This window comes from Chromobacterium sp. Beijing, from assembly GCF_021496765.1.
Classification (GTDB): Bacteria; Pseudomonadota; Gammaproteobacteria; order Burkholderiales; family Chromobacteriaceae; genus Chromobacterium.
This window is the reverse complement of the sequence record NZ_CP053750.1, coordinates 1,861,574-1,976,916: the sequence shown is the minus strand read 5'-3', so window position 1 is coordinate 1,976,916 and position 115,343 is coordinate 1,861,574. Positions and strand designations below refer to the sequence as shown.

Here is a 115,343-nt window from a genome sequence, read left to right as displayed (position 1 = left end):
CTTCACCTACTCCGGCCACCCGGTGGCCAGCGCGGTGGCGCGCGTCAATATCGAGCTCCTGCGCGACGAAGGCATCATCGACCGCGTCAAGAACGAAACCGGTCCCTATATGCAGAAGCGCTGGCGCGAGACCTTCAGCCAGTTCGAGCACGTGGACGATGTGCGCGGCGTCGGCCTGATCCAGGCGTTCACCCTGGTCAAGGACAAGAGCAAGCGCGAGCTGTTCCCGGAGTTCGGCGATGTCGGCCTGATGTGCCGCGACATCTTCTTCAGCAACAACCTGATCATGCGCGCCTGCGGCGACCACATCGTGTCCGCGCCGCCGCTGGTGATCAGCAAGGCTGAAATCGATGAAATGCTGGGCGTGGCCGCGCGCTGCATGGAGACGTTCGAGCGCAAATTGAAGGACAGCGGTCTGGTCTGAGCGGAATTCGCGCACGGGCCGGCATCAAGCCGGGGCGGCCAGCCCCGGCTTTTTTCTTGGGGCCAGGCCGCTGCGGCTCGCGGCCGCAGGGTGACGAGCGTTCCCGTGCGGCGCTCGCCGTGTCGCTGAAGCGCAGCGGGCTTTGAACGGGTTCTCAGTGCCGGTAGGTGCTGAGCCTGACGCCGCCCTCGGGCGTGAAGCTCGCATCCAGCAACAATTCGCCGTGCTGTTTCAAGCGGCAACGCAGCCGGTAGCGCAACACCATTTGCTCGTGGTCGCCGCGGAAATCGACCTCGACCGCGTCCAGCCTGGGTTCGTAGCGCAGCAGGGTCTGTTCGATGCTGCGCATCAGCTGATGGGCGCTGGCGGGCAAATGGCGATAAACGTGGCCCAGGTCCGGCAGGCCGTAATCGGGCAAATGCTTGAGCGAACCGGCGCGCGCGTTCAGGATGCGCCGAATGCTGTCCACCACGCTGCGGGAGAACTGCTGCTCCGGCGCAAGGCGATCCAGCGCTTGGCCGTCGGCAAACTGCCCGGTCAGCATTTCATACAGTGAAGCCCCCATGCTCAGCCCTCCGCCCGACGGCGTTCCAGCGCATAGCCGCGCAACTCCAGTTGCAGCGGCTTGTCGTTGTCCAGTTCCTTCTTGTCCAGCAGCAGCCGCCATTGCCGTTCCGGGCCGGCTTGCCGGAACAGCGCGATCACGCCGACGTAGGCCGCGTCCTGGCGGTAAGGCTCGCGCAGGCTGACCGCCGCGCCCGGCCGCAGCAGTACTTGGTGGCTGGCCAACAAGTCGTCGGCGAGCACGGGCTGATCCTGCTCCAGCAGCGTCGGGTAGGGCGCGGCCAGAAAGGCGGCCTTGTCCTTCAGCTGATACACCCTCACCACCACCGACAGCGGCCGCTGCCCGGCTTCGGTGTTCAGCTCCTCGCTCGCGATCAAATCCAGGTTCAGACGCTCGACGCGGGTGAGGAAGATCTTTTGAGCGGCGCTGACGGTGACGTTCTTGGTGCTTTGCCACAGGCCGCAGCCGCTCAGCGGCAGCGTCAGCCCCAGCCAGACCAGTCCGGCACTCAGGGCGGGAAGGCGATGTTTCATCCGGGTTCTCCTGGCTGCCGGTCGCAGACGTCCGACAGCGGTTGATAATGACCGATGCGCAAGCGGCGCCAGCGCCGGCCCGCCTCACCGGCCAGGGCGGCGCCCAAGCCCAGCCTGGGCCGGGCGCGGGTGTCCAGGCGGCTGGCCGGCAACCAGTTGGCGGGCAGCTCCAGCCAGATTTCCGCCTCCAGCCGCCATCCCAGGTAAACGCGGGTCAGCGCCAGCACATCCCGGTGCAAGGGGCCGCCGGGCAACAGGGCGGGCACGCAGTCGGCCTGAGCCGGGCGGACGGTCACGGCGATCGCGTGATTGGCGGCGCGCAGCCGGCGGCCCAGGACGAATTCGCCGGCGCGCAGCGGCGGCCGGGCGGAAAGAGGGGGCGGCTCGTCCAGCGCCGCCCAGCGGGGCAGGAACTCCCGCACCCGGATGTCGGCCGCGGGCAAGGCGTGGCGGATCACGCTGGCCAGGCCGGAAGCCGGCCGGGTGCGTTGGCCCAGCAAGGCGAGCAAGCCCAGCATGCGCCCGGCGGGCAGCTGCCGGCGCTCAGCCGCCTCGCCCACGCCCATGCCGATCAGGCCCAGCAGGGCCTTGGACAGCGGGTCGCGCGCGCCGGGCCGGAAGGCCAGCGGGTAACGGTATTTGCCCCAGGCGCGATAGAGCAGGGCGGTGAGGCGATGGCTGAACAGATCCAGCATCGCCGCCAGCGCTTCGTGGCCCTCGCGGCGGGCGGCGATGTCGTCCAGAAAGTAATAGGGCAGCACGGCGTCGACTCCGTAAAGCCCCATGAAGGCGGTGCGCAGCACCGGAGGGCGGCCGGTGTCGGGGTCGGCCGGTTCGGCGCGGACGATCTCGCCGGCGGGAAAGCCCAGAGACGGCGAGGGCAACAGCCGCACCGGCTCCTGAGCCGGACTGTCGGCCGCGCCCAGGCGCCGGTCGCCGGGCAAGCGCTCCAGCACGCGGCAGAATTGAAAAAAGTTGTACGAGGGAGCGGATTGCAGCCAGGCGTAGAATTCGGCTTCTGTCATAGCGGAGGCGCCTCCGTCTTGCTGTCCGGCCAAGAAACCCGTTCGTTTTCCGGCAGGATGCGCAGTTCGAAGCGGGTGAACAGATTCATGTCGGCGTAGGCGGCGAAGAAACGGTGCATCAGATCCCCGAACAGATGGAGGTCGCCCGGTCCGGCGAAGCAGGTCCGGTCCACCGCCAGCTCGATGCGGACCCCGCGTTCCATGCAGCCTTGCTTCACCCGGCTGACCAGTTGATGCCTGACCTCCAGCAGCCCGTTCAGCCGTTGGCGGTTCAATTCGTCCTCGGTCCAGTCGTACAGCGCCAGCGTGCCGCGCAGCACTTCCACGTCCAGCAGCGACAGAAAGTTGGGCGCCAGGTGCGAGAGCACCCGCCATTGATAACGGTCTTCCGCCGGCGGGTAGCAGGGAAGGGTGGGCGGGGTCAGATTGGCGATCCGGGTCAGCGGCGTGGACGGCGAGCGCTCCAGGATTTGCGCCTCGCGCAGCGCTTTGCGCGGCAGCATGCCGTTGGTGCCGGTGACGCGCAGCGACAGGATCTCTGCACGCATCGCCGCCGACGGCGAATCCCATAGATGGCCGCCCAGCACCAGCCAGGTTTCCGGTCTGCCGGCCGCGCCAAGCCGGGTTCGGGCATGGTAGAAGCGTTCCGGCGCCTCGTCGCGCAGCATGCCGCCCCGGTGCTGGAAGCTGGAGAACGGCAGGTAGGCGTGGCGGCCGCCGTTTTCGGTGTCCATGGAGACGACCTCGTCCACCGACCAGGCCTCGATCTCCGGCCCCTGGCTCGCCAGCGGCACCACCCGGTATTCATGGCTCAAGTGGTCGACATGCAGCGGCTCGGCTTCCAGCGGGAACAGATTGATCGCCGGCACGCAGTGCAAGCGCAGATTGTCGGCAGTGAACGGCATGTCCGCCGGATAGCGTTGCGTCAGGGTCAACTCCAGCGCAAAGCCGGTCGCGTCCCCGGGCAGCAGGGCGGCGTCCAGCCCGGCCAGATCGAGAAACTGGAACTTTTCGCGGAAGCAAAAGTACTCCAGCAGCAGCTGATAGCCGCCAAAGGCGTTGTCGGCCTTGGGCCAGAGCCGGTCCGCGTCGTCGAAGCCCGCCGGCTCGAAGCGCAAGGCCGGCGCTTCCCGGGGCGGATGCGGGGCCTGGCCCAAAGGCCGCAAGCGCGCGCGGCCCAACTGCCGGGTCAGCGCGTGACGCAGCGCGAAGGCGATGGGCGGATCGGCGGCGAGGAACAAGCGCAGGCGGGACAGGTCCAGCGCCTCGCGCTTGGCCGCCGCGCCCAGCTCAAAGCGCAGCTCCAGCACCGAGCGTCCTTCGCCGTCCAGGCGCGCGCCGGCCTGGCTCAGCAGCAAGGGTTGAATCGTCGCCGGCTGGGTGGTGCGGTAGGCGCAGCGCACCCCGCTCGCGCCCAGCGGCGCGGTGCGCACGCTTAATCCGGCTTCCACCGGTTTGGCCTGTTGCAGCGCATGGGCGTCGGCGCGCAGCTCCAGCACGGTCAGCGACGGCACCATGCGCAGATAATGCGGCCACAGCATATTGACCAGGCCTTCGGTCAGTTCCGGGAAGTCGTCGTCCAATTTCTGGCGGATGCGGCCGGTGAGAAAGGCGAAGCCTTCGAACAGACGCTCCACATACGGATCGCGCTTGCCCACCCGGTCGATATTCAGCAGGGCGGCGCGGTCCGGGTGGGCGCGGGCGAACTCCTTGCCGGCTTCGCGCAGATAGCGCATTTCCGCTTCGTAATAGCGCAGGGTCAGGTCATCCATAGACGGCTTTCATCGGCGGGTGGGAAAAGCGCCGCTCGCGGCGCGGACGGCTTCACGGCAAGGCCCCGGACAGCGCCCGGGCCGGGTCCAGCGCGGCCAGGCGCGCGTTGAGCCGTTCCAGTTGCTGGCCCAGGCCGGCGCGGTCCGCGTCCTTGCGCTGCATGCGTTGGCGCAGCAGCCGCGCCAACTGCGCCAGCAGTTCGAAGGCCAGCTCCGGTTCCCAGACGTCCAACTGGTGGCCGTCCGCCTGGCGCAGCAGCGCCTCCAGCAAATGGACGGCCATTTCGGCGCGGCCGTGGCGTTCCGCCAGCCGGGCCAGCAGCAATTGCCGCAGGCAGCGTTCGCGGCCGCCCGCGGCGGCGGGCAGGGCCTGCACCCAGGCGAAGGCGGCGGGCAAGCCCTGCTGCGCGGCGATGGCGTGGGCCTGGGTTTCGGTTTCCGGCCAGTCCGCGCGGTCGTCCGCCGCCGGCGCGGCGAGAGCGGCGGAGTCCGGCCGCCGCCATTGCGCCAGCCATTCCAGCGTGGCGTCCTCCGCGAACGGACTGCCGTCGCTGAAGCTCAGTTTCTCCACGCCGGGCAGCCGCTGGCACAGCCGTTGAATATCGTCGCGGATCAGCTCCGCCAGCGGCGCGGTCATTTCGCCGCCGTGCTGGTAGGCCAGCCAGGCGTAACGCTGCAGGTCCAGCCACCAGTGATTGGCTCCTTCCGCGAAGGCGCTTTCCGCCCGCTCGCTCAAATCCCGCCATTGTTGTTGCAAGAGCAGGCGCTTCAGTTGCTGGCGCAGCTCGGCGCGCGGCGGCGGCAGCCGGCTGCGGCCGTCGGCGTCGCCGGGCGGCGGGCTGCTCAGCGCCTCCCAGCGCACGGCGCGCAGCAGGCGCAGGGCGGCGGCCTGGCCTTCCGGCTGTTGGCGCAGAAACACCGCCATCCGGCGCGCCTGCTCCAGCAGTTCGCGCCAGGAGCCGACATCGTCGGCGCCCGGCGGCGGCGCGTCGGCCGTCGCGGGGGCGGGGGCGTCCATGGCCGCATTGCCGGCGGGGGGGCTTGGCAGGCGCGGTTGAAGGCTGCGGCCCAGGGCATCCAGCCGCAGCGGCGGCGCCGGGCTGTCGGCCGCGAGCCGCTGCAGCAGCAGCAAGGCGGCCGCGGCCCGCCGCCACGCTTCGCCGTCGTCGTCTGCCAGCACCGCTAGCTGATCGGTGAAGCGTTCGCTGGCCAACCACTCCAGCGCATTGCGCCGCCGCGCCGGCTGGCGCGGCCAGACCGCGTCCGGGTAGCGCTCCAGCAAGGCGGCGCTCAGCTCCAGCCCGTCCGCCAGGCCGGCCACGCCGTCCTGGCGCAGCCGGGCGCAGGCGTAGTAGGCCGCCACGCGCAAATCCTTGCCGCGGGTTTTCAGCAAGGTTTCCGCATGCGCCAAGGCCAGCGGCGCGTTCATGCCGGAGAGGCGGGTCACTTCCTCTTTCAAGGCCTGAAACTCGTCGTCGTGGGACAGGTCCTCGCCGCAGGGCGCGGCGTCGGAAATCGGCTTCAGCCAGGCGGCCCAACGCGGCAGCCGCTGGCGGGCTTCTTCTTCCGGCGCGGTGTTCAGGCCCAGCAGCGCGCGCACCCAGCTCACTGGCACCCTCGCGGCGTCTTGCCGGACGGCGTTCGGCGCGCGGACAGCGTGGCCGGCCGCAAACCCATCCGGTAAGCCTGGACATTGATGGCGAGCGCGCCGCGGCCCGGCAGCATGGCGCGGCAGGCTTCGCCTCGCAGCGGATATTCGCGCCGGAGAATGCTCAGTTCCTCCTCGCTCCAGCGGTGCGGCGGCCTCAGGCCCAGAGCCTTGGCTTGAGCGTGGATGGCGGCGGGGCTGCGATCAGGCAGCAAGCTTTGACAGGCGGCGCCTATCAAGGGGTACTCCTGGCGCAGCACTTCCAGTTCGCGCGCGTTCCATTCGACGAGAGGTTTGTGTGTCGGCAAGGACTTGGGCGTCATGATTCGCGTCTCCTCAAGGTTGGGGCCGCCGGGCCGGCTTGGCCGCGGCGGGCGGCGAGTTAGGCTCCACGATAAAAATCCGCGCCGGCAGCTGGAACTGGATCAGCTGCAACAAGGCCAGCGGGCCGGCTCCGGCCTCGCTGCGCAGCTGATAGCGTGCCTGATGCCCGTCCGGCAAGGCCCAGCTCAACTGCCAGCTGGCGCGGTCAATCTGTTCGCGCTGGGCCTGCTCCAGCAGGCGCAGCACGCCCCAGCGGCCGGGATGGTCCTGGGTCTGGCGCAGGCCGGTCTTCTCGGTCTGCCATTGCAGGCTGGCGCCGGCCTTCAGCGGATCGCCGGGCCAGCTCAGCGCCTTCCAGCTTGTCATCTGATTGAAGTAGTGCAGGCTGTGCTGATCCAGTTGCAGCCGGATTTCCTCCAGGCCGATGGTGGCGGTGGGCTTCAGTTCGAAGCGGATGCCGGCGTCGCCCTGGGCGTAGAGCAGGCTGGACAGCCGCGACAGGCGGTTCAATTCGTTGAGGAAGTTCAGGTCGAAGCGCAGCGCCTGCGCCGCCGCCGGGTCCGGCGACCATTGATCGCCTTGTTGTTCCAGCACCCCGCCCAATTGCTGGCGCACGAACTGCTGCACCAGGCCGTCGCCGGGGTGCAGGAAACGGCCCAGCTCCGGCAAGGAGGCGTCGGCGTCGCTGCGGTGGAAGGGGTAGCGGCCGGCGAAGCTGGCCTGCCACGGCCGGACAATGCTCTGGTCCCACAGCTGGTTGAGGCTGGCCGCCGCCGGTTGCAGCAGGGTGTGCCAGGATTGGTCCAAGGGTTGCAGGAACAGGTGCCGGCCCAGGCCCTGCCAGTCTTCGCCCAGGCTGGCGGCCAATTGGGCGGCGTAATCGCGGCTCTCGGCCAGTTCGCCGCCCTTGCCCTGGAACACCGCCTGCGCCAGCGCGCGGGCGGCGGCGTCCGGGTCCGGCGCGGCGGCCACTTGCTGCAACTTGAGCCGGGTGGCCGCCACCCGCTCCAGATAGCGTTGCAGGCTGAGCGCGGAGCCGTCCTGGCGTTCCTCCAGCAGCCGCAGCAGCGGGCCGAAGCTTTGCGCCAGCGGCGCGGCCTCCTGTTTGCCCGTTGCCCCCTCCAGCTGCGGCGCGCTGGCGTCGGCCTTGCCCAGCAGCGCCTGGGCCTTGTCCACCAGATTGGCGCCCAGGCTGTCCACGCGCTCGCCGGCGCGGGCGTTGTCGCGCACCAGCGCCATCAAGGCGCGCAGCGGCGAGCGTTGCGGATCGGCGTAGACCTGCAATTGCTGGGCGTTGGCGGCCAGCTTGGCCTCCGTCTGCCAGGACACCGCGTTGAGGAATTGTTGCCAGGCGCGGGCGTAGTCGGCGAAATAGCGCTGGCGCAACGCGGCTTCCAGCGCCTTGCCGGCGCTGCCCTGACCGGCTTCGCCGGCGCCCAGCACCCAGTCGCCGGCACTGCCTTGGCGGCGGTGGGCGTTGGCGAAGGCGGCGCGCAGATGCTCGTCCCAGGCTTTGCGGGTGAACACGCCGGGCAGGCTGGATTCGCTGCGCCACAGGCCGCGCAAGTCCTGGCCCGGCAGCAAGGCGGCCAGCGTCTGCGGCGGATGCTTGGCTTCGGCTTCGGCCAGTATCTGCTGATAGCGGGTGTCGTCGGCCTGTTGGCGGCCCAACTGGCCGATCAGGGTCTGGCGGCTGGCCCCGGCCAGCGCCGCGTCGGCGGGGATGCGCCAGGCGGGCTGGCCGGCCAGCCGCTCGGCGTAGAACTGCGCCATGGCGCGCAGCAGCGCCGGGGAGAAACCGTCATTTCGCGCCGTCAGCTGGGCGGCGAGGAAGGCCGGTTCGGCGCGCGCCGGCTGGTCCAGCGTCAGATAGGCTTTCAGCGCCTGATAGCCTTGTTCGGTCCGGGCCGGATCGGCGGCCAGTTCCGCGCTGGGGGCCTGGTTCAGCGCTTGCAGTTGCTGCGCCCAGCGGCCGCGCGCCGGCGTGATCAGCGCCTGGCCGATGGCGCGGGCGTAATGCGGCCGCAAGCGCTCCAGCAAGGCGGCGTCGCGGTTCAGGCCGAAGCGGGCGGACCACGGCGCGCCGAGCTGCTGGCGGGTTTCCAGCTTCTCCAGCAACCGTTGCAGCCGCAGCGCGCTGTCCAGCGTGGCGGTTTTGGGCTGGGCGTTGACGGCGGCCTGGGCCTCGGCGATCAAGCCGTGGTTTTGATAGGTGGAAACCAGCATGCCGGCCAGCCAGAACAGGCATAGCGCGCCGATGACGGCGGCCAGCCGGCGTTGCCAAGGGCGGCTGCGGCGGCGCGGGGCAAAGGCGGAGCCCTGGCTGATCGCGCCGCTCCACAGCCGGACGTCGGCCGGCCAGGTGGCCAAGGCCAGCGCCTTGACGGCGGAGGGCGCGGCCAGGCCGTCGCGCCAGCGCTGCCAGGCGGAGGCGAGCCCCTGAAGCTCGCGTTCCAGCCACTGCGAGCAGCGCAGCAGAAAGGGCTGAGCCGCCGCGCCGGGGTGACGCGGAATGCCGCGCAAGGGAAGCTGATCGGCCCAGGCCCTGGCCTGAGCGGCCCAGCCGTCTGCGTTGGCGGGAAGCGTCGGCAAGGGCCAGCCGGCGATGCCGGGGCCGGCGTTGTCGGGCGCGCGCTGACACAGGGTCAGCGGCAGGGTCCAGCCGCAGGCGATGGACAGCTGTTCGGCGCGCTCCGCCAGCGCGGCGGCGTCGGCGGCGTCGGGGAGCAGGGCGATGACGGCGTCGGCGGGCGTCCGCCAGCGCCCGCGCAGCCGCCGCCAGCCGCCTGGAGGCGGGGCGGCGGAGGCGTCGATCAATACCATGCCGTCGGTTTCCAGCCAGGGTTGCTGGGCCAGCGCCGGCACCGCCTGGTGGACGGCCTCGGGCGCGCCGCAGAGCAGCAGCCAGTGCGGACGTTGCCGGGCCGGGCGCTGGCGCCAGTCTTGGGCGATGAGCGCCAGGCCGGCCCAGTTGGCGCTGGGCGCGGACGGCTCCAAGCTGGCCGGGCGCGAAGATTTGCGGCCGGGCCAGCGCGCCAGCAAACTTTGGCGGGCGGCGGCCAGCTTGGCCCGGTAACGGTTAAACAGCAGGATGAGCAGCAGCAGGGCTGTAGCGGCCACGGCGCTCCACAATACCGTGTCGCCCAGTTGCAGTTCGCTTAAGTCGATAAGCTTGCCTTGCCACAGGGCGAACAGGCCAAGGCAGATCGCCAGGCCGGCGATAATGAAAACCCAGATGCCGAATTTCATGCCGCTTTCTCCATGGCGCCGCTGGGAGGTGAGTTGATGATGGCCTGAATCCAACTGCTTTCTTGCTGCTGCCAGGCCAGCACTTGCGCGCCGGGCAAGCGAAGCTGGCATAGCAAGGCCAGTTGCAGCGGATAGCCCCAGGCGCCGGTTTGACCCAGCCATGAGTCCAGGGCGTGGCAACGCGGGGGCTGGCTTTTCAGCCACTGCAAGGCGGGCAGTTCGGCGATCCGGCCCCAGGCGGCTTGCGCGGTCTCGTCCAATTGGCTGTGCCAGCCGCGCGGCGCGTCGGCGCCCGGCAACTGAATCTCTTGCAGCGTGGCGAAGTCGGCCATCATCTGCGCGGCGTCGGTTGGCATCGGCCGCGGCAAGTAAACCAATGGCTGTGCGGCATCGGGCTGCAATAAGAGCGCGAAGCCGAGTTCGCACTGCGCCGGCGCGGATGCGCCCAGCGTCAGCTCGGGGTGCAGGTGGGCGGCTAACAACAGGGCGGGCTGCCGGAGCCGGCCCTCCCCATCCGGGCCGCCATGGGCGGCCAGCAGCCAGGCGCGGGTCTGCTCCGGGTCCAGGTCGCGGCTGCCCGCTTGCCAAGCCTGGCCGGCCGGGAGCTCGCTCAGGCGCGACCAACACAGCGAGCGCCAGGATTCGGCGTGGCGCGCCGGCGCGCACAGCAGCAGCTGGCAGTGGTCCAATCGCGCCAGCGCCTGTCGCAATTCCGGGGTCAGCAACTGATCCAGCAAGGCCAATAGCCGTTGCGGCAAGGGTTTGCCCGGCAACAAGGCGTCCAGCGCCAGGGCTTGGTCCTGATGCGGCCCGTTCTGGCCGCTGAGCGCGCCGTTCAGCGGCCGCTCCTGCGGATGGATCACGCTGACGGCGGTCACCGGCAGCGCCGCGCGCGCCCATTGCACCCAGCCGGCGCGCAGTTCGTCCTGAGCCTGATGCTCGGCCCGGATGTTTTCGCGCTCGGTTTCAAACAGGTAGTAACGCAGCCCCCACAGCATCAGCCAGACCAGCCAGGGCATGAGCAGCGCCCAGCCCCAGAAGCGCCAGCCCTGGCCCAGGCTGGCGCGCGGCCAGAGCAGACTGGCGGCCGTCAGGCCGATGGCGAAGGCGGCCAGCAGCAAGGCCAGCCAGCGGGCGGGGGAAGGCGGCTCCGGCCAATCCGGGCGCTTGAGTTGCGGCAAGGGCCAGGCCATCTCAAACCTCGCCGGCGTTGGGCAAGGTGGAGATCAGCGTGCAGCCGCAGCCGGCCTGGAAGCCTTCCAACGCGAAGGCCGAGCCATGGGCGGACATGCGGGTGGGGCCGGGCAAAATGGAGCTGACGCCATGACCCGGTTGGGGGCAACTGACTTGATCGCCCACCCGGGCGGCCGCCTTGCCGTAGACAACCGGGCCGGAAGCGCTGATCACGCTGCCGCCATGGCTGGTGGGGTCGCCTAAACGAATGATTTTGCCGGGCATGAATAACTCCTTAATTTATTTAATAAATGACAAATCCGCCATGTCATGAGCTTGTGACAGCGAGGCGCGCTAATCAGGGTCCGGCGGCTATAAAGCGCTCAAAAAAATGCATAGCGGCGGCACAATCAATAAGAGGCTTGCAGACAGGACAATGACTCCCCTGGGCTTGCCTTGCTTGATTTGATGGCGGATAACAAGCACCAGCACGGCAAGCCAGATCAGCAGAAGCGCTAAGGCAATCAAGATGAATATCTCCACCAGCCTCCCCAGATTTCCTGGCGATGCGAAACCAGACGCGGCGAGTGCCAGCCCGCTTAATCCAAACAAGTATTGGGTGTGGCGCATAAAGTATTTCTCCATCAAGCCAGCGTCCGCTGCCGCGGCGCATGCGTTTTTTGCCGTCATGGCCGCAAAATCTAAAACCGCGGTGGTTCCGTGGGCTCCGTGCCGGGGGCCGCCTCGGACAGGCCGGTGGCGGGGTCGAGCTGCTTGGCCTTGGCCAGCTGGCTAATCAGTTCTTCGCTGGGTTGGTCCGGTCCCGGACCACTAAAAGCCTTCTGCCACTGGAGGCTGCCATCCCAGGGCGGCAAGGGCGCAGGCGGCAGCGGCACGATTTGGTCTATGTTGGTTATTTCCGGCTGTCGCTGGGCATTGGCGCGGAGGAGTTCTTCGATCTTCTGGTAGCGGCGGCTGCGTTCCGGGTCCCGAGCCAGCCCCATGGAAAACAAACTGTCGTAGGGAGGTGGGTTGAAACTGTTCCTCAGGAAGTAAGCGGCGGCCGGATCGCCAGCCTTGACCCCCAGCTGGAAGATTTGCAAGGCTGCTTGGTAGTCTCTGGCCTGCCTCAAGTGACGTCCGGCGATCCTGACCGCCTGCGCCAGCCCCTGCTCTGCCGCACAGCGGTACATTTGATGCGTGAGTTCAGGGGCCTCACCTGCTGCCGTCAACACATTGGCGACATGAAACAGCGCCTCAGGCGAGCCCAGATCGGCTGCCTTGCGGAAAGCGCGCAGCGTCTGCTCTCGGTCGCTTTGGAGCATTTCCTTGCTGCGGATGCGGTTGCCGCCGCGGGCGTAGTTGTAAGAGGCGAAGTTGTAGTATCCGGGAGCCAGGTTTTGATCCACCAATTGCTGGTTGAGCGCCATGGCCTCGCGCAGGCCGCTGCGGGCGGGGTTGATGGCGAGGTAGCCGCTGAGCAAATGGCTTTGCAAATTGATATTGGCCTGGACATGGCCGTGGGCGGCGGCGATGCGGTATAGCCGCAGTGCTTGCCGCGCAACCGCCGGATCGAGCGTTTGCGCGGCGCCTTGCAGCAGGTGCCGGGCGTACAGGAACAAGTGTTCGGCTTCCGGCATGGGCTCGGGCAGCCGCTGATGGATGCAGCGGAATGCGGACGTCGTCAACAGCGGGGCGTTGGCTTTGGAAGGTTTGCGTGGGCGTTTAGCCGCGACGGGCGGCGGCTCGCGATAGGAGGTGACGGCCAGGCCACGGGCCTCGGCAAGTTGCTGGATCAGCGCTTCGCTGGGCTGAGCCGGTCCCGGCCCGCGCCAGGCTTTCAGCCAGCGGAAGCCGCCGTCCCAGGGCGGCAAGGGGGCCGGCGGCAGCGGCACGATCTGGTCGACGTCTTCGACGGTGGGTTGCAGGTAGGAGTGCGAGGACAGGAATTGCCGGATTTGCTGGTAACGGCGACTGCGTTCGGGGTCCAGTTTCAGAGCCATATAATATGCACCATCATCGGGGGGAGAAGTCTTGAAGCCTTCTCCAAGAGCAAGGGCAGAAGTAGAGTCTCCCGCTTTAACCCCAAGCTGATGAGCCTGTAATGCCAGTGGGTATTGCTTAAGATTGCGCTGCCGAATGCCTAGTGTTGAAGCCGCTTTGGCATGGCCTTGTTCGGCGGCACATTGCCACATCTTCACTGCGATATCAGGAGCTTTGTCGTAGGGGCTGAGTAGCTCGGCGACATAGAACTGTGCCTCGGGATTGCCCAGATCGGCAGCCTTGCGGAAATAGCGCAGCGCCAGCTCGCGGTCGCGCTTGATGCCATAACCCAAGCTGGTGTAGTAGGCGAGGTTGTAATAGCCGGGGGCCGGCGCTTGCTCCAGCAATTGTTGGTTCAGCGCCAGCACCTCGCGAGAGCCGCCAAGAAGATCGCCATCGGTCAGGCCATTCTGCAAATTGATATTGGCCTTGACATGGCCATGGGCGGCGGCGATGCGGTAGAGCCGCTGCACTTGCAGCGTGACGTCGGGCTGGCGCTTGAGCAGATTGTTTTTTTGCAGGTGGCGGGCGTAGAGGAAGAGCTGATCCGCTTCCGGCGTCGGCGCCGGCAGTTGCTGGTGGACGCAGCGGAAGGCCAGCGCCTCCTGTTGCTTGGGGCTGAGGGTGCTCATGCGGGGCTCCTGGGCCAGGGCCGGGGCGGCGATGCTCACGGCTAAAGCCGTCAGCCACAAGGTCACGGCCGCCTGCAGGATCAGCGGGCGGTTTGCCGGGTTCTGGCGCGTGCTGGCGTGGCTGAACATTGGGTGCTCCTTTCAAGCCTCGGGCGGCAGTTGGTAGCGCACCAGCTCCCATTCCACCTCGGTGGGCCGGTAGACCTTCCATTCCTTGCTCAGCCATTGCTGCCACCACGGTAGCGGGAAGGCGACATCGAGCAAGGGCAGCGGCTGGCCGGCGGTGCAGTAGCGGGTGGGATGGGGGCTGCCCCAGGGCACGCAGCCCTTGGGCGGCCGCGGCCGCCAGTGGGCGTTGACATTGGGCACGTCGCCGCTGCGGCGCAGCGCGCCGATGGGCAGCGCGTCGGCGAAGGGCGGGGTCAGCTCGGCCCGTTCGCGGGCGGCTTCGGCGGCGGCCTTGCGCTTGGGGTCGAACAGGCCGGTGGCGGGGTCGAGCTGCTTGGCTTCGGCCAGCTGCTGGATCAGCTCTTCGCTGGGCTGAGCCGGCCCCGGCCCGCGGAAGGCTTTTAACCATTGGAAGCCGCCGTCCCAGGGCGGCAAGGGGGCCGGCGGCAGCGGCACGATCTGGTCGACTTCTTCTACCGTGGGTTGTAGATAGGAGTAGTCGTAGAGGAACTCCCCTATCTGTTGGTAACGGCGTTTGCGCTCGGGGTCTTTGGCGACTCCTAGGTAATACAAGCGGTTATTGGATGCGGGGCCATTGAAGCCATTTTCTAAAAAGCTGGCCGCACCCGAGCTCCCTGCTTTGACACCGAGCTGATAGGCCTGCAATGCTGGAGAGTATCGTTTTAGCGCACTTTGTCGAATTCCCAATGTTTTTGCCGCGTTGGCATGTCCTTGCTCTGCAGCACATTGCCACATCTTCACTGCGATATCAGGAGCTTTGTCGTAGGGGCTGAGTAGCTCGGCGACATAGAACTGCGCCTCGGGATTGCCCAAATCGGCGGCCTTGCGGAAATAGCGCAGCGCCAGCTCGCGGTCGCGCTTGATATTGCCGTAGCCGCGGCTGGTGTAGTAGGCGAGCTTGTAATAGCCGGGGGCGGGGCTCAGGTCCATCAGCTTGTCGTTCAGCGCCAGCACTTCGCGGAAGCCGCCGGTGAAGTTGCCGTCGGTCAGGCCATTCTGCAAATTGATATTGGCCTTGACATGGCCATGGGCGGCGGCGATGCGGTAGAGCCGCTGCACTTGCAGCGTGACGTCGGGCTGGCGCTTGAGCAGATTGTTTTTTTGCAGGTGGCGGGCGTAGAGGAAGAGCTGATCCGCTTCCGGCGTCGGCGCCGGCAGTTGCTGGTGGACGCAGCGGAAGGCCAAGGCCTCTTGCTGTTTGGGACTGAGGGTGCTCATGCGGGGCTCCTGGGCCAGGGCCGGGGCGGCGATGCACACGGCTACAGCCGTCAGCCACAAGGTCACGGCCGCCTGCTGGATCAGCGGGCGGTTTGCCGGGTTCTGGCGCGTGCTGGCGTGGCTGAACATCGGGTGCTCCTTTCAAGCCTCGGGCGGCAGTTGGTAGCGCACCAGCTCCCATTCCACCTCGGTGGGCCGGTAGACCTTCCACTCCTTGCTCAGCCATTGCTGCCACCACGGCAGCGGGAAGGCGACGTCGAGTAAGGGCAGCGGCTGGCCGGCGGTGCAGTAACTGGTGGGGTGGGTGCTGCCCCAGGGCACGCAGCCCTTGGGCGGCCGCGGCCGCCAGTGGGCGTTGACATTGGGCACGTCGCCGCTGCGGCGCAGCGCGCCGATGGGCAGCGCGCCGGCGAAGGGCGGGGTCAGCTCGGCCCGTTCGCGCGCGGCTTTGGCCTCGGCTTCAGCGGCGGCCTTGCGTTTGGGGTCGAACAGGCCGGTGGCGGGGTCGAGCTGCTTGGCTTCGGCCAACTGCTGGATCAGTTCTTCGCTGGGCTGAGCCGGCCCCGGCCCGCGCCAGGCTTTCAACCATTGGAAGCCGCCGTCCCAGGGCGGCAAGGGGGCCGGCGGCAGCGGCACGATCTGGTCGACTTCTTCTACCGTGGGTTGCAGGTAGGAGTAGTCGTAGAGGAATTTGCCGATTTGCTGGTAGCGACGCTTGCGCTCGGGTCTTGGGTTAGTCCAAGGTAATACATTCGACTATTCGGTGGGGGGGCATTGAAGCCTTTTTCCAAGAAACCGGCAGCAGTTGAACTGCCCGCCTTAACTCCAAGTTGATAGGCTTGCAGGGCTTCTTCGTAGCGCTTCTTGCCTGATAAGTTAACACCTAAATCGGCACCCGCTTCGGCATGGCCTTGCTCGGCTGCACAAAGGCGCATTTGCCGGGCAATATCAGGCGCTTTGCTACGCGGTGCTAGCAGCTCCGCCACATAGTATTGCGCCTCCGGGTTGCCCAGATCGGCGGCCTTGCGGAAATAGCGCAGCGCCAGCTCGCGGTCGCGCTTGATATTGCCGTAGCCGCGGCTGGTGTAATAGGCGAGGTTGTAATAGCCGGGGGCGGGGCTCAGGTCCATCAGTTTGTCGTTCAGCGCCAGCACTTCGCGGAAACCGCCGGCGAAGTCGCCGTCGGTCAGGCCATTCTGCAAATTGATATTGGCTTTGACATGGCCATGGGCGGCGGCGATGCGGTAGAGCCGCTGCACTTGCCGCGTGACGTCGGGCTGGCGTTTGAGCAGATTGTGCTTTTGTAGATGGCGGGCGTAGAGGAAGAGTTGATCCGCTTCCGGCGTCGGCGCCGGCAGTTGCTGGTGGACGCAGCGGAAGGCCAAGGCCTCTTGCTGTTTGGGGCTGAGGGTGCTCATGAGGGTGTCCTTGGCAGGGGCCGGGGCCGCTATGGCGGCGAGGATGGCGATCAAGAATAGGGCGCGCATCGGCTTAATCCAGATTGGACAGCTTGTCGCTGTCGCGGCGGAATTCGACCAGGGAGGCGATCGGGGATTTTTCTTCGGCCTTTTGGTCTTTATTTCGTTTGAGAAGCTCAGCCCAGTTTTTGAAGGCGCTTGGCATTTGTTCATCAAACGGCAGGCTAGTGTCTTCCAGTCCCATCACCTCTCCAGTTTCCGGGTCGCGGGTGTGCAAGGACCACAGCTCGCGGCGCAATTTGCCGCTGATGTCGCCGCGTTCGTGGCAGATGTTCAGTTCGCTGTCGACGCGCATGCTGCGGGTGTTGATATTGGCCGAGCCCAGGGTCATGAACACATCGTTGATGATCATCAGCTTGCTGTGGATGTAGACAAAGGGCCAGTCATAGCCCTGGCCGGCGGCGGCGGGGCGGTCGGCCTCGCGCTGGTTGCGGCGCATCATGGTTTCCCAGCCGGCGGCGTCCAGCGCGTCGGGCGCCACCAGCGTGCAGACGTGGATGCGCAGGCCGGGGATGTCGCGCGGGCGGATCGGGTTGCGCGATTCCGGATCGGCGGGGTCGGCCTGTTCGCGCCGCGCCCGGTTCAGGCGTTCGCGCAGTTCGTCGTAGCTTTGTCCCGGCGGCAGGGTCTGGCCGGCGCGCTCGGCGGCGGCGGCGCGCTCGCAGGCGCGCTCCAGCTGCTGGATTTCCTGGCTGTCGCTTACTTCGTCGATCTTGGCCTGGCGGGCTTCTTCCAGTTGCGCGGCCAGGTCGGCGGCGCTCTGGCCGGGCGGCAGGGTCTGCCCGGCGCGTTCGGCCTGGCGGGCGGCTTCCAGCCGTTGTTCCAGCTGCTCCAGCTGCTTGGTGCGGGCGACGGCGGGCAGGGTGTCGGCGCGGCCGAGCGCGTCCAGCATGCGGTAGGTGTTGACGCCGCCGCGGCCCATGCCGTCGTCGCTGGCATTGGTGACCACGAACAGGTGCAGCTGGCCGTGCTGAGTGCAGTCGCGGCCGCACTCGGTCTGGGTCCGCACATTTTTGAGGATGCGCTCGGCCAGCACCGGCCAGCGGAAGTACTGGTTCTCGATATAGATGTATTGGGTGGCGTTGCCGACGGTGTGCAGATACAGCGTTTCGATGTCCTGGACGTTTTCCTGGGGCTGGGTGCGCAGGATCTGGGCCATCACGCTGTTGGCGGTGGGCAGCTTTTGTTGGCGGAAGACGCGCTCCAGGCACTCGCCGACGGTTTGGGCGTCGCGCTCGCCGAGCAAATCCTCGCCGGTTTCCTTCTGCCAGGCCTGGGCGAAGTTGAGATGCAGGTATTCGAGGATGGGGCCGCTGAGCTGGCAGGAAAGGTCCTGCATCGGATAGGCCCCGTTGCGGCCGCGGTTATGGGGCTGGCGCTGCCGGCTGTGGGCGTCGTTGTCCCAGTAGCCGTCCAGCATATTGTGGCCCATGACGAAGCCGATGGCGGCGGTGTCGTCCTCATAGTCGACCAGCACCATTTTTTGGTGGTGGGACGGGACGCCGGCCATGACGAGGCGGCTGCTGAGGCCGAGGTCGCGGTCCAGGGTGTTGCTATCGTCGTCCAGCGCCTTGAGGTCGGCGCGGCTGACGTTCTTGAAGATCTTGATGCGGTCCTTGAGGCTGAAGCCGCGGCCGACGAAGCGCAGCGGCAGCGCGGGCTGCTTGCGGTCGTAGGCGCGGAACCAGGCGCGGTCGACCTGGAGCTGGGCGTCGTACTCTTGCTGTGCCTGTCTTTGCTCATCGGGATCGAGTTCGGTGCTTTGGCGGCGGTCCATGATGGCGATGGGGTTCTTGCCGGGCATATTGGCTTCGCCGACGGCGCCGGTGACGCTGATGCCGAAGGGTTCGAGGGTCCATCCCAGCACGCGGACCTGAACGCCGGCGCGGGCTTTTTGTTCGAGCAGGGCGCCGATGGCGGGCGCGCTGCCGACGCGGACGAAGTGCATGGAGGGCTGGAAGCCCCAGCAAACGATGTCGACGGAGCGTTGCGCGTTGGCGATGGCCTGGTGTACGGCGGCGAAGGCGCGCTCGCCGTTGACGAGCGGGGTGTAGTTGGCGAAGTCGGGCGGGTATTCGGTGCCGCAGATGAACCAGCTGGCGTGGGCCTGCACGGTGCGGCCGTCCTTGAATCGCATCGGGATGGTGATCACCGGCGGTTCGTAGGTGGTGCTCATGTCGGGTCCCCCTTGCCTGGGGCGGCGGAGCCACCGCTCAGGGTTTGGTAATGGTCGCGGAAGTTTTGCGTGGCGCGGCTGGCGCGCGGGGATAGCGGCGCGATCAGCTGGGCGAAGTGGCGTTGCAGGCCGCCGCGCGCGGTCTGGCCGCTTGCCGGATTGCGGTATTCGGACACCACCGGGAGCTTCAGCTTGGTGCCATTGCTCAATTGCACCACGTAGTCGCTGGTGGTGGGCGCGTGTTCCAGCGCCAGCGAGCCGCTGGCGTCCAGCACGCCTTGCCCCACCGGCATGCCGGCGGCAAACAAGGTGTAAGGCATGCCGCTCCACTGCGAGAGCGAGCCCTGAGGCCCCTGGCTCAATTTGATCCGCAGCGCTTCCTTGAGCAGGGTTTTGGGGTAGGCCGGGTGCTCCGCTTGCAGCTGGTCCGGCCCGGTGACGGTCCAGTTCCGCGCCTTGACGGTGTGGTTGCCGGGGCTGCCGATTTCCACCGTGCCGTCCTGCTTCAGGCGCAGATAGGCGCCGCCGCAGAGCAGGGTCAGCTCCTCCTTGGCGGCGATGGCGATCTTGCCGCTGCTGCTGCTGATGTTCAGGCTTTCCAGCGCGTGCAGCTGCATCGGGCCGTTTTGCGCCTGCATCGTCACCGCGCCCTGGTTGGCGATCAGCTTGAGACCGAGTTTTTGCGCGAACAGGCTGATGCTTTCGCCGGCGGCCACGGTGAAGCGCTTCAGCGCCGACACATCGGCCTGGGCGCCGGCGCTGAAGGCCAGGTTTTGCCCGGCCGCCAGTTGCAACTGGGCTGGGGTGGCCAGCGCGATGCCGGCCGGCGCGTGCGCCAGCAGCGCCGGCTGCTTCAGTTCGGCCAGCGTCTGTTGCAGCAGCTGCTTCTGCGCGTTCAGGTCGGCCAGTTCCGCCTGGGCCTGCTGAGCCGCCTGGCGCAGGCTGTCCACCAGCTGGGCCGCTTCTTCCAGCTGATCCAGCGCCGCCTGCATGTCCAGTTGCTTGCCGCGCGCCTTGGGTTGGGCGTCGGTGCTGAGGAACAGCCCCTTGGCGGCGCGCAGCGCGCCCCAGCCGTCGGTCCTGAGTTCAAAGCCTTCGCCGCGCGGCGCGCGCTGGCTGTCCACTGCGTGGCCCAGATTGAGCTGGCTCTTGTCGAACTCGGTGGCCAGCTTGATGTGCTCCTGGCCCTTGCGGTCTTCCAGCCGCAGCTTGTTGTTGGCCCAGGTGCGGATCAGGTTGCGGCTGTCCCAGTGCGCGCCGGGGTTGCTGTCGGTGAGTTCGGAGTTGTGCAGGCAGCCGCTGATATAGGGCCGGTCCACATCGCCCAGCACAAAGCTGACCAGCACCTCGGTGCCTGGGTGCAGCGGGAAGTGCAGGCCGTATTCCGGGCCGGCGTAAGGCCGGGCCAGCCGCAGCGGGCGGCTGTCGCCGCCGGGCGACCATTCGTCCAGATCGAAAGGCAGGCGCACGCAGTAGCGGCCTTGCAGGTCGATGGCGCCGTAATGGGTTTTTTCCGGGGCGACGACGCGCGCCGGCAGCGCGCCGGAGAGGCGCGGCGCCGGGGTTAGTCGTTCCTGGCGATAGGGCCGGTCGGCGGGCGTGGCGGTGAAGGCGTTGCGGTAGGCGTCGCGGCGGCCGCCCTGATGGTGGACGGAAACCAGCAGCCAGCCGTCCGGGGCCGGAGCCAGAGCCGGGCCGTCGTGCTTGAAGATCTGGCCGGGGGCGAAGGCTTGCAGGCAGTTGCCGTCGCCGGCGGCGATCCACTGGCGGCAATGCTCGCGCTGCTGGGCGATCAGCACCGCGCGCTGTCCCTGCGCCGGGTCTTTGTAGTGTTCGCCCCACTGGTAATCGACGCCGCGGGCGCCGGGGGTGTTGGCCGGCGGGCCGCCCTCGGCCAACAGCGGCTGGTTGGCGTCGCGGTAGTTGTAGTCCTTGCGCTGGAGGCGGGCGCGGATGGGCTGGGCGGCCAGTTCGAAACGGCTCAGGGTTTCTTCGTTGTCGGCCATGCCGGCCTGGGGGCGGAGCTTGAGCTTGACGCCGCCCTGGGGCGGCTGGGCGGGATCGCGGCCGGTGCGGACGTAGGCGTCGATGTCGTCGCCGAAGACGATGGTTTCCCAGGCGGCGTTGTCGGGTTCGGTGAGCAGGTAGTAATAGAGGCCGGCTTTCTCGGCCAGCCGATGGATGAAGTCCAGATCGGACTCCTGATACTGGGTGACGAACTCCAGCTTGGGATAGGGGTTGGGGTCTTGGCCGAACAAGGGGCGCAGCCGCCAGGCGACTTCATGGCCGCGATAGCCGTGGCGTCGCAGCACGGTTTCGATGATGTCCGGCACGGTTTGCTGCTGGAAGATGCGGGAGAAGCGGCCTTCGGCCAGGCGGGCGAGCTGGGATTCGACGCGGACCTGATACAGCGCCTCGTCGCGGCTGGCGCTGAGGCGCTGGGCATGGCTGACCACGCCGCGCCAACGGCGCAGCAGCTGGGGCGGGGTGTCGGGAAAGAGGGCGGCGTCCGGGTGGGGTCCGTGGATGGAGAACAGCGCATAGCGGTCCAGCAGGGAGACGAGGTCGATGTCTTGCTGGGCGGAGGTGAAGCGGATGTCGGCGCCGAAGGGCCGGCCCAGGGTTTCGTCCAGGGTGAAGGATTCGACCGACAGCAGCTCGGCCGGCAGTTCGGCGATCTTCAGGTGATAAAACTGTTGCGGCGGCATGGCGGAGTCTCCAGGTGGACTTGCCCCTCGGGCCGTGGAGGCGGCCCGAGGGAGCGCTTAGTTCTTGGCCTTGGGCATTTGCGAGACCAGGGACAGGTTGATGTCCAGGCCTTCCACCTGGAAGTGCGGCACGATGAACAGCTTGACCTTGAAGAAGCCCGGATTGTCTTCGATGTCTTCGACGACGACCTGGGCGTCGCGCAGCGGGTGCGAGGCTTGCAGTTCGTCGCTGGGGTCGGTCATCTCCGTGACCAGGAGCTTGATCCAGGTGTTGAGCTCCAGTTCCAGCAGACGGCGGTCCTTGGTGGCGCCGATGTTTTCGCGCTGGATCAGCTTCAGGTAGTGCGCCAGCCGCGACAGCAGGAAGATATAGGGCAGCCGCGCGTTGATGCGGCTGTTGGCGCTGGCTTGCTTGGTGTCGTACAGCGCCGGTTTTTGCGTGGAGTTGGCGGAGAAAAAGCAGGCGTAATCGCGGTTTTTGTAGAAGGACAGCGGGATGAAGCCCAGGTTGGCGAATTCGAATTCGCGGGTTTCCGGTATCAGCACTTCGGTGGGGATCTTCACCTGATTGCCTATGCCCAGGTCGTACAGGTGGATGGGCAAGTCTTCCACCAGGCCGCCGGCCTGCGGGCCGCGCACTTGCACGCACCAGCCGTTGCCGATGAAGCTGCGCACCATATTGGCGGCAAAGGCGAAGCCGGCGTTGGTCCATAGGTAGCGCTGATGGTCCGGGCCTTTGACGTTTTCGGCGTAGTTGAAGCTGCGCACCGGCACGGTGTCGGGGCCGTAAGGCAGGCGGGCCAGGAAGCGCGGCAAGGCGAGACCGATGTAGCGGGCGTCGTCGCTATCGCGGAAGCTGCGCCATTTGATGTATTCCGAGCGGTCGAAGTAGTTGGCCACGTCCTGGATGGCGGCGACTTCGTCCATGCTCTCCTTGCCGAAGAAGGCCGGTCCCACGGCGCCGATGAAGGGCATGTGGGCGGCGGCGGACACTTTGGCGATGTCGCGCAGCAGGGCGATGTCCTGCGGCCCGCGGTCGAATTCGTAGTTGGAGATGATGGCGCCTATCGGTTCGCCGCCGGGGGTGTCGTATTCCTGGATGTAGGTGTGTTGGTACAGGCCGCTCTGAATCACTTCCGGCGCGTCGTCAAAGTCGTTGCGCAGGTCTTCCTTGCTGACGTCCAGCACTTCGATCTTGACGTTTTTGCGGAAGTCGGTGCGGTCCACCAGGAAACGCAGTCCGCGCCAGGCGGATTCGATTTGCTGGAAGGACGGGTTGTGCATCACCGCGTCCAGTTGACGGCTGATTTGCGCGTCGATGCGGGCGATGTGGAAGTCCAGCAGGCTTTTGTCCAGGCGGTCCACTTTTTGCGAGGATTCCTGAATCATTTTCAGGAATACGTTCACCGCCACGGCGATGCGCTCGTCCAGCGGCGCGTCCGACATCGCCTCCGCGGTTTGGTAAGCCTCGATGGGCTGGGCGCTGGCCACCGGGGACAGGTTGATCTTGGCGCATAGCGATTCATACACGCTGGCCGGGGACTCCAGCACGATGGTGTCCTCGGGCTGCTGTTGTTTTTGGGTCGACATGAGCGGGCTCCTGATTTAGTGGGCGGCTTGGCTGAGCGGGATGATGCGTTCCAGTTCGCTGCGCAGGTTGGCGGAGAGGGAGTCGTCGCGCAGGATTTTTTCCAGCTCGCGGCGGAAGGAGGCGTTGTCCAGCAGATTGGCTTTGAGGTCGCGCAGCAGATTGCGCATCGCCAGCAGCGCGCGCAGTTCCGGAATCCGCGCCGCCACCTGTTCCGGGTGAAAGTCCTTCATGGCCTTGAAGTCCAGTTCCACCGCCATTTCGGAACCGTCGCCGGCCAGCGTGTTTTCCACCACCAGCTTGGCCTTGGGGTTGAGTTCGGCCAGCACCGCGTCGAAGTTGTTTTTGTCGATGGACACCTTTTCCCGTTCCGCCAGAGGCCGCTGTTCCTGGCCATGGCTGTAGTCCCCCGCCACCAGCAGTTTCAGCGGGAGTTCGACTTTCTTCTGCGCTCCGCCGGTATGCAGGTCCAGCTTGATGTTGACCCGCGCGGCGGGCACTTCGTTTTGAAAGCTTTCAGCCATGGTGTTTCCTCCTGCGATCAAGGTTTGAAGCATGTCCATTTTCCATTCGGGCAAATGGGCGGTTGGCCATTTTTCGCGTCGTCTCCGTATTTTTTGGCGATGCGCGATCTGGCGGATATTCTGTGTTTTCCCCTTTTTTTATTTAGGTCAACAAGCTTGCGTTATTTGATTTTGTATTTATGTATGTTTCGTTTTATTTTTCAATGTTAACCAGATTATGGGGTTTGAGGCAATATGGTCGTTGGGTTGACAGGGTGGCTTGTTTGGTGGCTAGAATACGCCTTGTTTATGGCTTCGTGCCTTATTGATTTCAATGTCATAAATAGTTTATTTGTTTTTTTGTATTGATTTTATGGTTTAATTTTTGAAAATGTTTTTTTGTTTTTATTGGTTATTTATTTTTGATTTTTTATTGTGATTGGCTTGCTGTGAATTTTCAAAAACTCCGTGCGCTGTTTTTCAATGTTACGGCGTGCTGTTTCAGAGCCTAATCAGAGGTTGTCCGCATGAAAGTTTTTCGTCCGATGTGGGTGGAGGGCGCTTTATTGTCCCCTCAGCATTTTCAGCAGCAGTCCTTGTGGTTTTCCCATTTGGCGGCCTTGTTCGGACGTTTGGCTCAGCCCTATTTTTGGGGCTGTTGGGAGGTGGAGTGGGATGAGGCCGCGCTGAGCCTGGGCAAGCTGAAGCTGGAAAGATTGCGTTTGGTCCTGCCGGACGGCGCCGTGGTCGACTGCGCCGAGGCGGACCGCTTGCCGCCGGCGCGGGATTTTGCCGCGCCGGCCGAGGCGCTGAGCGTGCAGGTTTTTCTGGGCTTGCCTTTGTGGGAGGCCGGGGGAGGCAATTGCGAGCGCGAAGGCGAGACGCCGGCGCGGCCCAGGCGGCAACGTTGCGAATACCTGGAAGTGGAGGACTTGTACGACGGCCCGCCGGCGGAGCTGGCGGTGGAGCGCGGCAATTTGCGCTTGCTGTTGGAGTTTGAGGAGCGGGCGGACTATGTCTGTTGCCCCTTGCTGCGTTTGAGCCGCAACGGTCAGGGAAGATGGACGCGGGATGCGACGTTCTGGCCGCCGGCGCTGCGTTTGGACACCGCGCCGGGTTTGCTGGACATGCTTGGGCGGATAGAGGAGATGCTGCTGGCGCGCAGCCGCCAGTTGTCGGAGCGCCGCCGCGAGCGCGGACACGGCTTGGTGGATTTTTCAGTGTCGGACGCGGGCCTGTTCTGGTTTTTGCACTGCGTGAACAGCGCCTGGCCGGTGCTGGCGCATTTGCGGCAGACGCCGGCCAGCCACCCGGAAACGCTGCACCGAGCGTTGGCGCAGTTGTGCGGCATGCTGTCCACGTTTTCGCTACAGCAAGATCTGGCGGATATTCCCGCTTACCGGCATGAAGACGCCAGGCCGGGTTTCCTGCGGCTGGAAGACTGGATCAGGGGCTGCCTGGATACGGTGATCCCCTCCCAGGTGGTGTCGGTACCTCTGCAGAAAGGGGAGTCGTCGATGTGGCATGGCCAGTTGGCTGATCCCAGGCTGGGCGAGCAGGGCGGCTTTTATCTGTCGGTGAGGGCGGATATGCCGCCGGCGCAGTTGCTGGAGCGTTTTCCGGCGGTGTGCAAGATCGGCGCGCCGGAGGATGTGGAGACCGTGGTCAGCACCGCTTCCGGCGGCGTGCCTTTGAGCGTGCCGCCACGTTTGCCCGCCGCCTTGCCGGTGCGGATGGAAAACCTGTACTTCGTTCTGGACGCCGGCCATCCGGCCTTCCAGCGCATGCTGGCCGCGCAGGCGTGCTCTTGCTATGTGCCCGCGTCTTTGCCGGGTGTGGTGGTTGAACTCTTCGTGGTGTTGAAATCATGAGCAAGCAATTTCCGCCGGAGGCTTTGGCCCGCAGTTTCCGGGACACCGCGCTGACGGTGTCGATGTTGGCCGACAAGGACGCGCCGGAGCATGTGGAGGATTGGCGCGAGCACGCGGCCGGACTGGTGAGCGCGACGCGCGAGGCGCTGCGTCAGGCCGGCGCAGGCGAGGCTTTGATCGAGCGGGCCAGTTACGCGCAATGCGCCTTGCTGGACGAGGCGGCGCTGCGCCGACTTGAGGGTGCGAAGCGGGCGGCTTGGGCGCGGGAGCCTTTGCAAGTGCGCTTTTTCAACAGTTATCAGGCCGGCGAGGTGCTGCTGGGACAGATGCGGGCGCATTTGGCGCAGCCGGCGGCGGAGCCGGCGCTGGGCTGGTGCTATGCGATGGTGCTGGCCTTGGGGTTTCGCGGCGGGGAGGACGACGCGGCCAGTCAGGTTCTGTTGGGGCAGTTGAGCGCGGGCCTGCCTGCGCCCTTGCCGCTGCCTTCCGGCGAATTCGACGGCGGGGTTGCAATGTTGCGCGGCGGCGCGTCCCGGCGTTTCCGGCGCTTGGCTTTGCCGCTGGCCGCGGCTGGGGCGGGCTTGCTTGCGGTGTGGCTTGCGCATGCCGCGCTGAGCGGCTGGTTGAATGCCACCGATGCCGCCTTGGCGTTGACGTAAAGGGGGCGGGCGATGCGTATTCACGCGCATTTTTTCTGTTTATGGGCGCTGTCGCTGGCGGCGGCCTTGTGGTGGTTGGCGCAAATGGCGCCGTGGAGCGGGGCGGCGCGCCTGGGCGCGGGGCTGGCGGCTACGGCGTTCTGCTTGGGCTGGGCGGGTTTGAGGCTGCGGCGCTGGCGCCGCGACGGCGCGACGTGGGAGTTGTTGCTGCCGGGTTTGCTGGATTTGCCGCAGGGCTGGCGCAGCGGACGCGCTGCGGTGGTGGAACTGGAAAGCCGGCGCGGCGCCTATGTGGCGGTGGAGGACGGCGTGCTGAGGGTGATGGTGCCGACTCCGGCTTTGCTGGAGCGCGCGGTAGCGGAGCTGGTGGCCTGGCGGCGGGGTTCGCCGCCGGACGCCTTGGCCTTGCGTTTGGACGCTGCGGCCGAATGCAGCGAGCCGGCCTGGTTGGGGCGCTTGCAGGCGTGGCGACAGGCGATTGCCGACGTGGAACGTCGTTTGGCTTGCCGCTTGCCGGTTTATTTATTGGTGGGATTCCCCGCGCCGGCGCGCAGCGCAGGCATGGACGGCGCTCTGGGCGTGGTGTTGCAAGGCGCTCCGTGCGCCAGCCTGCGGCAGTGGCGAGAGCGGTTGGAGGATTGGCGCGGCCGGATGGAACTGCAGCCGCCGGCCTTGGGCGACGAGGGCGCGCGAGCGCTTTTCGATTTGCGTTTGCGCGCCGGCGCGGTGGGAGGCTGGCTGGGTGCTCAGGTCTTGCCCGCCATATTGCAGGGGGCGACGCCGGCCCCGGCGCCCGGCTTGCAGGGTATCGCCTTGCTGCCGGCTCAAGGGCGGGACGCGGCGTTGTCGCCGTGGGGCCGTTGCCGGCAGGCCTTGAGCGGTTTGGCCGTGCGTTCGCTCAGCCTGGACACGGGCGAGCCGGAAGGTGTGCCTAGAAGCTGGCTGTTCGGTTTGGCGCCGGGCGCGCGCCTGCCTGCCGTCTGGCGGCTGGTTTTGAGTCTTTGGCTCTTGGCTTGCCTGACGGCCGTGGCGGCGTTCGCCGCTTCGGCCTGGTCCAACCGAGCGTTGCTGGAGCGCTTGTCGGCCAATGTCGCGCATTATCGCGCGCTGCCGATAGAGCGGGACGAGGCGCGTCGCCAAGCGCTGCTGACGCTTGAAGGCGACGCGCGCGAGTTGCGGAGCCATGTCGATCTCGGCGTGCCTTTGCGCTTGGGATTCGGCTTTTACCGGGCTCAGCCGTGGCGGGAGCGCATTGCCCGGCTGATAGCCGATTACCGCCCGCCGGCGGCGGCTCCGGCCTCGGTGTCGCTAGACAGCCTGTCCTTGTTCGATAGCGGCAAGGCGGTGTTGCGCGCCGGAGCGGAGGCGGCGTTGCAGCCCGCATTGGCGGCGCTGGCGCTTTATCCGGAGCGAAATGTGCTGGTGGCCGGCCATACCGACAGCGTGGGCCAGGCGGAAGCGAATCAGCGCTTGTCGTTGCAGCGCGCCGCGGCGGTGCGCGACTGGCTGGCGCAGGAGACCGGCTTGCCGCTGACCCGTTTTGCCATCCAGGGCTACGGCGCTACGCGGCCGCTGGCGGGCAATGAGGATGAGGAGGGCCGGGCGCGCAACCGGCGAGTAGAGATTACCTTGCTGCCGGCGCTGCCCGTCAGGTGACGGGCGGCAGGCGGCGAGGAGGCCGCAGGGTGCGGCGCGCTTGCTCCGCGGCGTCGAGCTAGGACGAGACGGCGAGCGAGCTTGTTTAAACTTAAGTTATTAAGTTAAGCCAAGGAGGGTTTGATATGGCGATACCAGCGTATATGTGGTTGAAAGACGACGGTGGCGCGGACATCAAGGGTTCTGTGACGGTGCAAGGCCGGGAGAACAGCGTGGAGGTGGTGGAGTTCGACCACGCGGTGCGCATTCCCACCGATGGCAATACCGGCAAGTTGACCGGCACCCGCGTGCATGAGGCGCTGACCCTGGTCAAGGAGTTCGATGCTTCATCGCCTTATCTGTACAAGGCGGTGACCAGCGGCCAGACGCTGAAGGAGGTCGAGTTCAAGTGGTATCAGATCGACGACGCCGGCAGCGAGCAGGAGTACTTCAACATCAAGCTGGACAACGTCAAGGTCGTGTCGGTGGCGCCCAAGATGTACAACATCAAGGACCCGGACCGCGAGCGCTACAACCACTTGGAGGAGGTGGAAATGCGCTACGAGAAAATAACTTGGGCTTACAAGGACGGCAACATCATCCACTCCGACAGCTGGATTGAAAACCGTTAGCGCCGCCGCGCACGGCAAGTGCGGGGCTTAGGCGAGCGGCCGGCTTGGCGGTTCGTCGCAGCGTTTTGCGCTTGCCGGCGGGGTCCAAGGGAATTAGCGATGCCGGCCTTTCTGGCCGGCATGCGCTTTGTTTGGGAAAAGACGGACATGACTCTCGATTCTGTTCATTTGCTGCGGAGACTGAACGAGCACTGCGCCCGGGCGCTGGAGGCGGCGGTCGGGTTGTGCCAGGCGCGCACGCATGCCGAAATCACGGTTGAGCACTGGCTGGTGAAGTTATTGGAGCAGGGAGACGGCGATCTGGCCGCTTTGCTGCGGCATTACGAGATCGACGTGGATGAGATCTGGCAAGGCTTGCTGGCCACGCTGGAGCGCCTGCCTCGGGACCGGCGCGGCAAGCCGGGCTTGTCGCGAGGGCTGCAGGAGTTGCTGCAGGCCGCCTGGTTGATCGCTTCACTGGATTTCGGCGGCCAGCAGATGCGTTCCGCTCATCTATACCTCGCCTTGCTGGCGGCGCCGGAGCGTTTGTCTTGCCGGCAGGCCTGGCCATTATTCAGCTTGTCCGCCGCGCAGGTGCGCGCGCGCTGGGCCTGGCTGGAGCAGGTGTCGGCGGAATCCGAGGCGTTGGGATCTGTGGAGGCCGCGGCGTCTGCGTCGCCGGAGGCCGGCCGCGACGGGGCCGCGGCGGCGGATGAGCTGCCTGAGGTGTTGAGCCGTTTTGCTGGCGATCTGACCGCCAAGGCGCGCGAGGGTTTGATCGATCCCGTGTTGGGGCGCGACAAGGAAGTGCGCCAGATGGTGGATATCTTGCTGCGTCGGCGCAAGAACAATCCGATCCTGGTGGGCGAGCCGGGGTGGGCAAGACGGCTTTGGCCGAGGGCCTGGCCTTGCGCATTGCGGCGGGCGAGGTGCCGGAGGCATTGCGCGGGGTGCGTCTGCTCGCGCTTGATCTGGGCTTGTTGCAGGCCGGCGCCGGGGTCAAGGGCGAGTTCGAACAGAGGCTGAAACAGGTGATAGAGGCGGTGCGCACGGCGGCGGAACCGATTTTGCTGTTCATCGACGAAGCGCATGTGCTGGTGGGCGCCGGCAATTCCGCCGGCGGCAGCGATGCGGCCAATCTGCTGAAGCCGGCGCTGGCGCGCGGCGAGCTGCGGACGATAGCCGCCACTACCTGGTCCGAGTACAAGCAGTATTTCGAGCAGGATGCGGCGCTGGAGCGTCGTTTCCAGATGGTGAAGGTGGACGAGCCGGACGATGCCGCGGCCTGTTTGATGCTGCGGGGCTTGAAGCCGCGCTATGCCGAGCATCACGGGGTGGCGATCCGCGACGAGGCGATCACGGCGGCGGTGAGCTTGTCGCGGCGCTACCTGGCCGGCCGGCAGTTGCCGGACAAGGCCGTGGATTTGATCGACACGGCGGCGGCGCGGGCGCGGATGAGCCTGGAAGGGGCCGCGGCGGAGCTGCAGGGCGCGCAGGCGCGGGTCTTGGCGCTGGAAAGCGAGAGAGAGGCTTTGCGGGAGGATGCGCGGCTGGGCGCGGGCAACGCGCAGCTTGAGTCCCGCCTGAGGGCGATCGAGTCGGAACTGGCGGCGGCGCGGCTTGAGAACGAGGCTTTGCAAGGGCGTTACCAGCAGGAACGGCAGGGCGCCGAGGCGCTGCGCAGGCTATGCTGGGAGTGGGCCGGGCGGCCGGACGGCGCGGCGCGGCTGGCCCAGGCGCGGGCCGATCTGGCGGCTTTGCAAGGGGAGCGCCGCCTGGCGGCCGCCGACGTGGACGCCGCCTTGGTGGCTGAGGTGATTGCCGATTGGACCGGGGTGCCGGTGGGCAAGCTGCTGGCGGATGACGCGGCCAATCTATTGGGTTTGGCGCCGGCCTTGCGGGAACGGGTGCGCGGTCAGGAGGCCGCGGTGGCCGAGATCGCCCAGTCCCTGCTGGCGGCCAAGTCCGGATTGGCGCCGGGGCGAGGCCCCTTGGGCGTGTTCTTGCTGACCGGGCCGTCCGGCGTCGGCAAGACCGAAACCGGCCTGGCCTTGGCCGATCTTTTGTTTGGCGGCGAGCAGGCCTTGCTGACCATCAATCTATCCGAGTATCAGGAGGCGCATACCGTCTCGCAATTGAAAGGCTCGCCGCCGGGTTATGTCGGCTATGGCCAGGGCGGGGTGCTGACCGAGGCGGTGAGGCGGCGGCCGTACAGCGTGATCTTGCTGGACGAGGTGGAAAAAGCGCACCGCGATGTGCTGAACCTGTTCTACCAGGCGTTTGACCGCGGTTTCATGCGGGATGGCGAAGGCCGCGAGATCGATTTTCGCAATACCCTGTTTCTGATGACGTCGAATCTTGGCAGCGAGCTGTTGCTGGAACAGGAGGGGGAGGGGGAGCGCGGGGCCTGGCTGGACACGTTGCGCCCCGTGTTGCTGGCCCATTTCCAGGCGCCGCTGCTGGCGAGGATGCAGGTGGTGCCGTTTGGGCTGCTGTCCGAGTCCGCCTTGGCGGAGATCGCTCAATTGAAGCTGGCGACGCTGGCCGCGCATCTGAAGGAGTCGCAAGGCATTGAGCTTGAGGCCGGAGAGGACTGCGCGCGGGCGATGGCCGGCGCTTGCGGTAGGCGAGACAACGGCGCGAGAGGCCTGGATCATCTGATCCGGCAGCAGTTGTTGCCGGAAATGGCGGCGCAGTGTTTGCAGTGGCGTTTGGAGCGGGGGGGCATGCCGGCGCGGATTGCGCTGGCGGCGGGGCAGGACGATCAGCTGGAAATGACGTTGTTGTAATCGTCCCGGAGCCTCGCCGATACTTGGCTTCGTCATTTTTCAGCGCTAGTGAATATCACCTTCCATGTTTTTTGCAGCTGGGAAAGCGGATTGATACAATTCAATCCGCTTTTTCTATTATGAATAGAATAAAAGTCGTGCTGTAATGGAAATCGCAGCGATCCGAAAAATCACAAAGACAGGACTTGACGCATGTTCGTCGGAATCGGGTACCTCATAATTCTTGGCTCCGTGCTGGGGGGATTCGTCGCTGCGGGGGGGCATCTCGCCGCGTTGATGCAGCCGCTGGAGGTGGTGATGATCGCGGGCGCCGCGCTCGGCGCTTTCGTGGTGGCCAACGGCGGCGCGCCGCTGAAGGCCACGATGAAGGCTTTCCCCACCGTGTTCAAGGGCACGCCTTACAGCAAGGCCTTCTACATGGAGTTGTTCTCGCTGCTGTTCGAGATTCTGACCAAGGTGCGCAAGGAAGGCCTGATGTCCATCGAGGCCGATGTCGAGAATCCGGAAGCCAGTCCTGTCTTTTCCAAATACACCACCGTTCTGCACGACCACCACGTGGTGGAATTCATCTGTGATTACCTGCGCCTGATGGTGGGCGGCAACCTCAACGCTTTCGAGATCGAGAACCTGATGGACGTGGAGATCGAAACCCACCATCACGAGGGCGAAGTGCCGGTCAACGCGGTCAAGGGCCTGGCCGACGGCTTGCCGGCCTTTGGTATCGTGGCGGCGGTGATGGGGGTGGTGCACACTATGGAGTCCGTGGGCGCGCCGCCGTCCGAGCTGGGCATGCTGATCGCCCACGCGCTGGTGGGCACCTTCCTCGGTATTTTGCTGGCCTACGGCTTTGTCGGCCCGCTGGCCACCATTCTGGAGCACAAGCTGGGCGACGGCACCCGAGTCTACCAAACCATCAAGGTCACCATTCTGGCCAGCCTCAACGGCTACGCGCCGCAAGTGGCGGTGGAGTTTGGCCGCAAAGTGCTGGCTTCGCATGATCGTCCGTCCTTCAAGGAACTGGAAGACCATGTGAAACAGGCGAAGAAATAAGCGGGGGGCGCGATCATGGCTGACGAATCGCAACGGCCCATTATCGTCAAACGCATCAAGAAGGGCGGCCACGGCCACCATGGCGGCGCCTGGAAGATCGCCTACGCCGACTTCGTGACCGCGATGATGGCCTTCTTCCTGCTGATGTGGCTGCTGGGTTCCGCGTCGCAGGGCACTTTGAACGGCATCGCCGAATACTTCAAGACGCCGCTGAAGGTGGCGCTGTCCGGCGGCGCCGGCGCCGGCGACGCCACCTCGGTGATCAAGGGCGGCGGCAATGATTTGACCAAGCAGACCGGCCAGGTTAACAAGTCCGGCTCGCCGCAAGACGAGATCATGCGCAAGCAGCAGGAAAAAGCTTCGATGGAGCAGCTGCAGAACAAGATCCAGAGCACGGTGGATCACAGCGAGCTGCTCAAGGAGTACAAGAATCAGCTCAAGCTGGAAATCACCCCGGACGGGCTGAAGATCCAGATCGTGGACGAGCAGAACCGTTCGATGTTCGACTCCGGCAGTTCGCGCATGCTGCCGCATACCCGCGTCTTGCTGCAGCAGCTGGCGAAAGAGCTGAACATGATGCCGAACAAGATCAGTATCTCCGGCCATACCGACGCCAAGCCATTCGGCAGCGGCCAGGGCGGCTACAGCAACTGGGAGCTGTCGGCGGACCGCGCCAACGCGGCGCGGCGCGAGCTGGTGGCGGGCGGCCTGCAGGACAACAAGGTCTTGCGCGTGGTGGGCCTGTCCTCGGCCAACCCGCTGGTGAAGACCAATGTGTTCAGCCCGGAAAACCGGCGCATCGCCATCGTGGTGCTGAACAAGGAAGCCGAGAGCAATATCCTCAACGACGGCTACAAGCCGCAGATGAACCAGGATGTGATTGGCGGGCCCGCGGAGGGCGGGGCGGAGCCGGCAGAGGCGCCGGCGGAAGCGCCGGCCAAATAATGCCGATGCGAGCGTTGCCTTGTTGAGCCGCTTGCGCCATCTGGGCCTGCAAGTGCTGGCGGCCTTGGCGGCGATGTATTTCGTCGCCCCCGCCGCCCAGCCCTTGGCTTGGGCGATCCTGCAGGGCCTGTGCGCGGCGGCCTTGGCCATTTTCATGCGCCTGCCGGGCTGGCAGCGTTTGCTGCACGGGCTGTTCGTGCCGGCGCTGGCCTTGATGCATCAGGCGGCCTTGCCGCCTTGGGTGTATTTGCTGGGACTGGCGCTGACTTTCGCGTTGGGCCGCAACGCTGTGCTGGAACGCGTGCCCTTGTATCGCTCTTCCGCTCAGGCGGCGGAGCGCCTGGCCGAGCGCCTGCCGGGGAGGGCCGCCTTGCTGGAGGCTGGCTGCGGAGACGGCCGGCTGGCGGTCTGGCTGTGCCGGCTGCGGCCGGATGTCAGGGTTAGGGCGCTGGAAAGCGCCTGGGGCAGCTGGTTGTTGGCCCGCGCGCGCTGGTGGCTGGCGCGGCGGCCGCGGCGGCTGGAGTTCGCCTGCCGCAGTTTTTGGAGGGAATCTTGGGGAGAGTACGATGCGGTGTACGTGTTTCTGTCCCCGGAGCCGATGGCTAAGGTCTGGCGCAAGTTTGTGGCGGAAGGCCGGCCCGGCAGCCTGCTGGTCAGCAACACCTTCGCCGTGCCCGATGTCGAACCCGATGAACGCATCCCGCTGGGAGGCGCTTTGCAAACCGAATTACTGATCTGGCGCCACCCACATGGAGCTTGCTAACTGGATCAAGTCCATCGCCGAACGGCGTTGGCCGATTCTGCCCAATACGCTGGGCGAGCTGAAGGACATCTGCGCTCGCCACAGCGATCTGATCAATTTCACCGACCTTGCCAATCTCTGTCTGTCCGACCCCTTTCTGCTGTTGGACCTGGTCCGGGTGGTGGGCGGTTCGCGCGCCTTGCAGCGCAATGAAAGCATTCCCTCGGTGGAGCAGACGCTGCTGCTGATGGGGCTGGAGGCGGTGACCAACCGCTTTGGCCGCGTCGCCGCGCTGGAGGCGGTGCCGGACAAGCTGGACACCGAGGTGCTGGAGGCGGTGGAGGACTGGCTGGGCCGCTCCCGGGTGGCCGCCTTGCTGATCAAGGAGTGGCTGTCTCTGCAGGGCGATCACAAGGTGGAAGACTGTTTCGTGGCCGCCTTGCTGTACAATCTGCCCGCCTGCCTGTTCATGATGCAGCGCAATCAATTGCCGGACCGCCCGCTGCTGCAGGAAATGTCCAACGCCTTCGATTGCGATTACGCCCAGGTGCTGGAGCAATTCATCAAGTTGATGCCCTTGCCCACCGGCCTGAACGCCCTGCTGGGGCCGGGCAGTCCGACCAAGCGCCGCCAATTGCTGCGCCTGGCGATGGCCACCGCCAACTCTCTGGAGCAAGGCATTTGGCGCAGCACCTGGCAGGTGGGCGTGGAGGCCGCGGCCAAGCTGATAGGCTGCGCGCCGCATCTGGCGCATCAGGCGGTGGTGCACGCGGCCTTGTCGGTGGCGCGCCACCCCCGGGCGGTGGGCTATATGTACCCGGTGCGCAGTCTGTTGATGCTGGAAGGGGAGTACAAGCGGCCCAGCTTGCAGAAAACCGCGGCCTTGAGCGACGCGGAGCAGATGGAAAAGGCGATACGCGAATCCATCCGCCACCTGGCCAATGATCTCAAGTTCGAGCGGGTGTTGTACTACCGTTACGATCAGGACGCGCATGCGCTGAAGCTGCGTTATCAGCTGGGCCTGGGCGACAGCCATCCGCTGCGCAAGCTGGCCCTGGGGCTGGAGCCGGGCTCCTTCTTCGCGGTGTTGACCAGCAAGCCGCAAAGCTTCCACGCGCCGGCCCTGGTGCGCCAGCAGTTGGAGCGGCGCTACGAGGACCTGTTTTTCGAGCATGTCGGGGACAATGAATTCGCCCTGATCACCCTGTTTGTCGGACATGAGCTGTCCGGCGTGTTCTATGTCGACAACGGCCATAGCGGCCAGGCGATCGACGAGGACAGTTACCACCGTTTCAAGGATTTAGTGGCGCGCCTGACCCTGCTGCCGCAATAGGACACATGTCGTACATCAGCAAAACCATCACTTCCGCCCATAACGACGAAATCAAGCAATTGGCGCGCCTGGCGCAAAGCCCGCGCGAACGCCGCAAGCAACAGTTGATGTTGCTGGAGGGCATTCATCTGACCGAGTCCTGTCTGGACGCCGGCATCGTTCCCGAGCGGGTGTATCTCAACGAGGCGGCGCAAGCGCATCCTGAGGTGCAGGCCTTGTTGCGGCGCCTGAGCGCGCCGACGGTCGTGGTCACGGTGCCGGAAGCGGTGTTGGCCAAGGCCACCGCGCTGGCCAGCGCCGGGGAATTGCTGGCCTTGTGCCCGCGGCCGCAAGCGCGGCCCTGCCCGGAAGCCGCGTCGCGGGTGATGCTGGAGGATATCCAGGATCCGGGCAATCTGGGCACCATTCTGCGGTGCGCGGCGGCGGCTGGCGTCAGCGAGCTGATGTTGTCCAAGGGCTGCGTCGACGTCTATTCGCCCAAGGTGCTGCGCGCCGGCATGGGCGCGCACTTCGTGCTCAATATCCACGAGCAGGCCGATCTTTGCGCCGAACTGGCGCGCTACGACGGCCGCAAGCTGGTCACCCATCTGGAAGGCTCGACTTCTTTGTACGCGCAGGACCTGCGCGGACCGGTGGCTTTCGTGTTCGGCAACGAGGGCGCCGGCGTCAGCGCGGAGGCGCTGGCTCTGGCCGATGCGCGGGTGCGGATTCCGATGCCGGGCCACGCCGAATCGCTGAATGTGGCGATGGCGGCGACAGTGTGTTTGTTCGAGCGGGTGAGGCAGCTGGAGACGGATTTCTCATCCTGAGCATTGAGAACGCTGGACTAGGGGGATATATGACTAGGTTCGCGCTGGCGGAGCGCATTCTGCCCAATTATCAGTTTGTCGAGACGCATTCCCGCATTCTGGCCGCCGATGCGGCCTCGACGCTGGACGCGGTGCAACGCGTCGCGCCGGCGGACGACCCTTGGGCGCGGCGCTTCATGGCGCTGCGCGAACTGCCCGGCCGCCTGAGCGGCGCCTTGCCCGGCAATCGTCCGCCGTTCGGCATGCACAGCTTCACGCCGCTGGCGCGCGACGGCGATAGCGAATTGACGCTGGGCCTGGCGGGCGCCTTCTGGCGCGCGGACTTTGGCCTGCGCGAGATCGGCGGCCTTGAGGATTTCATGGCTTTGAATGAGCCGGGCGTGGCCCGGCTGTTGCTGAGCTTTCACTGCGAAACCGTCGCCGAAGGCGTGCGCCTGTCGACTCAGACCCGCGTGCATTGCCCCGATGCGGGCACCCGTTGGCGTTTTGCGCCGTACTGGTATCTGATTCGTCCGGTCAGCGGCCTGATCCGCCGGCGCATGCTGCGGCAGGTGGAGCGGGAGTTGTTGCGCGACCCGGCAAGGGCTTGAAGCCTTGCGCATGAAAATTGAGTAGCGTTTGATTTTTATTTTGCCTGGTTTGCTTTATCATGCGCCGGAGATATTTAAACGGCAAATTGAAACAAAGGAAACCAGCACAGATGAATGAGACCGCGCTTGATTCTTCCTCATCCCGCTTCGGCGGGCTTTCTTCTTTTCTGCGGCAGCAGTGGGCCACCATCGGCCTGGTGCTCGCCAATCTGATCGTTTACGTCTGGATGGGCGCCTCGGGCGTTTCCTGGACCGAGCCCGATCCCGAGCAACTGGTGAGCTGGGGCGCCAATCTGGCGCCGTTCACCTTGAGCGGCGAAAGCTGGCGGCTGTTGAGCAGCATGTTCGTGCACGGCGGCGCCATGCACCTGCTGCTCAATATGTATATGTTGCTGCTGATCGGTCCCTTGGCGCAGAAGCGCTTCGGCGGCATCGGCTTTCTGGCGATTTATCTCGCCACCGGCCTGACGGCGGGCCTGGTCAGCGCCTGGTGGTACGGCACGCATCCGGTGACCAATCTGCTGATGCAGAGCAGCATCCGCCTGGTGGCCAGCGTCGGCGCGTCCGGCGCCTTGATGGGCCTGGCCGGCGCGCTGTGCGTGGCCGGCCTCAGCGACGCCGACATGGGCGGCTCGCAGGGCAAGGCCTTGGCGCAAGTGGTGCTGCTGAACCTGGGCATGGGTTTCATGGTGTCCGGCGTGGACCAGGCCTGCCATATCGGCGGCCTCCTGGCCGGCTTGCCCTTGGGCGTGCTGGGCTGGCTGCGCCTGCGTCCGCTGCCGCGGCTGTTGATGTTCGCGGCCTTGGCCGGCGCGGCGGCGCTGGGCGCGCATCAGGCGAGCCAGGCGCTGGGGTCCGAAGATCTGAGCGAGTTGGCGGCGCAGCTGCGTCAAGCGCCTGCCGCGGAGCCCGCGCAGCCTTGACGCGGCGGCCCGCTGGCCGGCTAGTCCAGCGGGATGTAGACTTCGCCGCGCATCAGCGGCCTGGCGGTGCGGGTCATCACCACTTCGCTGATGGTCCAGCCGTATTCGTCCGAGTGGCCCAGCACCGCTTCCACCGTTTGTCTGCCGCTGGCGTGGCTGAAGGTCAGCGGCATGCCGCGCACCGGCGCGCCGGCCACTTGCTGCGGCAGCGTGCCTTCGGTGGCGCAGGCGCAGGCCAGCGCGATGGCGCCGGTGCCGGTGTAGGCGTGGTGCAGCGAGCGGCCGGAGGTCAGGATGCGGGCGTTGATCTGGCAATCCTCGTCCCGGCTTTCCGATAGCAGGCTGATCCGCGGCGAGCCGGGCCGTTCCCGCCGGGCGGCGAAAATGTCGGGCGCCAAGCCCATGACCACGGCGGCGATTTCCCGCGCCCACTCCAGCCGGTGGCGCGCTGTCTCAGGCAAGGCCGCCATTTCTTCGTCGCCCTTGAGGCCGAAGTCCCGGGCGCGGACGAACACCGTGGGATTGCCGGCGTCCACCAGGGTGGCTTCCACCCGGCTGCCGTCCGGCAGCGTCAATTCGTCCACCAGCTTGCCGGTGGGGTAGAGTTCGCCGGAGCTGCCGCCGGCCGGGTCCAGGAAACGCAGCCGGATCGGCGCGCCGGGAAAGGCGACGCCGTCGATGCGGTAGTCGCCTTGCCAGACCGGCTGGCCGTGCATGATTTCCAGTTCGGCGACGATGCGCTTGCCGACATTGGCTTGCCAGATGCCGATGGAGGCCACGCCGTCGCGCGGCTCCACCAGTTTTTCCATCACCGCGAACAGCGGCACTGCGGCGCTGAGGTTGCCGCAGTTGCCGGACCAGTCTATCAGCGCGTGTTCTATCGACACGTGGCCGAACAGGCAATCGACGTCGCAATCGTCGCGCCGCGACGGGCTGAGTATCATCACCTTGCTGGTGCTGGCCCGGCCGGTGCCCAGGCCGTCGATCTGCTTGCCGTGCGGGTCCGGGCTGCCGATGGCGCGCAAGAGCATGCGTTCCCAGGAGGAGGTGTCCTCGGGCAGCGCGTCGGCGCGGATGAACAGACCCTTGCTGGTGCCGCCGCGCATCAGCGTGGACGGCAGACGGTAGATCGCGGCCATGTCAGTGCGTCTCCAGTTGCTCCTTGCGGACGGCGATGGCGCGGGTCCGGGCGCGATCTATCGCTTCCGGCAGCGTGCGCTTGTCTTCCCACTGGCGGGCGATGCCGCCGGCGTCCACCGCCAGCGCCGCGTCCAGCAGCGCGGACAGGTAGTCCGCCTGCGGATAGGGCCGGTCGTGGAAGCCCAGGCGTCCGCGCGCGTCCGCGCGGCAGGCGTCCAGCATCAGCAAGAAGCGTTCCGGCCGCCGCAAGGCGTCGGTTTGCTTGAACAATCTCAATATTGTGCTTGGCTTCAATTCGAAAGCACAGTGTACTTTGGTATGGCTCAACAGCGTGACGCGCGCCAGGTCGCGGCAGTCGGCCGGCACCCGCAAACGCTGACACAGCGTCAGCAGCGGGGCTTCGCCGGCGGCCTCGTGGCCGATGTGGCGCGGCAGCACGTCCGCCGGCGTCAGCGCCTTGCCCAGGTCATGGGTCAGCGCGGCGAAGCGCGCCGCCAGCGGCAGGCCTTGCTCGGCGGCGCAGTCCAGCGCCCGCATCACGTGGTCGCCGGTGTCGATTTCCGGGTGGTGGTCGGCCCGCTGCGGCACGCCGAACAGCGCGTCCAGCTCCGGCAGCACGCGGGCGAGGGCGCCGCAGGCGCGCAGGACCAGGAACATGCGCGACGGCCGCTCCTCCATCAGGCCCTTGGCCAGCTCCTGCCACACTCGCTCCGCCACCAGGGCGTCGGCTTCGCCGTCCGCCACCATTTGCCGCATCAGCGCCATGGTGTCCTCGGCCACGGCGAAGCCGAAACGGGCGGCGAAGCGCGCCAGCCGCAGGATGCGCACCGGGTCTTCGGCGAAGGCGGGGCTGACGTGGCGCAGGACGCCGGCCTCGAGGTCGCGCCGGCCGTGGTAGGGATCGATCAGGCTGCCGTCCGCCGCCTCGGCGATGGCGTTGATGGTCAGGTCGCGTCGGGCCAGATCCTGCTCCAGCGTCACGTCCGGCGCGGCGTAGACGGCAAAGCCGTGGTAGCCCTTGCCGGTTTTGCGCTCGGTGCGCGCCAGCGCGTATTCCTCGTGGGTGTCCGGGTGCAGGAACACCGGAAAGTCCTTGCCCACCGGCTTATAGCCCAGCGCCAGCATCTCTTGCGGGCTGGCGCCCACCACCACCCAGTCGCGGTCTTTCACCGGCAGTTTCAGCAGGCGGTCGCGCACGGCGCCGCCGACGATATAGCATTGCATTGATCCGTTTCCCGTTCAGCGCGCGATCTGGCGGCGGTAGGCGGACATCTGCAGATTGAATTCCTCCGTGCCCAGCAAGGCCGGCGCCAGCGCTTCCAGCGCCGTGGGGCTGAAGCCCAGCAGAGCGGCGGGGAAGGGCTGGTCGCTGACATTGTCCACGCTCAGCGAGCGCACATTGTCGCGGCTGATCAGCGCGGGACCGGGCAGGCATTCCATCAATGCGGCCTGCAGCATGGCCAGGCCCTGCGGCAGCGCGATCACCGGGCGCGGCTTGCCGATATGGCGGCCCACCAGGCTTACCAGTTCGGCCAGCGTGTAAACGCCGGGGCCGGCCAGGTCCAGGCTTTGGCCGATGGCGGCGCGGCGCGACAGGCAGGCCGCCACCGCGTGGGCGACGTCGCCGGCCCAGATCGGCGCGAAGCGCGTCTTTGCGCCGGCCAAGGGCAGAAAGGGCGCTTTGCGCAGCAGGCCGGCGAACATATTGAGGAAGCTGTCGCCGTGGCCGAACACCACGGACGGCCGCAAGAGGGTCCATTCCAGGCCGCTTTCGCGCACGCGCGCCTCGGCGCGGCCCTTGCTTTGCTGGTACAGGCTGGGGCCGCGCTCGTCGGCGCCCAGCGCGCTGATGTGGATCAGCCGGCGCACGCCCTGGCTGCGGCAGGCCGCGATCACCTTCTCGGTCAATTGCACATGGGCTTTGTCGAACTGCGCGGCGCTGCCGTGCAGGATGCCCACCATATTGATCACCGCGTCATGGTCGGAAATCAGTTGTTCCAGCGCTTCCGGACGGTGGATGTCCGCTTCCACCAGCTGCGCGCCGGGCAGCACCAGCAGCGAGGCCTTGGCGCGTTCGCGCCGGCGGGTGGCGATGGTCAGCTGGCAGTCTTGTTCGGTCAGCCGTTCCGCGATGTAGCTGCCGATGAAGCCGCTGCCGCCGATGACGCAGATGCGTTGATAAGTCATGGGTTCCCTTTCTTCGAGCCTGTTCAAAGCCTGCTGCGCGTTGGCGATACGGCGTTAAAAACGATTTCGAAATGCTCATGCACCGCATGTACATTCCGCTTTCTCTATCGTTTTTGTCTCGCTCTCGCTCGCTAGCCCTTGAACAGGTTCTTTATGGTACTTGTGGGAGGGCGCGCCGCCCTTGGGCGGCGCAGGCTTTCAGCGGGACGGCACCACGCCCATCCGGTTTTTCAGCGAGATGTTGGCGTGGCCGAAGGTGCTGGAGTAATAAGCGGCGTTGGCCATCACTTTCTGCACGTAGTCGCGGGTCTCGGTGAAGGGGATGGTTTCGGCATAGATGGTGCCGTCCAGCGTGCGGTCCGCCTGCCAGGCGCGCGCGCGCCCCGGGCCGGCGTTGTAGGCGGCGGTGGCCATCACTTCGTTGCTGGACAAGCTGTCCAGCACGTAGCGCAGATACCAGGTGCCCAGTTGTACATTGGTTTCGATGTCGTTGACCGCGTATTGGCCCAGGCCGATTTTCTTGGCCACCCATTTGGCGGTGGCCGGCATCAGCTGCATCAGGCCGGAAGCGCCAACGCCGGAGCGCGCCATGGTGATGAAGCGGCTTTCCTGGCGGATCAGGCCGTAGATCCAGGCGTCGTCGATGTCCAGTTGCTTGGCGTAGCGCTGGGTGACGTCGCGGTAGGGCGTCAGGTAGCGCAAGGAGTAATCGTGTTCTTCCTTGGTGCGTTCGGCGCTGTAGATGGCCATATCGTAGAAGCTGGCGCGGCGGCCCACTTCGGCGGCGGCCAGCAGTTCGATGTCGCTGCGGTTGCGCATCGCCCAGCGCCATTCGCGCTGCGCGTCCGCGCGGAACTCGGGCTTGACGTGGCGTTCGGCCAGCTCCAGCAGCGCCAGCGCGCGTTTGATCGCCGGTTCCTCGCTCATCTGCTTGATGTCGTCCTTGGCCGGGCCGCTTTTGCTGGCCGGGGTGGACAGGCTGTTGCCCAGTTCTTCCAGCGACAGCAGCGCGTAGTAGTTGTGGCCGATGCTGGCCTGGCTGAACAGCGGCGTCGCCTCGTTCTGCCGGCCCAGCTGTTGCAGCGAGCGGCCGCGCCAGTAGCGCCAGGCCGGTTTGGCGCTGACGGTGACAGGCATGGCGCGGATGATTTTCTCCAGCTGGGTCCATTGCTCCAGGCGCAGCGCCGAGCGCGCCCACCATTCCCATTGCTCGGAGGTCAGCTGGTCGGCGTCGGCCTTGTCGAACCACTGCAGCGCTTGCGCCGCCTGCTGTTTGCGCGCGGACAGCAGCGCCAGTTGGCCCCAGGCGAAGCCGGCGCGTTCCTTGCTCAAGGACTTTTCGTGATCGAGCAGTTTGCCCAGGCCGTTGCTGATATTGGCCTTGCCCTTGATCACGATGTCGTAGACCGCCGCTTCCTGGCCGCCGGGGGTCGACAGATCGGCGTTGGCCGGCTTGCTGAGCGCGGCGTTGTCCAGCGGCAGGCCGGTGTTGGCGGCCAGTTGGCGCGCCTGGCTCAGGTAGTTGCCGGCCAGGAGCAGGCGGGCGCGCTGCCACAGCCAGTCGCGCTTCACGACGCCGCGGCGCGCGGCCTCGGCGATCAGGCGGTTGCAGCCTTCCGGCAACGGACGGCTTTCCAGGAAGCGGTCCAGATCCGTCGGCGCCTTGCCCTGATTCAGCTCGTTGAGCTGACCGTAGCAGCTGGATTCTTCGTCCCGGCCTTCCAGCGGCAGTTTTTTCCACTCCGCGGCGAAGCGGCTCCAGCTTTCGCGCGCGGCCAGCTTTTTCAGCCATTCGTTGCGCACGCGCTCCGGCATCAGGCCTTCGTCCACGCGGGCCAGGAAGTTCTGGGCCGGGCCGTCGTCGTCGCCGTCCAGCGCCTTGAGCGCCAGCCAGTAAGCCGGGTAGTCCTTCAAGGGGTAGTTGGACGGCATGCCGCCCGCCAGGCTGGCCAACTGGCCCAGCTTGTTGCCGCGAAAGGCGTCGCGGGCGGCGATCAGTTCGTCGTCGGCGCCGGCGAAGGCGGGCAGGGCGGCCGTCAGCGCCAGGCTGAGGGCGAGCATGCGGCTGGGGGCGGTGAATGTCATAGGGTTCATGATCCGGTTTCGTCTTTATTATCCGGCGCGGGGCGCCGCTTTGGTTCAGACCCGCGCGCGGCGGGTAAATTCTTCGCGTCCTATTTGCGCCAGAAGGCCGGCGTGAACAGGATCAGCAGGGTAAACACTTCCAGCCGGCCCAGGAGCATGGCCAGGCTGCAAGTCCATATCTGGAAGTCGGACAGCGACGCGTAGTTCGACGCCGGCCCGACCACGCCGAGCCCGGGCCCGGCATTGTTGATCGAGGCGATCACCGCGGTGAAGGCGCTGAGAAAATCCAGGCCGCTGGCGATCAGCGCGAAGCTTAGTATCACTATGCACATGCAGTAGACAAATATGAAGCCCATTACCGACAGCATCACGTCTTGCGGCACCACTTTGCCGCCTATTTTCACCGGGCGCACCGCCGCCGGATGCAGCAGCCGCGTCATTTCATTGACGCTTTGCTTGCTCAACATCAGGGTGCGCACCATCTTGATGCCGCCGCCGGTGGAGCCGGAGCAGGCGGTGACGCTGGACAGGAAGAGCATCCACAATGGCACGAAGATAGGCCAGCGCGCGTAGTCCACGCTGGCGAAGCCGCTGTCGGTGGCGATGGAGATCAGATTGAAGCTGACGTGGCGCAGCGCGGTGGGGAAGTCGTAGACGCGGTGGGCCCACAGATAGGCGCTCATCGCCAGAATGCTGCCCAGCAGCAGCCACAACATGGCCTTGGCCTCCGGGTCGCGCAGATAGGCGCGCAGCGAGCGCTGACGCAGCGCCAGGAAGTGGGTGGCGAAGTTCATCGCGCCGACTATCATGCCGAAGCTCAGGATCAGTTCCACCGGCAGGGAGTCGAATGCGCCCACGCTGCTGTCCCGGGTGGAGAAGCCGCCCAGGGACAGCGCGGCGAAGGCGTGGCACACCGCGTCCAGCCAGCTCAGGCCGGCGGCTTTCAGGGCCAGGGCCACCGCCAGCGTCCAGCCGCTGTAGACCAGCCACAGGTTCTTGGCGGTTTCGGTGATGCGCGGCGCCAGCTTGCTGTCCTTCATCGGCCCCGGCGTTTCCGCCTTGTACAGCTGCATGCCGCCGATGCCGAGGATGGGCAGGATGGCCACCGCCAGCACGATGATGCCCATGCCGCCCATCCAATTGAGGAAGTGGCGCCAGAAGTTGAGCGAGGCCGGCAGGGCGTCCAGGCCGCTGATCACGGTGGAGCCGGTGGTGGTGAGGCCGGACATCGCCTCGAAGAAGGCGTGGCTGAAGGACATGTCCGGCCGCGCCAGCATGAAGGGGAAGGAGGCGGTGATGGCGAAGCCCACCCACAGCGTGGTGACCAGGATGAAGCCGTCGCGCGGCTTCAGTTCGCGCTGGTAGCGGCGGGTGGCGGACCACAAGGCGAGGCCGATGGCCAGGCCGGCCACGGCGGCGGTGACGAAGGTGTCCAGCGCGCCGTCGCGGTACAGGATGGAGACCAGCGCCGGCGCGAGGAAGGTGCAGGAGAACAGCATGATCAGCTTGGATAGCACATAGAGGATGGCGAGTATCTTGCGCATGTCTCAGTCCCGCGGCTGGTAGAACTCGAGCGGCAAGCCGTCCGGATCCGCGCAGAAGAAAAAGCGCGCGCCGGTGTATTCGTCCACGCGGACATCCTCCACCTTCACGCCCTCGGCCAGCAGGCTTTGGCGACAGGCGGCGAGATCGGCGCAGGCGAAGGCCAGGTGGCGCAGGCCGCAGGCCTCCGGCCGCGTGGGGCGCGGCGGCGGCGAGGGAAAGCTGAACAGTTCCAGCTGGCCGCCGCCCGGCGCGGCCAGGTCCAGCTTCCAGGACTGGCGCTCGGCGCGCCAGTGCTCGGCCAGGATGGGCAGGCCGAGGACGCGGTGGTAGAAGTCGCGCGAGCGGGCGTAATCGGAGGCGATGATCGCCACGTGGTGCAGGCCGGTCAGATGCATGGTCACAGAAAGCCCAGTTTGACCTGAATGAGTTTTTCCACCTGGCGGATCACCCGGCGGCGCGACAGGAAGATGATCAGATGGTCGCCGTTTTCCACCGTCAGATCGTGGTGCGCCATCAGCACCTGTTCGCCGCGGATGGCCGCCACGATGTGGCTGCCGTGCGGCATGTCGATCTGCTCGATGCGGCGGCCGGTCAGCCGCGATTGCTGCGCGTCGCCGTGGATGATGACTTCCATCGCCTCCGACGCGCCGCGGCGCAGCGGGTGCACCGCCTCCACGTCGCCCTGGCGGATATGGGCCAGGATGGAGCCTATGGTGGACAGGTGGGGCGAAATCACGATGTCGATGCGGTGGCCTTCCAGCAGGTCCACATAGCTGGTGCGGTTGACCAGGGCCACCACCCGGCGCGCGCCCATGCGCTTGGCCAGCAGCGTGGACATGATGTTGTCCTCGTCGTCGTTGGTCAGCGCGCAGAACACATCCATCTCGTCCACGTTCTCGGCGTCCAGCAGCTCTTCGTCGGTGGCCTCGCCGCGCAGCACCAGCGCGTGTTCCAGCCGTTCCGCCAGCCATTGCGCGCGTTCCGGCCGCGCTTCTATCACTTTGACGCTGAAATCGTTCTCCAGCAGCTTGGCCAGCCGGTAGCCGATATTGCCGCCGCCGGCGATCATGATGCGCCGCAAGGGCCGCTCGCTGAAGCGCAGCTCCTTGAGCATGGCCTGCACGTGCTCGCGCGCGGCGACGAAGAAGACCTCGTCGCCTTCCTCCAGCACGGTGTCGCCGTCCGGCACCAAAAGCGTGTCCCGGCGGTGGACGGCGCAGACGCGGCAATCCGCGTCCGGCATGTGTTCGCGTATATGGCGCAGCGGCATGCCCAGCAGCTTGCCGCCGGAGTGGGCGCGGGACACCACCAGTTGCAGCTTGCCGTCGGCGAAGTCCAGCACTTGCAGCGCGCCGGGGTAGGTGAACAACTGATAGATGTGGTCGGTGACGATCTGTTCCGGACAGATGGCGGATTCGATGCCGAAGTGGGCGAGCGGATCGCCGTGCTCGGATTCCAGGTAATCGCTGGAGCGGATGCGGGCGATGCGGGTGGGGATGTTGAAACAGGCTTCGGCCATTTTGCAGGCCACCAGATTGGTTTCGTCGTCGCGGGTCAGCGCCAGCACCATGTCGCTGTCCGCCGCGCCTGCATCGGCCAGCACCTGAGGATGGGCGGCGTTGCCGGCCACGGTGCGGATGTCCAGCCTGTCCTGCAGCTGTTTGAGCCGCGCGGCGTTTTGATCCACCACTGTGATGTCGTTGTTTTCCGAAAGCAGGTTTTCCGCCACATTGGCGCCGACCTGTCCGCCGCCGAGAATCAGAATCTTCACCGCGTTGGCCTGATTGTTGGTTTGTTTATGCAATTTTAACGGTTAGCGCGGCCGCTTGCTTGTCGATTAAAAAAGCAAATCAGCAGCCTTGCCACAATCAATTAGACGAATTTGCTCTTAGCTATCAGAATGCATCCATCGATTTATTAAACCTGTCAGTCAATCCAAACAAGGAGTCTCGCCATGTTGCAAAACCGTGAAGGCCAACGCGTACCGAATGTCACTTTCCGTGTTCGTGACAACAACGAGTGGAAAGATGTCAGCACCGCCGAACTGTTCGACGGCAAAACCGTAGCGGTGTTTTCGCTGCCGGGCGCGTTCACCCCCACATGTTCCTCCACCCACCTGCCGCGCTTCAATGAGCTGGCGCCGGCCTTCTTCGCCAACGGCGTGGACGCCATCCTCTGCGTATCGGTCAACGACACCTTCGTGATGAACGAATGGGCCAAGGATCAGGAAGCGCAGAACCTGGTGATGATCCCGGACGGCAACGGCGATTTCACCGCGGGCATGGGCATGCTGGTGGACAAGCAGGACCTGGGCTTCGGCAAGCGCAGCTGGCGCTACTCCATGCTGGTGAAGGACGGCGTGGTGGACAAGATGTTCATCGAGCCGCAAGAGCCGGGCGATCCGTTCAAGGTGTCCGACGCCGACACTCTGCTGGACTACGTCAATCCCAGCGCCAAGAAGCCGGACCAAGTGGTGGTGTTCTCCAAGACGGGTTGCCCGCACTGCGCGCGCGCCAAGGCGGTGCTGAGCGAAAACGGCTACGACTTCGTCGAAGTGCCGCTGGACAACAAGGTGCGCGGCAAGGTGCTGGGCGCCGTGGCCGGCAAGATGACCGCGCCGCAGGTGTTCATCAACGGCCAACTGATCGGCTCCGCCGACGAAGTGGAAAAGTACTTCTCCAAGTAAGCCTCAACCGTGTTCGTCCCCGGTGGCTCGGGCCCTGATGCCACCGGAGTTGTTGCGGGCCGGATGCTCCGTCCGGCCCTTTTTTTACCGGGATACGAGACGGCATGCCCAGCGTGCCGTGCCGTATCCCGATACCGAAAGGAATGAAATGCATACCTTGAACATCGATGTCGCCGTGATCGGCGCCGGCACCGCCGGCCTCGCAGCCTACCGCGCCGCCAAGGCTCGCGGCGCCAGCGCCGTGGTGATTGAAGGCGGTCCTTACGGCACCACTTGCGCCCGCGTCGGCTGCATGCCGTCCAAGCTGCTGATCGCCGCCGCCGAGGCCGCGCACGAACTGCGTCACAGCGCGCCTTTCGGCGTGCATGTGGACGGGGACGTGCGCATCGACGGCCGCGAGGTGATGGACCGCGTCAAGCGCGAGCGCGACCGTTTCGTCGGCTTCGTGCTCAAGGGCGTGGAAAGCATTCCGCCGCAAGACCGGCTGCGCGGCTACGCGCGCTTCATCGACAACACCACCTTGCAAGTGGACGAGCACACGCTGGTGCAGGCGCGCCGCGTGGTGATCGCCACCGGTTCCTCGCCCTTGATCCCGCCGCCGTTCCAGGTGTTCGGCGACAGATTGATCATCAACGACGATGTGTTCGATTGGGACACGCTGCCGGACAGCGTGGCGGTGTTCGGCCCCGGCGTTATCGGTCTGGAACTGGGGCAGGCGCTGTCCCGCCTGGGCGTCAAGGTGCGCGTGTTCGGCCGCGGCGGCGGCGTCGGCCCGCTGTCGGACCCCGCTGTGCGCGACTACGCCAGCCGGGCGCTGGGCCGGGAGTTCTATCTGGACCCGGACGCCAAGGTGCTGGAAATGGGCCTGGTCGACGACAAGGCGCAAATCCGCTACGTCAATCTGGACGGCGAAGAAGTCTGCGAGCGTTTCGATTACGTGCTGGCCGCCACCGGCCGGGCGCCCAATGTGCGCGGTCTGGCGCTGGAAAACGCCGGCCTGGAACTGGACACGGGCGGCGTGCCCAAGTTCGATCCGCGGACGCTACAGTGCGGGAATTCGCCGATTTTCATCGCCGGCGACGCCAACAACATCCTGCCGCTGTTGCACGAGGCCGCCGACGAAGGCAAGACCGCCGGCGACAATGCCGCGCAGTATCCGGCAGTACAGCCCGGCCTGCGCCGCTCCAGCATCGCCGTGGTGTTTTCCGATCCGCAGATGATGATGGTGGGCAGCCGCTTCGCCGATTTGCCGGCGGATGGCTTCGTGGCGGGCGCCGTCAGTTTTGAAGACCAGGGCCGCAGCCGGGTGATGGGCGTCAACCAGGGTCTGCTGCATGTATACGCCGAGCGCGGCAGCGGCCGCTTCCTGGGCGCGGAAATGATAGGTCCGCGCGCCGAGAACCTGGCTCACCTGCTGGCCTGGAGCCATCAGCAAGGCCTGACCGTTACCCAGATGCTGGAGATGCCCTTCTATCACCCGGTGATAGAAGAAGGCTTGCGCACCGCGCTGCGCGACGCCGCCGCCAAGCTGGCGCAAGACTGAGTCTTGCCGGCGGCATTCCCAAGCGGGATGTCGCCGTTTTTCCGCCCGTCCATGGTCCCCGCCATGGCGGGCTTTTTTGCGTCTGTCTAAGACCCGCTAACCAAACCCCTGATCCTGTGTTGCGCCTCCTTGTCGTACGGCTGGCGCTGCCTGCGTCGGCGCGCCTTGGCTCAGCTACGCTGCGCGGCTTGTTAGCGGCTCTAAGTGGAAGACCATGAGGTAAATCCTCAACAATTCTAAATATTAATATATTAATTATTTAGATTTGTTGATTTTTTTGAAGTGATGTGACTGAGGTTTGTTGTGCGTTTTTTATTTGTGAATATTGAAATGAAATTGGTGTGCTTGTTGTTTTTTTAGGAAAAATCCTATTGTAGGCATTCTTACGAAAAAGCAAGATGACCTCGCCGCGAATCAATAAGCGGATGTCGCCGGAATGGGGCGGCTGTCTTGCAAGAAAACATCGTTTAATGCGAATGATTTGATTGCGAACTTTCATCTAATTGGAGGTTGAATCGTGAAGAAGCAGAATATGATTTTGGTGGTGGCCACGGTTTTTGCCGGAGCCGCTCAATGGGCTTCGGCAAATAGCGCAGATTTGCTGATTACCGGCAAGCTGGTGCCGCCCGCGTGCACGCCGGCTTTGAGCGGCGGCGCGGTGATTGATTATGGCAATATCCCGGTGTCCAACCTGAGCAATCGTGACGCGTACACGCTGGAAGATCGCAATGTCAGCCTGACGGTGACCTGCCAAGAGGATACCGCGCTGGGCATCCGCATCACCGATGCCCGCGCGGAGAGCAAGCCCTTGCTGGTTAGCGAAATCCCGAGGCCGACTAAGCCTTCCGGTAGCCATGCGGTCGCTAGCCTCAACGAGCAAACCATGGGTTTGGGGAACGATGCGGAGGCGGGAAAACTGGGCGTTTGGTGGCTGAGCATGGAGTTTGACAAGCTGAAGGCAACCAATAGCGCGAACGCGGAGGTGGGCGATACCAAACTATTGTACTCGTCTAATAATGGCTCGAGTTGGGGGGAGACGAATACCACTCCGCTTAACTCGCATTATGGCGGCGCCAATGTCACCACTTTCGCCATCAAAGGAAAAACGATCGATACCCCTGCGGTAGCCTCCGTACATGAGTTCCCCATGGTGGTGGGGCGGCATTGAACACCAAGGGGCGCTTGAGCGTGAAGGACGACACCAAACTGGACGGCAAGGGTACTTTCACTATTTATTACCAGTGATTGGGTTACGCGAGTCGGCGCTGAATAAGTCTTGAGTCAGCGTGCTTGAATACGGGCCGGCGGCATGCTTGCCGGCCCGGTTGATACGGTTTGACGCGGTGAATCAACGCCGTCCTTGATGGAAAAGAGTTTCATATGATGCATGCGCTGAATGTGTTCGCCGTTGCGGTCCGCGGCGGCGCTATGGCCGGCGCCTTGGCGCTGGCCCTGCTGCCCGCGGCGGCCTGGTCCGCCGGCGTGGTGCCGGAAACCTCGCTGGTGGTGGTGGAGGAAGGCGACGGCGAGGGCGTGATCAACGTCAAGAATACCGACGCCCACGCCAGCCTGATGTATGTCCGGCTGGAAAACCTGCCTGAAGACCCGGAGCAGTTATTGCTGGCGACGCCGCCGATTTCCCGGGTGGAAGGCGGGGAGAAACAACTGGTCCGCTTTTTGTTGAAATCGCCGCAGCCGCTGCGGACCGAGCGGCTGATGCGGGCGTCCTTCGAGGGCATTCCCGCGGTGTCCGCCGATAAGGGGCATCGCATTCAGATGACTTTCAATCAGAACCTGCCGGTACTGATCCGTCCCAAGGGCCTGCCGCGGGAGCGGGAGCCGTGGGTCAAGCTGCAGTGGGGCCTGACGGAAGACGGCCGGGTGGAGGTCAAAAACGACAGTCCTTACGTGGTGCGCCTGTCCACGCACAAGGTGGAATTGCAGCCCGGACGGCAAGGGCTGGAGCTGCCCAAGGCCTATATCCTGCCCGGCGAGCGCTTGCAGCTGGCGTCGACCGGCCAGACGCCCTTGGACGCCACTCACGTCAAGCTGTGGCCGGCGACCAGCTACGGCTATGCGGTGGACTCCTTTACCGCGACCTTGAACTGAGCGGCCTAGCCCGTGATGAAATATCGTCAAGCAATCGTCGCCGCGCTATGCGCATCCATGCCGGTGCTGGCGGCGAACACGCCATTCGCGCTGACGGCCGAGGTGGTGCCGCCCAGCTGCACGCCCGGCTTTTCCCATAACGGCGTGGTCGATTACGGCCTCATCCCCTGGTCGGCCTTGAATCCAGGCGCGACGCTGCTGGGCGAGCGGGAGATCAGCTTGCATGTGCAGTGCGATCAGCCGGCGCTGGTGGGTTTGAGCATACGGGACAACCGCGGCGATAGCCGCGCCGGCATCGCCGCCATGGCCGGGCTTCAGACGACGGGAGCCGCATCGCCGTCGCTGCCGGCGGAGGCGGAGCAGACTCTGGGCCTGGGCCGGGACAGCCGCAAGCAAGGGCTGGGCTATTGGTGGCTGAGCCTGATCGAGGCTCATGCGGACGAGCGTCCGGCGATGCTGATGCGCAGCGCCGGCCGGCAGGAGGGCTGGTCGCAGGCCGGCGGCGAACCGCTAAACCTGCGTTACGGCTATGCCTTGGGCTCGCCGCAGCGCCAGGCGCTGCAGCCGGCCGGCACCCACGTGTTCAAGCTGCGCGTCGGCGCGGCGCTCAGGGGGCGGCAGGCGCTCAGCGCGCGCGAACCGGTGCGTTTGGACGGCCACGCCACCGTCACGGTCTTCTATCCCTGACGTCTCCATCCATCCAATCTTGGGTCCTGTTAGATGAAGTGTTCAATTGAATGGCTGCTCAGACCCATTCCGCTATTGCTGTGGCTGGCCGGGGCGTTCCCGACGGCGTCGCTGGCGGAGACCGGGGCGCGCGACGCGCCCGGCGAGGGCGTGCAGTTTGACCTGGGCGTGTTGAAGGCGAGCGGCATCGATCCCGGCGTGGCGGAGTACTTCAGCCTGGGCGCGCGCTTTGCGCCGGGCAGGAATCGGGTGTCCTTATTCGTCAACGGCGCTGGTCGCGGCGGCGCCGAGGTGAGCATAGACGAGGGCGGCCGCCTGTGCGTCGACGACGGATTCTGGACGGCAGCCGGCTTGCTGCCCGCGGACGGCCAACCGCCGGCGGAGGCCGGCTGCCGGGAGTTGACGGCTTTTTATCCGCAGGCGGTGGTCAAGCTGCGGCCGGAGCTGGCGCGGGTGGACATCCTGGCGCCCAGCGGCGCCTTGCGGCGCGAGCAGGAGCCACTGGGCGGCTACGACAGCGGCGGCACGGCCGGCCTGTTCAATTACGAGGTGCTGGCCATGCGCAGCAGCGGAGGCGGGCGGAGCCAGCAGTATCTGCAAGGTTTCACGGAAATCGGCTTCAATTGGCGGGACTGGATGGTGCGCAGCCGGCAAAGCTTCGCGCGCAACGAGGCGAGCAATCGTTTCCAGTATCTGTACAGCTATGCGCAGAAGACCCTGGTGGACAGCAAGGCCATCCTGCAAGTGGGCGAGTTGTCGCTGAACAACCCCCTGTTTGCCGGCGTGAATTTCTCCGGCGCGCAGTGGCTGCCGCAAGGGGCCTTGCTGCAGCGCGGCAATCGGCCGCAGGTCAGGGGCATCGCCCAGAGCGAGGCCCGGGTGGAGGTGAGGCAGGCCGGCGCTTTGGTGTACAGCACGCTGGTGCCGCCCGGCGCTTTCGAATTGAACGATGTGCCCATCCTGTCGGCGGGCTTCGATCTGAATGTCACCGTCTCCGAAAGCGATGGCGGCCAGCACGCCTTCACCGTGCCGGCGGCGGCGTTTTTCGCCAGCCCGGGCGGCGACGTCGAGGGCTTCAATATGGCGGCGGGCAAGATGCGTCAGTTTGGCGGCCAGGACGGCGACACGCCGTGGTTGTTCTCCGGCAGCCGCAGTTGGCGGCTGGGCCGGGAACTGGACCTCAGCCTGGGCGGCCTGTGGTCCGAACGCTTTCATTCCGTCGGCGGGGCCTTGTCTTATCTGTTGAGCCCTGGGCTGGTGGCCGGCATGCGCGCGGTGGCCTCCCGCGACGGCGAGGCGGGACGGAGCGGCGCGCAATACAGCGCGTCCTTGAGCGCGAGCTGGGGCGAGCGCCTGTCCGGCGCGTTGAACCTGAGCCGGCAGAGCGCCCACTTTCGCACGCTGTCGGATTACGCGGCTCGTCAACAAGAGGCGCCGGCCGCGCTGACGCAGTACGGTCTGTCCCTGTCCTACCACCATGAATTCATGGGCGCGTTCAGCCTGGGCGCGACCCGCTCGCATCACGGCGGCGACGCCTCGCAGCGCTTGAACGGCGGCTGGTCGCGGCGGATGTGGGGCGCCAATGTCTCTTTGAACGTGGGCCGAGATTTGAGTCGGGGCGCGGGCGCGCATCGCAATCAGTTTTACTTGAACGTGGATCTGCCGCTGGAGCGCGCCAGCCTGAGCGCGTATCTGCAACGCTATGGCCAAAGCCAAACTTTGGGGAGCAGCTACCGCGAAGTTGTCAGCGACAGCTTGAATTACGGCGTGGCGGTGGATCGCGACGCGGACCGGAACAGCACCGGCTTCAACGGCAATCTGCACTGGATTCCGCGTTACGCCCAGCTGGGCCTGGGCATGAGCCAGCGCGGCGGCGCGCAGTCGTACAACGCCAGCCTGCGCGGCGGCGCGCTGCTGCATGAGGGCGGACTGACCTTCTCGCCCTATCCGCTGCGCGACAGCGTCGGGGTGCTGTCGGTGGGCGGCTTGCCCGGCGTGAAGTTCAGCACGCCCAGCGGCCCGGTGTGGAGCGATGGCGACGGCCATGCGGTATTGGCCAATCTGAACGCTTACGCCGATACCCGAGTGGAACTGCAGACGCCTAGCCTGCCGCGCAATGCGGACGTGGCGAACGGCTTGAAAGTGGTGCGCGCCGGGCATGGCTCGGTCAGCCGGGCGGAGTTCTCGGTGCTCAAGACCCAGCGCTTGCTGATCCAGATCGCGGCGGAGGACGGCGAGGCCTTGGCGTCCGGCCTGAGCGTGGTGGATGGGGAAGGGCGTTTCATCACGCTCACCGGGAGCGGGGGCGAGGTGTTTCTGGATCAGGCGACCGCGCGGAACGGGCTGTATGTGGAGTCTCCGCCAAGGCGGCGCTGTCGCTTGGACTATGTCTTGCCGGACGAAGACGTTTCCGCCTTGTACCAAACCGTCAGGGCGCGCTGCGCGCCGGGTTCGCTGCTTGAAGCGGACGCGTCGGAGCGCGGCGCCGGAGACCGAGGAGTTGAGGGATGAGCATGGGGAAATGGGTTTTGATGGCGCTGACGGCCTTGAGCGCCGGCGCGGCGGCCGAGGAAGGGCCGTGCGCGTTGAGCTTGAGCACGCCCAATCTGGACTATGGCGTGCTGCCCTTGGCCGCCTTGCGAGAGGGCTTCGGCCGGGGCGCGCCGGGGGGCGGCCTAGAGGCGCGTACCTTGAGTTTGCAGGCCGTTTGCGAAGAGCCCCGGGCTTTGGCCCTGCGTTTCAACGGCCCGGCGGCGGACGCGGCCTCGTTCCGCTTCGGGCCTCAGGGCGCGGCGCGCCTGATCTTGCGCGCGGCGACGCTGGATGGCCGCGACGCCTATTTCCGCGTGGAGGGGGAGAGCGGCGGCGAGCGCCTGCGCTCAGCCCCGCTACGCCCCGGCCAACTGGTGCGGGTGTATCCGGACAGCGGCGGCGGGACGGGGCGGGCCTTGCGCTTGGAGCTGGAAGTCCAGCCGCTCTTGCCGGCCGGCGCGGCGCATGCCCGCGAGCGGGAGCGCTGGCGGATGGACGGAGTGTTCGAACTGCAGGCCTCCGCCGCGGAATGAAGCGCCGGCCTCAGTCGCGCAGCGCGCGCAGCCAGTCCAGCCGCTGTCGCCAGATCACCGGCGCGGCGCTGAGCAGGTGCAGGGTGGCCAGGATGTTGAGCGCGGCGGTGGCCAGCAGCAGGATGGCGATGCTGTCGTAAAGCTTCAGCGCCAGCGCGCTGCCGATGGCGGCGGCCACCATGTAGAAGCCGTTGGCGATATTGTTGGCGGCCACGGCCTGAGAGCGGAAATCGTCCGGGCTGGCGGTTTGCAGCCAGGTGTACAGCGGCACGGTGAAGAAGCCGCCGAAGAAGCCCAGCAGCGCCACGTCGACCATATTGCGCCAGCTGCCGGCGCGGGCCAGGTAATCGGCGAGGCCGATCAGCTCGCCGCGGTAGTGCGGCAGCGCGGACAGCGCCAGATCGCCGCCGAACAGCGTCATGCCGACGCTGCCCACCAGCACCATGCCCAATTGCAGTTTGCCTTGCGACAGCTTGGCGCACACCACCGAACCCAGGCCGATGCCGATGGAGAACAAGGCCAGCAGCAGGGTGTAGACGGCGGCGTCCCCGCCCAGATGCAGGCGGGTGAAGGTGGGCAGCTGGGTGGTGTAGACCGCGCCCATCAGCCAGAACCAGGAAATGCCGAGGATGGCGCAGCGCACGTCGCGGAGGCGCCAGGCGTCGCGCATCAGCAGCACGGAGTCTTTGAGGAAGTTGAAGGACAGCTTCAGCTGCGGCGCGCCGGGCCGGGCTGGCGGCATCTCGCGGCTGGCGCCGTAACCCAGCATGGCGGTGGCCAGCAAGGTGGCGGTGATCAGCAGAGGGCCGCCGGTGGTCAGCATGCTGCCGCCGATCTGGCCGATCAGGATGGCGAGAAAAGTGCCCATCTCGATCAGGCCGTTGCCGCCCACCAGTTCTTGTTCTTTCAGATATTGCGGCAGCACCGAGTATTTGAGCGGGCCGAAAAAGGCGGAGTGGGCGCCCATCAGGAACAGCGCGGAAAGCAAGAGGCCGGCGGAGTGCAGGAAGAAGCCGGTTCCGGCCAGCAGCATGATGGCGATCTCGGCCAGCTTGATCCAGCGGGCGATGGCGGCCTTGTCGTAGCGCTCCGACAATTTGCCGGCGGTGGCGGAAAACAGGAAAAAGGGCAGGATGAACACGCCGGCGGCCAGATTGACCAGTTGTTCCGGCGGCAGCCCGGCCAGGCTGAGTCCGTGAAAGCTGATCAGCACCACGATGGCGGTTTTCAGCAGATTGTCGTTGAAGGCGCCCAGGAACTGGGTGCCGAACAGCGGGAAGAAGCGCCGGGTGGCGAAGAAGGAAAAGCCTGCTTTCACGGGGATGCCGATCTTGTGTCATGAGCCGGAAACGCATGCTAGCGGATTCGCGCCGGCCTGTCAGCCGAGTGGCGGCGGGTTTTCCGTATAATGCGGCGCATGAAGCTACGTCTGTGTTGTTGCCTATTGATCTGCCACGCGGCCTGGGCCGGCGAGCTGTCGTCGCGGCTGGACGCCGCCTTGGCCGAATCGCGGCCGGCGCGGTCTTTGGCGCTGACGCGGATTCAGTCGCTGGACGAGGGGCTGATCGCGCCGGCGTCGTTGCAGCCGGCCTGGTCCCGCTACAGCCTGCGCGCCTTGCGGCAGCTGGAGGCGCACGAGCGTCGCTGCGAGGGGGATCTGTCTGCCCTGCCGGCGCTGTGGCGGGATTTCGAACGTCGGCGCTGCGCGGACGGACGTCTGCCAGACGACTGGCTGCGCCTGCATCCGGTTCATCCCTTGGGCGGCAGCAGCGCCGCGCACTGGCGGCAGGGCCGGCCGCGGGCGGCGGTGGCGGACTGGCTGCATGTGCGCGAACGCGACGACGATCTGGGGCTGTTGGGCGGGCTGTCGGACGACAATCTGGACGCCTTGCTGGCCGGCGCGCGTTGGCTGTGGCAGGACGGCGCGCTGTGGCGGCTGCGGGACGGCCAATGGCGGCTGTACCCGGCCGCCGCCTGGCGGGAACGGGCGGAAGCGGCCGGGGTCAGGGTGTCCGCGGCCGGCGCGGGCGCCTGCGCGGAGCGCCAGGACGGACTGTGCTTGAACCCGACGCCGGCGCCGGCCTGGCCCTGGCGGGCTTTACTGGCGGGCCTCGCCGGGCTGGCGCTGGCCGCCGGCGGCTGGCTGGCCTGGCAGCGGCGGCGCCTGGAACGGGAGCGGCGTTTCGCCTTGCAGATGCTCACTCATGAATTGCGCACCCCCATCGCCGGCCTGGCCGGCGTGGTGGAGGGGCTGCGCCGGGATTTCGACCGCCTGCCGGATTCCGCTCAAGATCAGTTCGGACATTTGGCCGGCGGCGTCAGCCGCCTGCGTCAGTTGGCCGAAGCCAGTCGCCATTACTTGTCCGCCGAACGCCTGGACGAAGGGCGGCAAGCGGTGCGGCTGGCGGAATGGCTGGACGCGATCACGGAGCGGCATCAGGCCGCGTTTTGTCTGAATGAGGACGCGACTGTGCTGTTGCCGGCCTATTGGCTGGGCTTGTGCCTGGACAATTTGCTGGCCAACGCGCGCCGGCATGGCCGGCCGCCCTGGCGCGTGCTGGCGGATTGGGACGGCCGCAATTTGACGCTGACGGTGTGCGACGGCGGCCGCCTGAGGGATTACCGGCTGCGCCGACTGGCGCGGCGCGACGGCGGCGGCGAGGGCATGGGGCTGGGCCTGGCCATCGTCCGGCGGGTGCTGAAGCGGCTGGGCGGCCGGTTGAGCCTGTCCGGGCCGCCCACGCGCTTTAGCTTGCAACTGCCCGTCAAGCGGGCGCCGCGACAGGATTCCCCGCGATGAACACCTTGCTCTTGATTGAAGACGACGCAACGCTGGGCGACGGCCTGAGCCGCTTTCTGGAGGACGCGGGTTATCGCTGCCTGTGGCTGCGGCGGGCGGAGGACGCGGCCGCGCAGTGGCTGCGCGCCGATCTGGTCATCCTGGATCGCAGCCTGCCGGACGGCGACAGCCTGCGGCATTTGCCCGGCTGGCTGGCGCAGAAAGCCTTGCCGGTGATCGTGCTGACGGCGCGGGTGGAGGTGGGCGACCGGGTGGCCGGGCTGGAGGCGGGCGCGCGCGACTATCTGAGCAAGCCTTTCGCCCATGCCGAGTTGCTGGCGCGGATTCGCGCCCAGTTGCGGCCTTTGGGCGACGGCAGTCTGAGCCTGGGGGCCTTGAGCCTGCAGCCGGCCAGGCAATCGGCGAACTGGCAAGGACGGGAGGTGGCGTTGACGCGCACCGAGTTCGAACTGCTGGCGTTGTTGGCGCGCATGGCCGGACGAGTGATGAGCCGCGACGAATTGCTGAATCAGGTCTGGGGCTACGACAGCTTTCCGTCCACGCGCACCGTGGACACTCACATCCTGCAACTGCGGCAGAAGCTGCCCGGCATCGCCATCGAAACCGTGCGCGGCGTCGGCTACCGTTTGGAGAAGATCTGATGCTGCGCGCATGGTGTTTGTGGCTGGCGCTGGCCGCGCCGGCCGTCGCGGATCCGCTGGCGGCCTTGAACCGCGCCTTGCTGGGCGCGGACGACGCGGCCGCCTGGCAGGCGCTGTCCGAGAGCTGGCCGGCCTTGCGCAGCCAGGCGCAGCGGCAAGCCTGGGCGCAGGCCTTGGCGGCGCTGAGCGCCGAGCACTGCGGCAAGGACGCGCCGCTGACGCTGCCGGCTTGGCTGCCGCAGCTGACGCTGGAGCTGGCGCAGCGCGACATGCCGCTGGCGCGCGCCTACCGGGTGGTGCTGAGCGGCCGCGGCGCGCTGGAGGACGCCCGGCTATTGGACGCTCAGGGGCATGATCTGCTGCGCGGCGGTTTGCTGGAGCGGGAAGACGGCCAAGGCTTCCGCCTGGAAAGCGCGGACCTGAGCCGGCCCCTGGCAGCGGGCGCTTACCGCTTGCAGCTCAGCGCCGCCGGCCGGCAATGGCAGGCCGAGCTGGCCTTGCCTGAGGTGGCCAATCTGGATTGGCTGTCGCGCAGCCCGCTGGCGGTGTCGCGCTTGCCGCCGCCGCGCGCGGCCTGCGCCCAGCCCTGGCTGGAGCAATCGCTGTTGCGTCGCAGCGACTACGGCTTTGTCTGGTGGCGGCGGCGCGAGCTGGGCGAGGCGCTGCGCTGGCCGCCCGGCCGGGGCGAGCTATGGCAGAGCGTGGCCCTGGTGCGCGCCGAGGCGCGCGGCCAATTGGTGTTGAGGCTGGCGCACCGTCAGGTGGGGCCGCGCTGAAATCCTGACATTGGCCTGACAATCGGGGCGGCCTTTGCCTTTTTAATCTCTCCGTCTTGATTCCCATACGGAGAGTGCCCGCAATGCCGATATCCCCTCATTCCCTTGTTTTTGCGCTGGCGGCGATGTGTCTGCCCCTGAGCGCCTGGGCGCAGATCCGGCTGGAGAACGCGCAATGGAGGGTGGCGCTGGACCCGGCCACTCTGGCGGTGACCGCGACACCGGCCGGACAGCCGCCGCTGGCGGTGTCGAGCGGCGGCCCGGCGCGCGCGGTGGCGGATCTGAACGCGGATGCGGCCGGCGCCGCCTGGTCCTGGGAGCGCGGCCGTTATCGTTTGAGCGCGCGCCTGGACGGGCCGGACCTGACGCTGACGGTTCAGGCCGGAGCCGGCGCAGCGGAGACCGTGCCGCTGCTGCGGCAGCCGGCGGCGGCGATGGGGCGCGGCTTGCTGCTGCCCTTGGCCGAGGGCAGTTATGCGCCGGCCGGCGACCCGCTGTGGCTGGATTTCCTGCCGCGCTTCGCCGGCGACGGGCTAAACACCTCGGAAAACCTCAGCCTGCCCTTGTGGGGCATGGACTACGGCGCGAGCAGCCTGCATTGGCTGCTGCTCAATCCCTTCAACAACCGTTTGAAGGTAAGCCGGGACGGCGCCGGCCTGGGGCTGGCGCTCAGCCATGATTTCAACGCCTTGAACCGGCGGGAGCCGATGACCTTGCTCTTGCATCTGGCGGACGGGGACCTCTTGGCCGGGGCCAAGCGTTATCGGCAATGGCTGATCGGGGCGGGGCGTTTCGAAAGCCTGGCCGACAAGATGCACGCGCAGCCGGAAACCGCCAAGCTGGTGGGCGCCAGCCATGTCTATCTATGGGGCAACGATTTGCTGGGCGCGGAGGATGTGCGCGACTGGGGACGCTGGCTGAGCTTGCTGCGCGGCGACAGCGCGCTGGCGCGGCGGCTGAGAGGGCGCTTCGACGCCGAAGCCGCCGCGGCGCTGCGGACGGCCTCGGCCCGGCCCGACGCCTACCAGCGCCGGGTGCTGTTGGCGGCCTTCAATCAGGCGGCCACGGCGGAGGCGCGCGCCGGCTGGTTGAGCGCCGCGCCGGCGTGGAACAAGCTGGCCGAGCCTTACCGCCGCCTGCGGCGCGAGGTGAGGGAAGTGTTCGGCGCGGCCTTGGGCGAGCCTGACGATTGGGGCGGCGGCTTGTCGCTCCGCACACTGCGGGCCTTGCGCGCGGCCGGCCTGGAGCGCCTGTGGCTGGGCATGGACAATTGGGAGGGCGGCTTGTGGCAGCCGCAAGCGATGAAGGCGGGCGTGCGCGCCGGCTATCTGATGGCGGCCTACGATTCCTATGAAACCGCCTTGCCGCCGGGGCAGCGCGAGGATTGGCTGACGGCGCAGCAGGGCGCCGCCGCGTACCGGAACTGCGGCATTACCTTGGTCAGCGGCCGGCGCAAGAGCGGGTTCCAGCAGTCCGGCTATTACACCAACCCGGATTGCGTGCGGCCGGTCTTGCGTCAGCGCAGCCAGGCGCTGCATCAGGCGCTGGGTTTCAACAGCTGGTTTCTGGACGCCTACGCCACCGGCATGGTGTTCGACGATCACAGCCCCGGCCGGCGGACCAGCCAGGCCGGCGTGGCGGCCGGCAATGAACGCAGCATGGCCTGGGTGCGGGACCGCTTCGGCGTGCCGGTGGGTTCGGAAAACGGCAACGCCGCCACCTCGCGCGGCATCGCCTTCGCGCACGGCATGCAGGTGCCGGTGCTGGGCTGGGGCGATCCTGATCTGCAGAAAAATCCCAAATCGCCGTACTTCCTGGGCCGCTGGTTTCCGGCGAATCAGCCTGAGGTGTTTTTTCGCTCCGTGCCCCTGAAACAGCCGTATCTGAATATTTACTACCAGCCGGGCTACCGCTTGCCGCTTTACCAGGCGGCGTTCCACGACTCCATCGTCACCAGCAATCACTGGCTGTACGACAACCTGAAGTTCAGCAACGCCTATGCCGACAATCTGCTGACGCAATGGCTGTACAACACGCCGCCGCTCTGGCACCTGAGCGCGGAGAGCCTGGAGAAGCGGCTGCCGCTGATGCGCTGCGCCGATCAGGTGTTCCGGCCGCTGCACCGGAAACTGGCGACCCAGGCCATGACTGGTTTTGCCTGGCTGACGCCGGACCGCTTGTCGCAACAGACCCGCTTTGCGGACGGCAGCCGCTTGACGGTGAATTTCAGCGCCGAGCCGCGGCAGCTGGAAGGACGCGAACTGGCCGGCCGGGCGATGCGGGTGCAACTGTCCGGGCAGCCGGAGCGCACGGTTTCCTTAAAGGACTGCGAGCCGTCTCCGGCCTGATGGACTGCGGTTTGGCCCGGTGTTCCGCAGGCATGAGTTAAATGCATTGATTTAATCGTCTATCTGATTTTTACACATGTCATAAAAATATCGTGCCACACAGCGCATTGGCAAAATGACAACGCGCCGCTGTAAACGCCACAGCGGCGGCCTGCGCGCCGCCATCGGGCGTAAGCCTTTGCCGGCGGCCTTTCCGGCCGATGGCGGCGCGGCGGTTTTCATCCAGGACGCCGCCGTGGGCGGAAAGACGGTATGTGACGATTCATGATGCCGATTGACCGTCTGTAATAAATGCTCCAAGCATCGTGTCAGGCCATATGACAAATAGTCTGCGGCTGGATGATCTGCCGAAAGCGTGTCTAGAGAAGCGCGCTAGGCAGGTTAGACACATGACTGGAGAAATCATGAGAACTAGCAAGAAGAAGTTGGTGCTGGCCCTGGCCCTGGCAGGCCTGGGCGGCCAAGCCGGCAGCGTTTGGGCGGCGGAATCGAGCAGCGGCACCCTGGACCGGGTGGAAATCACCGGGTCCAACATCAAGCGCAGCATCAAGCAGGAAAAAGCGCTGCCGGTGACGGTGGTTCGCACCGAGGAAATGAGCAAGCAGGGCTTCACCACGGTGGAGCAGGTGGTGAATTCGCTGGCCAGCAACCAGTCCAGCATGGTGGGCGCTTCGTCGGTGCAGACGGTGTCGGGCGGCGCCTCCTACGCCAGCCTGCGCGGCCTGGGCTCGCAGTACACGCTGGTGCTGCTGGACGGCCGCCGCGTCGCCAGCCAGGCGATTGGCGGCTACGCCACGGATTTGAACGCCATCCCGCTGTCGGCGATTGAGCGCATCGAGGTGCTGCGCGACGGCGCCTCCGCCATCTACGGCACCGACGCCATCGGCGGCGTGATCAACTTCATCACCAAGAAAAGTTATCAGGGCGTGACGGTGGCGGGCGAGCTGGTGTCCACCGACCACAAGGGCGGCAATACCGGCAGCGCCAGCATCACCGCCGGCATCGGCGATCTGAACAAGGACGGCTACAACGTTTACGGCTCCCTGAGTTATCAGAAGCTGGACGCCATCACCACGCTGAACCGTTCCTTCGCCAACAAATACCTGACCGCGGACAATCTGAGCGGCCGGGTCTTCCCGTCCAACTTCACCTACAAGGGCAACGCCTACAACCCGACGGCGCCGAATTGCAAACCGCCGTACGCCAAGCCGATAGACGCCAACTCCTGTGGCGAGAACGCCACCCTCTACATGGACTTGACGCCGGAGGTGGAGCAACTGACCGCCTTCGCCAAGGGCACCAAGCAGATTGGGGAACATACCCTGTCGCTGCAGTACATGGGGGCGCGCAATCTGAGCACCACGCGCATCTCGCCGGCGCCGCTGGCCAAGATCGCCACCCTGAAGGCGGGCGACAAGTATTATCCGACCCATTTGCCGGACGGCACGCCCACCGACGGCAGCGACGTGGTGATCAACTCGCGCGCGGTGCCGCTGGGGCCGCGCGTGACCGAGAGCCTGTCCACCACGCAGCGGCTGGCTTTCAACGCCGAGGGCTTGCTGGCGGGCTGGGATTACCGCGGTGGGGTGGCCTACTCCGAGAACAAGACCATCATCAATTACAAGTCCGGCTATGTGCACGGCGACAAGATCGCCGCCGCCTTCCAGGACGGCACCATCAACCCCTTCGGCGATTCCGCGCCTGGCGCCTGGCAGAGCACCGAGCTGAAGGGCGACGGCTGGATCGCCAAATATCAGACGGTGATGGCGGACTTCAAGGTCAGCAAGGAGGTGTTTCAGTTGCCGGCCGGCATGGTGGCGACGGCTTTCGGCGTGGAAACCCGGCGTGAGAAACTGGACAGCCAGATCCAGGACATCGCCCAGTTCGCGCTGGGCTCCGGCATCGCCGATTCCAAGTCCACCAGCGGCAGCCGCGGCGTGACCGCGGCCTATGTCGAAGCGGATATCCCCATCTTCAAGAACTTCGACGCCCAGCTGGCGGCGCGTTACGACCGCTACACCGACTTCGGCAGCTCCTTCAACCCCAAGATCGCCGTCAAGTATCAGCCTATCCCCCAGGTTTTATTCCGCTCCTCGGCCAGCAAGGGCTTCCGCGCGCCGACGCTGTACGACGTGTTCACGCCCAACAGCAAGACCTACACTGCCAACAAGTTCAACGACCCCTTGCGCTGCCCGGGCGGCACGCCGGCCAACGGCGGCAATAAGGTGGATGATTGCAACACCCAGTTCGAAGCTTTGCAGGGCGGCAACAACAATTTGTCGCCGGAGAAGGCCAGCTCGCTGACCTTCGGCATCGTGATCGAGCCGATCAAGGAAATCACCGCCAGCGCGGACTTCTGGTGGACCACGGTGAAGGACACCATCGGCGCGCTGGATCCGGGCGTGATTTTCGCCGATCCGGGCAAGTACGCGGACAAGTTCGTGCGCAACCCCGACGGTTCGCTCAATCATGTGATCACCACCACCCAGAACCTGGGCACTCTGAGCGCGGCCGGCGTGGACATCAGTCTGGCTTTCCGTCTGCCCAAGATGGCTTGGGGCAATTTCGGCGTCAATCTGGACGGCACCTACACCTCCAAGTACCAGCAGCAGATGGAGCCCAAGGGCCCTTATCTGAGTTCGCTGGGCGGTTGGTATCAGAATATTCTGCAGCCGACCTTGCGCTGGAAGCACAGCCTGGCGTTCAACTGGGCCCGGGGGCCGTGGAGCGGGGTATTGGTGCAGAATTACTCGTCCGGCTACACCGACCTGAATCCCAACGATGAAGGCCATAATGTGCGCCCGTACTCCAACTGGAACCTGTCCGGCAGTTATGTGTGGGACAAGAAGCTGACCATTACCGCTGGCATCCGCAATCTGTTCGACCAGGAGCCGCCGTTCAGCAACCAGACCAAAACCTTCCAGTACGGCTTTGACCCGGTGGTGGCGGACCCGGTGGGGCGCGCCTACTTCCTGAAAGCCAGCTACAAGCTCTAAGCCTCGCCAAGGCGGTTTGATCAAGCCCCGTCGCGCCGTTTGGCGCGGCGGGGTTTTATGTTTTTGGAATGAATTTGGCTGGTGGTATGCAGCTAAGTTGGCGTGGTTTAGATTGGATGTGAATGTTTTTTTACATGCCTGCCATTAAAAAAACGAATGCATAAGTTTTTGCAAAATTAGTCTAATCTGAAATTCTTGTACGAATTTGTCGTAAAAATGCAAAAAAGCAACAATGGCAAGTTGTTCTCACTATGGAAAATGACATGGAATTAGCGGCTTTCTGTAAAAGCTGCTGGCAAAAATCAGGGGTATAGTCTATTGATTTTCAAGCGCTAACATGATTTTTGCGCATTTCTCCGTCAAAAGGCGCGTTTAAACGGGGCGCCGGACGAGCAGGATCGCCCCTCAACAAATATTGACGGGGGGCAACAATCCTTAACACACTCGAAACACGGTCATGACGTTCGATTGTCGACGACCTGCAGTATCCAGCAAACGTTCGTCAGAAGCGCTGCTGGTTTCCGTGTGCAGTTAAGGAGAAATCAAGTTGAGAAGTCAAAAGAAGCAGCTAGTGCTTGCCCTGGCCATGGCCGGCATGGCGAGCCATGCGCCGTTCGCATTCGCCGCTGAGGCGAACTCCGGTCAACTGGACCGGGTGGAGATCACCGGTTCCAACATCAAGCGCAGCATCAAGCAGGAAAAGGCGCTGCCCGTCACCATTCTCAAAACCGAAGATTTGGCCAAGCAAGGGCTGACCACGGTGGAGCAGGTGGTCAACAGCATCGCCGCCAACCAGTCGTCGCAAGGGGCGGCAGCTGCCGTGGGCGCCTCCACAGGTGGCGCTGCGTTTGCCAGCTTGCGCGGCCTGGGTAATCAATACACGCTGGTGTTGCTGGATGGCCGTCGCATGGCCAATCAGGCGATTGACGGCACCTCCGCCGACCTGAACGCCATCCCGTTGTCCGTGATTGACCGCGTGGAGGTGTTGCTGGACGGCGCCTCCGCCATCTACGGCACCGACGCCATCGGCGGCGTGATGAACTTCATCACCAAGAAGAGCTTGAAGGGCTTCAGCATTGGAGGCAGTTTTTCCAATCCGCAGCATGGCGGCGGCGATGATAAAAACATCAATGTTTCCTATGGCTATGGCGATTTGGGCAACGACGGTTTCAATATTTACGGCGCCATCGATTACCAGAAGAAAGACCCTGTGATGGCATCTCAGCGCGGCTTTGCTTCGCTGATCAATAAAGATACCGGTTCAAGTCCCAATGCCTGGCCTGGCAACTATGTGGATGGGGTTACTGGGGACTTAATGACTCCATCCGCACCGAATTGCCGGCCGCCGTTCTCCACGTTCAATGGCGAAAACTGCCAGGAATATTACTCGCTGTACCCCAGCATTATTCCGGAGGTAGAGCAGGTGTCCGGCGTGATCAAGGCCACTAAACGCATTGGCGACAATCACGAGTTGTCGCTGCAATACACCCGTACTGAAACCACCACCACCTCCCAAAACGCGCCGTTGCCGACCGGGGGCGACATCACCCGCGCCAATGCGGTGGATCCGAGCAAGCGTGACCAGTTGTATGTGCGCACCATTCCGTTGGGTAATCGTGTGACTGAAGCCAATTCAGTCACCCAGCGCCTGATGCTGAATATGGAGGGCTTGATTGCAGGTTGGGATTACCGCGCCGGCATCGGTCGTTCGGAAAACTTGGTCAAGGAAAACCTGAACTCCGGCTACGTCAGCAAGAGCAAGATGCAGTCCGCGGTCGACAGCGGCGCTTTGGATCCGTTCGATTTGTCCGGCAACAATCTGGCGGCTTGGCGTTCGGTCAGCATGACCGGTCAGACCAAGGAAGCCAAGTCCACCATCGACATGGCCGACATCAAGGCCAGCCGCGAAGTGTTGCAACTGCCGGCCGGCATGATGGCCATCGCTTTTGGCGCGGAAGTACGCCGCGAGTCCTTGAGCACGGTCTACAACAAAGCGGTGACCCGCGACGCGCTGAGCACCGGTCAGAACAAGACGGAGGACGCCGCCGGCAGCCGTAATTCCTACTCGTTGTACGGTGAGGCGGATATTCCTGTTCTGAAGAACCTGGACGCGCAATTGGCCGCGCGTTACGACCACTACAGCGATTCCGGCAGCTCCTTCAATCCCAAGGTGGCGATGAAGTACCAGCCGTTGCCGCAGCTGATGTTCCGCTCCTCCGCCAGCACCGGTTTCCGCGCGCCGTCTCTGTACAATATGCACAAGCCTAACCAGTTGCAGCTGACAGGCCGCGCCTATGTGGATTACGGTGCTTGTCCCAATGGCAAAACCCCGGTGCCGGGCGCGAACGCCTTGGCATGCCAGAGCATTCAGCGCGATATCCGTTACGGCGGTAACAAGAATCTGGAGCCGGAGAAGTCGTCCTCCTTGTCCTTTGGCATCGTAATCGAGCCGGTGAAGAGCTTTACCGCCAGTGCCGACTTCTGGTGGACCATGATCAAGAATCAGATCAATGTCATCCCGGAAGACACCATCTTCGCCAACCCGTCCAAATATTCGGATCGTTTCATCCGCGATAGCAACGGCAATCTGTCTTATTTGGTCGATGACTATTCCAACCTGGGCAACCTCAGTGCCGCCGGGGTGGATATCAAGATGAACTGGCTGCTGCCCAGAACCGCGATTGGCACTTTCAATGCTTCTCTGGATGGCACCTATCTGTCCAAGTACTCCTACCAGAAAGAGAAAGAAGGCCCGTACTTCAGCAACTTGGGGTCTTACATTGATGCGAATGGCCCTGCTTTCCGCTGGCAGCACACTCTGTCGATGAACTGGTCGCTGGGTGCTTGGAGCGGGGTGCTGGCGCAGAATTACCGTTCGGGCTACACCGACAGCAACTCGAAGAAAGGTCAGAACAATACTGTGCGGCCTTACTCCACGTGGAATCTGTCTGGATCCTACGCTTGGAACAAGCAACTGACCGTGACCGCCGGCATCAAGAACCTGTTCGATCAAGAGCCTCCGTACTCCAATCAAAGCGATACCACGCCGCGTAGCTACGATCCGCGCTTTACCGATCCGATGGGCCGTTCCTTCTTCCTCAAGGCTAATTACAAGCTCTAAGGCGGCGGGAAACTGGATGGGGCGGACTGGGGTCCGTCCCGTTCTCGGGCCCGGCGGCGCGCCGCCGCCGGGCGAATCAGAAGACAGTGGATATAAACATGACGAGCATCACAGCCAGAGGAATCGGCGGTCCCCCGCCCAAGCGCCGCATCGCGGGCTTGGTCGGCGTGATCGTCTTCCATGCACTGTTGATCTACGCGCTGGTGTCGGGCCTGGCCCAGGGCGTGGTCAAAGTGATCCAGCAAAAAGTGGAAGTGGCGGTCATCAGCGAACCGCCGCCGCCTCCGCCGCCTCCGCCCCCCAAGATAGAAAAGGTGGTGCAGCCCACCGCCGCGCCCAAGCCGCAGGCCTATGTGCCGCCGGTGGTCAATCCGCCGCCGGTCACCTCCACGGCCAACGCGATCCAGTCCACCACCTCGGACCCGGCGCCGCAGCCGGCGCCCACCCCCGCCCCGGCGGTGGAGGCGCCCAAGGGCCCGGTGTCGGCCAAGGCCAACTGCACCCAGCTGCAAGCCCCGGAATACCCGAGCAAGGCGCAGCAGGACGAGATCCAGGGCGTGGTGCGCGTGGCCTTCCAGGTGGGCGACAACGGCCGCTTCAGCCACATCGCCAACATCTCGTTCGACGGCGGCATCCCGCCGCGTTACCGCAGCGGCTTCCAGTCGGCGATCAGCGCCGCGCTGCAAGGCTATAGCTGCAAACCCAACAGCCTGTTGAGCCAGGAATTCGGCTTCAAACTCGACTCCGGCGAATGAGCGCGAGCGCGCCTCGACCGGAGCACAGCAACTCTTAGGAGAACCAAAGCATGACCAAGACCACTCGCACCGCCTTCGCCGCCCTGGCCCTGCTGGCCAGCCTGCCTGTCCTGGCCGCCGAAACCGCGCACGTGACCAGCAACCCGTACGGCATCGACGCCCTGTGGGCGCAAGGCGACATCGTCGCGCGCGGCACCCTGATCATTCTGCTGATCATGTCCGCGGCCACCTGGTACGTGGGCATCGTCAAACTGCTGGAACAGCGCCGCCTGCTGAAGCAAGGCCGCGAACTGCTGGCGTCTCACGGCGCGGAACTGCAAAAACGCGCGAGCGAACTGGCCGACGAAGGCATGTTCAGCGCGGTGGCGGCGGCCGGCATTGACGCGGCGGCCGAACACAAGGGCGAACTGGCCGGCCGCGTGGACCTCAACACCTGGGTGTCGATGGCCATCTCCGACGCGGTGGACTCCGCCAGCCACCATATGCAAAACGGCCTGTCGGTGGTGGCCACCGTGGGTTCCACCGCTCCGTTCGTCGGCCTGTTCGGCACGGTATGGGGCATTTACCACGCGCTGACCGCGATCGGCATGTCCGGCCAGGCGTCCATCGACAAAGTGGCGGGCCCGGTGGGCGAGGCGCTGATCATGACCGCGATCGGTCTGGGCGTGGCGGTGCCGGCGGTGCTGGGATACAACTGGCTGGTGCGTCGCAACAAGCTGGTGCTGGACATGGTGCGCGTGGTGGCCGGCCGCCTGCACGCCAGCCTGCTGAACGCGCGCTGAGGCGACGGCGATGAAGGGGCGCAACGCAAGATTCGGCCAAGGCCACGGCAAGGGCGACGAAGACGCGGTGATGTCCGCGATCAACACCACGCCGCTGGTGGACGTGATGCTGGTGCTGCTGATCATCTTCCTGATCACGGTGCCGGTGGTGACGCAGACGGTGAAGATGGCCTTGCCGAAGGAAAGCAATATCCCGACGCAGACCAAGCCGGAGAACATCGTGCTGGGGGTGGACACCGGCAACACCATTTACTGGAACACCACGCCGGTGAAGACGCAGGAAGAACTGCTGGCGCGGCTGGTGAAGGAGGCGAAGAAGGAGCCGCAGCCGGAAGTGCACATCCGTGGGGATCTGGCGGCGAAGTACAGCCCGATCGGCCGGATCGTGCTGGCGGTGCAGCAGGCGGGCATCGTGAAGATCGCCTTTATTACCGAACCGCCGCCGCGCAACTAGAAGGGAGAGCAAGATGGGAATGAACGTAGGCTCGTCCGACGACGAGCTGATGGTGGAGATGAACACCACGCCCTTGATCGACGTGATGCTGGTGCTGCTGATCATGTTGATCATCACGATTCCGATCCAGACGCACGCGGTGAAGCTGGACATGCCGGTGAGCAGTCCGGCGAAGCCGATGGAGAAGCCGGTGGTGGTGCAGATCGACATTGCGGCGGACAACGGGATCTTGTGGAACGGGGAGCGTTTGGTGAACCGGGAGGCTTTGGAGAAGAAGCTGACGGAAGCGGCGGCGCGGGCGCCGCAGCCGGAGTTCCACATCAAGCCGAACAAGGACGCGGGGTATGAGCCGGTGGCGATGGTGCTGGCGGAATCTCAGCGTTTGGGTGTGACTAAATTGGGCATTGTGGGCTCCGAGCAGTTTGTGCAGTGAGCCCGCGAGTCCGGCCAAGGCACGCTTTATATAACTTGTCTTGATCCATATATTGTCTTTGTCATGAAATTGATGTTTGACCCTTTGTGAGGAAAAGGCAGCCTTCGGGCTGCCTTTATTTCGCAATTGCGAGCCGGCCCGGCATTTTCACCGGAACCAAAACAAGGAAAACAGGGCCGCAGAGAAATGGAGTGAAAGGAACCCCGATGAAAATGAAGTTAGCCCTGATGGCCGCCAGCCTGTTGCTGGCTTGGCAAGCGCAAGCCAGCGCCGTGTCCGGCATCGACAAACAGCATTTCGACAGCGCGGTGCGTCCGCAAGACGATATCTATCACGCGGTCAACGGCGCCTGGGTCAAGCACGCGGTGTTGCCGGCGTCCGAAGACAACGACGGCGCTTTCAAGCAATTGCGCGATCTGAGCCTGGAGCGCAGCCGCAAGCTGATAGAGGAGGCCGCCGCCAAGCCGAAGGCGTCGGCTGAGGCGCAAAAGATCGGCGATCTGTATCACAGCTTCATGGACGAGGCCGCGCTGGACAAGCTGGGCCTGACGCCGATGCGCGGCGAACTGACGGCCATCGCCGCCTTGAAGGACAAGAGCGCCTTGGCGGCCTGGATGGGCGCGGCGCAGGGCCTGGGCGTGCAACAGCCCTTGGCTTTTTACGTTGAAGCGGACGCCAAGGACGCGCGCCAATACCTGGCCGGCCTGTATCAGAACGGCCTGAGCATGCCGGACCGCGACTACTATCTGGGCAAGGACGCGCGCTTCGAGAAGGCGCGCCAGGCTTATCGCGCCTATCTGGTCAAACTATTCAAGCTGGGCGGCTACGCCGACGCGGAGCAGCGCGCCCAGCGCGTGTTCGCGCTGGAAACCAAGCTGGCGGAAGCCCAGTGGAGCAAGGTGCAGAACCGGGACCCGCAAAAGACTTACAACAAGATGAGCGTGGCCGAGCTGAAAAAGCGGGCGCCGGGCTTTGACTGGCAGGCTTTCCTGGACGCGGCCGAGGCCGGCGGCATCAGCGCCGTCAACGTCAATCAGCCCAGCTACGCAGAAGCCTGGGCCAAGCTGGCGGCCGCGTTGCCGCTGCAAGACTGGCAGGATTATCTGACGGCGCAGACGCTGGACGCCTACGCGCCTTATCTGGACGGCGTCCTGGCGCAGACCCGTTTCGATTTTCACGGCAAGGCGCTGGCCGGCACGCTGGAGCAACAGCCGCGCTGGAAGCGCGGGGTGAAGGCGGTGGAGGGCAATCTGGGCGAAGCCCTGGGCAAGCTCTATGTGCAGGCTTACTTCCCGCCGGAGTCCAAGGCCAAGATGGGAGCGCTGGTGGGCAATCTGATGAAGGCCTACGCCCAGAGCATAGACACGCTCAGCTGGATGAGCCCGGCCACCAAGAAGGCCGCGCAGGAAAAACTGTCCAAATACATGCTGAAGATAGGCTATCCCAACAAGTGGAGAGACTACGGCGGCCTGGAGATCAAGCGGGACGATCTGGTGGGCAATATCAAGCGCGGCTCGATGTTCGAATACCGCCGCATGCTGGCCCGCTTGGGCAAGCCGGTGGACCGCGAAGAGTGGGGGATGACGCCGCAAACCGTCAACGCCTACTACAATCCGTCGCTGAACGAAATCGTGTTTCCGGCCGCCATTCTGCAGCCGCCGTTCTTTGACGCCAAGGCGGACGACGCCGCCAATTACGGCGGCATCGGCGCGGTGATCGGCCATGAAATCAGTCACGGTTTCGACGATCAGGGCAGCCAATTCGACGGCGACGGCAATATGCGCAATTGGTGGACGGCGGAAGACCGGGCCCGTTTCGACCAGCTGACCGGCAAGCTGGTGGCGCAGTACAGCGGCTACGAACCCTTGCCGGGCAAGCATATCAACGGCGAACTGACGCTGGGGGAGAACATCGCCGACAACGCCGGCCTGCAAATCGCCTACAAAGCCTACCTGCTGTCCCTGGACGGCAAGCGCGCGCCGACGATAGACGGCATGAGCGGCGACCAGCGTTTCTTCTACGGTTTCGCCCAAGTGTGGCGCACCAAGATTCGCGGCGAGGCCTTGTTGTCGCGTTTGGTGACCGATCCGCATTCGCCGGGGGAGTTCCGCGCCATCGGCGCGGCGAGCAATAGCGACGCCTTCGCCGAAACCTTCGAGGTTAAGCCCGGCGACAAGATGTTCAAGCCCCAGGACGAGCGCATTCGCATTTGGTAAGCGCCGGCGCAATGCCCGCCGCGCGTCGGCGGGCTGGAAAAAGCCGGGATCTCCCGGCTTTTTCAATGGCAGGCGCGTAGCATGGCTGCAATCTGGCGGGCGCATAGTGGCTTGGGCGGGCTAAAGGCCAGATTGCGGCCCGGCGGTCTCGGTCCCGGCCGAGGGCTCGGAGCAAAAACTCTAAAAAAATGGATTTTCCCACAATGCGGGGGATAATGCCCGCCAGCATTCAGGAGAGATAGGCTGATTTAATGAAGTGCGTTGACGATTTCAGACTGCGGCTGGGCAAGCAGGAGCTGGTGCCCATCATGATAGGCGGCATGGGTGTGGACATCTCCACCTCGGCGCTGGCGCTGGAAGCGGCCAGGCTGGGCGGCGTGGGCCATATTTCCGACGCCATGGTGCCCACGGTGACCGACCGCCGCTTCAACACCAAATACGTCAAAGACAAGCTCAAGCAGTACAAATTCAATGTCGAGAACAGCGACAAATCCGTCGTGCAGTTCGACTTGGGCCTGCTGGCCGAGGCCACCCGCATGCATGTGGGCAAGACCATGGAAGCCAAACGCGGCGACGGCCTGGTCTTCATCAACTGCATGGAAAAGCTGACCATGAACGCGCCCAAGGAAACCTTGCGCACGCGCATGCACGCCGCGCTGGACGCCGGCATCGACGGCATCACCCTGGCCGCCGGTCTGCACCTGGGCTCCTTCGCGCTGATGGAAGACCACCCGCGCTTTCGCGACGCCAAACTCGGCATCATCGTCTCCTCGCTGCGCGCCCTACAGCTCTTCCTGAAAAAGAGCGCGCGCAGCAACCGCTTGCCGGACTACGTGGTGGTGGAAGGCCCGCTGGCCGGCGGCCACCTCGGCTTCGGCATGGACTGGGCGCAATACGATCTGGCCGCCATCGTCGTGGAAATCCGCGACTGGCTGCGGGCGGAACAACTGGATATCCCGCTGATTCCGGCCGGCGGCGTGTTCACCGGCAGCGATGCGACCCAGTTCCTGGAAATGGGCGCCGGCGCGGTGCAAGTGGCCACCCGCTTCACCGTGGCGCGCGAATGCGGCCTGCCGGAGAAGGTGCAGCAGGAATACTTCAAGGCCAACGAGGACGACATCGAAGTCAACCAGCTGTCGCCCACCGGCTATCCGATGCGGATGATCAAGCACTGTCCGGCCATCGGCGACGGCATCCGGCCCAATTGCGAGGCCTACGGCTATCTGCTGGACGCCAAGGGCGGCTGTTCCTATATCGAGGCCTATAACCGCGAAGTGGCCGCCCACCCCGGCGAGCGCCGCATCAAGGTGTGGGACAAGACCTGTTTGTGCACGCAGATGCGCAATTTCGATTGCTGGACCTGCGGCCACAACGCCTATCGTCTCAAAGACACCACAGTCCGGCGCGAAGACGGCGGCTATCAACTGCTTAGCGCCGAGCACGTGTTCCACGACTACCAATACAGCAAGGATCACAAAATCGCCTTGCCGGAGCTGGAGAGCATTGTTCTGGCTTGAGCGGAACAAGACGCGGCAGACTAAAAACCGGAAGCGAGGCTTCCGGTTTTTTTATGTGTTACGTATTTTCACGTAGTTACCTTGTGATTGTCATTATTTAAAATGGGAACATAAATACCATTTAAATAATTTAAAATAATCACTCTAAGTCTCCGTGAACCATACCCTGATTCAGGCCGCCGTTTTGGGCGGCTTTCTTGTTCCTGCCGCCAGCGCCGCCGCGCTGGATGAACACATTCTTCGGCATCAGCAACAACAACTGGAGCAGCAGCGGGAAGAGCTGCAACGGCGGCCCGACGTGCTCCAATCTCCATCCGCGCCCAGTCCCGCCGCTCTGCCCGCCGCTGCGGGGGCTCATGAAGGCGCGTGTTTCACGGTGAGGCAAATCGCGCTGGAGGGCATGCCCGTCGCCTGGCGCGGCTGGCTGCCTGCGGCGGCGGCCCGCTGGCAAGGCCAATGCCTGGGCTTGGCCCAACTGGACCAAGTGGTGGCGGAGCTGAGCAATGCGATGGTGGAGCGAGGCTATGTCACCAGCCGGGTGTATCTGCCGGAGCAAAACCTGACGCAGGGGCGCTTGCGGCTGGCGGTGGTGCCCGGCCGCATCCATCAAATCCGGCTCAAGGAAGGGCTGGGCGACCGCGGCCTGGCGTCGGCCTTTCCGCTTGGCACCGGCGACATTCTCAATGTGCGCGCGCTGGAGCAGGGGCTGGAGCAATTGGGGCGGGTGCCCACCCAGCAGGCGACGATGGAAATCGTCCCCGGAGAACAGCCGGGCGAAAGCGATGTGGCGGTCAGCCGCAGCCGCGCGGGCCAGCTGACCGGGCAACTGAGCCTGGACGACAGCGGCCAGCCCGCCACCGGCAGGCTGCAGAGCAACGCCAGCCTGCTGCTGGGCGGCGCCACCGGCTTCAACGACCTGCTGTCCCTGTCCTGGAGTCAGGACGCCGAGCATATCGCCCACCCGCTGAGCCAGGCGCATACCGTGTCCTGGCTGCTGCCCTGGGGCGATTGGACCGCCTTCGCCAGCTATAGCGCGTTCGCTTACCGGCAAACGGTGCAGGGCGTCAACCAATCCTTCTCTTCCAGCGGCCATAGCCGCAATACCCTGCTGTCGCTGGCGCGTTTGCTTCACCGAGACCAGAGCAGCAAGACCGAACTCAAGGCCAGCCTGACCCGCAAGGCCTCGCGCAGTTTTATCGAAGACGCGGAAATCGCGCAGCAGCGCCGCGATCTGACCATCGCCGGCCTGGAGCTGAGCCATCGCCGCTATCTGGGCGAAGCGGTGCTGGACGCCTCGCTGGCGTATCAGCGCGGCATCGGCGGCTGGGGCGCGCAAAACGAAGAGCAAACGGCCGCCTCCGGCTTCACCGCCCGCCATGAGCTGTTTCAAAGCCGTCTGGCCTTGCAGCTGCCGCTGCGCTTGGGCAGCCAAACCTGGCGTTGGAGCAGCGAACTGCGCGGCCAGTACAGCGCCGATCCGCTGCTGCCTTCGGAACAGTTTTCCATCGGCAGCCGTTACACCGTGCGCGGCTTCAACAGCAACAGCCTCAGCGGCCGCGGCGGCCTGTACTGGCGCAATGAGTTGAGCGCGCCGCTGCCGGCCTTGGCCGGCGCGCAGCTGGAAGGCTATCTGGGCCTGGACGCCGGCCGGGTGTCGCATCCGGCTTACGCCGACGACAGCAGCCGCAGCCTTTCCGGCTGGGCCGCCGGCCTGCGCGCGCAGTTGGCGGGCAAACTCAGCGCCGAACTCAGCCACGAACGCGCAATGCGCCAGCCGCAAGGCTGGAACCGGCCCGCCATCACCCATTTCAACCTGACCCTGCTCTGGCAATAAGCCCGTTTTGCCGAGCTCCCGGCCTTGAGCGTGCGTTCAAGGCCGAGCCCTGTCCCGTTTCGACGACGCCATCATGAATAAAACACTCTATCGCATCATCTTCAACCAAGCGCGCGGCCAACTGATGGCGGTGCAGGAAACCGCAAGCGGGCAGGGCAAGGGCGGCGGCCGCGGCCAGAATGTGGCGGGGGCGAGATTCGCCGCCGCGCGCGGTTTCGGCTTCAAACTATGCGCGCTGTGGGTGGGCGTCAGCCTGGGCAGCGTCGCGCTGGCGGCGGACATCGCGGCGGATCCCGGCGCGGCGGCCGGCAAACGGCCGACGGTGATTCAGGCCAACAACGGGTTGCCGGTGGTGCAGATCGCCGCCCCCACCGCCGCCGGCGTGTCCCACAACCAGTACCAGCAGTTCAACGTCGGCCCCAAAGGGGCGGTGCTCAACAACAGCGCGCAAGTCGTCAATACCCAGCTGGCCGGCTATGTCGGCGGCAATCCCAATCTGGCCGGCGGCAGCGCCCGCATCATCCTCAACGAAGTCACCCACGCCAACCCCTCGCAGTTGAACGGTTATCTGGAAGTGGCGGGCCAGCGCGCGCAAGTGGTGGTGGCCAACCCATGGGGCATCACTTGCAGCGGCTGCGGCTTCATCAATACTCAGCAAGCGATGCTGAGCACCGGCACGCCGCAACTCAACGCCCAGGGCGCGCTGACCGGTTTTCAGGTCAACGGCGGCGCCGTCAATATCAGCGGCGCCGGCCTGAACGCCGGCAATGTCGATAAATTCGCCATCATCAGCCGCGCGCTGCAAGTGAACGCCGACCTGCACGCCAAGCAGTTGGAGCTGGTGCTGGGCCGCAACCAGGTTGACGCCGACACCCTGCAGGCGCGATCGCTGGCGGCCGACGGTTCCGCCGCGCCGGCCTTCGCGCTGGACGTGGCGCAACTGGGCGGCATGTACGCCCACGCCATCCGCCTGGTGGGCACCGAGGCCGGGGTGGGCGTCAAGCAGCAAGGCGAGATGGCGGCGCGGGCCGGCGATCTACAGCTGAGCAGCGCCGGCGACCTGGTGCTGAAGGGCAAGACTTTCAGCCAGCAGGACATCAAGCTCAACAGCGGCGGCAAGCTGGAACACAGCGGCCAGACCCGCAGCCAGGGCGCCTTGCAAGTGACCGCCGCCGACACGGCCCAACTGGAAGGCAGCCTGACGGCGGGCGGTGGGCTGGGTCTGGAAGCGGCCGCGGTGGCGGGCAAGGGCAGCGTAGCCGCAGGCGCCCAAGCCGACGGCAAATTGGGCGAGGCCGGCGCGCTGACGCTGCGCAGCCGCGCGGGCCTGGATTTCCATGGAGAGCTGTTGGCCGGCGGCGAGGTGAGCATTCAGGCAGGCAGCGTCCAGTTGCAGGGGCGGTTGTAGGCGCCCGCCACGGCGATTTGCGGGTGACGACGGGCGGCGAGTTGAATGCCTCGCAAGCCAAGCTGGGCGCCCGAGGGCTGGCCCGCATGCAAGCCGGCGAGGACATCAAGCTGCAAGAAAGCGCCTTGAGCGCCGGGCAGTTAGAACTGAAGGCGAGGGCGCTGGACAACCGCGGCGGCCTGATCGCGCAAAGCGGCGCGGCGGCCGGCTCCGTACGTTTGCAGGGTGTGTTGGACAACCGCGACGGGGTGATCTCCAGCCAGGGCAAAACGCTGGACGTGGAGGCTACGGCCATCGACAACCGGCATGGCGAGATCAGCCACGCCGGCGCGGACACGCTGCGAGTGAGCGCGGACAAAATCGACAACCGTGAGCAAGGCAAGCTGCACAGCGACGCCAAAGCCGAGCTCAAGACGGCGGAGCTCGACAACGCGCAAGGGCGATTGACCGCCTTGCAGGGCCTGAGTCTTAGCGCCAGCGATGTGTTGCGCAACGATGGCCTGCTCGGCAGCGACGGCCAGTTCAAGCTGACGGCTGGGCAGCTGGAGAATGGCGTGGGCCTGATCCAGGCGGGCAAGGATTTGCAACTGACGGCGGCCAGCGTCAGCAACGTCGACAAAGGCCAGATTCTGGCGCTGGGCAAGGACGCGGCCAGCAAGCTGGAGATCAGCGGCCAGCTGAACAATCAGGGCAAGATCGCCGGCAATGCCGGGCTGGACATCAAGGCCGCCGACATTGACAACCACGGTGGCACCTTGCAGTCGGCTGGCGAGTTGAAGCTGGAGAAGCAAGCCAGCTTGAACAACGACGGCGGCCACATCGTCGCCAAGGATCTGAGCCTGAAGGCGGACACGCTCAGCAATCAGGGCGGCGAAGTCTTCGCCCAGCAAGCGTTGGACGCCAGGCTGCTGCAGCTGAACAACGCCAAGGGCAGCCTGATCGGCTCGCAAAGTCTGAGTCTTAGCGCCAGCGATGTGCTGCGCAACGATGGTCTATTGGGTAGCGACGGCCAGCTCAAGCTGACGGCCGGGCAGTTGGAGAACGGCGCGGGCCTGATCCAGGCCGGCAAGGATTTGCAACTGACGGCGGCCAGCGTCAGCAACGCCGACAAGGGCCAGATCCTGGCCTTGGGCAAGGACGCCGCCAGCAGCCTGGAGATCAGCGGCCAGTTGCACAACCAGGGCAAGATAGCCGGAAATGCCGGGCTGGACATCAAGGCGGCCGACATCGACAACCACGGCGGCACGCTGCAGTCGGCCGGGGAGTTGAAACTGGAGAAGCAAGCCAGCCTGAACAACGATGGCGGCCACATCGTCGCGAAAGACCTGAATCTGAAGGCGGATACGCTCAGCAATCAGGGCGGCGAAGTCTTCGCCCAGCAAGCGCTGGACGTCAAGCTGCTGCAGTTGAACAACGCCAAAGGCAGCCTGATCGGCTCGCAAAGTCTAAGTCTTAGCGCCAGCGATGTGCTGCGCAACGATGGCCTATTGGGTAGCGACGGCCAGTTCACGCTAACGGCCGGGCAGTTGGAGAACGGCGCGGGCCTGATCCAGGCGGGCAAGGATTTGCAACTGACGGCGGCCAGCGTCAGCAACGCTGACAAAGGCCAGATTCTGACGCTGGGCAAGGACGTGGCCAGCAAGCTGGAGATCAGCGGCCAGCTGAACAACCAGGGTAAGATCGCCGGCAATGCCGGGCTGGACATCAAGGCCGCCGACATCGATAACCACGGCGGCACGCTGCAGTCGGCCGGCGAGTTGAAGCTGGAGAAGCAAGCCAGTCTGAACAACGACGGCGGCCACATCGTCGCCAAAGACCTGAACCTGAAGGCGGATACGCTCAGCAATCAGGGTGGGGAAGTCTTCGCCCAGCAAGCGCTGGACGCCAAGCTGCAGCAGCTGAACAACGCCAAGGGCAGCCTGATTGGTTCGCAAAACCTGAACCTCAGCGTCAGCGAGGTGTTGCGCAACGATGGCCTGCTCGGCAGCGACGGCCAGTTCACGCTGACGGCTGGACAGCTGGAGAACGGCGCGGGCCTGATCCAGGCCGGCAAGGATTTGCAACTGACGGCGGCCAGCGTCAACAACGCCGACAAAGGCCAGATACTGGCCTTGGGCAAGGACGCCGCCAGCAGCCTGGAAGTCAGCGGCCAGCTGAACAACCAGGGCAAGATCGCCGGCAATACCGAGCTGAACGTCAAGGCCGCCGACATCGACAACCACGGCGGCACCTTGCAGTCGGCTGGCGAGTTGAAGCTGGAGAAGCAAGCCAGCCTGAACAACGACGGCGGCCACATCATCGCCAAAGACCTGAACCTGAAGGCGGACACGCTCAGCAATCAGGGCGGCGAAGTCTTCGCTCAGCAAGCGCTGGACGCCAAGCTGCTGCAGCTGAACAACGCCAAGGGCAGCCTGATTGGTTCGCAGAGCCTAAGTCTTAGCGCCAGCGATGTGCTGCGCAACAATGGCCTATTGGGTAGCGACGGCCAGTTCACGTTAACGGCCGGGCAGCTGGAGAACGGCGCGGGCCTGATCCAGGCCGGCAAGGACTTGCAACTGAATGCCGCCAGCGTCAGCAACGCCGACAAGGGCCAGATACTGGCCTTGGGCAAGGATGCCGCCAGCAAGCTGGAGATCAGCGGCCAGCTGAACAATCAGGGCAAGATTGCCGGCAATGCCGGGCTGGACATCAAGGCCGCCGATATCGACAACCACGGCGGCACGCTGCAGTCGGCCGGCGAGTTGAAGCTGGAGAAGCAAAGCAGCTTGAACAACGATGGCGGCCACATCGTCGCCAAAGACCTGAACCTGAAAGCGGGCACGCTCAGCAACAAGGGCGGCGAAATCCGCCACCTGGGACAGACCATGGCGCAATGGCAGGTGCGCCAGCGTCTCGACAATCAGCAAGGCACGCTGTTCAGCAACGGCGGCCTGACGCTTGCGGCTCAATCCTTGAACAACCAGCAGGGCTCGTTGAGCAGCCTGGGCGCGCAATCATTGCAATTGGCCCAAGGTCTGGACAATCAGGGCGGCGCCCTGGTCAGCGGACAAGGGCTGCAACTGCAGCTGGGCGCGGCCTTGAGCAACCAAGGCGGCACGGTGCAGGCCGAATCCATGCAACTGCACGCGGCCAGCCTGGGCAATCAGGGCGGCAGCATCAAGGTGTTGGGAAGCGGCGACGGCAAGGTCAACATCAGCGGGACGCTCGACAACTCCGCACAGGGTTTGTTGGCCGGCAATGGCGGTCTGGAGGTGAACGCCGCGGCCTTGGACAACCGTCAAGGCGTTTTGCAAAGCGCGGCCAAGCTGGGCGTGCAAGTGGCGCAACTGGCGCAGAACCAGGGCGGCAAAATTCAGGCCGGGCAATTGCAACTGAAAGCCGCCGAGCTGAACAACCAGCAAGGCTTGCTCAGTCAAGCGGGGGACGGCGCGGCCACGCTGGAGTTAAGCGGCCAGCTGGACAATAGTCTGCAGGGCAAGGTGCTGTCCAACGGTCAACTGCAGGTGACGGCGGCGGGCCTGCTGAATGCCGGCGGCACGCTCAGCAGTCAGGGCGATCTGCACCTCAGCGCGGGCGGAGCGCTGGACAATCGCCAGGGTGCTTTGGGCAGCAACGGCGCTTTGAAGTTGGACAGCGCCAGCGTGGACAACGCCGGCGGCCTGATCCAGGCCGGCCATACTTTGGCCTTGGACAGCGGCAGTCTGCTCAACCAGGGCGGCAAGCTGTTGGCGCTGGGCGGCGGCGACAGCCGCGTGACCCTCAGCGGGCAATTGAACAACGGCGGCCAGATCGCCGGCAACGGCGATTGGCGGATCAAGGCGCAAGGACTGGACAATGCCGGCGGCAGCCTGCTGAGCGTGGGCAGCCTGGGCATCGACACCGTGAGCCTGGGCAATTCCGGCTCCTTCCTAGCCGGCAAGGATTTGAGCCTGACTCTCGCCAGCGACTTCATCCACGCGTCGGGCAGCAAGCTGCAAGCCAATGGCAAGCTCAGCATCAGCAGCGGCGGAAATCTGATCAACAGCGGCCAGTTGCAGGCCGGCGGCGATTTGATTTTGAACGGCGTCAGCTGGACCAATAGCGGCGAGGTCAACGCAGGCGGCAAACTTAGCACTGAACTGAGCCAGGCGCTCAGCAATAGCGGCAAGCTCAGCGCCGGCAGTTTGCAACTGAACGCCGCCAGCGTGCTGAACACCTACTCCATCACCGGCGGCGATATCTCCATCCAGGCTGCCAGCCTGGACAACGGCGGCAACCAGGGGCTGATCGCCTCTGCCGGCAATATGGCGCTGGATATCGGGCAAACCTTGAATAATCACGACGGCAGCTGGTTGTATAGCCAGGGTGATATGCGCATAGGCAAGGCCGGAGCGGCCGCAGGGCAGGTGATTAACCATGTGGCGACTTTGCAGTCCGATGGCAATATGTTTATTGATGCGGGGAGGGTGAGTAATGAGGCGAATCCTGTTTTTGTAAGCCAAACTTCTTCATTCTCAACCACAACAAAAACAGCCTATCGAGTGCCTTCTATGGCCACCGGTTATGAGGGATGTGGACATGATGGTCGTAATGCTTGTGCCACGGGGAATATATCCTATGTAGGTAAATTCAACTTTGTTGCCGGGGTAGATGTTAGTGTTCAGCATTTATATACAGAGTGTAATGGCGATCACTGTCATGACATTCCAGATCAAATTATTAAGTATAGATTTGTTAGCGATGATGTAAAAAATCAAGTATTGACAGTTCGTCGAGAGTATGGCTCCAATTTAATTCGTTGGGGAGGTAGTCTGCCTGAGACAATGACTGTCTATTATATAAATAGAGATGGTGGGGCATATGTATTTCTGCCTGGGTTTGATCCTGCAAAAAATCTGGCTCCTATGGCTGATTCAGGGAGGGTGCAGGCAATATCGATGGGGCAGATTTATTCGTCATGGGCTCCTTTTCAAGGCTATAAAGGGGGGGCTGGAATTACAGTTTCTTTGAATAATAGCAATCCCAATATTGATGTTGCGAGGCCGAATGAGCTTTCTCGTGTCACGACAGTGACACAAACAATAGACGTTGCAAGCGGTTCAGCTCAGCCTGCACGATTGTTGGTTGGCAGAAATCTGAGTGTTGGCAGTCAAGATTTTTCTAATCAATATAGTTATGTGGCGACTGGTGGGGATTTGTTTTCTTCATCTGGTGCCGTAAAAAATATTGGTCAACAGTTGAAGAACACTACAACAGTGACCAGTGTTTCTACAATGCCTAGATATACTGATCTAGCATCGGCATGGAATTGCAGGTTTTGTACTGTTACTGTGCCGTCTCCCGCGACAGCTAGCTCAACTGTCATTGGCTCTCTAGATGCCACCGTTATTTCCAATCAGCTTTTAAGCTTACAAGCCCCCACCATTTCCAATGGCAAGGCTTCGCAACTCGATATCTCTCTAACTACCGGCGATAGCCAGTCCAAAGCGACGGCGGTAAACACCACGGCGGGCAAGGCTTTGGCGCAAGCCGATGGCGACGCGGCCAGCGCGGGCAAGAATCTGGGCGGCAAGCCGCTGGATGCCGTCGCCTCCGCGCAAACCTTGGCCGGGCAGCTGACTGGTGCGCAAGCGGCGGCGGATCTGCAAAAATCAGCGGTGGGCGGCCTGGCCGGCGCGCAGTGGGATGGAGTCAAAACCGCGGTGCTGCCGCAGCAAGTATTGCTGGAGTCCGCCGGCACCAAGGCGGCCAACCCGGTAGCCGGCGGTTATAGCCTGCCCAATAATGGCCTGTTCCAGACCCGCCCGGCGCCGGCGCAGCCTTATTTGGTGGAAACCGATCCGCGCTTTACCCAATACGGCAATTTCATTTCGTCGGATTATCTGCTCAAACAATTGGGCTACGACCCCAGCCGCGTGGAAAAGCGCCTGGGCGACGGTTTCTACGAGCAGCAACTGGTCAGCCGCGCGGTGACGGAACTGACCGGCAAGCGCTTCATCGGCGGCAACGCCAACGCGACGCAGCAATACCAGCAATTGATGAGCCAGGGCGCGGAATACGCCAAGCAATTCCAATTGACGCCGGGCGTGGCGCTGTCCGCGGAGCAGATGTCTCGCCTTACCGCGGACATGGTGTGGCTGGTCAAGCAGAATGTCGACGGTCACGACGTGCTGGTGCCGGTGGTGTACCTGGCCAAGGCGCAGGAGCAATCGCTGCGCGGCCAGGGCGCGGTGCTGGCCGGCAGCCATATGGAGCTGCTGGCCGATGGCTCGCTGATCAATAGCGGCACCCTGAAGGCGGACAATAGCCTGTTGGCGCAGGCGGGCGATATCCGCATCGAAGGCGGCAAAGTGCTGGCCGGTGGCGATCTGGGCCTTGGCGCTCGCCACAACCTGAGCGTTAGCGACGACAAGCAACACAGCCAGGCCGGCAGCGTGATCCAGGCAGGCAGCTTGCAGCTGCAGGCCGGCAATGATCTCAAGCTGCAAGCCGCGCAGCTGCGGGTCAGCGGCGACGCGCAACTGCAGGCTGGCCGCGATCTGGACATCGCCAGCCGCGAAAATCGTTACAGCTATGCGGCCAACACCGGCCGCAGCCAGTACAGTTACCAGCAGGTCGACCATGTCGGCAGCACGCTGCAAGTGGGCGGCAGCCTGAGCTTCAACGCCGGGCACGACCTCATGCTTAGCGGCGCGGACGTCAAAGCAGGCGGCAAGCTGCTCGCCGTGGCCGGCAATGAGCTGACCCTGCAATCCACATTGGACAGCAAGCAAGGCCAGGGCAGTTGGAATGGCTGGGGTTGGGGCGCGTACTCGACGCTGGACCAGATCCGCCATGCCACCCAGCTGCAGGCCGGCGGCGATATGCTGCTGCAAGCCGGCGGCAATCTAGCCCTCAACGGCTCCCAGGCCCAGGCCGGCGGCGGCCTGCTGGCGCTGGCCGGCAAGCAGTTGACGCTGCAGAGCGAGGCCAACACCAAGCAAGATATCGGCAGCAGCGGGGGCAGCAGTCACAACTGGCGGACCGATTCCCTGACGGTGGCCGCGCTCTCCGGCAAGAACGACTTGCGACTGCAAGCCGGCGGCGACGCCTTGCTGAACGGCGCCAGCCTGCTTAGCGGCGGCAAGTTGGGCCTGTCCGCCGGCAACGACATCAAACTGGGCGCGGTGGCTACGGAAAACCGTAGCGACAACAGCTGGGGCCAGGATGTCCACAATAATTACGACCTCACCCAGCACGGCAGCGCGTTGCGGGGAGAGACGGGGCTAACGCTGTTGGCAGGCCGGGATATCGCCGCCCAGGCCGCCAGCCTGTCCAGCGACGGCGAAGCCGCGCTGGCGGCGAGACGCGACATCAGCTTGGGCTCGGTGGCGAACCTGCACAGCGATTACAGCAAGACGGTGCGTTCGTCCGGCGGCTTCATGCGCAAGAAAACCACGGTGGACATCAGTTCTCATCAGAGCGCCACCCAGGTGGGCAGCAATCTGTCGGCGGACAAGGTCACCGTCAGCGCCGGGCGCGATCTGGGCATCCAGGCCAGTCAGGTGGCGAGCACGGACACGGCATCGCTGCAAGCGGGCAACGACATCCGCATCCAGGCCGGCACCAACGCCAGCCAAAGCTTCCAGTACCACTACGAGAAGAAGTCCGGCTTCTTCGGCACGGGCTGGGGCGGTTTCATGATAGGCAGCAAAGAGCTGAGCGACGCGATGAACGCCCAAGGTACCACCCAGAGCCAAAGCAAGAGCCTGGTGGGCAGCTTGAAGGGCGATTTAACGGTGCAGGCCGGCGGCAAGCTGCTGGTGCAGGGCAGCAGCCTGAGCGCCTTGAACGGCGATGTGGCGGTGGGGGCCAACTCCGTGCTGGTGCAGGATGGCCGGGACGTCATGGTGGTGGACCGCAGCCATGTGGAGAAGCAAAGCGGCTTCTCCATGAAAACCGTGAATACGCTGAAGGATACGTTCGACAACCTGAAAGAGATCGTCAGCACCCGCCGCGGTTTTGGTCTGGTCAAGGGCGTGGGCGCGGAGATCTCCGCCTTCGGATTGTCCAGCAGCAGCCAGGACATGTCCTATTCCTCGCTGGAGCAGGGCTATCAGCAACATAACCGCACCGTTAGCAGCGTGGGCAGCGCCATCCTGGCCGGCGGCGACATCAAGCTGTTGGCTAGCGGCACGCCGGCGCAGCTGCCGGGCAATGGGACTTGTCCGTCGTCGGCTCCAGCCTGCAGGCCGGGGCAAGGTGGACTTGTTCGCCAAGGGCAATGTGGACATCCTGGCGGGCGTCAACGACAGGCAGGACGGCTTCAGCAGCTACAGCCACGCATCGCGCACCTCCTTGTATGCGCCGCAGCTGGGCGATCTGGTTCGCGCGTTTGAGGGCGTGCCCAATCACAGCGGTACCTCGCTTACGCCGTACAACCAGGCGCGGCAGGACGGCAACGGCAGGCAGAACGACCAGCAACTCAATCCCAGCCAGGTTCGCGGCGAGCAAATCCGGGTGGTCAGCCTGGGCGGCGACGTCAACGTGGTGGGCTCCACGCTGCAGGGGGTGAAAGACGTGACCGTGGCGGCGGACCAAGGCAGCGTCAACGTGTTGGCCGCTACCGCTCATTACCAGTTCAGTCAGGACAACAAGGGCTTTACTCTGGGCAACGTCGGCGGCGGCAATCACTCCGCCACGGTCGGCGTCCAGCACACAGAGGACAAGGCGTCGGGCAGCGGCAGCCAGCAAAGCGTCGCCCTCAGCCAGATCACCAGTCTGCAAGGCAATGTCGCGCTCAGCGCCGCCGACGCGGTGCGAGTGGCCGGAGCCCAACTGGCGGCGGGGCAGGATTTGACCTTGAGCGGCAAGTCCGTGCAAATCCGGCCCGGCGTGGATCAGGATAGCCGCGTCGAAACCCATCATATGGACCAATGGGGCGTCACCGCCGGAGTCAGCAGCCCTGTGCTCAGCGCGCTGGATGCGGTGGATAAGATGGGCCAGGTGGCGGCGGGCGGGCAGAATGCCGATTCACGCACCCGCGCCTTGGCGACGGGCACCGCCGCCTTGGCCGCGTACAACGGGTATAAAGCGGCCCAGGCGGCGGCTGACGGTCAACTGGTGTCCGCCAGCGTCACCATCGGCGCCAACCGCAGCGACAGCAAGCAGGAAACCCAGTCCCTCACGCATACCGACACCCGGTTGGAGGCGGGGCGAGACCTGCTGATACAGGCCAGCGGCGGCGGCAAGGACTCCAATGTCGATATCGTCGGCAGTCAATTGCAGGCCGGCCGTAACGCAACGCTGAAGGCGGACAATCAAGTTGCGCTGCAGTCGGCGCAGGACAGCAGCAGCTTGCGCGGCGAGAACAGCGGCTCCGGCTGGGGCGTGGGCATTGGCGCTTCCTTCGGCCAGGGCGGCTTCAGCGTTGGCGTCACCGCCAATGCCAACCACTCCTTCGGCCGCGAAAGCGGAGATACCGTCGATCAACGCCACGCCACGGTAAACGCCGGCAATACCTTGACCTTGCAATCTGGTGGCGACGCGGTGCTCAAGGGTGCGGAGGCGCGTGGCCGAGAGATCGTGGCCAATGTCGGCGGCAATCTGGACATCCAGAGCCAGCAAGACCTGCACCAGTACCACAGCAGCGGAAAGAGCTTGGGCGGCAGCGTCACCGTTGGCTTCGGCTTCAGCGCCAGCGGCAGTTACAGCCAGCAAAAGATGGACAACGAATACGCCAGCGTGCAGAACCAGTCCGGCCTCAAGGCCGGAGACGGCGGCTTCAACGTGGCGGTCAAAGGCAATACCCATCTCACGGGCGGCGTCATCGCCAGCAGCGACAAGGCGGTGGCGGACGGCAAGAATAGCTTGAGCACCGGCACGCTGACCGTCGGCGATGTGCAAAACCACGCCAACTACAGCGGCAGCAGCATCAGCCTGGGTGGCAGCGGCAGCATGAAGGGCGGAGACGTCAAGTTTGGCTCCATGGACGCTGTGGGCGGGCAAGATATCCATGCTCAGCAATTCGGCAACGGGGGCGGAGCCAACGCCTTCGGTGCGATAGCAGCCCATGAGAGCGCGGACAGCGTCACTCGCGCAGGCGTCAGCGGCGGCAAGCTGAGCATTGTCGACAGCGCCGGCCAGCAAGCCTTGACCGGCCAGACGGCGGAGCAAGCCGCCGCGGCGCTCAACCGCGACGTCAGCAGCGACAGGGACGGCGCAAATTCCCTACAGGACAAGTTCGACAAGCAGCAACTGCAAACCACCTTCGCCGTGGTGCAGGCGCTGACCGAGCAGGTCAGCGTGTTTACCGCCGCCAAGGCCGCGGAAGCCAAGGCGGCGAAAGAGGAAGCGGACAAGGCGCAAGAGGATCCGGCCAAGAGCGATGAGGAGAAAGAACGTCTGCAAGCGACGGCGGCCAATGCCGCCAAGTGGGCGCCAGGCGGAGCTTACAGCCAGATCCTCACCGCGGTCACCGCCGGTATCGGCGGCAATGTGGCCAACGGCCTTGGCGGCATGGCGCAAAACGCCGGCATCGCCTATCTGCAAGGCCTGGGCGCTCAGCAGGTGAAAGCGCTGGTTGATGGGATGGGGGGCGGCGCCAAAACGACGGAAGGCGAAATTGTCCGCGCGGTATTGCATGCCGCGCTGGCCTGCGGCGGAGCCAGCGCCAGCGGGCAGAGTTGCGGCGCGGGAGCCGCTGGGGCCGCCGCCGCGGTGGCGCTGAACAATGCGTTGGACACGCTCCAAAAAACCAGCCCGGACACCATGACGGCGGAACAGAAGTTGCAGCGTGAAAGCCTGGTGAGCGGTTTGCTGGCGGGCTTGTCGGCTGCCACTGGCGGGACTGACACTGCCGCGACTACGGTGAATGCGGCGAAGACGGAGATGGAGCACAACTTATTTGGCGATAGTGTTACGGATCAATTCCTGAATGCGCATCAGCCAAAGTCAATCCGTGATTTAGTCTCAATGGCGAATAAGGATGCCAGCAATAAAGGCCTGGCGCTTGCTGCTGTGACGCTAGGAGCCGCATCTACGCCAGCAATGCTTGCTGCCGCACGGGCTTGTATGTCGAACCCGCTCTGTATGAATGAAGCCGCTATCACCATTGCAGAGATGGCAGCTTCGGATGCTTTGCCTGCTGGTTTGATGGGAGGGGCAGTGGTTAAGAGCGCAGAGCGTTATCTTGCGACTAGCAAATTAGGCTCGAAACAGGCGGAGCAGGCTGCGCTGACTGACTTTAAACAAGCATTAACTGGATCAACAACGGCGGAGGCGGGGCAGGCTGGAAAGGCAACACAATCGTTGGATACGGCATTAGGCTCCTGCGTTACTCATGGTTCTTGTTTTGTTGCGGGAACACAAGTGTTGACAGAGAAGGGGCTCAAGGCCATCGAAGCTTTTGTTGGAGGAGAGCTCGTTTGGTCTCGAAGCGATCAAACTGGTGAATATGGCTTCAGGCCCGTTGTCGCACACAAGGCTACCAGAGGGCAGGACATCTTCAGGGTGGTGGTGGAGGATAGGGAGGGTAGGCAGGAGGTATTGAGAACAACTGCCGAGCATCCATTCTGGATCAAAGACGAGGGATGGAGGAAAGCCTCTTTGCTTGGCCCTGGTATGGTCTTGCGGGATAAGGCGAATAGCGTGCTGATGGTGATGAGCCAAGAGAAAGAGCACGTTCAGGAGACTGTTTACAACATTCAGGTGGCGGAATTTCAGACTTACCATGTAGGTGAGCTTGGGGTTTGGGTGCATAATGCGGATTGTTGTAGAGAAGTTACCTTGCCAAAGCTTCAATCATTTGAGCAGGCTCGTAACCAGGCATTAAAGCTGATTGGTGATCTGGGAGCTGATTCAGAACCGTATATTGGTCGTTTGGGAAGTAGTGCTGGTAATGGGAAGGTGGTCGGGCGTGTTTCAGCAGATGGTAAGGTTCGGTGGCGGCTGGATTATGATCCAGAGAAGGGGGTTCATATAAATGTAGAAGACTTTAGAGAGGGGAAGGGAGATAAGGCTAAGAAAATAGTGATACCTTTTGAAGGGGGAGAGAGTGCGTTTGTGTCTATGTTGAAGAGTCTTAATAGGAGGTGATATGAATGTTTTGTTTAGGGAGTGTATTGAAGCGTTAGGTGATGAAAGCTTGGTTGCCTCAGAGAAGGAGACTCAAGAAATTATAAATGACATTCAAAAAGAGTTTTCTTTTTCTAGTTCAGGTCGACTGTTGAAAGGGGGTGATGAAGACTGCGAGAGAGGCGGTGTTGACATGGTGTTGAGTATGTTTGATTTGGATGAGAGGGTTGCTTTGTTTTGGGATGACGCTAGAGTGCCAATTGTTTTTACAAGTTTAAGGAGAATTAATGATGGTTTGTTCGATGTTTTGGCTGTTGGATTCTATACCTATATATATTCAAAAGAATGTGGTTTCCTCGTTGAGTTGACAGGGAGCGGAAGTGCCGTTGTTTGTAAGAAATAAATATTGAGTGGTGTTTGTTGGGCTGGCTTTGCAGTGATGCAAATTGAGAGGTGGTTTGTTGGTGTAATGATGGGGCTGATGGCTGGCTTCTTAAGGAGATGCTGTGTTTGCCATGTTGTGCCAAGATAACTTGCTAGGAGACGAGGTATACCTTTTTTTCTGAGAGATCTGTAGTATATCTTGCGGCAGTTAAATTTTGCGATGATATTTTTGATTCTGAGTGGAGGCTTGCAGAACGACATGGTTATACATCAGAGCACATTAGTCATATATTTTGGTGGGTAATGAACGAGGCTTGGGATGTCTACTGCCAAGTTAACGCGAATCTTCCTATTGCATGGTTGTCTATCGCCAAAAAAGCCTTGGAGTGGGACCATGTGCCAGTCAATTTCCACCCGTGGGCCTTGGCGATATTGGAGCATTTTGACCTGGAGCGTTATCATGCGGCCTATCATTTTCCACGGGACGAGTACGAGGCGATTGCCCGTGATTTGCCGATAGTGCTGGAAGGTCTGCGCAATTATCCGGCGGAAAAGTTGACTGCGCCGATAGACGAGGATAATTGGGGCTATATCGATTATTAGAGGCTGAAGTTTCTGGTCGTGAAAGAGGGACGCCAATCCGGTACGCCGCTTTTTACAGCTTAGCTTTTGATTTGGCTAGTGATATGATGAGAGAGATGCCTCAGGAGGCTGGTGCCCATGTGTTTCTGCCGGCTACTAGACGGGTCTGGCGGAAAGGGTTAAAAATGAGGGTGTAAAGTGAGTAATAAAATAATTGAAGAATCATTTGGAAAAGATCGTGAAACATCCTGAGAGACATCATTGGAGAGTTGGTGATGTTGCGTACTTTTTAATGAAATTTGATCGAGAGTTCATGGTGGAGTTGTTGGCGAAGCATGGGAAGGTTTTAGCTGATTTTTCCAATAAATAGCTAGGGTTAGAGGCAAGGTGTTGGCTTATGTATGGAAACATTTGCTGGCGAGATTGAAAGTAAACTGTGCGGCTTTTTTTGCTTAAAAATAAGAGGTGGCATGGTCGCTAGATGAGGTTGTTTTGTGCGAAATAATTTTGGGTCGGATTTAGGTTGGCTGTATTATGTCATGTGTGGACCGTTCCAGCTTGGGTTTCAATATGGCGCGCAGATTTTAATAAATTAGGTAGGGCTTGCTTGGCTATGAGGGGCGACTGGTTGTAGTCGTCAATATTTCACAGGGTAGGCTTGATGGTGGAGAGGGTTTTTGAAACGGTTTACTTGGGATGCGCCAGTTATTTCATTTCAATCTTTGGCTGGAATTAAGTTGAGCACTCCGGTTGATGTTTTTGAAAGGAGTCTTGAGCGATATCGATTGGGTGGCAGTGATAGGTTTCAGTTTGAGCATGGTCCAGTGTTAAGGTTGGAGAAGTCGGATTCTTATGTTTTTTATATGGAGGAGTCATTTGGTGACTATGAAAGCCTAGATATTCTTTTGTTTGTGGCTGTTGAGCAAGGTGTAATTAGCTGCGTGGAGGCAAGGCTGCCTGGTGTTTGTGAGGAGGAGGGAGTTAATCCTGTCGCTGAAGCGGTTTGCTATAAAGGAAAATGGTTTGACTGTGGATTGGGCGAGGGTGTGCAGAAAATAGTTGATCATTGTGAGTTGTACTACGATTCGGCTGACGAGTCACATGTGCCAGACTCCAATGTAGGCGGGGTGTCTGTTATGACCAATTTTTTGGCTAATGTGGATATGTGTCCTGATCAATATGTGACCAGAATCTCCGTTTTCAAAGAAGCAATCAATGAAGATTGGCTGGAGGGGGCTAAAGAAGAGAAAAAGAGAATTAGGGAGAGTCGAGAGTGGAAGTGGCCGGGGGAGTGATGGTGTTACATGGTTAATTCTGATAAGAGTAGTTTCATTTGATTTGGCGGAAATAAAGGGTATGTAATTTAGTTGGGTAGTGTCGGTGTGTGAGGTGTTTGCGGTGATTGCAATGATGGGGGGCTTATGTTTCCAGAGGTAAGGCTTAGTGATGTATTGATTGATCAGGTTTATAATTTTCCTGGTAGGAAATCACTTTATATTGAGTTTTTACAGTATTTTATTGATTTGTATGACTATCCAAGAGCGATAGCAGTCTGGAATCAGTCAAGCGCTGAAGAAAGAAGTGATAGGTTGTGGTGGGTTATTAATGAGGCATGGGAGTCATATTGCAAGATCAATGAAAACTTTCCTGTTATATGGCTGGCTACCGCCAAAAAAGCCTTGGAGTGGGACCACGTGCCGATCAATTTTCACCCGTGGGCCTTGGCGATATTGGAGCATTTTGACTTGGAGCGTTATCATGCGGCCTATCATTTACCACGGGACGAGTACGAGGCGATTGCCCATGATTTGCCGATAGTGTTGGAAGGTCTGCGCAATTATCCGGTGGAAAAGCTGGCTGCACCGATAGACGAGGATAATTGGGGCTATATCGATTATTAGAGGCTGAAGTTTGCGGCCTTCTATGGCCATGAAAGCGGCGCGCCAATCCGGCGCGCCGCTTTTTTACGCCTTAGCTATTGCGGCCGGGCGTCTTGCCTTCCAGCTCGGTTTTGGCGGCTTGCGCGCGTTGCATCGCGTGCACGCTGTCCACGTGCTGGAAGACGTCGCAGCGCAGCGCGCCCAGTACCATCAACTGCTCCGCGTAGTTGAAGAAACCCACCCAATAGCCGCGGGCGTGGTGAGGGTCGCGGAAGTCGATGTCGTAGGCGATCTTGCCGAGCAGGCCCTTGTTGTGGCGGTCCGGATTGTCTTTCAGGTATTGGGCCAGGTGGGCGGCGCATTCGCGGCCATAGGCGCAGGCGTCCACGTAGTCGTCGGCGGGCGGCATCTGCCAATGGTGGGGCTGGCCGCGTTGCGGCAGGTGGCGGACGAAGGGCAGCTGCGTGGCCTGGGTTTCGTGAGGCTTGGGACGGTAATGACGGCGCGGGGAAGCTCATGAGACATTTGCTATCTCCTTGAAGATGCTAAGTGGCCCGTTTTCCGGTTCCAGTCGGGTGGCGGGAGCGAGATCACAGGCTGGAACTCCGGCTCTTCAAGAAACCGGTACGGCGTTGGCCGCACCTATGATCCGCCCCCGCCGTACTGGCGCGCGCGTCTCATCGGCATTGCCTGTTGCGGGCAATGCCTGTTCTCGAAGAAACATGGGGTTCCAGTCCCAGTGCCGGATGTGGATCGGCACGCAGGCGATTGTGGCGGCGCGGGCGGGGCGGGTCAAGGGCGCGCGGCCGCCGAGTTTTGGGCTTGGGCTTGCGGCCAAGCCGCCCCGGTCCCAGCCGCCGGCGATACGGCAGATGCTGGGCGGGGCTTTAGGACGGGCTTAGCCGGCGCGCTTGCCCAGGGTGATCCGGCGCTGGGCGAAGGTTTCCCGGCTCAGGCGGATGGAGTCGTAATGACGGCGGCTGAGCCGGGCCCCGCCGGCGCGGCGCAGCGACAGCCCCAGCGTGTTCTGGTCATTGGCTTCGCGTTCGCCGGATAAGGTTTGGGCGGCGGCTTGGCAGGCGGCTTGCCGGCGGGTGGCGGCCGGGTGCGCCTGGTAGGCGTTGCTGGCCTGTTCCAGTGCTTTGCGCAGCAACTGCGGTTTGGTCTGCTCCAGCGCGTCGGCTATTTGGTCCGCCGTGGCGCGTATCAACTCCTGAAGCGCCTGCTGTTGCAGCGGGTGTTTGTTGCTGCAATCCAGCCCTGCCTGCTGGCTGAGTTGCTCCAGTTGCTGGCTGAGGGTGCTGACGCCGCCCTGGCGGAAGCGCTCGGTTTGTTGCGGGTAGAGTTGGGCGGCGGCGGCGATCATGGCTTCGCGGTAAGCCTGAATCAGGGCCTTGGCGTCCGCGCCGGGCATCCTGGCCAGGTCGCGGCGCGCTATGTCTTCGGTGTGGGCGTCGATGAAGGCGTGCACTTCGCGGGCTTGGTGATTGTGCAGCAGTTGGCGCCAGGTATTGAGCGGTTGCTGGTTCAGCCAGTGGGCGAAGCGTTGCTGGGCGGGTTTGAACGCCGGGTCCACGCCGGCCGGCGCGGCGGTGGCGAAGCGGCGTCTGGCTTGGTTCAGCGCGCTGTCGTGGGCGCGGGAGCGAGCGGCGCTTGGGCTGGGCGCGGCGCGCAGCAGGGCGGCGTTGGCGTCGCTGTTCTGCGCGCGTTTGAGTTCGCCGGCCAGCGCGGTTTGCGGCGGAGTGTCCGGGTCCGCGGAACCGCGCGGGTGAATGCAGCTGAGCAATAGGTCTGAAATTTTCATAAGCGCTCCTGAGGCGGGATGGGCGGCGTTTAGCGCCGCCTTTTTGTTGGTGCGGCGCAGTGTGCCCAAACCCGGGAGCGTTCAATATAAAGAAATGGCCATGTCCCCGGCATGCGCTCAGAGCAGCATCACCAGCTTGTACTCCGGCGCCTGGGCCAGTTTGAGGGTGATTTGCTGGTGCTCGATGCGGCCGGCGCTGGGGTGGTGGAACACGCGGCTGCCGCCTTCGCGGCCTTGCACGTCCTGCTGTTGCCAGTATTGGCGGAATTCCGGGCTTTTCGCTTCCAGCGCCGCAATCATCGCGGCCATGGCGGGCTGATTCAGCCGCGGGCTGAGATCGGCGCGCAGTTCTGCGACGATGCGGCCGGCGCGCTCCGCCCATTGGTCGATGAAGCTGCGCGCTTCCGGGGCCAGGAAGATGAAGTCCAGCAGGCTGCGGCTGGCGTCCGGCCGGCCCAGCCAGTCGCGGAACAGCCTTTGGGCCGGCGGGTTCCAGGCCACGGCGCGCCATTCGGCGTCCAGTACGTAGGCGGGGGAATCGATATGGGCGGTGGCCTGCTTTAACAGCGCCTTGGCCTGTTCGGACGGGCCGCGCCATTCCGGTTCCGGGTCTTTGAGGCCTGCCAGATTGAACAGGTAGTCGCGCTCGGCGGCGGTCAGGCGCAGCGCCTCGGCCAGCCGGGCCAGGGTGGGCGCGGACACGGATTGGGTGCGGCCTTGTTCTATCCAGGTCAGCCAGGTGGTGCTGATGTCGCACAGCGCAGCCACTTCTTCGCGGCGCAGGCCTTTGGCGCGGCGGCGCTGGCCGGGCGGCAGGCCGGCTTGTTCCGGGCTCAGGCGCTCGCGGTGGGCGCGGATGAATTGGCCCAGCGGCGCGCTGTCTTTGCTGGCGGTCATGGGCGTAAGGCTCTGGGTATTAGTATTGCTACTAGTATAAGCAACTGGCTTGTTGCCGGGAAAGTTTGGCTCCAAGATAAGTCCACGGAGCAGAGCCTTGTGCCCGGCGCGCGGAAACCCGCGGCGCCGGCGGCAGTCTCAAGTTGAATAACCGGATTCGAGCAAACACCATGACCGCACAGACCTTGTACGACAAATTATGGAACAGCCACGTGGTGCGCCAGGAGGCGGACGGCACGGCCTTGCTGTACATCGACCGCCACCTGGTGCATGAGGTGACCAGCCCGCAGGCGTTCGAGGGGCTGAAGCTGGCGGGCCGCCCGCTGTGGCGCGTGGATTCGGTGGTGTCCACCGCGGACCACAACACGCCCACCGATCATTGGGACGAGGGCATCAAGGACCCGATCTCGCGTCAGCAGGTGGAAACGCTGGACGCCAATATCAAGGCCTTCGGCGCGCTGGCGTACTTCCCGTTCAAGGACAAGGGCCAGGGCATTGTGCATGTGATGGGGCCGGAGCAGGGCGCCACGCTGCCGGGCATGACGGTGGTGTGCGGCGACAGCCACACGTCCACCCACGGCGCTTTCGCCGCGCTGGCGCATGGCATTGGCACCTCCGAGGTGGAACATGTAATGGCCACGCAGTGCCTGGTGGCCAAGAAATCCAAGAATATGCTGGTGCGGGTGGACGGCAAGCTGGGCCGCGGCATCACCGGCAAGGATGTGGCGCTGGCCATCATCGGCAAGATCGGCACCGCCGGCGGTACCGGCTATGCGATCGAGTTCGCCGGCGAGGCCATCGAGAGCCTGTCTATGGAAGGCCGGATGAGCTTGTGCAATATGGCGATCGAGGCCGGCGCGCGCTCGGGCATGGTGGCGGCGGACCAGAAGACCATCGATTATGTAAAAGGCCGGCCGTTTGCGCCTAAGGGCGAGCAGTGGGAGCAGGCGGTGGCGTATTGGCGCACTTTGCGTTCCGATCCGGGCGCCGTATTCGACGCGGAAGTGGTGCTGCGCGCCGAGGAGATTCTGCCGCAAGTGACCTGGGGCACTTCGCCGGAGATGGTGGTGGATATAGACGGCGCGGTGCCGGACCCGGCGCGGGAAAGCGATCCGGTGAAGAAAAGCGGCATCGAGCGCGCGCTCAGCTATATGGGTTTGCAGGCCAACACCCCCATCCACGACATCGCGGTGGACATCGTCTTCATCGGCTCCTGTACCAATAGCCGCATCGAGGATTTGCGCGAGGCCGCCAGCGTGGCCAAGGGCCGCCATAAGGCCGCCAATGTGAAGCAGGTGCTGGTGGTGCCGGGCTCCGGCCTGGTGAAGGCGCAGGCGGAGGCCGAGGGCCTGGACCAGGTGTTCCTGGCCGCCGGTTTCGAGTGGCGCGAGCCGGGCTGCTCGATGTGTCTGGCGATGAACGCGGACCGCCTGTTGCCGGGCGAGCGCTGCGCGTCCACGTCCAACCGCAATTTCGAGGGCCGTCAGGGGCAGGGCGGCCGCACGCATCTGGTCAGCCCGGCGATGGCGGCGGCCGCCGCCGTCACCGGTCATTTCGTCGATGTGCGTTCGTTGTAACCGTTCCAAGGAGAGAATCATGCAAAAACTGCTGTTGTTGGTACTGGCCGCGCTGACCCTGAGCGCTTGCAATACGGTGAAGGGCGTGGGCCAGGACGTGTCCAAGGGCGGGCAGGCGATTGAAAACGCCGCCAAGGACGTGTCCAACAAAATGTGATGCGGCGGCCCGCCCCCGGCGTCCGCCGGGGCGGTTGTCTTCTCGCACTCTCTAATGAAGGCGGGCGCTAGCGCCCGGAAACGGCATTGACGATGAAAGCATTTACCACCCTGACCGGTTTGGCCTGTCCCTTGGACCGCGCCAATGTGGATACCGACGCCATCATTCCCAAGCAGTTCTTGAAATCCATCAAGCGCTCGGGCTTCGGCCCCAATCTGTTCGACGAATGGCGTTACCTGGACCACGGCGAGCCGGGCATGGACAACAGCAAGCGGCCGCTGAACCCGGACTTCGTACTCAACCTGCCGCGCTATCAGGGCGCGCAGGTGTTGCTGGCGCGCGAGAACTTCGGCTGCGGCTCCAGCCGCGAGCACGCGCCGTGGGCGCTGGACGACCAGGGCTTCCGCGTGGTGATCGCGCCCAGTTTCGCCGACATCTTCTTCAACAATTGCTACAAGAACGGTCTGCTGCCCATCGTGCTGGCGGCGGACGCGGTGGATCAGCTGTTCCGCGAATGCGCGGCCGCCGAAGGCTATCAACTGACCGTGGACCTGGCGGCGCAGACGGTGAGCACGCCGGCCGGGCAGGTGTTCTCCTTCGACATCACTGAGCACCGCAAGCACTGCCTGCTGGGCGGCCTGGACGAGATTGGCCTGACCCTGCGGCACGCGGACGAAATCAAGGCTTTTGAAGCCAAGCGCCGCGGCGAGCAGCCGTGGCTGTTCGCCTGAACGGCGGCCGGCGATGAGCGCGCTACAGCAGGGCGGCCACGCGCATAAGCAGCACGTGGAGCAGCAGTTCGGCGGCCAGGCCGCCGCCTATCTGAGCAGCCAGGTGCATGCGGAAGGTGCGGAGTTCGCCGAGCTGCGCCAAGCGGCGGCGGAGCATGGCGCGGCGCGGGTGCTGGACCTGGGCTGCGGCGCCGGCCATGTGGGCTTTCAGGTGGCGGAGGCGGCGCGGGAGGTGGTGGCTTACGATCTGTCGGCCGCCATGTTGGAGGTGGTGGCGGCGGAAGCGGCCCGGCGCGGCCTGGACAATCTGAGCACGCGCCAGGGCGCGGCGGAGCGGCTGCCTTTTGCCGACGGCGATTTCGATCTGGTGTTCAGCCGCTATTCCGCCCATCACTGGGGCGATGTGGGCCTGGCGCTGTGCGAGGCGCGGCGCGTGCTGAAGCCGGGCGGCCGGTTGGCGCTGATCGACGTGATGTCGCCGGGGCAGCCCTTGCTGGACACGCATCTGCAGGCGGTGGAGGTGCTGCGGGATTCCAGCCACGTGCGCGATTACAGCGCCGGAGAATGGCTGGCGATGCTGGCCGAGGCCGGCTTCGCGGTGGACAGCCTGCGCCGCCAGCGGCTGCGGCTGGCCTTCGACGCCTGGACCGCGCGCATGCGCACGCCGCCGGAGATGGCCGCGGCCATCCGCCTGCTGCAGCAGTGCATGGGCCGGGAGGTGCGCGATTATTTCGCCATCGAGGCGGACGGCAGTTTCAGCGCCGACGTGATGGTGTTGTGGGCCAGAACATGAACGCCGCCCGCGGCGACGGCCGGCGCGGCGCGATGGCCTGGTTGCACCGCCATCCCTGCTGGGCCTTCGCGCTGCTGGGATTGAGCTTTCTGGTGTTCGGCGCGGGCACGGTCAATCTGGCCCTGTTGTTGCAATTGAATTTCAAGCTGTGGCTGGACGCCGGCTGGCAGGCGGCGATGGACGGCGCGTTGCGCCAATTGCTGGAACTGCTGGCGTCCGGCTATGCCGCGATGGCGGCTTATATCGTATTCAAATGTTGCGAGCGGGCGCTGGTGGAGCGGCTGACCCGGCGCGGTCCTCAAGACTGAAAAGGAAAACAGTATGAAAATCGCCATTTTGCCGGGTGACGGCATCGGTCCGGAAATCATCGCCCAGGCGCAGCGCGTGCTGGAAGTGCTGCGCAAGGACGGTCTGCCCATCGAAACCGAACAGGCGCCCTTGGGCGGGGCCGGCTACGACGCCTTCGGCCAGCCGTATCCGGAGTTCACCCAGAAGCTGTGCCGCGAATCCGACGCGGTGCTGCTGGGCGCGGTGGGCGGCCCGGCCTACGACAAGCTGGAGCGTCCGCTGCGGCCGGAGCGCGGCCTGTTGGCCATCCGCAAGGATTTGAACCTGTTCGCCAATTTGCGCCCGGCCATCCTGTACCCGGAACTGGCCAACGCCTCCACGCTGAAGCCGGAAGTGGTGTCCGGCCTGGACATCATGATTGTGCGGGAGCTGACCGGCGACATTTACTTTGGCCAGCCGCGCGGCATCGCCGTCAACGAGCTGGGCGAGCGCGAGGCCTACAACACCATGCGCTACAGCGAGGGCGAGGTGCGCCGCATCGCCCATGTCGCCTTCGGCATCGCGATGAAGCGCGACAAGCGCTTGTGCTCGGTGGACAAGGCCAATGTGCTGGAAACCACCGAGTTCTGGAAAGAGGTGATGATAGACGTGGCCAAGGAGTATCCGCAGGTGGAGTTGTCCCATATGTACGTGGACAACGCGGCGATGCAGCTGGTGCGCAATCCCAAGCAATTCGACGTGATGGTGACCGGCAATATCTTCGGCGACATCCTGTCGGATGAGGCTTCGATGCTGACCGGCTCCATCGGCATGTTGCCGTCGGCCTCGCTGGACGAAAACAACAAGGGCCTGTACGAGCCCTCGCACGGCTCGGCGCCGGACATCGCCGGGCAGAATCTGGCCAATCCACTGGCCACCATCCTGTCCGCGGCGATGATGCTGCGCTACACCTTCGGCTTGGAAGACGCGGCGCAGCGGGTGGAAAACGCGGTGAAAACCGTGCTGGCGCGCGGCCTGCGCACCGCCGACATCTACGAGGCCGGCTGCGAGAAAGTCAGCTGCTCGGCGATGGGGGATGCGGTGGTGTCGGCGCTGTAAATGGCAGTGGTCCGCCCGGCTTGCGCCGGGCGAACCGTCTGTTCTGATTTGAATACAATAAAAACGAAATACCCCATTGCCTGACGCTTTATCGCGCTGCACAATGGGGTGACAACATTACAGCCGCCCGCCGCACAGGCGGGCGCGACGATTTGACAGACAGATACCAGGAGAGACCCAGTGAGAGTAGGTTTTGTTGGCTGGCGCGGCATGGTGGGTTCCGTGCTGATGCAGCGCATGCGCGAAGAGAACGATTTTGCGGCGATCGCCGAGCCGGTGTTCTTCACCACCTCCAATGTGGGCGGCAAAGCCCCCGACATCGGCCGCGACGCCCCGGCGCTGAAAGACGCGAAGGACATCGCCGAACTCAAGACCATGGACGTGATCGTCACCTGCCAGGGCGGCGATTACACCAATGAAGTCTATCCGCAGCTGCGCGCCGCCGGCTGGAACGGTTACTGGGTGGACGCGGCTTCCGCGCTGCGCATGGAAGACAATGCCATCATTATCCTGGACCCGGTCAATAAAGCGGTGATCGAGCAGGGCCTGGCGCGCGGCGTCAAGGATTACGTCGGCGGCAACTGTACCGTGTCGCTGATGCTGATGGCGCTGGGCGGCCTGTTCCAGAACGATCTGGTGGAGTGGGCCACCTCCATGACCTATCAGGCCGCCTCCGGCGCCGGCGCGCAGAATATGCGCGAACTGCTGTCCGGCATGGGCGCGATCAACGCCCAGGTGTCCGGCCTGCTGGCGGACCCGGCGTCCGCCATTCTGGATATCGACCGCAAAGTGTCGGACTTCCTGCGCGCGGACGATTTCCCCAGCCAGAACTTCGGCGTGCCGCTGGCCGGCAGCCTGATCCCTTGGATAGACAAGGACCTGGGCAACGGCCAATCCAAGGAAGAATGGAAGGGCGGCGTGGAAACCAACAAGATCCTGGGCCGCTCCGCCAACCCGGTGCCGGTGGACGGCTTGTGCGTGCGCGTGGGCGCGATGCGTTGCCACAGCCAGGCCTTGACCATCAAGCTCAAGCGCGATGTGCCGCTGGACGAGATCGAAGCCATGCTGGCCGCCGCCAATCCCTGGGCCAAAGTGGTGCCCAATACCCGCGAGGCCTCGATGGCCGAGCTGACCCCGGCGGCGGTGACCGGCACGCTGGCCACGCCGGTGGGCCGCCTGCGCAAGATGGCGATGGGCGGCGAATACCTGTCCGCCTTCACCGTGGGCGACCAACTGCTGTGGGGCGCGGCCGAACCGCTGCGTCGCATGTTGCGTATCCTGATTGAGCGCTGACAGGGTAGAATGGCGGCAGCCTGAGGCTCGCCTTGGCGAGCACCTACTGCCGAGCCGCGCGTCAAACGCGCGGCCTAGTTGAAAAGGGCACTGAGGTGCCCTTTTTTGCGCGCGGTATTCTGTTTGCAATGATTGATTGAGAAAGTAAAGCGATGTCGAACTCTATTCAGCTCGCCGTAGTCGGCGCCACCGGCCTGGTGGGCCAGGCGGTACTGGAACTGCTGGCCCAGCGCCAATTGCCCGTTGGCCGGGTCTTTGCCGTGGACGCGGCGGACAAGGAAGGCGAGACCGCCGCCTACGGCAATCTGGAGCTGGACGTGCATCCCATCGACGGTTTCGCCTTTGAAAACGTGGCGCTGGCCATCTTCGCGGCCGGCAGCGAGCTGGCGCGCGAGTACGCGCCGCTGGCGCGCGCGGCCGGCGCGGCGGTGGTGGATTTCAGCTCCGCCTTCCGCGAGGACGACAGCGTGCCGCTGGTGATCCCTGCAATCAACGGCGCCTTGCTGGCGGACGCCGGCGAAGCCGCGCTGGCCGCCGCGCCCAATTGCACGGTAACGCCGCTGGCGCTGGCGCTGGCGGCGCTGCGCCCGCTGGGTTTGCAGCGCGTGTCGGTGGCCACTTATCAATCGGTGTCCGGCAGTGGCCAGGCGGCGATGGAAGAGCTGGCGGACCAGACCACAGCGCTGTTCTCCCAGCGCGAGACCGAAAGCCGGGTCTACGACAAGCGCATCGCCTTCAACGTGTTGCCGCAGATCGGCGCGCTGGACGCGGACGGCGCGTCCGAGGAAGAGCGCTCGGTGGAGCGCGAGCTCACGCGGCTGCTGGATCTGCCGCAGTTGCAAGTGGAGGCCACCTGCGTGCGCGTGCCGGTGTTCTTCGGCCACGCCTGGGCGGTGAACGCGGCATTCGAACATGAATTTGACATGGAGCAAGCGCGCAAACGTCTGCTTGCGGCAGGCTTGCAAGTGGTGGCCGCGGACAAGCTGGGCGGCTATGTGACGCCGATGGAAGCCACCGGCAACGAGGCGGTGTGGGTCAGCCGCCTGCGCGGCAAGGGCCGGACGCTGAGTTTCTGGCTGGCCGCCGACAATGTGAAGGCCGGCGCCGCGCTCAATTGCGTGAATATCGCCGAAACCCTGTTAAAGCAGAATGGCTTGATCTGATCCTGCGGTTTGGCTGAAGCCGCGCATCGCGCGGACAGAGGGCGGCATTCGCGAGAGTGCCGCCCTGTTTCATGGCCGCGGCGGAAATCGCGGGCAAACGGCGTCATTATGAAATCTAGCTAAAAACAGCCGCAGGGCCTAAGATTGCAACAGTTACCGTCTGCGCCCGCTGGGCCAGCGCAAATAAAATCAAGATAAACCGTGCCGGAAGGTTGACAGTGACACATCAGGCAAACATCAGAATCGGCGTTCTGGCGGTGGCTTTGGCCTGCTCCGCCAGCGCCTGGGCAGGGCTGGGGAAAATCAACGTCAGGTCCAATCTGGGCGAGCCGTTCCGCGCCGATATCGAATTGACCGGGGTAAGGGCGGCGGAACTGGAGAGCGCGAGGATAGGGCTGGCCGGGGCGGATACGTTTCAGGATTTGAACGTCGATTACGCCACGGTGCTCAATATGCTGCGCTTCAGCGTGGCGCCCAGCTCGCGCGGCGCCATGATACGCATCAGTTCTTCCGGCCCCATCAACGACCCCTATCTGCGCTTCGTGGTGGAGGCCAAGACCTCGTCGGGACGCGCAGTGCGCGAGTACACCGTGCTGTTGGACCCCAGCAATTACTCTATGGCCTCGCCGTCCGCCAACATCGTGCAGGACGTGCCCAGCTACGCCGACAACAATCTGTCCAGCCGCTACCGCGGCAACGTCGCGCCCATCGCGCGGCCGCAGCCCGGCATTCTCAAAGTGAAGTCCGGCTCCACCCTGCGCGGCCTGGCCGGCAAGGTGAGGCCGCGCGGCGCCACGCTGGACCAGACCATGGCCGCGCTGGCCCAGGCCAACCCCGACGCCTTTGTCGACGGCGACGTCAGCCGCCTCAAGTTGGGCGCGGTGCTGAAAGTGCCGACCAGCCGCAAGATCAAAGCCCTGAGCGCCGCTCAGGTGGCCAGCATTCTGGGCGGCCAGCCCGCTGCGTCGGCGGGCGAAGCCAAGTCCGGCGCCGATGTGCTGAAGCTGGTGCCCAGCGAGCCGGGCGGCGGCAAGCTGACCGATCTCGAGCAGCAAGTAGCGGCGCGCGAGCAGGCGCTGAAAAACGCGGAGGCGCGCATCAGCGCGCTGGAAGAGCAATTGAAGGCCTTGCAGGCCGGCAAGCCCTTGCCGGCCATGCCCAGCTCCAGCCCCAGTGCCGTTCCGGCGGCGGTCGAGCCGGCGGCGGCCAGCGCTCCTGCGCACGCCGCCAGCGCGCCGGCCCCGGCGCCCGCGGCCAAGCCCGCCCCGGCGGAGCACAAGCCAGCGGCCAAGCCGGCGGCGCCGCCTCCGCCGCCGGAACCTTCGCTGCTCGATAAAGTGATAGACCACCTGCCGCTGGTGGGCGGCGGCGTGGCCGGCCTGGGCCTGTTGGGCGCTCTGGGCCTGCTGCTGGCGCGCCGGCGCAAGGGCGGCAAGCCCTTGTCGCTGTCCGCCAACAATACCAGCGCCGCCCTGAGCCGCGGCGCGTCTTCCGGCATGGAGCCGCCGTCGGTGGGCGGCGGCCATTCCTTCATGAGCAACTTCACCCAGGCGGCCGGCGCCATCGACGCGGCCGAGGTCGACCCGGTGGCGGAAGCCGAGGTGTACATCGCCTACGGCCGCGACGTGCAGGCCGAGGACATCCTCAAGGACGCGCTGGCCAAAGATCCGTCGCGCCAGGAAGTCAGGCTGAAGCTGATGGAGATCTACGCGGCGCGGCCGGACGTCGCCAGCTTTGAAAAACTGGCGCGGGAAATGCACGCCACCTTCGACGGCCATGGACCGATCTGGGCCAAGGCAGCGGCGATGGGGCGCTCGATAGACCCGACCAACTCTTTGTACTTGTCGGACGGCGAGGGCGAGGACATCGAAGCCGCGCCCGCGCCGACGTCGCCCCCGGGCGGCATCGATCTGGATCGGGAATTGTTCGGCGAGCCCGAGGCCGCGCCGACGGAGCCGGCCGCCGCGCCTGAACCGGTCGCCGCGCCGGAAGCGGCCGCGCCCGAGAACGATCCCTTGGCCGCGCTGTTCGCCGAACCCCAGGCCGAGGAGGAGAAGGCGGAGGAAGCCAATCTGCTCAATTTCGATCTGGACACGGAACTGACGCCGCCCGCGGCCGAATCCAAGCCGGAGCCCGCGCCCGCGGCGCCGGCGGAAAACAATTTGCTGGACTTCGACTTCAATCTGGAAGGCATGGCGGCGGAAGCGCCGGCCGCAGCGGAAGCGCCGGCGCCGCAAGCGGCCCCGCCCGCGGGCTTCGAGTCCCTGTACGAGGACATGTTGGCGGAAACGCCGGCCGCCGAGGCGGAAGCCCCTGCGGCGGCGCAGGCCGAAGGCATGTCGGTGCTGGACGACCCGCTGGCCACCAAGCTGGACCTGGCCAAGGTTTATCTGGACATGGGAGACCGCGACGGCGCCAAAGAAGTATTGCAGGATCTGATCGCCGAGGCGCAGGGGCCGCTCAAGGCGGAGGCCGAAGCCTTGCTGGCCACGATCAGCGCCTGAGATAGAGGCTGAAAGCCGGTTCAATGTCTCGCGAGCCAAGGCGACAACGGCTGAGAAAGTAGGTGTCCGCTTGGCGCATGAGGATTGCGAAGCGGTGCTCGTCGTGAACGTCCGACGCGGCGCTGCGGACATGGGGCAGCTTCAAAGGCAATGAGCGGCGGGATGGAGTCACTCCTCCCGCCGCTTGACGATCCCGCGCCAGTGCGTGGTTTTTAGGCGAAAAACCGGAAAATGTGTGGCTTTTTTGGCCATTGCCTGGATGCAATGAGGCGGGGACGCCCGATTTATCCTCGCTAAGTGGTTGTTGTATAGTTTCGTTGCAATAATTAAAACGTTATAAGGGCCTGTCGAGACCCGGCTGCCGGCCAAGGCAAGCGGCGCGGCGGCTTCGAAGAATGAGGGTGGGGAAATTCGTTCATGTCTTTCAAGACACGCATGAGTCAAATCGCGTCGCTGCTGGCCGGTCTTGGTCTGGCGGCGGCCGCTACGGCCGGCTTGGGGCCGATCCGGGTGTTGTCCGCCGATGGCGAGCCTTTCCTGGCGGAAATTCCTGTGGTGGACGAGGAGCCCTCCGACAATGTGCTGGTGGGCCTGGCGGATCGCAACCGCTATCCGCTGTTGTCCACTTATAGCGGTTCCGCCGGCAGCCTGCAGTTTTCCATCGTCCGTAAACCGGACGGCAATGTTCAGAAAATCCAGGTCAAGGGCGCCGCCAGTTATCCGGAGCCGCTGCTGCGCTTCGCCGTGGATCTGAGTTGGCCGGCCGGCCGGCTGGTGCGCGAGTTCGAAGTGGATTATCGGCGAGACGGCCCGCGCAACAAGCCCGCGCCGGCGCGGGAGGAGGGCAAGAAGCCGCTGGCTGGCGTCGACGCCTCGCCGCGGCTGGATTCCTTGGGCCTGAGCGACGCCCGCTTGCGTTCCCGTCTGGGCGAACCCTTGCTGTTGGAGCTGACTTTGCAGGGCAGCGCCTTGGATCAGGCGGACCCGCCGCGGCTGGCCTTGTTCGCTGTGGCGGCGCAGGGCGAGCCCAACGCCCAGCAAGTGCGCCTGGTGGCTTCCATCGTGCCCCACGTCGAAAAAGTGGCCAAGGGCCGCTTTAATGTGCAATTGCGCACCGAGCAGCCGGTGACCGAGCCGATGCTGGCCTTCCGGCTGGAGGTGGCGGCGGGCAAGCTCAAGGCGCAGAAAAACTACTCGGTGTTGCTGGACCCCCATTCGGCGGTCAAGCCGGCCCCCGTCGCCAAGACGCAGGGTTTGAAAGTGTACCGGGTGCTCAAGGGCGACACGCTGTCCGGCATCGCCAGCCGCGTGCGCGGCGGCGGGGAGTCGGGCGCGGTGGCGCAGCAACTATTGCAAGGCAATCCCGAGGCCTTCATCGCCGGAGACGCCAACCGCCTGCGCGCCGGCGTGGCGCTGGAATATCCATCGGAGTGGCAACTGCGCGGCCAGAGCGCCGCCCGCGCCGCGGAGCCTAAGCGGCCGGCGGTTTCGCCCGAGGCCCGCGCAGCTGAGAAAAGCGCGCCGCAAGACAGCAAGCCCCAGGCGCGAGCGCCGCAGGAGCATCAGCCGCCGGCGCAGAAGCCCCCGGAACGCAAGCCGCCGGAAGCCGCGCGGCAGGAACACAAGCCGCCGGAATCCAAACCGCAGGAGCACAAACCCGTAGAGGCCAAATCGGCGGCCAAGCCGGCCGCTCCGCTCGCGCCGGCGCATCCGCCTGTCGCCAAGGAAGCGTCCAAACCGGCTCCGGCGGCGGAAGCCCCGAGGCAAGCGGCCGCGCCGTCGCAGCAGGAACGGCATTTGCAGCAGATGCTGCAGCGGCAAGACCAGGCCCTGCAGCAAGCCGAGCAGCGGGCCAAGGCGCTGGAACAGAAAATCCAGGATTACCAGCGCCAGGCGGCGGCCAAGGCCGCGCCGGCCCCAGCGCCGGCGGAAAGAGAGCCCGGCCCCGAGTCCGCGCCGGAGCCCAAGGTCGAGACCAAGCCGGAACCCAAGCCGGAACCCAAGGTGGCGGCCGTCAGTTCCATGCCGGTCGCGGCGGCGTCCGCGCCGCAGGCGGCGACGGCGGAACACGCGGAGAAGCCTCCGGTTGTCGAAGCGGCCGCTCAGCACGAGCCGCCGCCGGCCAAACCCGTCGACAGCAAGGCTACGCCGGTCACGGCGGCGGCCAATGGCTGGACGGACGAATTGGCCGCGGCCTTGTCCGACGAGTCCATGCGCTGGAAGCTGGGCGGGGCGGCGGCGGCGCTGGGTCTGGTGGCCTTGCTGCTGGCGCGGCGCAAACGCAAGGGCGGCGGCAAGGACGAGCCTGCCGCGCCGGCCTTGAGCGGCACGGCGGCGGGCGCGTCGATGTTGGGGCCGTTGACGACCTTGATGAGCTCCTTGAAGAAGGGCGACGGCATCGACCTGTCCTCGGTGGACCGGGTGGCCGAAGCCGATGTCTACCTGGCCTACGGCCGAGACGACCAGGCTTTGGAGATTCTGCGCGAAGGCTTGGCTCACGAGCCGATGCGGCAGGATTTGCGCTACAAATTGCTGGAAGTCTTGTCCACCCAGCAGGACAAGCAGATGTTCATCGCCGAGGCCACCACCGCCAAGGGCGTGTTCGGCAAGGACAGCACCTTATGGATGAGGGTGTGCGAAATCGGCCAGACCGTCGCGCCAGGCCATCCGCTGTTCGCCCAGGCCAAGCCCGAGCCGGCGGCGGATGCGCCGCCGCCCGCGGCCGCCGAGCCTGCGCCTGTGGCCGCTCCCGCGGCCCCCGTCGCGGCAGCGCCCACACCGGCACCCGCGCCCGTCGCGGCAGCACCGACGCCCGCGCCGGCAGCCGCGGCGAGCCCGGACGAGGAGAAAATGGAGTTGGCCAAGCTGTATCTGGAGATGGGCGACAAAGAAACCGCGGACGCCTTGATGAAGGAGGCCGGCCGCTAAAGCGCCGGTCGCGCCCGCGCGCATGGAAGAGGTCGGCCGCGCTTGACGCGAGCCGGCCTCTTTTCGTTTTGCTTCGACGGCGTCTTATGCCGCGGTTGGGCGCTTTTCTCGTGCGTTCGCAGCAAACGTCATCGTTTGGTCGTGGCGCAAACCGGGCAGGATAAGGTAGAGTGAGTGCTTTATTGCTGAAACGACGCGGCGCGCCGCGTCGGAGTTTGAAGAAGGTGTGGGCATGAGGATAGCGCTCGGCATCGAGTATGACGGTCGGGCGTTCGCCGGCTGGCAGACTCAGCCGCATGGCAATACGGTGCAGGACAGATTGAATCAGGCGATCGCGCAGATCGCCGGCGTGGAGGCCGTCGGCACGCTGGCCGCGGGCAGGACCGACGCCGGCGTGCATGCGGCCATGCAAGTGGTGCATTTCGACAGCCCGGCCGAGCGGCCGCTGAACGCCTGGGTGCGCGGCGTCAACGCCTTGCTGCCGGCTGAGGTGGCGGTGGTGTGGGCGCGGGAGGTGTCGGCGGATTTTCACGCGCGTTTTTCGGCGTTTTCCCGCAGTTACAGTTATTTTCTGCTGACCAGCCCGGTGCGGCCCTGTCTGCTGGCCGGCAAGATGGGCTGGTTTCATCAGGCGCTGGACGTGGCGGCGATGCGAGAGGCGGCGGCGCATCTGTTGGGGCGACATGATTTTTCCAGTTTCCGCGCCTCGGAGTGCCAGGCCAAATCGCCGCTCAAGGATTTGCAGCGGCTGGACATCAGCGAGCAAGACGGCCTGATCCGCTTCGATCTGCTGGCGGACGCCTTCCTGCATCATATGGTGCGCAATATCGTCGGCGCGCTGGTCTACGTGGGCAAGGGCGCTTTGCGCGCCGATGACATGGCGGGCTTGCTGGCCGCGCGCGACCGTACCTTCGCACCGCCCACCTTCATGCCGGACGGTTTGTACCTGACCGGCGTGGGTTATCCGGAAACATACGATTTGCCGTCGCAGGCGGACGCCGCGCGGCTGGCTTTGTGGAGATGAGAGTGGGCGGCACGACCCGAATCAAGATTTGCGGCATTACCCGGCCGGAAGACGGCGTCGAGGCCGCGCGGCTGGGCGCCGACGCCATCGGCCTGGTGTTCTACGCCAAGAGCCCGCGCCATGTCGACCTCGAGCAGGCGCGCGCGGTGATCGCGGCGCTGCCGCCCTTCGTCAGCGTGGTGGCCTTGTTTGTCAATCCGGAGCCGGAGTACGTGCGCGAAGTGCTGGCCGCCTGCGCGATCGACATCTTGCAGTTCCACGGCGAGGAAGACGCCGCCTTCTGCCGCTCTTTCCAGCGGCCTTATCTGAAAGCGGTGCGGGTGAAGCCGGGCGTGGACCTGGCCGAGATCGCCGCCGCCTACCCGGACGCGCGCGCGGTGCTGAGCGACGCCTTCGTCGAAGGCGCGCACGGCGGCACCGGCGCCACCTTCGACTGGAGCTTGCTGCCGGAGGCCTTGCCTCTGCCGCTGATCCTGTCCGGAGGCCTGGACGAACACAATGTGGCGGCGGCGGTGGCGCAGGTGCGCCCGGCCGCGGTCGACGTCTCCAGCGGTGTGGAGGCGTCCAAGGGAATCAAAGATGCCGCCAGAATGGCGGCGTTCATATCAGGAGTTAGACATGGATCGTTATGACCTGCCGGACGCCCAGGGCCATTTTGGCCCGCATGGCGGCGTCTATGTCGCCGAAACCTTGATGGCGGCGCTGGACGAGCTGAAGAACGAGTACGCTCGCGTCAAGGCCGACCCGTCGTTCTGGGAAGAATTCCGCCACGAGCTTAAGCACTACGTCGGCCGGCCCAGCCCGGTCTACCACGCCAAGCGCTGGTCCGAGCAACTGGGCGGCGCGCAGATCTATCTGAAGCGCGAAGACCTGAACCACACCGGCGCGCATAAGATCAACAACGCCATCGGCCAGGCGCTGCTGGCGCGGCGCATGGGCAAGAAGCGGGTGATCGCCGAAACCGGCGCCGGCCAGCACGGCGTGGCCTCCGCCACCGTGGCGGCGCGCTACGGCATGGAGTGCGTGGTGTATATGGGCGCCGAGGACATCAAGCGTCAATCGCCCAATGTGTTCCGCATGAAGCTGCTGGGCGCCACCGTGGTGCCGGTGGAGTCCGGTTCCAAGACGCTGAAGGACGCCTTGAACGAGGCGATGCGAGATTGGGTGACCAATATCGACAGCACCTTCTACATCCTGGGCACCGCGGCCGGTCCGCATCCCTATCCGATGCTGGTGCGCGATTTCGTGTCCGTGATCGGCGAGGAGGCCAAGGTGCAGATGCCGGAAGTGATCGGCCGCCAGCCGGATGTGGTGGTGGCTTGCGTCGGCGGCGGCTCCAACGCCATCGGCATGTTCTATCCGTATATCGGCGTGGACGGCGTGCGCATGGTGGGCGTAGAGGCCGGCGGCCTGGGCCTGGACTCCGGCAAGCACGCGGCGCCGATTTCCGGCGGCGCGCCCCTGGGCGTGCTGCACGGCGCCAAGAGCTATCTGATGCAGGACGAGAACGGTCAGGTGGTGGAAACCCATTCGGTGTCCGCCGGCCTGGATTATCCGGGCGTGGGGCCGGAGCACAGCTATCTGAAGGACATCGGTCGCGCCGACTACGTGGCGATCAACGACGACGAGGCTTTGCGCGCCTTCCACGACTGTTGTCACTTCGAGGGCATCATCCCGGCGCTGGAATCCAGCCACGCGCTGGCCTGGGCCGTCAAGGAAGCGCCGAAGATGGGCAAGGACCAGGTGATTCTGGTCAATCTGTCCGGCCGCGGCGACAAGGACATCAACACTGTGGCCGGTCTTGCCGGCATCACTCTGTAAGGAGGCGCTATGTCACGTATCGCCAAATGTTTTGAAGCGCTGGCCGGCGGCAAGGCGCTGATCCCTTTCATCACCGCCGGCGACCCGTCGCCGCAGCTGACCGTGCAACTGATGCACGGTCTGGTGGAGGGCGGCGCCGACATCATCGAGCTGGGGGTGCCGTTTTCCGATCCGATGGCCGACGGCCCGGTGATCCAGCGCGCCTCCGAGCGCGCTCTGGTCCACAAAGTGGGTCTGCGCCAGGTGCTGGAGCTGGTGGCGGCGTTCCGCCGCGACAACGATCACACCCCGGTGGTGCTGATGGGTTATCTGAATCCGGTGTTCGCCATGGGCTATCAGGACTTCGCCGCGGCGGCCAAGGCCGCCGGCGTCGACGGGGTGCTGACTGTGGACAGCCCGCCGGAGGAATCCGCCGATCTGTCGGCGGCCTTGACCGCCAACGGCCTGGATCCGGTATTTCTGATCGCGCCCACCACGCCGCCGCAACGTGTGGCGGAAATCGCCAAACTGGCGCGCGGATACGTCTATTATGTGTCTCTGAAGGGGGTGACCGGCGCCGGGCATCTGGACATTGACGACGTAGCGCGTAAAATTGCTGCCCTTAGAGAATATTTGACCGTACCGATAGGCGTCGGCTTTGGCATTCGCGACGGTGCGACAGCCAAGGCGATCTCCGCCGCCGCTGACGCGGTGGTGGTGGGCAGCCGTTTGGTGCAGGAAATTGAGGCGGCGACACCCGAAACCGCCAAAGAGCGGTTAACCCGTCTGGTGGCCGAACTGAAGGCCGCCATCCGATAGAACACTGCGGGGGCTCAGCCCCCGTTTTACTGTGCCCGCCGTTTGGCGGCGGGCCCAAGAATCAAGGAGTCAGCATGAGCTGGTTGAATAAGCTCCTGCCGCCGAAGATCAAGCGCGACAACCGCGCCGACAAACCTTCCGCGGTACCGGAGGGGCTTTGGAGCAAGTGCCCGGAATGCGAAGCCGTGTTGTATTACACCGATCTGGAGAGCAATCTGCAGGTGTGTCCCAAGTGTAATCACCACCATCCGCTGACCGCGCGCGAACGTCTGAACCTGCTGCTGGATGAAGAAGGCCGTCGCGAGTTGGGCGAAGAGGTCAAGCCGGTGGATATCCTGAAGTTCAAGGACAGCAAGAAGTATCCAGACCGCCTGACCGCCGCCAAGAGCGACACCGGCGAGGACGACGCGCTGGTGGTGATGCAGGGCAGCATCGAATCGATGCCGGTGGTGGTGGCCGCGTTTGAATTCAAATTCATCGGCGGCTCCATGGGCTCGGTGGTGGGCGAGCGCTTCGTGCGCGGCGTGCGCGCCGCGGTGGAGGCCAGGGCGCCCTTCATCTGCGTGGCCGCTTCCGGCGGCGCGCGGATGCAGGAAGGCTTGAACTCGCTGATGCAGATGGCCAAGACCAGCGCGGCCTTGCAGCTGCTGACCGACGCCAAGCTGCCCTTCATCTCGATCCTGACCGACCCGACCATGGGCGGCGTGTCGGCCTCCTTCGCCTTCCTGGGCGATGTGGTGCTGGCCGAACCCAAGGCGCGCATCGGTTTCGCCGGCGCGCGGGTGATCGAGCAAACCGTGCGCGAAACCTTGCCGGAAGGCTTTCAGCGCGCCGAGTTCCTGCTGAGCAAGGGCGCGGTGGACATGGTGGTGGACCGCCGCGAGCTGAAGCGCAAGCTGGCGGAGCTGTCCACGCTGCTGATGAAGGAGCCGGCTCCGGTCTGATCCGCAGCCAAGCCGCATTGAAAAGCCGCCAGAGATGGCGGCTTTTTTATTTGGCGCGGCAGGTTTGCACCGCGCGATTGAATTGCGTCAGGAACTGCGGCGATTCGCGGGCGAGAAAGGCTTTGCCGAAGTAGACGCCGAAGGGCAGGCTTTGCGCCAGTTCGCTGCGCAGCTGCTCCTGCACGCCCATCTTGGCGATCAGCGCGTCTACCACGTAGGCGTTGCCGAGAATGGCGTCGACGCGGCGGCTCAGCAGCATCTTGACCAGCTGTTCGCTATTGGGCGGGGTGGAGGTGAGTTGGTAGCCGTGTTCGCGCAGCCAGTCGTCCATATTGGAGCCGTTGAAGGCGGCGGTGCGGCCCTGGCGTTTGAAATCGCTGCCGGACGGGGATTGCGGATTGTCCTTCAGCAGATACCAGCGCCGCTCGTAAGGCAGGATGGGGGCGGACAACACCGCGTAGCCGTCGCGCTCCGCGGACGGCGTGGCGGTGAAGAAGGCGTCGGCCTGCTGGTGCTGCACCTGCCATTGCGCGCGCGGCCACGGCAGGAAGGCGATGGAGTAGGGGCGTTGCAGTTGTTTGAGCGCGCATTGCACCACTTGCACCGCCAGGCCGTCGGCGCTGCCGTCCTCCTTGCGGAAGGAAAGCGGAGCTTGCTGATGGGTGTTGAGCCGGATGGGGGGCTCGGCGGCGGCGGCGCCGGCGAGCAGCAGGCCGGCAAGCAGGACGCGTCGGATGGGCGACGGGCATGCGTGGCGGCGGGGAAGGCGTTGCGCGGCCTTGCTTAAAAAATGGGCGGCAGTCATTTGTTTTTTGCAATCATGGAGTTGCCGGTCTTATCCACATGCTGTCACCAGATTTGCCCATTGGCAAGGTGGGAAAGTTCCCCGGATTTGCCTTTTTTATAAGCGTAAGAGGCAAGTGGCTAATTGCAAAAGTTTTTTTGGCGTCCGGCCGGGGTTATCCACACAGTTATCCGGCGATTGCTGTGGAAAACCCGGGCCGCCGCCGCCTTCATTCCGCCTGTTCCAAGGCCTCCAGTTCGGTCTGGGCGTCCAGCCAGGCTTCCTCCACTTCGGCCAGACGGGTCGCCACCTCGCCCTGGCGGCGCACCGCGTCGGCCAGCCGTTGCCGGTTGGCGTCCTCGTAGGCGTCGGCGGAGGCCATGAAGCCGTCCAGTTCGGCTTTCGCCGCGCTGAGCTGGTCCAGTTCCTTTTCCAGCTTGTTCAGCTTGTTCTGCAGCGGTTTGCGCAGCAGGGACAGCCGCTGCCGCGCTTCCGCCTCCTGGCGTTTCTGTTCCTTGCGATTCAGGCCCTGGGCGTCTCCGGACGAGGGCTTGCCGGCGTCGGCGAGCAGGGTCAGCCGCCACTGGCGATAATCCTCCAGATCGCCGTCGAAGGGCTGCACCTTGCCGTGGCTGACCAGCCAGAAGATGTCGGTGGTGGCTTCCAGCAGGCTGCGGTCGTGGGATACCACGATCAGCGCGCCGCTGAAATCCTGCAAGGCCATGGTCAGCGCGTGGCGCATTTCCAGGTCCAGGTGGTTGGTGGGTTCGTCCAGCAGCAGCAGATTGGGTTTTTGCCAGACTATCATCGCCAGCGCCAGCCGCGCTTTCTCGCCGCCGGACATCGGGCCCACCGGATCGGTGGCGGCGTCGCCGCGGAAGTTGAAGCCGCCCAGGAAGCTGCGCAACTCCAGTTCGCGCGTGGTGGGCGCCAGTCTTTGCATATGCTGCAGCGGCGTCTCGTCTTCGCGCAGGGTTTCCAGCGTGTGCTGGGCGAAATAGCCTATCTTCAGCGTCTGCGCGTTGACGACTTCGCCGCGCAGCGGCGCGAGGTCGCCGGACAGCAGCTTGACCAGGGTGGATTTGCCGGCGCCGTTGACGCCGAGCAGGCCGATGCGCGCGCCGGCCTCCACCGATAGATTCAGTCCGCTAAGAATGGTGGCGGAGCCGTAGCCGACGTCGGCCTGTTCCAGCTTCAGCAGCGGATTGGGCAGGTTGTCCGGGCTGTCGAAGTGGAAGTCGAACGGCGAAGCCACGTGGGCCGGCGCGATGCGCTCCAGCTTTTCCAGCGCCTTGACCCGGCTTTGCGCCTGGCGAGCCTTGGACGCCTTGGCCTTGAAGCGGTTGACGAAGGATTCCAGGTGGGCGATCTGGCGCTGCTGCTTTTCGTATTCGCCTTGCTGGCGCGCCAGTTTTTCCGCGCGCATCACTTCGAACTGGCTGTAGTTGCCGGTGTACAGCGTCAGTTCCTGGTTGGCGACTTCGACGATGTGGTCGCAGACGCTGTCCAGGAAGTCGCGGTCGTGGGAAATCATCAGCAGGGTGCCGGGATAGCCTTGCAGCCAGTCTTCCAGCCACAGCACGGTTTCCAGGTCCAGGTGGTTGGTGGGTTCGTCCAGCAGCAGCAGGTCTGAGCGGCACATCAGCGCCTGGGCCAGGTTGAGGCGCATGCGCCAGCCGCCGGAGAAGCTGGCCACCGGCCGTTGCTGGGCGTCCACGTCGAAGCCCAGGCCGGTCAGCAGCTTGCCGGCGCGCGCCGGCGCGGCGTAGGCGTCGATGCGCGCCAGTTCGCCGTGCAGATGGCCGATGGCGTTGCCGTCGTGCCGCTCTTCGGCGTCCCGCAGCCCCTGTTCCAGCTGGCGCAGCTCATGGTCGCCGTCCAGCACGTAGTCCAGCGCCGAGCGTTCCAGCGCCGGCGTTTCCTGCGCCACATGGGCGATGGTCCAGTGCGGCGGCAGCAACGCGTCGCCGCTGTCGGCGTGCAATTCGCCCATCAAGAGCGCGAACAGGCTGGATTTGCCGGCGCCGTTGGCGCCGGTGAGGCCGGTCTTGTAGCCGGGGTTGAGCGTCAGGTTGGCGCCTAGCAGCAATTCTTTCAGGCCGCGGCGCAGATTGAGGTTTTTGAGTTGAATCATAGGAGTCCGAACGGCCGCGCCGGCGTTCGCGGCCGGCGCGGCGCATGGGTGTGGGTCAGGCCGGGGGCAGCGCGCTGAGATCCCAGCGCGGCTTGATCGAGTAACTGCCGGGGGCTTGGGCGTGTTTCAGCCGCATCGCGCCGGCGAAGGCGATCATCGCGCCGTTGTCGGTGCACAGCGCCAGCGGAGGATAGAAGACTTCGAAGCGGCGACGGCGCGCGGCCTCGTCCAGCGCGGCGCGCAGCTGCTTGTTGGCGCCGACGCCGCCGGCCACCACCAGCCGCTTCATGCCGCACTGCTTGAGCGCGGCCAGCGATTTCTTGGTCAGCACTTCGACGATGGCTTCCTGGAAGGCGCGGCAGATGTCCTTGCGCGTCTGTTCGTCGATGTGGCCGTCGGCGTCCGCCACCTGCTTGCTCAGCGTCAGCACCGCGGTTTTCAGGCCGGAAAAGCTCATGTCCAGATCGCCGGAGTTCAGCATGGGCCGCGGCAGGGTGAAGCGGGCCGGGTCGCCTTCCTCGGCCCGCCGCGACAGCAGCGGGCCGCCGGGATAGGGCAGGCCCAGCAGTTTGGCGGTCTTGTCGAAGGCCTCGCCGGCGGCGTCGTCCAGGGTTTCGCCCAGGATTTGGTAGTCGCCGACGCCGCGTACCGCCATCAGCTGCGTGTGGCCGCCGGAAACCAGCAGGGCCAGGAAGGGGAACTCAGGCTTGGGCTCGGCCAGCAGAGGAGACAGCAGATGGCCTTCCAGATGATGGACGCCCAGCACCGGGATGTTCAGGCCGAAGGCCAGCGCGTTGGCCACGCTGGCGCCCACCAGCAACGCGCCGCCTAGGCCGGGGCCCTGGGTGTAGGCGATGGCGTCGAGGTCGGCCAGGGTCTTGCCGGCCTCGGCCAGGCAGGCCTCGGTCAGCGGGATGGCGCGGCGGATGTGGTCGCGGCTGGCCAGCTCGGGGACCACGCCGCCGTATTCGGCGTGCATGGCCATCTGAGTGTGCAGTTGGTGGGCCAGCAGGCCGCCGTCTGTGTCGTACAAAGCGACTCCGGTTTCGTCGCAGGAAGATTCAATACCTAGTACCAGCATGTTTGGGCGCAGCTCGGATATAGCGGGACAATCTTTCTATTTTACCGGTGAATCTTTGTTCGCCCAAATCCGGATGTTAGGCTAGGCCGTTTCGGAATTCCTACTATGAGGAGAGGCGGGGATGAAAGCCAGGTTGAAGTGGGTGGACGGCGTGTGTTTTCTGGGCGAAAGCGGCAGCGGTCACGCGGTGGTGATGGACGGCGCGCCGGAGGGCGGCGGCAGGAATCTGGGGCCGCGGCCTATGGAGCTGTTGCTCTTGGGCACCGCCGGCTGCACCAGCTACGATGTGATCACCATTCTGAAGAAATCGCG

At 64.6% G+C, this 115,343-nt stretch carries 90 protein-coding genes (2 of these 90 running past the window's edge); 57 read left to right on the top strand and 33 right to left on the bottom strand.

The window, feature by feature from the left end:
* Positions 1 to 424 carry the final stretch of an aspartate aminotransferase family protein gene (locus tag HQN78_RS09180; protein WP_235089119.1) on the top strand. Its footprint begins 959 nt before the window's first position, so 424 of the gene's 1,383 nt are visible here — the last part of the coding sequence; its start codon lies beyond the left edge, outside the window; the stop codon is at positions 422 to 424.
* Between the two features lie 154 nt (positions 425 to 578).
* Here the strand turns inward: HQN78_RS09180 and tssE are convergent, their stop codons facing one another.
* The 18 genes from tssE to tssB form a co-directional block, all read right to left on the bottom strand.
* A complete protein-coding gene (tssE, locus tag HQN78_RS09175; protein WP_235089117.1) occupies positions 579 to 989 on the bottom strand; it encodes a type VI secretion system baseplate subunit TssE in 411 nt (136 codons plus the stop codon).
* Positions 990 to 991: 2 nt separating this feature from the next.
* The gene (gene tssJ / locus HQN78_RS09170) at positions 992 to 1,522 is read right to left on the bottom strand and encodes a type VI secretion system lipoprotein TssJ (RefSeq protein ID WP_235089115.1); all 531 of its coding nucleotides are present in this window, start codon (positions 1,520 to 1,522) and stop codon (positions 992 to 994) included.
* Positions 1,519 to 2,547 carry a type VI secretion system baseplate subunit TssG gene (gene tssG / locus HQN78_RS09165; RefSeq protein WP_235089113.1) on the bottom strand — a complete coding sequence of 343 codons (1,029 nt, stop codon included), beginning with the start codon at positions 2,545 to 2,547 and terminating at the stop codon, positions 1,519 to 1,521. Before tssG ends, tssJ begins: the two co-directional genes overlap by 4 nt.
* Positions 2,544 to 4,319 (bottom strand): type VI secretion system baseplate subunit TssF, encoded by a 1,776-nt coding sequence (tssF, locus tag HQN78_RS09160; protein ID WP_235089111.1) that lies wholly within the window; start codon positions 4,317 to 4,319, stop codon positions 2,544 to 2,546. Before tssF ends, tssG begins: the two co-directional genes overlap by 4 nt.
* A 52-nt stretch (positions 4,320 to 4,371) precedes the next feature.
* Entirely contained in the window at positions 4,372 to 5,928 is a 1,557-nt protein-coding gene (tssA, locus tag HQN78_RS09155) for a type VI secretion system protein TssA (RefSeq protein WP_235089108.1), read from the bottom strand.
* Positions 5,925 to 6,290: a hypothetical protein gene (locus HQN78_RS09150; protein WP_227103731.1), complete on the bottom strand. Its 366-nt coding sequence runs from the start codon at positions 6,288 to 6,290 to the stop codon at positions 5,925 to 5,927. Before HQN78_RS09150 ends, tssA begins: the two co-directional genes overlap by 4 nt.
* A 13-nt stretch (positions 6,291 to 6,303) precedes the next feature.
* Positions 6,304 to 9,540, bottom strand: coding sequence for an ImcF-related family protein (locus tag HQN78_RS09145; RefSeq protein WP_235089105.1), 3,237 nt, complete (start codon positions 9,538 to 9,540; stop codon positions 6,304 to 6,306).
* Positions 9,537 to 10,733, bottom strand: coding sequence for a hypothetical protein (locus HQN78_RS09140; protein WP_235089104.1), 1,197 nt, complete (start codon positions 10,731 to 10,733; stop codon positions 9,537 to 9,539). The genes HQN78_RS09145 and HQN78_RS09140 overlap by 4 nt, the downstream gene beginning before the upstream one ends.
* Position 10,734: 1 nt before the next feature.
* Entirely contained in the window at positions 10,735 to 10,998 is a 264-nt protein-coding gene (locus tag HQN78_RS09135) for a PAAR domain-containing protein (protein WP_107797748.1), read from the bottom strand.
* A gap of 87 nt (positions 10,999 to 11,085) precedes the next feature.
* Positions 11,086 to 11,403 carry a hypothetical protein gene (locus HQN78_RS09130; protein WP_235089102.1) on the bottom strand — a complete coding sequence of 106 codons (318 nt, stop codon included), beginning with the start codon at positions 11,401 to 11,403 and terminating at the stop codon, positions 11,086 to 11,088.
* A gap of 11 nt (positions 11,404 to 11,414) precedes the next feature.
* Positions 11,415 to 13,517, bottom strand: a complete 2,103-nt coding sequence (locus HQN78_RS09125) for a DUF6396 domain-containing protein (protein WP_235089101.1) — start codon at positions 13,515 to 13,517, stop codon at positions 11,415 to 11,417.
* 12 nt (positions 13,518 to 13,529) lie between these two features.
* Positions 13,530 to 14,924, bottom strand: coding sequence for a DUF6396 domain-containing protein (locus tag HQN78_RS09120; RefSeq protein ID WP_235089100.1), 1,395 nt, complete (start codon positions 14,922 to 14,924; stop codon positions 13,530 to 13,532).
* Positions 14,925 to 14,936: 12 nt separating this feature from the next.
* A complete protein-coding gene (locus tag HQN78_RS09115) occupies positions 14,937 to 15,494 on the bottom strand; it encodes a DUF6396 domain-containing protein (RefSeq protein WP_235089780.1) in 558 nt (185 codons plus the stop codon).
* A complete protein-coding gene (locus HQN78_RS09110; protein WP_235089099.1) occupies positions 15,449 to 16,213 on the bottom strand; it encodes a tetratricopeptide repeat protein in 765 nt (254 codons plus the stop codon). Before HQN78_RS09110 ends, HQN78_RS09115 begins: the two co-directional genes overlap by 46 nt.
* A gap of 73 nt (positions 16,214 to 16,286) precedes the next feature.
* A complete protein-coding gene (locus tag HQN78_RS09105; protein WP_235089097.1) occupies positions 16,287 to 18,449 on the bottom strand; it encodes a phospholipase D-like domain-containing protein in 2,163 nt (720 codons plus the stop codon).
* Positions 18,446 to 21,157: a type VI secretion system Vgr family protein gene (locus HQN78_RS09100; protein WP_235089094.1), complete on the bottom strand. Its 2,712-nt coding sequence runs from the start codon at positions 21,155 to 21,157 to the stop codon at positions 18,446 to 18,448. The genes HQN78_RS09105 and HQN78_RS09100 overlap by 4 nt, the downstream gene beginning before the upstream one ends.
* A gap of 57 nt (positions 21,158 to 21,214) precedes the next feature.
* Positions 21,215 to 22,747: a type VI secretion system contractile sheath large subunit gene (tssC, locus tag HQN78_RS09095; protein ID WP_107799468.1), complete on the bottom strand. Its 1,533-nt coding sequence runs from the start codon at positions 22,745 to 22,747 to the stop codon at positions 21,215 to 21,217.
* 15 nt (positions 22,748 to 22,762) lie between these two features.
* Positions 22,763 to 23,269, bottom strand: coding sequence for a type VI secretion system contractile sheath small subunit (tssB, locus tag HQN78_RS09090; RefSeq protein ID WP_107799467.1), 507 nt, complete (start codon positions 23,267 to 23,269; stop codon positions 22,763 to 22,765).
* 506 nt (positions 23,270 to 23,775) lie between these two features.
* Here tssB and tssK point away from each other — a divergent pair.
* The 13 genes from tssK to HQN78_RS09025 all read left to right on the top strand — a co-directional run bounded on the left by tssK (position 23,776) and on the right by HQN78_RS09025 (position 37,205).
* Positions 23,776 to 25,119, top strand: a complete 1,344-nt coding sequence (gene tssK, locus HQN78_RS09085) for a type VI secretion system baseplate subunit TssK (RefSeq protein ID WP_107799466.1) — start codon at positions 23,776 to 23,778, stop codon at positions 25,117 to 25,119.
* The gene (locus tag HQN78_RS09080; RefSeq protein WP_235089093.1) at positions 25,116 to 25,778 is read left to right on the top strand and encodes a DotU/TssL family secretion system protein; all 663 of its coding nucleotides are present in this window, start codon (positions 25,116 to 25,118) and stop codon (positions 25,776 to 25,778) included. Before tssK ends, HQN78_RS09080 begins: the two co-directional genes overlap by 4 nt.
* Before the next feature lie 12 nt (positions 25,779 to 25,790).
* A complete protein-coding gene (locus HQN78_RS09075) occupies positions 25,791 to 27,434 on the top strand; it encodes an OmpA family protein (RefSeq protein ID WP_235089090.1) in 1,644 nt (547 codons plus the stop codon).
* Positions 27,435 to 27,559: 125 nt separating this feature from the next.
* The gene (locus HQN78_RS09070) at positions 27,560 to 28,045 is read left to right on the top strand and encodes an Hcp family type VI secretion system effector (RefSeq protein ID WP_107799463.1); all 486 of its coding nucleotides are present in this window, start codon (positions 27,560 to 27,562) and stop codon (positions 28,043 to 28,045) included.
* 147 nt (positions 28,046 to 28,192) lie between these two features.
* Positions 28,193 to 29,050, top strand: coding sequence for a Clp protease N-terminal domain-containing protein (locus HQN78_RS09065; protein WP_235089088.1), 858 nt, complete (start codon positions 28,193 to 28,195; stop codon positions 29,048 to 29,050).
* Entirely contained in the window at positions 28,933 to 30,813 is a 1,881-nt protein-coding gene (locus HQN78_RS09060) for an AAA family ATPase (RefSeq protein WP_304502857.1), read from the top strand. The genes HQN78_RS09065 and HQN78_RS09060 overlap by 118 nt, the downstream gene beginning before the upstream one ends.
* A gap of 192 nt (positions 30,814 to 31,005) precedes the next feature.
* Positions 31,006 to 31,863, top strand: a complete 858-nt coding sequence (motA, locus tag HQN78_RS09055; protein ID WP_107799462.1) for a flagellar motor stator protein MotA — start codon at positions 31,006 to 31,008, stop codon at positions 31,861 to 31,863.
* 15 nt (positions 31,864 to 31,878) lie between these two features.
* Positions 31,879 to 32,808, top strand: coding sequence for a flagellar motor protein MotB (gene motB, locus HQN78_RS09050; protein ID WP_107799461.1), 930 nt, complete (start codon positions 31,879 to 31,881; stop codon positions 32,806 to 32,808).
* Between the two features lie 19 nt (positions 32,809 to 32,827).
* A complete protein-coding gene (locus HQN78_RS09045) occupies positions 32,828 to 33,571 on the top strand; it encodes a class I SAM-dependent methyltransferase (protein ID WP_227103703.1) in 744 nt (247 codons plus the stop codon).
* Positions 33,558 to 34,883 (top strand): HDOD domain-containing protein, encoded by a 1,326-nt coding sequence (locus HQN78_RS09040; protein ID WP_235089086.1) that lies wholly within the window; start codon positions 33,558 to 33,560, stop codon positions 34,881 to 34,883. The genes HQN78_RS09045 and HQN78_RS09040 overlap by 14 nt, the downstream gene beginning before the upstream one ends.
* Before the next feature lie 5 nt (positions 34,884 to 34,888).
* Positions 34,889 to 35,692 carry an RNA methyltransferase gene (locus tag HQN78_RS09035; protein WP_227103699.1) on the top strand — a complete coding sequence of 268 codons (804 nt, stop codon included), beginning with the start codon at positions 34,889 to 34,891 and terminating at the stop codon, positions 35,690 to 35,692.
* Between the two features lie 29 nt (positions 35,693 to 35,721).
* Positions 35,722 to 36,282 (top strand): hypothetical protein, encoded by a 561-nt coding sequence (locus HQN78_RS09030; RefSeq protein ID WP_235089085.1) that lies wholly within the window; start codon positions 35,722 to 35,724, stop codon positions 36,280 to 36,282.
* Positions 36,283 to 36,392: 110 nt separating this feature from the next.
* Entirely contained in the window at positions 36,393 to 37,205 is an 813-nt protein-coding gene (locus HQN78_RS09025) for a rhomboid family intramembrane serine protease (protein ID WP_235089084.1), read from the top strand.
* Positions 37,206 to 37,225: 20 nt separating this feature from the next.
* On the opposite strand, the gene HQN78_RS09020 is transcribed toward HQN78_RS09025, so the two are convergent.
* The 7 genes from HQN78_RS09020 to trkA form a co-directional block, all read right to left on the bottom strand.
* Positions 37,226 to 38,344, bottom strand: a complete 1,119-nt coding sequence (locus HQN78_RS09020) for a 2-methylaconitate cis-trans isomerase PrpF family protein (protein WP_107799456.1) — start codon at positions 38,342 to 38,344, stop codon at positions 37,226 to 37,228.
* A gap of 1 nt (position 38,345) precedes the next feature.
* Positions 38,346 to 39,569, bottom strand: a complete 1,224-nt coding sequence (locus HQN78_RS09015) for a multifunctional CCA addition/repair protein (protein ID WP_235089082.1) — start codon at positions 39,567 to 39,569, stop codon at positions 38,346 to 38,348.
* 15 nt (positions 39,570 to 39,584) lie between these two features.
* A complete protein-coding gene (locus HQN78_RS09010) occupies positions 39,585 to 40,532 on the bottom strand; it encodes a complex I NDUFA9 subunit family protein (protein WP_235089080.1) in 948 nt (315 codons plus the stop codon).
* A 198-nt stretch (positions 40,533 to 40,730) separates the two neighbouring features.
* On the bottom strand, positions 40,731 to 42,626 hold the full coding sequence (locus HQN78_RS09005; RefSeq protein ID WP_235089079.1) for a lytic transglycosylase domain-containing protein: 1,896 nt from the start codon (positions 42,624 to 42,626) through the stop codon (positions 40,731 to 40,733).
* Positions 42,627 to 42,706: 80 nt separating this feature from the next.
* Positions 42,707 to 44,161 carry a TrkH family potassium uptake protein gene (locus HQN78_RS09000; protein ID WP_227103684.1) on the bottom strand — a complete coding sequence of 485 codons (1,455 nt, stop codon included), beginning with the start codon at positions 44,159 to 44,161 and terminating at the stop codon, positions 42,707 to 42,709.
* A 3-nt stretch (positions 44,162 to 44,164) separates the two neighbouring features.
* Entirely contained in the window at positions 44,165 to 44,557 is a 393-nt protein-coding gene (locus HQN78_RS08995; protein ID WP_235089779.1) for a VOC family protein, read from the bottom strand.
* 2 nt (positions 44,558 to 44,559) lie between these two features.
* Positions 44,560 to 45,933 (bottom strand): Trk system potassium transporter TrkA, encoded by a 1,374-nt coding sequence (gene trkA / locus HQN78_RS08990; protein ID WP_235089778.1) that lies wholly within the window; start codon positions 45,931 to 45,933, stop codon positions 44,560 to 44,562.
* Positions 45,934 to 46,116: 183 nt separating this feature from the next.
* On the opposite strand from trkA, the gene HQN78_RS08985 reads away from it, so the two are divergent.
* The 7 genes from HQN78_RS08985 (at position 46,117) to HQN78_RS08955 (ending at position 54,252) form a co-directional block, all read left to right on the top strand.
* Positions 46,117 to 46,848, top strand: a complete 732-nt coding sequence (locus tag HQN78_RS08985; protein ID WP_107799452.1) for a glutathione peroxidase — start codon at positions 46,117 to 46,119, stop codon at positions 46,846 to 46,848.
* A 148-nt stretch (positions 46,849 to 46,996) separates the two neighbouring features.
* Positions 46,997 to 48,391 (top strand): dihydrolipoyl dehydrogenase, encoded by a 1,395-nt coding sequence (locus HQN78_RS08980; RefSeq protein ID WP_235089078.1) that lies wholly within the window; start codon positions 46,997 to 46,999, stop codon positions 48,389 to 48,391.
* 517 nt (positions 48,392 to 48,908) lie between these two features.
* A complete protein-coding gene (locus HQN78_RS08975; RefSeq protein ID WP_235089077.1) occupies positions 48,909 to 49,559 on the top strand; it encodes a DUF1120 domain-containing protein in 651 nt (216 codons plus the stop codon).
* Positions 49,560 to 49,771: 212 nt separating this feature from the next.
* Complete coding sequence (locus HQN78_RS08970; RefSeq protein ID WP_235089076.1) at positions 49,772 to 50,500, top strand: fimbria/pilus chaperone family protein; 729 nt, start codon at positions 49,772 to 49,774, stop codon at positions 50,498 to 50,500.
* A gap of 15 nt (positions 50,501 to 50,515) precedes the next feature.
* The gene (locus HQN78_RS08965) at positions 50,516 to 51,187 is read left to right on the top strand and encodes a DUF1120 domain-containing protein (RefSeq protein WP_235089067.1); all 672 of its coding nucleotides are present in this window, start codon (positions 50,516 to 50,518) and stop codon (positions 51,185 to 51,187) included.
* A 33-nt stretch (positions 51,188 to 51,220) separates the two neighbouring features.
* Positions 51,221 to 53,698, top strand: a complete 2,478-nt coding sequence (locus tag HQN78_RS08960) for a fimbria/pilus outer membrane usher protein (RefSeq protein WP_235089066.1) — start codon at positions 51,221 to 51,223, stop codon at positions 53,696 to 53,698.
* On the top strand, positions 53,695 to 54,252 hold the full coding sequence (locus HQN78_RS08955) for a hypothetical protein (RefSeq protein ID WP_107799447.1): 558 nt from the start codon (positions 53,695 to 53,697) through the stop codon (positions 54,250 to 54,252). Before HQN78_RS08960 ends, HQN78_RS08955 begins: the two co-directional genes overlap by 4 nt.
* Before the next feature lie 10 nt (positions 54,253 to 54,262).
* On the opposite strand, the gene HQN78_RS08950 is transcribed toward HQN78_RS08955, so the two are convergent.
* The gene (locus tag HQN78_RS08950; protein WP_235089064.1) at positions 54,263 to 55,570 is read right to left on the bottom strand and encodes an MFS transporter; all 1,308 of its coding nucleotides are present in this window, start codon (positions 55,568 to 55,570) and stop codon (positions 54,263 to 54,265) included.
* 99 nt (positions 55,571 to 55,669) lie between these two features.
* Here HQN78_RS08950 and HQN78_RS08945 point away from each other — a divergent pair, with 99 nt between their 5' ends.
* From HQN78_RS08945 to HQN78_RS08930, 4 genes are all read left to right on the top strand, one after another.
* Positions 55,670 to 57,052 carry a DUF3404 domain-containing protein gene (locus HQN78_RS08945; RefSeq protein ID WP_235089063.1) on the top strand — a complete coding sequence of 461 codons (1,383 nt, stop codon included), beginning with the start codon at positions 55,670 to 55,672 and terminating at the stop codon, positions 57,050 to 57,052.
* Positions 57,049 to 57,693, top strand: a complete 645-nt coding sequence (locus HQN78_RS08940) for a response regulator transcription factor (RefSeq protein WP_235089062.1) — start codon at positions 57,049 to 57,051, stop codon at positions 57,691 to 57,693. The genes HQN78_RS08945 and HQN78_RS08940 overlap by 4 nt, the downstream gene beginning before the upstream one ends.
* On the top strand, positions 57,693 to 58,469 hold the full coding sequence (locus HQN78_RS08935) for a DUF2861 family protein (protein ID WP_235089059.1): 777 nt from the start codon (positions 57,693 to 57,695) through the stop codon (positions 58,467 to 58,469). Before HQN78_RS08940 ends, HQN78_RS08935 begins: the two co-directional genes overlap by 1 nt.
* Positions 58,470 to 58,552: 83 nt before the next feature.
* Positions 58,553 to 60,817, top strand: coding sequence for a glycoside hydrolase (locus HQN78_RS08930; protein ID WP_235089057.1), 2,265 nt, complete (start codon positions 58,553 to 58,555; stop codon positions 60,815 to 60,817).
* 51 nt (positions 60,818 to 60,868) lie between these two features.
* On the opposite strand, the gene HQN78_RS08925 is transcribed toward HQN78_RS08930, so the two are convergent.
* Positions 60,869 to 61,039: a hypothetical protein gene (locus tag HQN78_RS08925; protein ID WP_158274282.1), complete on the bottom strand. Its 171-nt coding sequence runs from the start codon at positions 61,037 to 61,039 to the stop codon at positions 60,869 to 60,871.
* 182 nt (positions 61,040 to 61,221) lie between these two features.
* Between HQN78_RS08925 and HQN78_RS08920 the strand changes: the two genes are divergently transcribed.
* From HQN78_RS08920 to HQN78_RS08845, 16 genes are all read left to right on the top strand, one after another.
* Positions 61,222 to 63,813, top strand: coding sequence for a TonB-dependent receptor (locus HQN78_RS08920; protein ID WP_235089056.1), 2,592 nt, complete (start codon positions 61,222 to 61,224; stop codon positions 63,811 to 63,813).
* A gap of 571 nt (positions 63,814 to 64,384) precedes the next feature.
* Positions 64,385 to 66,934 carry a TonB-dependent receptor gene (locus HQN78_RS08915; RefSeq protein WP_235089055.1) on the top strand — a complete coding sequence of 850 codons (2,550 nt, stop codon included), beginning with the start codon at positions 64,385 to 64,387 and terminating at the stop codon, positions 66,932 to 66,934.
* A 98-nt stretch (positions 66,935 to 67,032) separates the two neighbouring features.
* Positions 67,033 to 67,689 carry an energy transducer TonB gene (locus HQN78_RS08910; RefSeq protein ID WP_227103654.1) on the top strand — a complete coding sequence of 219 codons (657 nt, stop codon included), beginning with the start codon at positions 67,033 to 67,035 and terminating at the stop codon, positions 67,687 to 67,689.
* Positions 67,690 to 67,739: 50 nt separating this feature from the next.
* A complete protein-coding gene (locus HQN78_RS08905; RefSeq protein WP_107799544.1) occupies positions 67,740 to 68,471 on the top strand; it encodes a MotA/TolQ/ExbB proton channel family protein in 732 nt (243 codons plus the stop codon).
* Between the two features lie 10 nt (positions 68,472 to 68,481).
* On the top strand, positions 68,482 to 68,925 hold the full coding sequence (locus tag HQN78_RS08900) for a biopolymer transporter ExbD (protein ID WP_227103650.1): 444 nt from the start codon (positions 68,482 to 68,484) through the stop codon (positions 68,923 to 68,925).
* 13 nt (positions 68,926 to 68,938) lie between these two features.
* A complete protein-coding gene (locus HQN78_RS08895; protein ID WP_235087881.1) occupies positions 68,939 to 69,358 on the top strand; it encodes a biopolymer transporter ExbD in 420 nt (139 codons plus the stop codon).
* A gap of 206 nt (positions 69,359 to 69,564) precedes the next feature.
* A complete protein-coding gene (locus HQN78_RS08890) occupies positions 69,565 to 71,574 on the top strand; it encodes a M13 family metallopeptidase (protein WP_235089054.1) in 2,010 nt (669 codons plus the stop codon).
* A 251-nt stretch (positions 71,575 to 71,825) separates the two neighbouring features.
* Complete coding sequence (locus tag HQN78_RS08885; RefSeq protein WP_235089053.1) at positions 71,826 to 73,091, top strand: nitronate monooxygenase; 1,266 nt, start codon at positions 71,826 to 71,828, stop codon at positions 73,089 to 73,091.
* A 154-nt stretch (positions 73,092 to 73,245) separates the two neighbouring features.
* Positions 73,246 to 74,925 carry a ShlB/FhaC/HecB family hemolysin secretion/activation protein gene (locus tag HQN78_RS08880; protein WP_235089052.1) on the top strand — a complete coding sequence of 560 codons (1,680 nt, stop codon included), beginning with the start codon at positions 73,246 to 73,248 and terminating at the stop codon, positions 74,923 to 74,925.
* Between the two features lie 73 nt (positions 74,926 to 74,998).
* Entirely contained in the window at positions 74,999 to 76,333 is a 1,335-nt protein-coding gene (locus HQN78_RS08875; protein ID WP_235089051.1) for a filamentous hemagglutinin N-terminal domain-containing protein, read from the top strand.
* A 41-nt stretch (positions 76,334 to 76,374) separates the two neighbouring features.
* A complete protein-coding gene (locus HQN78_RS08870; protein ID WP_235089050.1) occupies positions 76,375 to 84,690 on the top strand; it encodes a hemagglutinin repeat-containing protein in 8,316 nt (2,771 codons plus the stop codon).
* Positions 84,578 to 88,387: a hemagglutinin repeat-containing protein gene (locus tag HQN78_RS08865; protein WP_235089776.1), complete on the top strand. Its 3,810-nt coding sequence runs from the start codon at positions 84,578 to 84,580 to the stop codon at positions 88,385 to 88,387. The genes HQN78_RS08870 and HQN78_RS08865 overlap by 113 nt, the downstream gene beginning before the upstream one ends.
* Before the next feature lies 1 nt (position 88,388).
* A complete protein-coding gene (locus HQN78_RS08860; RefSeq protein ID WP_235089048.1) occupies positions 88,389 to 88,769 on the top strand; it encodes a hypothetical protein in 381 nt (126 codons plus the stop codon).
* A gap of 284 nt (positions 88,770 to 89,053) precedes the next feature.
* On the top strand, positions 89,054 to 89,353 hold the full coding sequence (locus HQN78_RS08855) for a hypothetical protein (protein WP_235089047.1): 300 nt from the start codon (positions 89,054 to 89,056) through the stop codon (positions 89,351 to 89,353).
* A 656-nt stretch (positions 89,354 to 90,009) separates the two neighbouring features.
* Positions 90,010 to 90,627 carry a hypothetical protein gene (locus HQN78_RS08850; protein ID WP_235089046.1) on the top strand — a complete coding sequence of 206 codons (618 nt, stop codon included), beginning with the start codon at positions 90,010 to 90,012 and terminating at the stop codon, positions 90,625 to 90,627.
* Positions 90,628 to 90,753: 126 nt separating this feature from the next.
* Positions 90,754 to 91,233, top strand: coding sequence for a hypothetical protein (locus tag HQN78_RS08845; RefSeq protein ID WP_235089039.1), 480 nt, complete (start codon positions 90,754 to 90,756; stop codon positions 91,231 to 91,233).
* 70 nt (positions 91,234 to 91,303) lie between these two features.
* On the opposite strand, the gene HQN78_RS08840 is transcribed toward HQN78_RS08845, so the two are convergent.
* The 3 genes from HQN78_RS08840 to HQN78_RS08830 all read right to left on the bottom strand — a co-directional run bounded on the left by HQN78_RS08840 (position 91,304) and on the right by HQN78_RS08830 (position 93,913).
* A complete protein-coding gene (locus HQN78_RS08840; protein ID WP_235089038.1) occupies positions 91,304 to 91,621 on the bottom strand; it encodes a hypothetical protein in 318 nt (105 codons plus the stop codon).
* A 489-nt stretch (positions 91,622 to 92,110) separates the two neighbouring features.
* Positions 92,111 to 93,016 carry a hypothetical protein gene (locus tag HQN78_RS08835; protein ID WP_235089037.1) on the bottom strand — a complete coding sequence of 302 codons (906 nt, stop codon included), beginning with the start codon at positions 93,014 to 93,016 and terminating at the stop codon, positions 92,111 to 92,113.
* A gap of 117 nt (positions 93,017 to 93,133) precedes the next feature.
* Complete coding sequence (locus HQN78_RS08830) at positions 93,134 to 93,913, bottom strand: helix-turn-helix transcriptional regulator (protein WP_107798728.1); 780 nt, start codon at positions 93,911 to 93,913, stop codon at positions 93,134 to 93,136.
* A gap of 170 nt (positions 93,914 to 94,083) precedes the next feature.
* Between HQN78_RS08830 and leuC the strand changes: the two genes are divergently transcribed.
* From leuC to accD, 15 genes are all read left to right on the top strand, one after another.
* Positions 94,084 to 95,490, top strand: coding sequence for a 3-isopropylmalate dehydratase large subunit (gene leuC / locus HQN78_RS08825; protein WP_235089036.1), 1,407 nt, complete (start codon positions 94,084 to 94,086; stop codon positions 95,488 to 95,490).
* A gap of 19 nt (positions 95,491 to 95,509) precedes the next feature.
* On the top strand, positions 95,510 to 95,647 hold the full coding sequence (locus tag HQN78_RS08820; RefSeq protein WP_081544472.1) for an entericidin A/B family lipoprotein: 138 nt from the start codon (positions 95,510 to 95,512) through the stop codon (positions 95,645 to 95,647).
* Positions 95,648 to 95,739: 92 nt separating this feature from the next.
* Positions 95,740 to 96,378 (top strand): 3-isopropylmalate dehydratase small subunit, encoded by a 639-nt coding sequence (gene leuD, locus HQN78_RS08815; protein WP_235089035.1) that lies wholly within the window; start codon positions 95,740 to 95,742, stop codon positions 96,376 to 96,378.
* Between the two features lie 13 nt (positions 96,379 to 96,391).
* Positions 96,392 to 97,171, top strand: a complete 780-nt coding sequence (locus HQN78_RS08810; protein WP_235089034.1) for a class I SAM-dependent methyltransferase — start codon at positions 96,392 to 96,394, stop codon at positions 97,169 to 97,171.
* On the top strand, positions 97,168 to 97,479 hold the full coding sequence (locus HQN78_RS08805) for a hypothetical protein (protein ID WP_107798732.1): 312 nt from the start codon (positions 97,168 to 97,170) through the stop codon (positions 97,477 to 97,479). The genes HQN78_RS08810 and HQN78_RS08805 overlap by 4 nt, the downstream gene beginning before the upstream one ends.
* Before the next feature lie 13 nt (positions 97,480 to 97,492).
* Positions 97,493 to 98,557, top strand: coding sequence for a 3-isopropylmalate dehydrogenase (leuB, locus tag HQN78_RS08800; RefSeq protein ID WP_043592101.1), 1,065 nt, complete (start codon positions 97,493 to 97,495; stop codon positions 98,555 to 98,557).
* A 180-nt stretch (positions 98,558 to 98,737) separates the two neighbouring features.
* Positions 98,738 to 99,850 carry an aspartate-semialdehyde dehydrogenase gene (asd, locus tag HQN78_RS08795; RefSeq protein ID WP_227103618.1) on the top strand — a complete coding sequence of 371 codons (1,113 nt, stop codon included), beginning with the start codon at positions 98,738 to 98,740 and terminating at the stop codon, positions 99,848 to 99,850.
* Positions 99,851 to 100,002: 152 nt separating this feature from the next.
* The gene (locus HQN78_RS08790) at positions 100,003 to 101,013 is read left to right on the top strand and encodes an aspartate-semialdehyde dehydrogenase (RefSeq protein ID WP_107798734.1); all 1,011 of its coding nucleotides are present in this window, start codon (positions 100,003 to 100,005) and stop codon (positions 101,011 to 101,013) included.
* A 218-nt stretch (positions 101,014 to 101,231) separates the two neighbouring features.
* Complete coding sequence (locus tag HQN78_RS08785; RefSeq protein ID WP_235089033.1) at positions 101,232 to 103,517, top strand: FimV/HubP family polar landmark protein; 2,286 nt, start codon at positions 101,232 to 101,234, stop codon at positions 103,515 to 103,517.
* Between the two features lie 435 nt (positions 103,518 to 103,952).
* A complete protein-coding gene (locus HQN78_RS08780; RefSeq protein WP_235089032.1) occupies positions 103,953 to 106,445 on the top strand; it encodes a FimV family protein in 2,493 nt (830 codons plus the stop codon).
* Between the two features lie 232 nt (positions 106,446 to 106,677).
* The gene (gene truA, locus HQN78_RS08775) at positions 106,678 to 107,469 is read left to right on the top strand and encodes a tRNA pseudouridine(38-40) synthase TruA (RefSeq protein WP_235089030.1); all 792 of its coding nucleotides are present in this window, start codon (positions 106,678 to 106,680) and stop codon (positions 107,467 to 107,469) included.
* Between the two features lie 2 nt (positions 107,470 to 107,471).
* Positions 107,472 to 108,101, top strand: a complete 630-nt coding sequence (locus HQN78_RS08770; RefSeq protein WP_227103612.1) for a phosphoribosylanthranilate isomerase — start codon at positions 107,472 to 107,474, stop codon at positions 108,099 to 108,101.
* Complete coding sequence (trpB, locus tag HQN78_RS08765; RefSeq protein WP_107798737.1) at positions 108,088 to 109,290, top strand: tryptophan synthase subunit beta; 1,203 nt, start codon at positions 108,088 to 108,090, stop codon at positions 109,288 to 109,290. Before HQN78_RS08770 ends, trpB begins: the two co-directional genes overlap by 14 nt.
* Positions 109,291 to 109,299: 9 nt before the next feature.
* Complete coding sequence (gene trpA, locus HQN78_RS08760) at positions 109,300 to 110,088, top strand: tryptophan synthase subunit alpha (RefSeq protein ID WP_107798738.1); 789 nt, start codon at positions 109,300 to 109,302, stop codon at positions 110,086 to 110,088.
* Between the two features lie 74 nt (positions 110,089 to 110,162).
* Positions 110,163 to 111,032, top strand: a complete 870-nt coding sequence (gene accD, locus HQN78_RS08755; RefSeq protein WP_235089028.1) for an acetyl-CoA carboxylase, carboxyltransferase subunit beta — start codon at positions 110,163 to 110,165, stop codon at positions 111,030 to 111,032.
* 46 nt (positions 111,033 to 111,078) lie between these two features.
* Here the strand turns inward: accD and HQN78_RS08750 are convergent, their stop codons facing one another.
* From HQN78_RS08750 to tsaD, 3 genes are all read right to left on the bottom strand, one after another.
* Entirely contained in the window at positions 111,079 to 111,837 is a 759-nt protein-coding gene (locus HQN78_RS08750) for an ABC transporter substrate-binding protein (RefSeq protein ID WP_235089026.1), read from the bottom strand.
* A 208-nt stretch (positions 111,838 to 112,045) separates the two neighbouring features.
* Entirely contained in the window at positions 112,046 to 113,950 is a 1,905-nt protein-coding gene (locus HQN78_RS08745; RefSeq protein ID WP_235089025.1) for an ATP-binding cassette domain-containing protein, read from the bottom strand.
* Positions 113,951 to 114,005: 55 nt separating this feature from the next.
* A complete protein-coding gene (gene tsaD, locus HQN78_RS08740) occupies positions 114,006 to 115,031 on the bottom strand; it encodes a tRNA (adenosine(37)-N6)-threonylcarbamoyltransferase complex transferase subunit TsaD (RefSeq protein WP_235089024.1) in 1,026 nt (341 codons plus the stop codon).
* A 121-nt stretch (positions 115,032 to 115,152) separates the two neighbouring features.
* On the opposite strand from tsaD, the gene HQN78_RS08735 reads away from it, so the two are divergent.
* On the top strand, positions 115,153 to 115,343 hold the 5' end (the start) of the coding sequence (locus HQN78_RS08735) for an OsmC family protein (RefSeq protein ID WP_235089023.1). The gene runs 226 nt beyond the window's last position; 191 of the gene's 417 nt are visible here — the first part of the coding sequence; the start codon lies at positions 115,153 to 115,155; its stop codon lies off the right edge, out of view.

Coding starts and splice junctions, on each gene's coding strand:
- HQN78_RS08960 (WP_235089066.1), top strand. CDS start 51,221: ATGAAGTGTTCAATTGAATGGCTGCTCAGACCCATTCCGCTATTGCTG.
- HQN78_RS09135 (WP_107797748.1), bottom strand. CDS start 10,998: ATGCCCGGCAAAATCATTCGTTTAGGCGACCCCACCAGCCATGGCGGC.
- tssG (WP_235089113.1), bottom strand. CDS start 2,547: ATGACAGAAGCCGAATTCTACGCCTGGCTGCAATCCGCTCCCTCGTAC.
- HQN78_RS09020 (WP_107799456.1), bottom strand. CDS start 38,344: ATGGCCGCGATCTACCGTCTGCCGTCCACGCTGATGCGCGGCGGCACC.
- accD (WP_235089028.1), top strand. CDS start 110,163: ATGAGCTGGTTGAATAAGCTCCTGCCGCCGAAGATCAAGCGCGACAAC.
- HQN78_RS08885 (WP_235089053.1), top strand. CDS start 71,826: ATGAAGTGCGTTGACGATTTCAGACTGCGGCTGGGCAAGCAGGAGCTG.
- motB (WP_107799461.1), top strand. CDS start 31,879: ATGGCTGACGAATCGCAACGGCCCATTATCGTCAAACGCATCAAGAAG.
- HQN78_RS08820 (WP_081544472.1), top strand. CDS start 95,510: ATGCAAAAACTGCTGTTGTTGGTACTGGCCGCGCTGACCCTGAGCGCT.
- HQN78_RS09065 (WP_235089088.1), top strand. CDS start 28,193: ATGACTCTCGATTCTGTTCATTTGCTGCGGAGACTGAACGAGCACTGC.
- HQN78_RS08995 (WP_235089779.1), bottom strand. CDS start 44,557: ATGCATCTGACCGGCCTGCACCACGTGGCGATCATCGCCTCCGATTAC.
- leuB (WP_043592101.1), top strand. CDS start 97,493: ATGAAAATCGCCATTTTGCCGGGTGACGGCATCGGTCCGGAAATCATC.
- HQN78_RS09075 (WP_235089090.1), top strand. CDS start 25,791: ATGCGTATTCACGCGCATTTTTTCTGTTTATGGGCGCTGTCGCTGGCG.
- HQN78_RS09125 (WP_235089101.1), bottom strand. CDS start 13,517: ATGTTCAGCCACGCCAGCACGCGCCAGAACCCGGCAAACCGCCCGCTG.
- HQN78_RS09010 (WP_235089080.1), bottom strand. CDS start 40,532: ATGACTTATCAACGCATCTGCGTCATCGGCGGCAGCGGCTTCATCGGC.
- HQN78_RS08895 (WP_235087881.1), top strand. CDS start 68,939: ATGGGAATGAACGTAGGCTCGTCCGACGACGAGCTGATGGTGGAGATG.
- HQN78_RS09000 (WP_227103684.1), bottom strand. CDS start 44,161: ATGCGCAAGATACTCGCCATCCTCTATGTGCTATCCAAGCTGATCATG.
- HQN78_RS08890 (WP_235089054.1), top strand. CDS start 69,565: ATGAAAATGAAGTTAGCCCTGATGGCCGCCAGCCTGTTGCTGGCTTGG.
- tssK (WP_107799466.1), top strand. CDS start 23,776: ATGAAAGTTTTTCGTCCGATGTGGGTGGAGGGCGCTTTATTGTCCCCT.
- HQN78_RS09070 (WP_107799463.1), top strand. CDS start 27,560: ATGGCGATACCAGCGTATATGTGGTTGAAAGACGACGGTGGCGCGGAC.
- tssE (WP_235089117.1), bottom strand. CDS start 989: ATGGGGGCTTCACTGTATGAAATGCTGACCGGGCAGTTTGCCGACGGC.
- HQN78_RS09040 (WP_235089086.1), top strand. CDS start 33,558: ATGGAGCTTGCTAACTGGATCAAGTCCATCGCCGAACGGCGTTGGCCG.
- HQN78_RS08920 (WP_235089056.1), top strand. CDS start 61,222: ATGAGAACTAGCAAGAAGAAGTTGGTGCTGGCCCTGGCCCTGGCAGGC.
- tssC (WP_107799468.1), bottom strand. CDS start 22,747: ATGTCGACCCAAAAACAACAGCAGCCCGAGGACACCATCGTGCTGGAG.
- HQN78_RS09100 (WP_235089094.1), bottom strand. CDS start 21,157: ATGCCGCCGCAACAGTTTTATCACCTGAAGATCGCCGAACTGCCGGCC.
- HQN78_RS08745 (WP_235089025.1), bottom strand. CDS start 113,950: ATGATTCAACTCAAAAACCTCAATCTGCGCCGCGGCCTGAAAGAATTG.
- trpB (WP_107798737.1), top strand. CDS start 108,088: ATGGATCGTTATGACCTGCCGGACGCCCAGGGCCATTTTGGCCCGCAT.
- truA (WP_235089030.1), top strand. CDS start 106,678: ATGAGGATAGCGCTCGGCATCGAGTATGACGGTCGGGCGTTCGCCGGC.
- HQN78_RS09130 (WP_235089102.1), bottom strand. CDS start 11,403: ATGACGGCAAAAAACGCATGCGCCGCGGCAGCGGACGCTGGCTTGATG.
- HQN78_RS08940 (WP_235089062.1), top strand. CDS start 57,049: ATGAACACCTTGCTCTTGATTGAAGACGACGCAACGCTGGGCGACGGC.
- HQN78_RS09145 (WP_235089105.1), bottom strand. CDS start 9,540: ATGAAATTCGGCATCTGGGTTTTCATTATCGCCGGCCTGGCGATCTGC.
- HQN78_RS08790 (WP_107798734.1), top strand. CDS start 100,003: ATGTCGAACTCTATTCAGCTCGCCGTAGTCGGCGCCACCGGCCTGGTG.
- HQN78_RS08945 (WP_235089063.1), top strand. CDS start 55,670: ATGAAGCTACGTCTGTGTTGTTGCCTATTGATCTGCCACGCGGCCTGG.
- leuD (WP_235089035.1), top strand. CDS start 95,740: ATGAAAGCATTTACCACCCTGACCGGTTTGGCCTGTCCCTTGGACCGC.
- HQN78_RS08925 (WP_158274282.1), bottom strand. CDS start 61,039: ATGAAAACCGCCGCGCCGCCATCGGCCGGAAAGGCCGCCGGCAAAGGC.
- HQN78_RS08750 (WP_235089026.1), bottom strand. CDS start 111,837: ATGACTGCCGCCCATTTTTTAAGCAAGGCCGCGCAACGCCTTCCCCGC.
- HQN78_RS09035 (WP_227103699.1), top strand. CDS start 34,889: ATGTCGTACATCAGCAAAACCATCACTTCCGCCCATAACGACGAAATC.
- HQN78_RS08985 (WP_107799452.1), top strand. CDS start 46,117: ATGTTGCAAAACCGTGAAGGCCAACGCGTACCGAATGTCACTTTCCGT.
- HQN78_RS08980 (WP_235089078.1), top strand. CDS start 46,997: ATGCATACCTTGAACATCGATGTCGCCGTGATCGGCGCCGGCACCGCC.
- HQN78_RS08830 (WP_107798728.1), bottom strand. CDS start 93,913: ATGACCGCCAGCAAAGACAGCGCGCCGCTGGGCCAATTCATCCGCGCC.
- HQN78_RS08835 (WP_235089037.1), bottom strand. CDS start 93,016: ATGAAAATTTCAGACCTATTGCTCAGCTGCATTCACCCGCGCGGTTCC.
- tssJ (WP_235089115.1), bottom strand. CDS start 1,522: ATGAAACATCGCCTTCCCGCCCTGAGTGCCGGACTGGTCTGGCTGGGG.
- HQN78_RS08810 (WP_235089034.1), top strand. CDS start 96,392: ATGAGCGCGCTACAGCAGGGCGGCCACGCGCATAAGCAGCACGTGGAG.
- HQN78_RS08840 (WP_235089038.1), bottom strand. CDS start 91,621: ATGCCGCCCGCCGACGACTACGTGGACGCCTGCGCCTATGGCCGCGAA.
- HQN78_RS08855 (WP_235089047.1), top strand. CDS start 89,054: ATGAACGAGGCTTGGGATGTCTACTGCCAAGTTAACGCGAATCTTCCT.
- HQN78_RS08860 (WP_235089048.1), top strand. CDS start 88,389: ATGAATGTTTTGTTTAGGGAGTGTATTGAAGCGTTAGGTGATGAAAGC.
- trpA (WP_107798738.1), top strand. CDS start 109,300: ATGTCACGTATCGCCAAATGTTTTGAAGCGCTGGCCGGCGGCAAGGCG.
- HQN78_RS09140 (WP_235089104.1), bottom strand. CDS start 10,733: ATGGCCTGGCCCTTGCCGCAACTCAAGCGCCCGGATTGGCCGGAGCCG.
- HQN78_RS09105 (WP_235089097.1), bottom strand. CDS start 18,449: ATGAGCACCACCTACGAACCGCCGGTGATCACCATCCCGATGCGATTC.
- HQN78_RS08900 (WP_227103650.1), top strand. CDS start 68,482: ATGAAGGGGCGCAACGCAAGATTCGGCCAAGGCCACGGCAAGGGCGAC.
- HQN78_RS08780 (WP_235089032.1), top strand. CDS start 103,953: ATGAGTCAAATCGCGTCGCTGCTGGCCGGTCTTGGTCTGGCGGCGGCC.
- HQN78_RS08955 (WP_107799447.1), top strand. CDS start 53,695: ATGAGCATGGGGAAATGGGTTTTGATGGCGCTGACGGCCTTGAGCGCC.
- HQN78_RS08965 (WP_235089067.1), top strand. CDS start 50,516: ATGAAATATCGTCAAGCAATCGTCGCCGCGCTATGCGCATCCATGCCG.
- tssF (WP_235089111.1), bottom strand. CDS start 4,319: ATGGATGACCTGACCCTGCGCTATTACGAAGCGGAAATGCGCTATCTG.
- HQN78_RS09150 (WP_227103731.1), bottom strand. CDS start 6,290: ATGACGCCCAAGTCCTTGCCGACACACAAACCTCTCGTCGAATGGAAC.
- HQN78_RS09030 (WP_235089085.1), top strand. CDS start 35,722: ATGACTAGGTTCGCGCTGGCGGAGCGCATTCTGCCCAATTATCAGTTT.
- HQN78_RS08845 (WP_235089039.1), top strand. CDS start 90,754: ATGTTTCCAGAGGTAAGGCTTAGTGATGTATTGATTGATCAGGTTTAT.
- HQN78_RS08875 (WP_235089051.1), top strand. CDS start 74,999: ATGAATAAAACACTCTATCGCATCATCTTCAACCAAGCGCGCGGCCAA.
- tsaD (WP_235089024.1), bottom strand. CDS start 115,031: ATGCTGGTACTAGGTATTGAATCTTCCTGCGACGAAACCGGAGTCGCT.
- HQN78_RS08970 (WP_235089076.1), top strand. CDS start 49,772: ATGATGCATGCGCTGAATGTGTTCGCCGTTGCGGTCCGCGGCGGCGCT.
- HQN78_RS08910 (WP_227103654.1), top strand. CDS start 67,033: ATGACGAGCATCACAGCCAGAGGAATCGGCGGTCCCCCGCCCAAGCGC.
- tssB (WP_107799467.1), bottom strand. CDS start 23,269: ATGGCTGAAAGCTTTCAAAACGAAGTGCCCGCCGCGCGGGTCAACATC.
- HQN78_RS09005 (WP_235089079.1), bottom strand. CDS start 42,626: ATGAACCCTATGACATTCACCGCCCCCAGCCGCATGCTCGCCCTCAGC.
- HQN78_RS09110 (WP_235089099.1), bottom strand. CDS start 16,213: ATGAGCACCCTCAGCCCCAAACAGCAAGAGGCCTTGGCCTTCCGCTGC.
- HQN78_RS09080 (WP_235089093.1), top strand. CDS start 25,116: ATGAGCAAGCAATTTCCGCCGGAGGCTTTGGCCCGCAGTTTCCGGGAC.
- HQN78_RS09120 (WP_235089100.1), bottom strand. CDS start 14,924: ATGTTCAGCCACGCCAGCACGCGCCAGAACCCGGCAAACCGCCCGCTG.
- HQN78_RS09015 (WP_235089082.1), bottom strand. CDS start 39,569: ATGCAATGCTATATCGTCGGCGGCGCCGTGCGCGACCGCCTGCTGAAA.
- HQN78_RS08930 (WP_235089057.1), top strand. CDS start 58,553: ATGCCGATATCCCCTCATTCCCTTGTTTTTGCGCTGGCGGCGATGTGT.
- HQN78_RS08805 (WP_107798732.1), top strand. CDS start 97,168: ATGAACGCCGCCCGCGGCGACGGCCGGCGCGGCGCGATGGCCTGGTTG.
- leuC (WP_235089036.1), top strand. CDS start 94,084: ATGACCGCACAGACCTTGTACGACAAATTATGGAACAGCCACGTGGTG.
- HQN78_RS08905 (WP_107799544.1), top strand. CDS start 67,740: ATGACCAAGACCACTCGCACCGCCTTCGCCGCCCTGGCCCTGCTGGCC.
- HQN78_RS08935 (WP_235089059.1), top strand. CDS start 57,693: ATGCTGCGCGCATGGTGTTTGTGGCTGGCGCTGGCCGCGCCGGCCGTC.
- motA (WP_107799462.1), top strand. CDS start 31,006: ATGTTCGTCGGAATCGGGTACCTCATAATTCTTGGCTCCGTGCTGGGG.
- HQN78_RS09025 (WP_235089084.1), top strand. CDS start 36,393: ATGAATGAGACCGCGCTTGATTCTTCCTCATCCCGCTTCGGCGGGCTT.